At 67.1% G+C, this 115343-nt stretch carries 85 protein-coding genes and 2 pseudogenes (2 of these 87 only partly in view); 61 read left to right on the forward strand and 26 right to left on the reverse strand.

The features are described 5' to 3' along the window. Positions 1-1130, forward strand: the 3' portion of a protein-coding gene (locus ACOYYX_RS35350; RefSeq protein WP_422927358.1) for an iron-containing alcohol dehydrogenase. The gene continues 7 nt to the left of window position 1, outside the view; 1130 of the gene's 1137 nt are visible here — the last part of the coding sequence; the start codon falls outside the window, past its left edge; it ends in the stop codon at positions 1128-1130. A gap of 12 nt (positions 1131-1142) precedes the next feature. Here the strand turns inward: ACOYYX_RS35350 and ACOYYX_RS35355 are convergent, their stop codons facing one another. Beyond that, a complete protein-coding gene (locus tag ACOYYX_RS35355; RefSeq protein WP_422927359.1) occupies positions 1143-2072 on the reverse strand; it encodes a dihydroorotate dehydrogenase in 930 nt (309 codons plus the stop codon). Between the two features lie 525 nt (positions 2073-2597). Between ACOYYX_RS35355 and ACOYYX_RS35360 the strand changes: the two genes are divergently transcribed. The 7 genes from ACOYYX_RS35360 (at position 2598) to ACOYYX_RS35390 (ending at position 13136) form a co-directional block, all read left to right on the forward strand. Beyond that, positions 2598-3641: a hypothetical protein gene (locus tag ACOYYX_RS35360; protein WP_422927360.1), complete on the forward strand. Its 1044-nt coding sequence runs from the start codon at positions 2598-2600 to the stop codon at positions 3639-3641. A gap of 263 nt (positions 3642-3904) precedes the next feature. Next, entirely contained in the window at positions 3905-5077 is a 1173-nt protein-coding gene (eboE, locus tag ACOYYX_RS35365; RefSeq protein ID WP_422927361.1) for a metabolite traffic protein EboE, read from the forward strand. Between the two features lie 288 nt (positions 5078-5365). Beyond that, positions 5366-6625, forward strand: a complete 1260-nt coding sequence (locus ACOYYX_RS35370) for an MFS transporter (RefSeq protein ID WP_422927362.1) — start codon at positions 5366-5368, stop codon at positions 6623-6625. A 650-nt stretch (positions 6626-7275) separates the two neighbouring features. Next, on the forward strand, positions 7276-9072 hold the full coding sequence (locus ACOYYX_RS35375; RefSeq protein WP_422927363.1) for a glycoside hydrolase family 15 protein: 1797 nt from the start codon (positions 7276-7278) through the stop codon (positions 9070-9072). Positions 9073-9282: 210 nt separating this feature from the next. Beyond that, entirely contained in the window at positions 9283-11079 is a 1797-nt protein-coding gene (locus ACOYYX_RS35380) for a sigma-70 family RNA polymerase sigma factor (protein ID WP_422927364.1), read from the forward strand. A 367-nt stretch (positions 11080-11446) separates the two neighbouring features. Then, entirely contained in the window at positions 11447-11857 is a 411-nt protein-coding gene (locus ACOYYX_RS35385; RefSeq protein ID WP_422927365.1) for a hypothetical protein, read from the forward strand. A 175-nt stretch (positions 11858-12032) separates the two neighbouring features. Continuing rightward, positions 12033-13136, forward strand: coding sequence for a DUF1559 domain-containing protein (locus tag ACOYYX_RS35390; protein ID WP_422927366.1), 1104 nt, complete (start codon positions 12033-12035; stop codon positions 13134-13136). 98 nt (positions 13137-13234) lie between these two features. On the opposite strand, the gene ACOYYX_RS35395 is transcribed toward ACOYYX_RS35390, so the two are convergent. From ACOYYX_RS35395 to ACOYYX_RS35405, 3 genes are all read right to left on the reverse strand, one after another. Beyond that, the gene (locus tag ACOYYX_RS35395) at positions 13235-14326 is read right to left on the reverse strand and encodes a YncE family protein (RefSeq protein WP_422927367.1); all 1092 of its coding nucleotides are present in this window, start codon (positions 14324-14326) and stop codon (positions 13235-13237) included. A 22-nt stretch (positions 14327-14348) separates the two neighbouring features. Continuing rightward, positions 14349-15392, reverse strand: coding sequence for a DUF1559 domain-containing protein (locus ACOYYX_RS35400; RefSeq protein WP_422927368.1), 1044 nt, complete (start codon positions 15390-15392; stop codon positions 14349-14351). A 382-nt stretch (positions 15393-15774) separates the two neighbouring features. Further along, entirely contained in the window at positions 15775-17151 is a 1377-nt protein-coding gene (locus tag ACOYYX_RS35405; RefSeq protein WP_422927369.1) for a Gfo/Idh/MocA family protein, read from the reverse strand. Positions 17152-18138: 987 nt separating this feature from the next. Between ACOYYX_RS35405 and ACOYYX_RS35410 the strand changes: the two genes are divergently transcribed. Beyond that, positions 18139-18981, forward strand: coding sequence for a hypothetical protein (locus tag ACOYYX_RS35410; protein ID WP_422927370.1), 843 nt, complete (start codon positions 18139-18141; stop codon positions 18979-18981). Positions 18982-20030: 1049 nt separating this feature from the next. On the opposite strand, the gene ACOYYX_RS35415 is transcribed toward ACOYYX_RS35410, so the two are convergent. Next, positions 20031-20927: a hypothetical protein gene (locus tag ACOYYX_RS35415; RefSeq protein ID WP_422927371.1), complete on the reverse strand. Its 897-nt coding sequence runs from the start codon at positions 20925-20927 to the stop codon at positions 20031-20033. Positions 20928-21576: 649 nt separating this feature from the next. Between ACOYYX_RS35415 and ACOYYX_RS35420 the strand changes: the two genes are divergently transcribed. Then, the gene (locus ACOYYX_RS35420; RefSeq protein WP_422927372.1) at positions 21577-22293 is read left to right on the forward strand and encodes a TIGR00266 family protein; all 717 of its coding nucleotides are present in this window, start codon (positions 21577-21579) and stop codon (positions 22291-22293) included. Between the two features lie 73 nt (positions 22294-22366). Here ACOYYX_RS35420 and ACOYYX_RS35425 read toward each other — a convergent pair whose 3' ends face one another. After that, entirely contained in the window at positions 22367-23056 is a 690-nt protein-coding gene (locus ACOYYX_RS35425; RefSeq protein ID WP_422927373.1) for a class I SAM-dependent methyltransferase, read from the reverse strand. Between the two features lie 327 nt (positions 23057-23383). Here ACOYYX_RS35425 and ACOYYX_RS35430 point away from each other — a divergent pair, with 327 nt between their 5' ends. The 9 genes from ACOYYX_RS35430 to ACOYYX_RS35470 all read left to right on the forward strand — a co-directional run bounded on the left by ACOYYX_RS35430 (position 23384) and on the right by ACOYYX_RS35470 (position 30453). Next, positions 23384-24457, forward strand: coding sequence for a nucleotidyltransferase domain-containing protein (locus ACOYYX_RS35430; protein WP_422927374.1), 1074 nt, complete (start codon positions 23384-23386; stop codon positions 24455-24457). After that, entirely contained in the window at positions 24457-25167 is a 711-nt protein-coding gene (locus ACOYYX_RS35435) for a hypothetical protein (RefSeq protein ID WP_422927375.1), read from the forward strand. The genes ACOYYX_RS35430 and ACOYYX_RS35435 overlap by 1 nt, the downstream gene beginning before the upstream one ends. A gap of 198 nt (positions 25168-25365) precedes the next feature. Then, the gene (locus ACOYYX_RS35440) at positions 25366-27594 is read left to right on the forward strand and encodes an FTR1 family protein (RefSeq protein ID WP_422927376.1); all 2229 of its coding nucleotides are present in this window, start codon (positions 25366-25368) and stop codon (positions 27592-27594) included. A gap of 37 nt (positions 27595-27631) precedes the next feature. Then, positions 27632-28270 (forward strand): iron transporter, encoded by a 639-nt coding sequence (locus tag ACOYYX_RS35445; RefSeq protein ID WP_422927377.1) that lies wholly within the window; start codon positions 27632-27634, stop codon positions 28268-28270. A gap of 333 nt (positions 28271-28603) precedes the next feature. Next, a complete protein-coding gene (locus ACOYYX_RS35450) occupies positions 28604-28894 on the forward strand; it encodes a hypothetical protein (RefSeq protein WP_422927378.1) in 291 nt (96 codons plus the stop codon). 96 nt (positions 28895-28990) lie between these two features. Then, entirely contained in the window at positions 28991-29158 is a 168-nt protein-coding gene (locus tag ACOYYX_RS35455) for a Sec-independent protein translocase subunit TatA/TatB (protein WP_422927379.1), read from the forward strand. A gap of 55 nt (positions 29159-29213) precedes the next feature. Continuing rightward, positions 29214-29435 (forward strand): Sec-independent protein translocase subunit TatA/TatB, encoded by a 222-nt coding sequence (locus ACOYYX_RS35460; RefSeq protein WP_422927380.1) that lies wholly within the window; start codon positions 29214-29216, stop codon positions 29433-29435. 106 nt (positions 29436-29541) lie between these two features. Beyond that, a complete protein-coding gene (gene tatA, locus ACOYYX_RS35465) occupies positions 29542-29856 on the forward strand; it encodes a twin-arginine translocase TatA/TatE family subunit (RefSeq protein WP_422927381.1) in 315 nt (104 codons plus the stop codon). Between the two features lie 45 nt (positions 29857-29901). After that, positions 29902-30453 (forward strand): hypothetical protein, encoded by a 552-nt coding sequence (locus ACOYYX_RS35470; protein WP_422927382.1) that lies wholly within the window; start codon positions 29902-29904, stop codon positions 30451-30453. 98 nt (positions 30454-30551) lie between these two features. Here ACOYYX_RS35470 and ACOYYX_RS35475 read toward each other — a convergent pair whose 3' ends face one another. The 4 genes from ACOYYX_RS35475 to ACOYYX_RS35490 all read right to left on the reverse strand — a co-directional run bounded on the left by ACOYYX_RS35475 (position 30552) and on the right by ACOYYX_RS35490 (position 36930). After that, a complete protein-coding gene (locus ACOYYX_RS35475; protein WP_422927383.1) occupies positions 30552-31697 on the reverse strand; it encodes a glucose-6-phosphate dehydrogenase assembly protein OpcA in 1146 nt (381 codons plus the stop codon). Between the two features lie 102 nt (positions 31698-31799). Then, on the reverse strand, positions 31800-33353 hold the full coding sequence (zwf, locus tag ACOYYX_RS35480; RefSeq protein ID WP_422927384.1) for a glucose-6-phosphate dehydrogenase: 1554 nt from the start codon (positions 33351-33353) through the stop codon (positions 31800-31802). Positions 33354-33608: 255 nt separating this feature from the next. Then, positions 33609-35318, reverse strand: coding sequence for an ABC transporter permease (locus ACOYYX_RS35485; RefSeq protein ID WP_422927385.1), 1710 nt, complete (start codon positions 35316-35318; stop codon positions 33609-33611). A 67-nt stretch (positions 35319-35385) separates the two neighbouring features. Beyond that, positions 35386-36930 (reverse strand): sugar ABC transporter ATP-binding protein, encoded by a 1545-nt coding sequence (locus ACOYYX_RS35490; RefSeq protein WP_422927386.1) that lies wholly within the window; start codon positions 36928-36930, stop codon positions 35386-35388. Positions 36931-37296: 366 nt separating this feature from the next. Here ACOYYX_RS35490 and ACOYYX_RS35495 point away from each other — a divergent pair, with 366 nt between their 5' ends. Continuing rightward, positions 37297-37692, forward strand: a complete 396-nt coding sequence (locus ACOYYX_RS35495) for a zf-TFIIB domain-containing protein (protein ID WP_422927387.1) — start codon at positions 37297-37299, stop codon at positions 37690-37692. Between the two features lie 146 nt (positions 37693-37838). Next, on the forward strand, positions 37839-39098 hold the full coding sequence (locus ACOYYX_RS35500) for a 1-acyl-sn-glycerol-3-phosphate acyltransferase (RefSeq protein ID WP_422927388.1): 1260 nt from the start codon (positions 37839-37841) through the stop codon (positions 39096-39098). A 91-nt stretch (positions 39099-39189) separates the two neighbouring features. Here the strand turns inward: ACOYYX_RS35500 and ACOYYX_RS35505 are convergent, their stop codons facing one another. Beyond that, positions 39190-40062 (reverse strand): NAD-dependent epimerase/dehydratase family protein, encoded by an 873-nt coding sequence (locus ACOYYX_RS35505; RefSeq protein WP_422927389.1) that lies wholly within the window; start codon positions 40060-40062, stop codon positions 39190-39192. 211 nt (positions 40063-40273) lie between these two features. Between ACOYYX_RS35505 and ACOYYX_RS35510 the strand changes: the two genes are divergently transcribed. The 3 genes from ACOYYX_RS35510 to ACOYYX_RS35520 all read left to right on the forward strand — a co-directional run bounded on the left by ACOYYX_RS35510 (position 40274) and on the right by ACOYYX_RS35520 (position 42931). Then, positions 40274-41362, forward strand: coding sequence for a hypothetical protein (locus ACOYYX_RS35510; protein WP_422927390.1), 1089 nt, complete (start codon positions 40274-40276; stop codon positions 41360-41362). 115 nt (positions 41363-41477) lie between these two features. Next, positions 41478-42131 (forward strand): ABC transporter ATP-binding protein, encoded by a 654-nt coding sequence (locus tag ACOYYX_RS35515; protein WP_422931707.1) that lies wholly within the window; start codon positions 41478-41480, stop codon positions 42129-42131. Beyond that, entirely contained in the window at positions 42128-42931 is an 804-nt protein-coding gene (locus ACOYYX_RS35520; protein ID WP_422927391.1) for an ABC transporter permease, read from the forward strand. Before ACOYYX_RS35515 ends, ACOYYX_RS35520 begins: the two co-directional genes overlap by 4 nt. A 57-nt stretch (positions 42932-42988) precedes the next feature. On the opposite strand, the gene ACOYYX_RS35525 is transcribed toward ACOYYX_RS35520, so the two are convergent. The 3 genes and pseudogenes from ACOYYX_RS35525 to ACOYYX_RS35535 form a co-directional block, all read right to left on the reverse strand. After that, positions 42989-45376: an arylsulfatase gene (locus ACOYYX_RS35525; protein WP_422927392.1), complete on the reverse strand. Its 2388-nt coding sequence runs from the start codon at positions 45374-45376 to the stop codon at positions 42989-42991. A 317-nt stretch (positions 45377-45693) separates the two neighbouring features. Continuing rightward, the gene (locus ACOYYX_RS35530) at positions 45694-46830 is read right to left on the reverse strand and encodes a clostripain-related cysteine peptidase (RefSeq protein ID WP_422927393.1); all 1137 of its coding nucleotides are present in this window, start codon (positions 46828-46830) and stop codon (positions 45694-45696) included. 202 nt (positions 46831-47032) lie between these two features. Beyond that, positions 47033-48333 (reverse strand): annotated as a pseudogene (locus ACOYYX_RS35535) (molybdopterin molybdotransferase MoeA). A gap of 258 nt (positions 48334-48591) precedes the next feature. On the opposite strand from ACOYYX_RS35535, the gene ACOYYX_RS35540 reads away from it, so the two are divergent. The 8 genes from ACOYYX_RS35540 (at position 48592) to ACOYYX_RS35575 (ending at position 59230) form a co-directional block, all read left to right on the forward strand. Next, on the forward strand, positions 48592-49065 hold the full coding sequence (locus ACOYYX_RS35540) for a hypothetical protein (protein WP_422927394.1): 474 nt from the start codon (positions 48592-48594) through the stop codon (positions 49063-49065). Positions 49066-49356: 291 nt separating this feature from the next. Continuing rightward, positions 49357-50052: a class I SAM-dependent methyltransferase gene (locus ACOYYX_RS35545; RefSeq protein ID WP_422927395.1), complete on the forward strand. Its 696-nt coding sequence runs from the start codon at positions 49357-49359 to the stop codon at positions 50050-50052. A gap of 94 nt (positions 50053-50146) precedes the next feature. Continuing rightward, positions 50147-50491 (forward strand): TMEM14 family protein, encoded by a 345-nt coding sequence (locus ACOYYX_RS35550; RefSeq protein ID WP_422927396.1) that lies wholly within the window; start codon positions 50147-50149, stop codon positions 50489-50491. 242 nt (positions 50492-50733) lie between these two features. After that, positions 50734-52698, forward strand: coding sequence for a DUF1549 domain-containing protein (locus tag ACOYYX_RS35555; RefSeq protein ID WP_422927397.1), 1965 nt, complete (start codon positions 50734-50736; stop codon positions 52696-52698). A 49-nt stretch (positions 52699-52747) separates the two neighbouring features. Continuing rightward, entirely contained in the window at positions 52748-54037 is a 1290-nt protein-coding gene (locus tag ACOYYX_RS35560) for a DUF1501 domain-containing protein (protein WP_422927398.1), read from the forward strand. Positions 54038-54735: 698 nt separating this feature from the next. Continuing rightward, positions 54736-55833, forward strand: coding sequence for a hypothetical protein (locus ACOYYX_RS35565; RefSeq protein WP_422927399.1), 1098 nt, complete (start codon positions 54736-54738; stop codon positions 55831-55833). Between the two features lie 1027 nt (positions 55834-56860). Then, positions 56861-57805, forward strand: a complete 945-nt coding sequence (locus ACOYYX_RS35570) for a hypothetical protein (protein WP_422927400.1) — start codon at positions 56861-56863, stop codon at positions 57803-57805. Positions 57806-58264: 459 nt separating this feature from the next. After that, complete coding sequence (locus tag ACOYYX_RS35575; RefSeq protein WP_422927401.1) at positions 58265-59230, forward strand: hypothetical protein; 966 nt, start codon at positions 58265-58267, stop codon at positions 59228-59230. Between the two features lie 244 nt (positions 59231-59474). Here the strand turns inward: ACOYYX_RS35575 and ACOYYX_RS35580 are convergent, their stop codons facing one another. Continuing rightward, a complete protein-coding gene (locus ACOYYX_RS35580) occupies positions 59475-60389 on the reverse strand; it encodes a hypothetical protein (protein WP_422927402.1) in 915 nt (304 codons plus the stop codon). Beyond that, positions 60386-61102, reverse strand: a complete 717-nt coding sequence (locus ACOYYX_RS35585) for a helix-turn-helix domain-containing protein (protein WP_422927403.1) — start codon at positions 61100-61102, stop codon at positions 60386-60388. The genes ACOYYX_RS35580 and ACOYYX_RS35585 overlap by 4 nt, the downstream gene beginning before the upstream one ends. A gap of 291 nt (positions 61103-61393) precedes the next feature. On the opposite strand from ACOYYX_RS35585, the gene ACOYYX_RS35590 reads away from it, so the two are divergent. The 3 genes from ACOYYX_RS35590 to ACOYYX_RS35600 all read left to right on the forward strand — a co-directional run bounded on the left by ACOYYX_RS35590 (position 61394) and on the right by ACOYYX_RS35600 (position 63891). Continuing rightward, positions 61394-62551: a hypothetical protein gene (locus ACOYYX_RS35590; RefSeq protein WP_422927404.1), complete on the forward strand. Its 1158-nt coding sequence runs from the start codon at positions 61394-61396 to the stop codon at positions 62549-62551. A 131-nt stretch (positions 62552-62682) separates the two neighbouring features. Next, complete coding sequence (locus tag ACOYYX_RS35595; protein WP_422927405.1) at positions 62683-63222, forward strand: hypothetical protein; 540 nt, start codon at positions 62683-62685, stop codon at positions 63220-63222. Between the two features lie 366 nt (positions 63223-63588). Next, positions 63589-63891 carry a P-II family nitrogen regulator gene (locus ACOYYX_RS35600; protein ID WP_422927406.1) on the forward strand — a complete coding sequence of 101 codons (303 nt, stop codon included), beginning with the start codon at positions 63589-63591 and terminating at the stop codon, positions 63889-63891. 106 nt (positions 63892-63997) lie between these two features. Here the strand turns inward: ACOYYX_RS35600 and ACOYYX_RS35605 are convergent, their stop codons facing one another. Next, on the reverse strand, positions 63998-64360 hold the full coding sequence (locus tag ACOYYX_RS35605) for a hypothetical protein (protein WP_422927407.1): 363 nt from the start codon (positions 64358-64360) through the stop codon (positions 63998-64000). A gap of 811 nt (positions 64361-65171) precedes the next feature. Between ACOYYX_RS35605 and ACOYYX_RS35610 the strand changes: the two genes are divergently transcribed. The 9 genes from ACOYYX_RS35610 (at position 65172) to ACOYYX_RS35650 (ending at position 73835) form a co-directional block, all read left to right on the forward strand. Continuing rightward, complete coding sequence (locus ACOYYX_RS35610; protein WP_422927408.1) at positions 65172-65420, forward strand: hypothetical protein; 249 nt, start codon at positions 65172-65174, stop codon at positions 65418-65420. 415 nt (positions 65421-65835) lie between these two features. Beyond that, the gene (locus ACOYYX_RS35615) at positions 65836-66600 is read left to right on the forward strand and encodes a hypothetical protein (RefSeq protein ID WP_422927409.1); all 765 of its coding nucleotides are present in this window, start codon (positions 65836-65838) and stop codon (positions 66598-66600) included. A gap of 329 nt (positions 66601-66929) precedes the next feature. Next, on the forward strand, positions 66930-67796 hold the full coding sequence (locus ACOYYX_RS35620) for a dienelactone hydrolase family protein (RefSeq protein ID WP_422927410.1): 867 nt from the start codon (positions 66930-66932) through the stop codon (positions 67794-67796). 123 nt (positions 67797-67919) lie between these two features. Next, positions 67920-68447, forward strand: a complete 528-nt coding sequence (gene def, locus ACOYYX_RS35625) for a peptide deformylase (RefSeq protein WP_422927411.1) — start codon at positions 67920-67922, stop codon at positions 68445-68447. Between the two features lie 176 nt (positions 68448-68623). Then, complete coding sequence (locus tag ACOYYX_RS35630) at positions 68624-69745, forward strand: glucose 1-dehydrogenase (RefSeq protein ID WP_422927412.1); 1122 nt, start codon at positions 68624-68626, stop codon at positions 69743-69745. 165 nt (positions 69746-69910) lie between these two features. Continuing rightward, positions 69911-70996 (forward strand): PfkB family carbohydrate kinase, encoded by a 1086-nt coding sequence (locus tag ACOYYX_RS35635; RefSeq protein ID WP_422927413.1) that lies wholly within the window; start codon positions 69911-69913, stop codon positions 70994-70996. A gap of 248 nt (positions 70997-71244) precedes the next feature. Beyond that, positions 71245-72468 carry a hypothetical protein gene (locus ACOYYX_RS35640; RefSeq protein WP_422927414.1) on the forward strand — a complete coding sequence of 408 codons (1224 nt, stop codon included), beginning with the start codon at positions 71245-71247 and terminating at the stop codon, positions 72466-72468. Between the two features lie 195 nt (positions 72469-72663). Then, positions 72664-73326: an intradiol ring-cleavage dioxygenase gene (locus ACOYYX_RS35645; protein ID WP_422927415.1), complete on the forward strand. Its 663-nt coding sequence runs from the start codon at positions 72664-72666 to the stop codon at positions 73324-73326. A 56-nt stretch (positions 73327-73382) separates the two neighbouring features. Beyond that, on the forward strand, positions 73383-73835 hold the full coding sequence (locus ACOYYX_RS35650; RefSeq protein ID WP_422927416.1) for a TIGR03067 domain-containing protein: 453 nt from the start codon (positions 73383-73385) through the stop codon (positions 73833-73835). 9 nt (positions 73836-73844) lie between these two features. Here ACOYYX_RS35650 and ACOYYX_RS35655 read toward each other — a convergent pair whose 3' ends face one another. Beyond that, on the reverse strand, positions 73845-76670 hold the full coding sequence (locus ACOYYX_RS35655) for a M14 family metallopeptidase (protein ID WP_422927417.1): 2826 nt from the start codon (positions 76668-76670) through the stop codon (positions 73845-73847). A gap of 343 nt (positions 76671-77013) precedes the next feature. Between ACOYYX_RS35655 and ACOYYX_RS35660 the strand changes: the two genes are divergently transcribed. Further along, a complete protein-coding gene (locus ACOYYX_RS35660) occupies positions 77014-79254 on the forward strand; it encodes a polymorphic toxin-type HINT domain-containing protein (RefSeq protein ID WP_422927418.1) in 2241 nt (746 codons plus the stop codon). 24 nt (positions 79255-79278) lie between these two features. Here ACOYYX_RS35660 and ACOYYX_RS35665 read toward each other — a convergent pair whose 3' ends face one another. After that, the gene (locus ACOYYX_RS35665) at positions 79279-80628 is read right to left on the reverse strand and encodes a sulfatase-like hydrolase/transferase (RefSeq protein ID WP_422927419.1); all 1350 of its coding nucleotides are present in this window, start codon (positions 80626-80628) and stop codon (positions 79279-79281) included. Positions 80629-80895: 267 nt separating this feature from the next. On the opposite strand from ACOYYX_RS35665, the gene ACOYYX_RS35670 reads away from it, so the two are divergent. The 4 genes and pseudogenes from ACOYYX_RS35670 (at position 80896) to ACOYYX_RS35685 (ending at position 85693) form a co-directional block, all read left to right on the forward strand. Continuing rightward, positions 80896-82059, forward strand: a complete 1164-nt coding sequence (locus tag ACOYYX_RS35670; protein WP_422927420.1) for a Gfo/Idh/MocA family protein — start codon at positions 80896-80898, stop codon at positions 82057-82059. Positions 82060-82271: 212 nt separating this feature from the next. Then, positions 82272-82667: pseudogene (nikR, locus tag ACOYYX_RS35675) on the forward strand (nickel-responsive transcriptional regulator NikR); the annotation flags it as partial. Positions 82668-82883: 216 nt separating this feature from the next. Beyond that, positions 82884-83441 (forward strand): DUF2721 domain-containing protein, encoded by a 558-nt coding sequence (locus tag ACOYYX_RS35680; RefSeq protein ID WP_422927421.1) that lies wholly within the window; start codon positions 82884-82886, stop codon positions 83439-83441. Positions 83442-83758: 317 nt separating this feature from the next. Further along, positions 83759-85693, forward strand: coding sequence for a S8 family serine peptidase (locus ACOYYX_RS35685; protein ID WP_422927422.1), 1935 nt, complete (start codon positions 83759-83761; stop codon positions 85691-85693). Positions 85694-85834: 141 nt separating this feature from the next. On the opposite strand, the gene ACOYYX_RS35690 is transcribed toward ACOYYX_RS35685, so the two are convergent. Together ACOYYX_RS35690 and ACOYYX_RS35695 are read right to left on the reverse strand one after the other, a co-directional pair. Continuing rightward, the gene (locus ACOYYX_RS35690; protein WP_422927423.1) at positions 85835-86266 is read right to left on the reverse strand and encodes a hypothetical protein; all 432 of its coding nucleotides are present in this window, start codon (positions 86264-86266) and stop codon (positions 85835-85837) included. Positions 86267-86694: 428 nt separating this feature from the next. After that, complete coding sequence (locus tag ACOYYX_RS35695) at positions 86695-87219, reverse strand: hypothetical protein (protein ID WP_422927424.1); 525 nt, start codon at positions 87217-87219, stop codon at positions 86695-86697. A gap of 1325 nt (positions 87220-88544) precedes the next feature. Between ACOYYX_RS35695 and ACOYYX_RS35700 the strand changes: the two genes are divergently transcribed. Further along, a complete protein-coding gene (locus tag ACOYYX_RS35700) occupies positions 88545-89966 on the forward strand; it encodes a hypothetical protein (protein ID WP_422927425.1) in 1422 nt (473 codons plus the stop codon). A 22-nt stretch (positions 89967-89988) separates the two neighbouring features. On the opposite strand, the gene ACOYYX_RS35705 is transcribed toward ACOYYX_RS35700, so the two are convergent. Beyond that, positions 89989-92886, reverse strand: a complete 2898-nt coding sequence (locus ACOYYX_RS35705) for a protein kinase domain-containing protein (protein ID WP_422927426.1) — start codon at positions 92884-92886, stop codon at positions 89989-89991. 702 nt (positions 92887-93588) lie between these two features. Here ACOYYX_RS35705 and ACOYYX_RS35710 point away from each other — a divergent pair. The 4 genes from ACOYYX_RS35710 to ACOYYX_RS35725 all read left to right on the forward strand — a co-directional run bounded on the left by ACOYYX_RS35710 (position 93589) and on the right by ACOYYX_RS35725 (position 100085). Next, on the forward strand, positions 93589-94056 hold the full coding sequence (locus ACOYYX_RS35710; protein WP_422927427.1) for a four-helix bundle copper-binding protein: 468 nt from the start codon (positions 93589-93591) through the stop codon (positions 94054-94056). Between the two features lie 243 nt (positions 94057-94299). Continuing rightward, a complete protein-coding gene (locus ACOYYX_RS35715) occupies positions 94300-97371 on the forward strand; it encodes a sigma-70 family RNA polymerase sigma factor (protein ID WP_422927428.1) in 3072 nt (1023 codons plus the stop codon). Between the two features lie 362 nt (positions 97372-97733). Further along, complete coding sequence (locus tag ACOYYX_RS35720; RefSeq protein ID WP_422927429.1) at positions 97734-98972, forward strand: FG-GAP repeat domain-containing protein; 1239 nt, start codon at positions 97734-97736, stop codon at positions 98970-98972. Positions 98973-99101: 129 nt separating this feature from the next. Beyond that, positions 99102-100085, forward strand: a complete 984-nt coding sequence (locus tag ACOYYX_RS35725) for an NAD(P)H-quinone oxidoreductase (protein ID WP_422927430.1) — start codon at positions 99102-99104, stop codon at positions 100083-100085. Here the strand turns inward: ACOYYX_RS35725 and ACOYYX_RS35730 are convergent. Next, the gene (locus ACOYYX_RS35730; protein ID WP_422927431.1) at positions 99966-100754 is read right to left on the reverse strand and encodes an ABC transporter ATP-binding protein; all 789 of its coding nucleotides are present in this window, start codon (positions 100752-100754) and stop codon (positions 99966-99968) included. The two genes, ACOYYX_RS35725 and ACOYYX_RS35730, sit on opposite strands and share 120 nt — an antisense overlap. A gap of 171 nt (positions 100755-100925) precedes the next feature. After that, positions 100926-102143 (reverse strand): ABC transporter permease, encoded by a 1218-nt coding sequence (locus tag ACOYYX_RS35735; protein ID WP_422927432.1) that lies wholly within the window; start codon positions 102141-102143, stop codon positions 100926-100928. 330 nt (positions 102144-102473) lie between these two features. Between ACOYYX_RS35735 and ACOYYX_RS35740 the strand changes: the two genes are divergently transcribed. Then, entirely contained in the window at positions 102474-104531 is a 2058-nt protein-coding gene (locus ACOYYX_RS35740; RefSeq protein ID WP_422927433.1) for an alpha/beta hydrolase-fold protein, read from the forward strand. Between the two features lie 71 nt (positions 104532-104602). Here ACOYYX_RS35740 and ACOYYX_RS35745 read toward each other — a convergent pair whose 3' ends face one another. Together ACOYYX_RS35745 and ACOYYX_RS35750 are read right to left on the reverse strand one after the other, a co-directional pair. After that, positions 104603-105091: a carboxypeptidase-like regulatory domain-containing protein gene (locus ACOYYX_RS35745; RefSeq protein WP_422927434.1), complete on the reverse strand. Its 489-nt coding sequence runs from the start codon at positions 105089-105091 to the stop codon at positions 104603-104605. A 117-nt stretch (positions 105092-105208) separates the two neighbouring features. Next, positions 105209-106237, reverse strand: a complete 1029-nt coding sequence (locus ACOYYX_RS35750; RefSeq protein ID WP_422927435.1) for a DUF1559 domain-containing protein — start codon at positions 106235-106237, stop codon at positions 105209-105211. Positions 106238-107029: 792 nt separating this feature from the next. Here ACOYYX_RS35750 and ACOYYX_RS35755 point away from each other — a divergent pair. The 6 genes from ACOYYX_RS35755 to ACOYYX_RS35780 all read left to right on the forward strand — a co-directional run. Continuing rightward, positions 107030-108235, forward strand: coding sequence for an enolase C-terminal domain-like protein (locus ACOYYX_RS35755; protein ID WP_422927436.1), 1206 nt, complete (start codon positions 107030-107032; stop codon positions 108233-108235). 37 nt (positions 108236-108272) lie between these two features. Next, entirely contained in the window at positions 108273-109160 is an 888-nt protein-coding gene (locus tag ACOYYX_RS35760) for an alpha/beta fold hydrolase (RefSeq protein WP_422927437.1), read from the forward strand. A 12-nt stretch (positions 109161-109172) separates the two neighbouring features. Then, the gene (locus ACOYYX_RS35765; RefSeq protein ID WP_422927438.1) at positions 109173-109847 is read left to right on the forward strand and encodes a GntR family transcriptional regulator; all 675 of its coding nucleotides are present in this window, start codon (positions 109173-109175) and stop codon (positions 109845-109847) included. A 33-nt stretch (positions 109848-109880) separates the two neighbouring features. Further along, the gene (locus ACOYYX_RS35770; protein WP_422927439.1) at positions 109881-112295 is read left to right on the forward strand and encodes a DUF1553 domain-containing protein; all 2415 of its coding nucleotides are present in this window, start codon (positions 109881-109883) and stop codon (positions 112293-112295) included. 59 nt (positions 112296-112354) lie between these two features. Further along, positions 112355-113785 (forward strand): DUF1501 domain-containing protein, encoded by a 1431-nt coding sequence (locus ACOYYX_RS35775; protein WP_422927440.1) that lies wholly within the window; start codon positions 112355-112357, stop codon positions 113783-113785. A 196-nt stretch (positions 113786-113981) separates the two neighbouring features. Next, a protein-coding gene (locus ACOYYX_RS35780; RefSeq protein WP_422927441.1) for a N,N-dimethylformamidase beta subunit family domain-containing protein crosses the window boundary here: on the forward strand, positions 113982-115343 show its 5' portion. It continues 1086 nt past the right edge of the window; only the first 1362 of its 2448 coding nucleotides appear in the window; its start codon is at positions 113982-113984; its stop codon lies off the right edge, out of view.

Genomic DNA, 115343 nt, shown 5'->3' on the forward strand with positions numbered 1-115343 from the left:
CGATCTTCACGTTCCCCAACCGCATCCTCTTCGGGACCGGCAGCCGGGCCTCGCTCGCGGCCGAGCTGGCGACGCTCGGGGTGCAACACCCGCTCGTCGTCACCGACCCCGGCCTGGAGGCGACGGGCATCGTCTCCGAGGTCGTCGACTCGCTCCCTCGCGCCAGCGTCTTCTCGGCGGTCCAGGCCAACCCCACCGAGGAGGACGTCCTCGCGGGCCTCGAGCGCTATCGCGAGCTCGGCTGCGACGGCCTCGTCGCTCTCGGCGGCGGGAGCCCGATCGACGCGGCCAAGGCCATGCGGCTGCTGACGACTCATCCCGGCTCCTTGGCCGACTACGACCTCACGCAAGGGGGCCTCTCGAAGATCAAAGCCGACCTGCCCCCGATGGCGGCGGTCCCCACCACCGCCGGGACCGGCAGCGAGGCGGGGCGGGGGGCCCTGATCCAGCTCCCCCAGACCGGGCGCAAGACGATCGTCCTGAGCCCGCACCTGCTCCCGAGCGTCTCCGTCTGCGACCCCGAGCTGACCTACGGCCTGCCGCCGACCCTGACCGCCGGAACCGGCATGGACGCGCTCACCCACTGCGTCGAGAGCTACCTCTCCACGACCGTCCACCCGATCTGCGACGGCATCGCCATCGAGGGGCTCCGGCAGATCTCCAAGGGGCTCGAGGCGGTCGTCCGCGACGGCAGCGACCACCGGGCCCGAGAGACGGTCATGATGGGGGCCCTGATGGGGGGGATCAGCTTCCACAAGGGGCTCGGCGTGGTCCACTCGCTCTCGCACGCCCTCGGCTCCGAGGGGCGGGTCCACCACGGCACGCTCAACGCGATCCTCCTGCCGCACGCCCTCCGGTTCAACCGAGACGCCGCCAATGCCCGGATGACCGAGCTGGCCGCACGCCTCGGCCTCGGCCGCAATGGAGAAGGCCCCGCGCACTTCATCACCCTCACCGAGCTGGTCCTCGCCCGCCTGCCGCTCCCGCGCAAGCTGAGGGACGTCGAGGGCTTGCAGCACGACCGGATCCCCGAGTACGCCCGGCTCGCCATGCTCGACCACTGCCACCAGACCAATCCACGGCCCTGCACCCAGCCCGACCTCGAAGTGTTGCTCGACCGGGCCTGGTGATCGTGCAGAGGCTCAGTGCTTCGGGTCGCGGTTCGATCGGAGCGAGCCGACGAAGTCGTTGACGTCCTTGACGCCGTGCTGCTCGAGGGCCAGCATCATCTCGTCGAGGATCCGCTCCGAGCCGGTCGGGTCGTAGAAGTTGGCCGTGCCCACCTGAATAGCCTTCGCCCCCGCGGCGAGGAACTCGAGGGCGTCGTCGGCCGTGGCGATCCCGCCGATGCCGATGATCGGCAGCGAGGGCAGGGCCCTGGCGACCTCCCAGACGATCCGCAGGGCCAGCGGCTTGATCGCCGGCCCGCTCAGCCCCCCGATATCGTTGGCGAGCACCGGGCGGCCTCGCCGCCAGTTGACCACGAGCCCCCGGAACGTGTTCACGAGGCTCACCGCGTCGGCCCCCCCCTCGGCGGCCTCGCGGGCGATGGCGACGATGTCGGTGACGTTTGGGGTCAGCTTGGCGATGATCGGCACCGGGCAGGAGGCCCGGACCCGCTTCACCAGCCGCCCGACGGCCTTGGCGTCGATCCCGAGGTCGAGGCCGTGGCTCACGTTCGGGCACGAGACGTTGAGCTCGATCGCGTCGACCCCCGGGTCGTTGCCGACGAGCTCGGCCAGCTCGACGAACTGGTCCTCGTCCTCGCCCGCGACGTTGACGACGACCGCGGTGCCGACCGTCCGGAGATAGGGCAGGTGATGCTCGCGGAAATGGGCGATGCCGTCATTATCGAGGCCGATGGCGTTGAGCAGGCCAGAGGGGGTCTCGACCGTCCTGGGGGTCGGGTTCCCCGCCCTGGGTCGGAACGTCACCGTCTTGGGGATGACCCCGCCCAGACGCTCGAGCCGGACGAATGGCGCCATCTCGCGGACGTAACCGAACGTCCCCGAGGCCACCAGCACCGGATTCTTCAGCTCCAGACGCCCCAGCCGCACGCGCTGCTCGATCACGACCACTTCTCCACCGACGGATCACCGGTTCAGCCAGGGTCTCGCATCCCCCCGGATCGCGACGAGGCCCGCGCTCGGGCCTCCGGACGGGATGATTTCCGTCGCCATCATCCCGGTTTTACACCCGTGCGTCCACCGCGACTTGGGAGGCGGGCGCCTCGCACGCGTCCGGGCCGACGACCTCCGGCGTATCTCCGGAACGAATTCAGGATGTCTTGATAAGACTCTCGACCGTCGTGAGACCACGCCCAACCCCTAATCCGATAGGTCCCGAGGCCTCCCAGAACCGGGCGAGGCGGGCCGTCTCGGGAGCCCCGGGACGCTTTCCCCGATCGAGCGAAAGTCCATTTGCCATCAACACCGATTCCAGATAAGGTCATGAGCGGGTGGTCGGAGCCTCCTCGAGGGTTGAGCGAGGTTCGAAGTTGCCGACGACGCCGACCGGAACGGGCTCGCGTCCTCCCGGCCCGGATCGCGTCTCGTGCGTGACCTCTCGTCCACCGAGGCGCAAGGGCTGGTGTGCGTATGAGATTTTCCACCGCCTGCCATGCCTGCGGGCACGACAACGAAGTCGAGTGGTCCCAGGTCGGCCGCAGCATCGCCTGCGGCGGTTGCCGCAAGCCGATGGTCGTCCCCGCCCCCATGGAGACCGCCGGCGTCGGAGCCGACGCGGCCCTCGTCCGGGTCAAGTTCGCCTGCCCGAGCTGCAACCGGAAGTACTCCACCAGGGCCGACATGATCGGCAAGAAGATCCGCTGCAACGGCTGCGGCGCGGGGGTCCGGGTCCCCCATGTGGACGGGAGCCCGGCGGTCGCCCCCGCCCCGGCCCCCGCTCCCGCCACATCCAGGCCCGCCCCCAAGGCCTCCGGCGCGGCCGAGCCGTCCGCGGCATCGAGCCCCGCGCGGGCCCGCCCCGCCCCCGGCGATCGCCTGGATGAGGCGGAGGACATCATCGAGCTCGGCGACGACTCGGGGCCGCTCGACCTGAAGGCGGCCGAGGGCTCGAAGCCTCGCAGGCGGGCCGAGGCGCTCCTCCCCTCCAGGGCCGAGGCCATGGAGCAGGTCCGCCAGAAGGTCGCCGAGAAGGAGGCCGCCGACGCCATCAAGGCGGCGGAGAAGGCCAGGAAGAAGACAAAGCGGAAGAAGTCGTCGGGCTACTTCGACCCCAGGGACACCATGATCCTGGTCGCGAGCGCGGGGGGCGTCGTGCTCCTGCTCGCCGGCGCCGCCTGGGCCTTCCCCGACTTCCGGTTCCCGCTCGGCGGGATCCTCTGCATCATCGGGTTCATCGTCTATCTGCTCGGGCTAGCCGCCTTGCGGCAGCTCGCCAGCGACGAGGGGGATTTCCAGGGGCTCCTCTTTCGCTTCTGCCCCCCGTATCAGTGGTGGTTCGTCGCGACCCACTGGGCCGAGAGCAAGGACTATGTCGCCTTCTTCGGCGCGGGGATGGTCATCCTCGCGATCGGCGGGGTTATCATCGAGTCTTCCCCCGTCGGCCTGAAGGCGGCCGAGTCGGAGGCGGCCTACCAGAAGGCCCATCAGGGGGGCGGGCTTGGCGATCCCGACTGACCTCGAAAAAATTCGTCGGGCCTTTCCCGGCGTCGGGGCCCTTCGATCGAGAGGTTCCCGGCGGGCGGGGGTGGCAACACCCTTGCCCGGCGCCCTATCATCGGAAAAGGGGACGAGCCGAAGGTCACTCGTTGGCGACGGTCGACAGGGGAACACCTCGAGGCGGGCACGCGTTTGATTCGATCGTCAGGCCCGCGATCGAGCATCGAGGCCGGAGAGGAGATCCCCGCGTCGAGAGTCCGTCCCGCGAGGAGTTGCCGGCGATGTCCCTGAGCTCGCTGCCGCTGAGCTATTGCACCAACGTCCATCCAGGCCAGACGGTCGCCGAGGTCGAGGCCGGGATCGAGCGCTACACGCTGGCGATCCGGGAACGCTACGGCCTCCCGATGGCCGCCGGCCTCTGGCTCGCCAGGCCCGTCACCCGGGAACTGCTGGCCACCCCCGACGGCCCCCGGCGTTTCGCCGCCAGGCTCTCCGAGCACGGGCTCCCCTGCTACACGCTCAACGCCTTCCCCTACGGCAACTTCCACGGCGCCCGGGTCAAGGAGCAGGTCTACCTGCCCGACTGGTCGAGCCCCGACCGCCAGCGATACACCGAGGACTGCGCCCGGATCCTGGCCGAGCTGCTCCCCGACGGCATCGACGGCAGCATCTCGACCGTCCCCCTCGGCTTCAAGGCGGCCCCCAAGCCGCCCGACTTCCTCGACCTCTGCCACAGCCGCCTGATCGACCTCGCCCTGATGCTCGACCGGCTCGGGCAAGAGCAGGGGAAGACGATCCGGCTCGCCATCGAGCCCGAACCTTGTTGCGACCTCGAGACGACGGCCGAGGCCCTCGCCTTCTTCGAAGGGCTCAACGCGGCCGCGGAGGCGAGGGGGCCAGGGGCGGCCGAGGCCGTCCGCAACCACCTCGGCCTCTGCTTCGACGTCTGCCACCAGGCCGTGGAGTTCGAGGACGTCGCCGGGGCGATCCGCGAGATCGACCGCGCCGGCGTTCGGATCAACAAGCTCCACATCAGTTGCGCGATCCGGCTCGAGGATCCGGCCGGGAACCGTGAAGGCCGCGAGGCCCTCGCCCGCTACGTCGAGCCCCGCTACCTGCACCAGACCTTCGCCAGAAGGCGGGACGGCCGGCCCGCCAGCGTGATCGACCTGACCCGGGAATTCCTCGACGACCCCGGGGCCGAGTTCCTCGGGGCCGACGAGTGGCGGATTCACTTCCACGTCCCGGTGAACGTGGATGGGCTCGGCCCGCTCGGGACGACGCGCCCCGCGCTCGTCGAGGCCATCGGAGCGGTCGCCGGGCTCGACTACGACCCGCACCTCGAGGTCGAAACCTATACGTGGGCGGTGCTGCCGGGGGAGGAGGCCCCCGACATCGTCAAGGGGTTCGGCGAGGAGCTCTCGGCGACCCACGCCCTGCTTTCTCGGGAGTAGCCTCGAACCTCCGGGGCGGTGACCTTGTCCTCGGTCGTGTGCGAGGGAGGAGTCGAGGCAGTCGGGCCCGCCCGGCGTCTCGACTTCACCCAGGAATCAATCAGTCAGCCCGCTCCAGCCCCGCCCCCCTCGATGTCGTGCAGCCGATCGAGGCTGGAGCCCTTCACTCGCGCGAAGCGATGGCCCCCGGTCGGTCCCGATGCCGGGCGGTCGCCCAACGGCCACGGCGGCGGGCCCGGAAGCCCCCCCGCCGGGCGCCATCCGAGAGAGTCATCAACGCAGAGGAGAATGTCGGTGGCCACTGATGCCAGTCAACTCGCGGGCGAGCGATCCCGGGGCGCCGAGGAGGACACGCTCTTCGTGATCCTGGTCTCGCTGAGCGTCTCCCACATGCTCAACGACCTGATCCAGTCCTTGATACCGGCCGTCTATCCGATCCTGAAATCCTCATATCACCTGACGTTCACGCAGGTCGGCCTGATCACGCTGACGTTCCAGCTCACCGCGTCGCTGCTCCAGCCGGTGGTGGGGATCTCGACGGACCGGAAGCCGATGCCCTTCTCGCTGGCGGTCGGCATGACCTTCTCGCTGCTGGGCCTGCTGCTGCTCTCGAGGGCCGGGCAATTCAGCATGATCCTGGTCGCGGCGGGGCTCGTGGGGGTCGGCTCGTCGGTCTTCCACCCCGAGGCCTCCCGGATGGCGCGGGCGGCCTCGGGCGGGCAACACGGTTTGGCGCAGTCGCTCTTCCAGGTCGGCGGCAACTTCGGCACGGCGCTCGGCCCCTTGCTGGCGGCCTGGATCGTGGTGCCCTGGGGGCAGTCGAGCATCGCCTGGTTCTCGATCGTCGCGGTCGTCGCGATCGTCGTGCTTTTCAACGTGGGGCGCTGGTATAGCTCGCACCTGTCCTCCCTCGCGGGGCGGGTGCGCAAGGCGGTCGTCGAGAACCGGCCGGCCCCCTCGCGGGCGAAGGTCACGGTCTCCATCGCGATCCTGCTGCTCCTGATCTTCTCCAAGCATTTTTATCTGGCAAGCATCACGAGCTTTTACTCGTTCTATCTGATCGATAAGTTCGCCCTCTCGGTCGGGACGGCCCAGGTCTACCTCTTCGTCTTCATGTTCGCCGTGGCGGTGGGGACGATCGCCGGGGGCCCGATCGGCGACAGGCTCGGCTTCAAGTTCGTGATCTGGGGCTCGATCCTCGGGGTCCTGCCGTTCACCCTGGCGTTGCCCTATGCGAACCTCTTCTGGACGGTCGTCCTGAGCCTCCCCATCGGCTTCATCCTGGCGTCGGCCTTCCCGGCGATCCTCGTCTATGCCCAGGAATTGCTCCCCGGCCGCGTGGGCATGGTCTCCGGCCTCTTCTTCGGCTTCGCCTTCGGCATGGGAGGACTCGGCGCCGCGTTGCTGGGCAAGCTCGCCGACGCGACGAGCATCCGCCACGTCTACCACGTCTGCTCGTTCCTCCCGATGATCGGCCTCCTGACCGCCTTCCTCCCCAACTTCGACTCGGCCCGCCGCCGCGCCCGCAAGCAGCAGGCGACGGCCTGAGCGCCTTATCGCATCGCGACGCGGCGGCCTCGTCATCTCGAGGGCCGCCGCGTCGGTTCCTCCTCCCGCCGCAAGCCGCGCAAGCGATTTCACATCGCCGGTACTTGACGAAAGCCGTTTCGACGGTTCTTCCCCGCGTTATCGCGGCCGGAGGGCCCTCGCGGAGAGCGAGCCCTGGCGCCATCGGAGGCAAAAGGCGTGAGGAGATCCGAGCGTCCGTTCGAACGCCGATCCCGCAGCCTCCACGCCGCCCTGATAAGCGGGCCGCATCGCGCCGCGCGGGCATCTTCTGCCCAGCGACGATCCCCAAGTCACGGCGAAGTCACGGGATACGCACAGCGACCTCGTCACGCACTCTCGCTTATTCTCTCCGACGCCCTCCCCACCAATCCAGCATCACATCTGGAATCGTCCGACTTTCGAATCCCCGGCAAGCATCAAGCGGATTTTCATGTTCTCCGAGGTCAGGTTGAAGCTGATCGGGCCTGGCGGGGGAGAGCCGCGCGTCCGAGAAGACACCGGATCGTGTTCTGGCCCTCTTTTCGCATGCGGACTGAACCAAACGCGACGCGAGGCCGATTCGCGGGGCCGCAGGGCACCCGGCTTGCTGCGGCCGCTTTCCAGGCTCGTTGACGAGGGGTAGCCCCGGCATGCCATTGCGAATCGAAGACTACGCGATGATCGGCGACTGCAGGACGGCGGCCCTCGTGGGCAAGGACGGCTCGATCGACTGGTTCTGCGCCCCGAGGTTCGACTCGGGTGCCTGCTTCGCCGCGCTGCTCGGCTCCCCCGAGAACGGACGCTGGCAGATCGGGCCGGCCGTTGGGGCCGAGGTCCGCGAAGTCAGGCGTCAGTACCGCCGCGGGACGATGGTCCTCGAGACCGAATTCGTGACCGACGCGGGGGCCTTCGCCATCATCGACGCGATGGCCATCGACTCGAAGACGCCGACGATCCTCAGGATGGTCGAGGGGCGCAGCGGCGAGGTCCCGCTCACCCTCGCGATGACGATCCGGTTCGAGTACGGCTCGATCATCCCCTGGGTGCGTCGGATCGACGGCGGGATCTCGGCGATCGCGGGTCCGGACCGGCTCCACCTGCGCTCCGACGTCGAACTCCACGGCGAGGACTTCTCGACGGTCGGCGACTTCACGATCGCCGCCGGCCAGCGCCTGACCTTCGAACTCTCCTGGCACCCGTCGAACGAACCGCCGCCGCCGGCCCTCGACGTGGCGAAGGCCATCGACGAGGCCCAGACCTGGTGGTGCGGCTGGTCGAACGGCTGCAAGTACAGGGGGGAGGATCACGAGGCGGTGACGCGCTCGCTGCTCACCCTCAAGGCCCTGACCTACGCGCCGACGGGCGGGATCGTCGCCGCCCCGACGACCTCGCTCCCCGAGCACATCGGCGGGGTCCGGAACTGGGACTACCGCATCTGCTGGATCCGCGACGCGACCTTCACGCTTTACGCGTTCGTCACCTCGGGCTACCTCGAGGAGGCCCAGGCCTGGCGCGAGTGGCTCTTCCGCGCGGTCGCCGGGCAGCCGGCCAGTCTCCAGATCATGTACGGCCTCGCCGGGGAAAGGCGGCTGACCGAGGTGGAACTCCCCTGGCTCGACGGGTACGAAGGGTCGAAGCCCGTCCGGATCGGCAACGGGGCCTCGACGCAGTTCCAGCTCGACGTCTACGGCGAGATGTTCGACGTCTTGCACCAGGCGAGGCGGGAGGGGCTGGCCGCCTCGGAGGACGGCTGGCAGAAGGGGAAGGTCATGCTCGAGTTCCTCGAGGAGGCCTGGCGCAGGCCGGATGAGGGGATCTGGGAAGTGCGGGGCGGTTCCCGCTCCTTCACCCATTCCAAGGTCATGGCCTGGGTCGCCTTCGACCGCGCGGTGAAGTGGGTCGAGCAGTTCGGGGCCGACGGCCCGGCCGACCGCTGGCGGGCGATCCGCGACGAGATCCACGCCCAGGTCTGCCGCGAGGGGTTCAACGCCGACAAGAATTCGTTCGTGCAGTCCTACGGCTCGAAGCATCTCGACGCCAGCCTGCTGATGATCCCGCTCGTCGGCTTCCTCCCCGCCGAGGACCCTCGCGTGGCCGGCACCCTCGCGGCGATCGAGAACGAGTTGATCGTGGACGGCTTCGTCCGGCGCTACGCGACGGAGCCGGGGGTCGACGGCCTCCCTCCGGGCGAAGGGGCCTTTCTCCCTTGCACCTTCTGGTACGCCGACAACCTGGCGATCCTGGGCCGCAAGGACGAGGCCCGCCGGGTCTTCGACCGCCTCTTGAGCATCCGCAATGACGTCGGCCTCCTGGCCGAAGAGTACGACCCCCGGGCCTGCCGCCAACTCGGGAATTTCCCCCAGGCCTTCTCGCACATCTCCCTGATCAACACCGCCCACAACCTCAGCCACGGCCACCACCCCGCCGAGCATCGCCAGAATTCCTGAGGCCATCATGGGATCGATGGGCTCGTGTCATGCGAGGCCCATCGATCCGGCCTCCCATATGGGCCTGCCGAAGACCTCGCGAGTCAACGGCCTCCGGCGAATCAGTCCGGTGAAGCGGATCTCGGCGAAAAGTTGTATCCAAATCGCGGCCCTGCGCCTTAAGTATGTGACTCGCCCGCGAACGGCGAGGCACAGAGGAGGCGAATCAGGATGTCGCATGATCGATCGGGCGTGTTGCACCGGCAGCTCCAGGGCCTGCTCCGCCACGGGAGCGTCGCGGGGGTCCCGGATCAGGAGCTGCTCGACCGCTTCGCCGAGCGTCGGGACGGCCAGGCCTTCTCCGCGTTGGTGGAGCGGCATGGCCCGATGGTCCTCGGCGTCTGCCGCCGGATCCTCGGCGATCGCGACGCGGCCGAAGACGCCTTCCAGGCCACGTTCCTGATCCTGGTCCGCAAGGCCGGGGTCATCCGCCTGGATTCCTCCCTCGGCCGCTGGCTCTACACCGTGACCCGCCGCGTCGCGCTCCGGGCCAGGGCCGAAGCCCTCCATTTCGAGCGTCGCACCTCCTCGATCGACGAGCCCCACGCCCGCGACCCGAGCCAGGAGGCCGAGCGTCGCGACTGGCAAGTCGCGCTCCACGAGGAACTCGGCCGGCTCCCCGAATCCCAGCGCGCCGCGGTCGTCCTCTGCTACATGGAGGGCCTGACGCACGAGGAGGCCGCCCGCTACCTCGGCTGGCCCCTGGGCACGGTCAAAGGACGCCTGAGCCGGGCCCGTGCATTGTTGCGGACCCGCCTCGCGCGTCGAGGCTTCGGGCTCACCACGGTGACGCTCGTCGCCTGCATGCGTCCCGCGGCCGTCTCCGCCTCGTTGTTGACCGAAACCGTCTCCGTCGCGATGGGAATCGCGACCGGCCGGGCCCTGATCACCGCCACGGCCCCGGCCTCCCTCGTCCTTGCGAAAGGAGTCCTCGACCGCATGTTCTTCTCTCAAATCAAAGTCGTCGCCACGATCCTCCTCGGCACCGGGCTCACCGTGGGCCTCACCGGCTTCGGTGCCCATCGCATGTTGAGCACCCCGGCCGTCGCGGGGAGCCCCGATGATCGGGCCAAAAATGTCGGGACCCTTGATGACGACAACGTGCGCCGGGCGAACCGGGGCAAGTTGGATGGGGTCCTGACCCTCGAAAAACGCCCTGCTGACGCGAAGCCTGCACCGACCCACGGCTCAGACATAAGCCCCGTTGAATACACCGTCGGGCCCAACGACGAACAAGCCAATCCCAAGGCGAATCCCTTCCTGTTGACAGGCAAGAAGCGGGCGATGCCCGAGTACATCGTCGAGCCCCCAGACATCCTCAAGATCGAGGTCGAAGAGGCGCTGCCCGGCCGTCCCATCCGCGGCGAGCGGCTCGTCCGGCCCGACGGGAAGATTTCGCTGGGCTCCTACGGCGAGCTCGAGGTCGTGGGCTTGACCCCGCTTCAGATCAAGGAAAAGCTCATCGACCAACTCCGTCATTACCTCAGCGCCGAGGCCCTCGGACTTGAGCGAACGCACGGCAACATGACGGATCAGATCTCCCCTCGCGATTCCGACCGCGTGACGGTGACGGTCGCGGCGACCAACAGCAAGACGTTCATCGTGGATGGCGCGGTCCCTACTCCTGGACGTTTTCCCATAACCGGCAACGAGACGGTCCTCGACGCGATTCAACTCGCCGGAGGCCTTCTCGCGAACGCCAAGACCAAGGCCATCCGGGTCGTGCGTCCCACGCCCGTGGGCAACCACGTCCTCCCGGTCGACCTCGACGGCATCGTCCAGAGAGGTGACACGACGACGAACTATCAGATATTCTCCGGCGACCGCCTGGAGGTCGGAAGCATGCCAATCGGGGACGGCACTCGCCCCAGGCGATCCCGCCGCGAGATCGAAGCCCAGATCGACGCGATCATCGGGCAACTCAAGGAACTGAAGAGCGAACTCGCCGAGGGCGAACCCCGACCCTGACCGTCGAACGTCCGACGGTCGAGACGACAGATAATTCCCAGGGAGTGCGCGACGCGCGAGTGAGGTGCGAGGCCGACCGCGGCACATCACGCCATTGCCGGATGCGTCGACGGAGAGCCCGACCATCCACTTCGCGCGTCAACCTCCTGGAACGGCACATCACCACACACGCAGATATCATCACAATTCTCAAATCACAAACTCGCCGCTTCCCCCTTGACCGCAAGTCGATTGGACTCGAACATGATGCGGTGAGTCATACCGCAGGATGCCCGCCTCGCTGACTCGGATGAAGGCCTCTGTCGTGCGTGACGCCCTCCGAACCCTCCCAGCAATCCGATCGCTTCGCCGGCCGATCCCGGCGTTCGTGTTCGCCTGTTGCCTGGCGTGGACGGCCGGGGGCCTGGCGTCGACGGTGGCCTCGGGCAGGCCGCCCGACTCGGGATCGCATGCCCACTACTGCAAGTGCGGCACGTGTCGAGGCGAGTCCTGCTGCTGCGGGCCTCGAGAGGCCAGGGCACGGAAGCCGGCCGCGGATCGGCCCAGCTCCCCTCCGACGCCCGAAGGGCCTTGCATGGGCGCCGCCCCTTGCGGCGACCCGGTCCTGCCGAACGTCCCGTCATCCAACCCCATGAGCAAGGCGGCCGAGCTGGTCGTGGGCATGCCCCTCAACCACGGCCCCTCGTGCCGCCTCTCCGCACTCGAGCCGGCCGATCTCGCGCCGGAACCGCGTGCCTCCCGGCTCGACGATCCGCCGGAATCCCCATCCCTCGCCTGATCTCGGGCAAAGATCATCGCGCGGCCGTACCCCGCTCGCTCGACCTCTCGAGCGTCGCCGGGGGAGGTCCATCGACGTCGCGTGCACCCACCGCCTGACACCTCGCCAGCGGCGGCCGATCGGCCGTCAGCCTGGGTGGTAATACGCACCGAGTTCATACATGGGGATTCCTTGAATGCGTCGCCGAGCCTTCACTCTGATCGAATTGCTGGTGGTGATCGCGATCATCGCCGTGCTCATCGCCCTGCTGCTCCCCGCCGTCCAGGCCGCCCGCGAGGCCGCCCGGCGTGCCCAGTGCACCAACAACCTGAAGCAGGTCGGCATCGCCTTGCATAATTACCATTCGACCGTGAATACATTTCCGGTCGGCTTTCTCTTCCGCTACCCCGCCAACCCCGGCGGCATGAGCCCGCTGGGCATCCCCGACGGGCACTGGCGTTGGTCGGTCCTCGCCCAGCTCTCGCCCTATATGGAGCAGACGGCGGTCTACAACTCGCTGAACTTCAACTGGCCGATCGCCCTGGGGCCGTCCGGGTCGGGCCCGTACGCCGGCTTCTCGCCATGGACGCCTTTCCCCGTGAATACCACGGCGATGGCAACCAAGGTGAACTTCTTCCTCTGCCCGAGCGACGGGGCCCAACCGCAGGTCCAGTTGCCCGGCGGCGGCAGCACCTACGGCCCGAGCAATTACCAGTTCTGCACCGGCGACGGCCAGCCCGGCAGCGGGCACGTGGGCGACGCCGGCAACCCGGTCTTCGGGGCGAGCGTCGCGAATGGGGCGTTCGTGTTCATCTACCCGCAATCGATGTCGACGATCGCGGACGGTTCGAGCGGGACGGTGGCCGCCTCGGAAGGCTTGATCGGCCCGGCCTCGGGCACCACGACCACCATCGCCGGGGCGACCCCGCCGCAGGACCCTCGCCGTGCAGCCGTCTACGTCTCGACCTCGCCGCTGCCGGACAACGGCCCGACGGTCGGATGCAATAACGCCATCGCCGGCTGGCGGCTCGACAAGGGGTATGCCTGGTGGGACGGCGACTACCGGACCACGCTCTACAACCACTATCTGACGCCCAACTCGAAGACCTTCGACTGCTGGCAGTCGAGCCCGCCCCACGACCCGGCGATCAAGGCCGCCCGCAGCAATCACCCCGGCGGCGTCAACCTGCTCTTCTGCGACGGCCACGTCGCCTTCGCGAAGGACTCGGTCAGCCTCGCCGTCTGGAGAGGGCTCTCGACCCGCAACGGCGGCGAGGTCATCTCCGCCGACTCCTTCTGATCGCCACGCCGGGGGAGGTCGTCGGCCTTCCGACGACCTCCCCGTCGAGCGATCCCCCATGCGGCTCGACCATGGACATGGCGGACGCCCCGGCCGATTCACTCGGGGAGGCGGTACTCTCGAATCTCGGCGGGTCGGTTCCTTGCCGAGGGAACGGCGACATAGATCGTGCGCCGCTCGACGACCAGGATCCCCGTCCGGCCGTGCGGCGGCAGGGATGCCCCTCCCATCCTCGAGGGTACGCCAGCCTTGTCGATGGCGAAGACGTCGAGCGAGGCCCCGACCCCTCCTGGGTCGCTCGCGTTCGGCAGGGTCCCTCCCCCGATCACGGCGACGATCCCGGAGCGCGGGTCGAAGAAGAGGTCGTCGGATTCCGGAGGGCAGGGGGTCTCGCCGAGGATCGACCCGTCGTGCGTGCTCAGGCAGATCAACCGAGACGGCCTCCTCGCGACGATGAACAGCCGGTGGTTCGCCGGATCCAGGGTCATCGGAAAATTGCCCGCCCGCTTCGCGAGCTTGCGCTCCCAGAGTGGATCGCCACTCCGACGGTCCAGCCCGAACACCGAGCCGTCTTCCGCCGACCGTTTCCCCGCGGGGACGTTGGCGAAGATCCCCGGGCCCGACGGGTCGAGTTGGAATCCCTCGGGCATCCTCGGCAATCGCAGGGTCCGCTCGCAGGCCAGCGTCTCCCCGTCGAAGCAGGAGATCCCGCCGGGCCCGGCCCCCCCGAAGCTCACCCAGACCTTGCCGTCGGGATCCACCCGGACGTTATCCGCGTCGTCTCCGACCGCGACCGATCGGTCGGCCGCGAGCGTGCGGGCGTCGAACCGGTGTAACCGGCCGTCGTCCCCCGTCGAGACGTAGACGGACCGGCCGAGGACGCCGACGCCCTGCGGCCCCCGGAGCCCCGCGACGGACCCCACTCGCGTCCCGGAGTCCAGGTCGATCACCTCCAGCGAGCCGTTGGCCACGCAGGCGACGAACAGCCGATGCGTCTGCGGGTCGTACCGCATGTGATCCATCCGGCCAACGATCCCCGTCCGATCCGCGGGCCCGCGAACGCCCTCGAGAGTGAACGTCCGCGCGAGCGTGGGGGCCGGGCTTTTCGCCTCCGAAACAGCCGGGGCCGCCTGGAAGTCGGCTCCCAGGAGCGCCGGCAAGGCGGAAAGGATGAGAGTTCGCCAGGTCATCGGACCACCTCCAGTCCTGGGATCAGTAGGCGTCGCCACCCACGACCTCGCCGCCGGCGATGGTCCCGAGGGCACGCCACGTCATGCCGTCGACCGAGCTCTTGACGAACCGCGTCGACCCGTCGCCGAAGAGCACGTTGACGCCGCCGGGGTGGTAGCTCCGCGAGGTGATCGCCGAGAACGACGGGCCTCCCAACTCCTGGTTGATCCCGTTGAGGTCCAGGTCGAGCCCCAGATTCCACGACGCCGTCCCCTTGATCGCCTTGTTCGGGGGCCACGAGGTGGTGAAGCCGGAGGAGTGGACGTTGCCGTCGGACCATTCCGTGTGGAATTCGAACTGGGCCGCCCCGACCAGCGTCGGGTTGCACGTGTTGTACTCGGGCGCGACGGTGAACGGGTCGGCGTTCGGCGGCGGGACGCTCGATGGGTTCTGGATCATCGACAGGGCCGTGCTGCGGCAGTTCGCCGATGCCTGCTGCGCCTTCACCTCGGAGACGAACATCGTCTGGCTGAGGCCGTCGGTGATCTCCGCGAACCGGCGGGCCTGGTTGGTGCTGAAGGCCGCCCCGTTGTAGGGCCCGCTGAAACCACCCCAGATGAACCAGTTCCCCTGGCAGACCGCGTAGCTATTCACGCCGGCGTAGCCATAGTCGTGGAGATATGGCTGCGTCTTCGGGTCGCTGGGGCAGTCGAAGACGCTCACGTTCATCGCGACGGCCGTGGTGTTGACCGGATCTTCCTTCCAGACGCCGAAGTTCGCCGAGTTATAGAGCGAGTTCTGCTCCAGGAAGGGCAAGATGCGGGCCAGGGCGCTCCACCCATTCGTCCAAGAGACCGTGTTGCCGGTCCCCCTCCCCACGTAGGCGGGGGGCAGGGCGCCGTTCGCCGATTCGTAATTCTGGAACGCGAGCCCGAGCTGCTTCAGGTTATTGAGGCACTGCGCCCGCCTGGCCGCCTCGCGCGCGGCCTGGACCGCCGGCAGCAGGAGGCTGATGAGCACGGCGATGATCGCGATCACCACCAGCAGTTCGATCAGGGTGAATCCTCGGCGTCGACGAGCGGACATGATGGCCCTCGCGAATCGATTAGGCTTACACCTGTAGGGGGCCGGTCATTGTTTCAAAAATCATTGCAGATGGGAACACCTTGAAAAAAAAGAACATCCTATTCTCCCCTCTGCTTGCCGTCGTCGCGGGACCACAACCCCGGGCGTCAACCCGACCCCGGCCGCTCCCGCGTAATTCGGCAATGCGACGCCCGGGAGATCGCCGGCCGGCCTCGAGCCTCCTCAACTCGAAAACGCCAATAACTCCATCTATCCATATCTTTTCAGATCATTTCTCTTTACAAATACAATCGCCGATCAAACGACGCAAGGCCCCTCGGGGGGAGAGGGGCTCGGGCGTCGGCCGATCGGCGGCCGAGATGAGGCATGCGAGGGGACTGGCTCAGACCTCGATCTCGAAGCCCTTGCGGCGCTCGCGGGTGATGAAGGATTGGGCTTCGGAATCATCGACGATGCGCTCGTGCTCGGGGTCCCAGCGGATCGGGCGGCCGAGGCGGGCGGCGATGCCGGCGAGGTGGCAGGTGGTCAGGGCGCGGTGGTGGGTCCAGACGTCGGAGACCGGCTCCTTGCGCGAGACGACGCAGTCGAAGAAGTCGCGGATGTGATCCGTCGGGGGGCGGTCCTTGTAGAGGGCCTCGAGCGCACCGGCGGGGAGGGGCTTGGTCTTCATGTCGTCGACGGCCTGGCCGCGGAGCTTGCCGCGGGCGACGAAGATGGTACCTTCGGAGCCCTCGAAGACGATGCCGTTCTCACCGTCGTGGCGGATGTCCATCTCCATCCCATCGGCATATTTGGCCCTGAGGAGGAACTCGGTGGCCGTGTTATATTTCGTGTCGTCGGTGGGGTAGCCGTCCTTGAACGGGACGGGGTGTTTGACCATCACCGGGTCGACGGAGATCGGGCCGGTCGCCTCCTTGCCCATCGCCCAGGTCGCGATGTCGACGTGGTGGGCGCCCCAATCCGTCAGCTTGCCGCCGGAATACTCGTACCACCAGCGGAACTCGTAGTGGCAGCGAGACCAGCTCTTGGTCTCGCCGTGGTCCCCGGCGAGCGAGCGGTACTCGGCGAACGGCACGGGGCCGAGCCAGAGGTTCCAGTCGAGCCCCTTGGGGGGCGCAACGACCGGGATCTCGGGGCTGCTGTCGGCGGCCCCGATGACGCAGGTCGCCTTCTTCAGCTTGCCGATCCGGCCGTCGCGGATCAGGGCGATCGCGTTCAGGAATGTCATCTCGCTGCGCTGCTGGGTCCCGACCTGGACGACCCGGCCCGTCTTGCGGGTGACCTCGCCCATCTGCCGACCTTCCTCGATGGTGAGGGTCATCGGCTTCTCGCAGTACACGTCCTTGCCGGCCTTCATCGCCTCGATCGCGACCTTGGCGTGCCAGTGGTCGGGCGTGGTGATGTGGACGATGTCGATGCCTTTATGGTCGATGATCGCCCGGTAGTCGAGCACGCTCTCGGGCGACTTGCCGTTCCACTCGTTCACGAGCGAGGCGGCGCGGGCCCTGCGGGTCTCGTCGACGTCGCAGACCACGACGTAGTCGCCGAGCTTGGCGAAGTGGGGGGCCGTGCCGTGGGGCCCGGTCAGCCCCGACGCCTTCTGACACCAACGACTCCCCGTCCCGACCGCCGCGACCCTCGGGCGATCATTGGCCGAGGCGAAGCCCAGGGCCCTCGGGGACCGGCCAAGCGACATCGCGCCTGCCCAGAGCAACGTGGTCTTCAATGCGCCGCGACGATTGAGGGTCGGTCCGTTCATGGCGTTCGTCCGCTCGGTGATCGGGAGTGTAGGGAATGGAGATGCGACAGTCGTTAACTACCATAACGGTCGGCACCGAAACAGGCTCTGCCGATGGCCGGGAGCCGGCAGGATACCGGGGGTGAGGCCGGCATGTTACCTTTTGTAAATTCCTGGTGTTTTCACTTCTTCACATTCCTTGACGCTCAAAGTGTCATGATTCGATCCCGAGGTCTTGAGTCCGGCCGGGCGTCGGGGATAATCCCGGAGGAAGCCCGCCGCGGCGGCATGCCCGATATGCTCCCTTCCGCCGCTGCGAAGGCCACCATTCCGCGTCGATCGATGCGACGGGAGTCACAAACCTGTGGCCCGGCGTAGATTCAAGGACCTCAAGTCGTGAAATCGAGACCCGAATCCGAGGCGAAGGGCAGGGGAGGCATCAGAGGCCTCGAGGATGCGTCCCGGGGGCGATGCTCCCTCCTTTGGCCAAGGAACGTCTTGCGCGAGGCCCGAAGGGGCATCCTGGATGAATCGTTCGGTTTCGTGCAGCGACGCCCGGGAATGACGACCTGAACGATTAATTTGGGAATCCGTTCGACTCGTCCTTGACTGGACCCGCTCTGGTGTCGTACTGTGAGGCTCTTCGATCTGTCCCGTTCTGCGGACGGATCAAACGTTTCGTCAGTCGACCGCCCATCTTCCGATGGGGGTCCTTCTCTTAACTTATCGACCACCAATCTGGGATCACGTTCGCGGAGGCCTGAGGCCGTCCGACCCCCTCGGTCCGACCTCGTTGCGCTTCTCGCGGATCGAATCCCCGTCCTTCGTCCGTCTGATCCGGCTCCTCTTCCGCCGCAACGATCCAAAAATCAGGTTCTTTTCATTCGTTGCCGTATGGCCGAGCAACGCAAGGCTTCCGCGCGCCTCATTGGGAGTCGCGCCGGGGCCAGGGACGTTCGGCCCCGGTGTTTCCCCCCCACGCGCCGTCCGCACATCGAGGTGCTTTCCGTGAGACTCGTGTTGGCGATGTTCCTGGTCGTCGGACTGCTGACCGGCGCCGACCGACCTGCGACTGACCTGGATCGGCTGCAAGGGACGTGGAAGACGGAGCTGATCGAGTCGGACGGTAAGGCGGTCACGACGCTCGGCGACAAGCTCGTCATCGAGGGGAACCGCTTCAAGGCGTCGGGGACATTGGTGATCGAAGGGGTCATGAACTTCCGCGCCGACGACCCGAGCAAGAAGCTGGACAAGGAGATCCGCCGGATCGGCGGCAAGTCGCACACGGCCAGGTATGTCGGGCTCTGCTCGGTCGAGGGGGACATCCTCAAGGAATGCCTGGGCCTCGCCGGGACCGCGCCGCCCACCGAGTTCGTCTCCAAGGCGGACGGCAACCACGTCTTCGACACCTGGAAGCGGACCGAGGGCAAGGTGGACGCGGGGATCGAAGGGAGCTGGAGCCTGGCCGAGCGCGTGGTCGTCGGCTGCCGGCAATCGAGCCAGCGGAACCGCGGGATCACCATGACGATCAAGCGGAGCCTGCTCGACGGGCAACTCCACTACACGATCCGCAATGAGTTCGAAGGCCGAGGCCGCATCGAGCTGGACACGTCGGCCAAGCCCAGGCGGATCAACCTGATCAGCGAGTCGGGCTACGAGAGCGACCACCTCTACGGGATCTACCGGCTCCAGGGGGATCGCTTCATGAACTGCTTCGGCGTGAACCAGCGGGCCAGCCGCCCGTTCGAGTTCGTCACCAAGCCGGGCGACCTCCGCTGGCTGACCGTCTACAAGCGCGACGCCCCGACCAAGCCGACCACCAAGTTCGCCAGCGTCCCCGTCAAGCCCTGACGGCCCTGCCGATTTGAGCGGACCGGCGAACGGGGCTCGACTTCAAGACCGAGAATCGGGCGAACCGAAATCGAGCGACCTGCGTCTTGAAGGGCGAGTCATCCATGACCATGGATCGCCGCCCGGGCGGCGGCTCGCTCGTCGATCCCCAGGCCGTCGTCCTCGCGATCTTCGGCCGCCCGATCGTCACCGATCCGCCGCTCGAGCACCGTTTCTGCTTTCGCGATTTGGGGTGGAGGTCGTTGTTTAGGCGAGATACCGGTTCGGCAGGATTCTCGTCGCGACGCGAGCAGACGCCTTCCGCATTTCTGGGCCTGTTTGTGGCCGCTCGCATGAACCAGGGCCCGACCCAAAGCAAGGGCCGACCCCCCGTCTTTGGGGGCCGTGATTGGCACAATCAGGGGAACGCAGCGTCGAGATTCCGACTGTAATTAGCCCCGGCCTTACGAACTCCGGTCTCTTTCCTGGGTGGCCGCGGTTGGAACAACCGGGGGCGTGCAGCGACGAGAGGTTCTTCTCAATACGCTCGGCCGAAACCAGAAGCCATCCCTCTTTCCCCGTCCGATCCGCAAGCCCTCCGCGCTCTTCCGGGCTGGCACTCGGCCCGCGACATTGCGGAGGACATGCGGCCGGCCCGCCCTCGATCTCGCGCCCGCGAAACGCGCCGGGTAGATCGCAGAAGGGCCCCTGATCTCGGCGGGGCGAACTGCAATTGGCCTCTCGTCGCTGCGCGACCCCGATTGTTCCAATCGCGGCCACCCCATGACGAGGAGTCGAGCTGGGTTTGTAGCAGCGTTCTCGTCAATTCTGGGGCTGTGGGGAATCGCAGACAGCCCCCGATCTCGGCAGGGCAAACCGCGGCCGACCTCTTGTCGCTGCGCGACCCAGGTTGTGCCGACCCGGGCCACCCTTAATTTTATTTTCACTTCAGCAATAGGATTGCAAGAAGGGGCCTCAAGAGGATGAGTCGTGTGAATTCCCGATCGATAACGGCGCGGCTGGAAGCCGGTCACCCGCTTGATCCTCGGAGAGGCGACTCCCTCGTCGCATCAGTCGAGGCTCTTGCGCCGGCGGGCCTGCCGCACGACGAGGCCGACGGACGCCGCCAGGAAGGTCGCCAGGTTCGTCGGCTCGGGCGTGGGGACCGGGAGGCCCGAGGGGGTCAGGAGGAAGACGTCCGAGACGTTGAAGCCGAACTCCGACGTCCCGCCGGTGAAGACGGCCTGCGCCAGGATCGAGCCGTTGTTCGAGAATCCGAGGATGTTCATGCCGAAATATTTGGGATCATCGCGAATGGCGGCGGGGAGGAGCGGATCGAGCGGGACATGGTTGAACTGGTAATCCTGCAGGTAGGTGCCGTGGTCGTCGGTGATCACCACCTGGTTCAGGTCATTGATCCTCATGCTGACATACGGATTGAAGCGCCCCGCCGGGGCCGGGTTCGTGTCGGGCACCACGGTGAGGTGGCTGAGGGTGCCGTCGGCCTGCTTAAAGGCATAGCTCCAGGAGGGGCTATCGCGGGAATCCGAGATCGTCGAACCCTCGCCGGGGACGATCCCTATGACCGAACCCTGGGAATTCTCCCAGATATCTTTCATGGGGTAGAAGACGGGTGTCGGCGGGTTGGTGCCGAAGTACCAGATGTACGTCCCCGGCACGCTCACATCAGGGTTGGCGGCGTCGAAATGGTTGACGGACATCGGGAAGTCATAAGTGACGCCCGTCAGGCTGTTCTTGACGACGCCATCGGGGCCGAGGGTGCCCAGGTATGTGCCCGTCGCGGCACTGACGCCACTGCCGAGGGCGCTCAGATTCAGGTCGGACGATGAGCCGATGTCGGTGACGTTAAACGTGGGATCGGCGTGGGCGAGGGGGCCGGTCGCGAGCGAACCGAAGAGGAGCCCCAACCAGAGCGCGGACTTGCGGGCAGTCGCGTGGACGTCCATGTTGCCTCCGTACATCCTTGCATCAGGCGGGGGGACTCCGATATTAGTCGTTCCTGACAAGGCGTCAAGCAGCATATCCGCATCGCGGGGCCCGCGACCTCAATACAGGAGGCCGCGGATCGGACCGAAACCGCCGAGTGGCAATGGGATGGGTCGCCTGCACCGATCTCTCGTATTTTTTCGCTGCACGATCCTGCTTCGTGATAATTTGACGAATTGAACATCTCTTGCAGACGCTTGCGTTGCCCGGCGCGGCCTTCCTTTCCACGCCACTCCACTTCGCGATGACTCCGGGTGATGACTCGCCTCGGCCGGGAAGGGAGTGCAGTCGAGCCCGGCCTCGGGCTACGCCGGGACGGCCTCCCCATGCCGATCCATCACATCTCCAAATCAATCAACTGCTCTCGATCGATGGGCGTTGCCGCATGGCCGGGCCGGCTCGTGTTTTGCGATTCGAAATAGGTGGATCGCAGTGAGGCGATCGACGCGAAGTGGGTGGAGGCCCGCGCGAAGCGATAGGGTCTTGCATTTCGCGGGGGGTCTGTGAATATCCCGGCGGGGGCGACGAAATCCTCTCATCGAACGAGGCAAGGGGGTTCGCCTTGCCGGACGAATCCAAAGGGTCGGTCGCCGATCGGAGTTTCCTACGATGAAGCATGAGATTCTCTATCAGCCGTCGTTCAGCCTGGCGGTGGTCTCGCTCGATCGGGGCGAGCAGATCCTGGCGGAGTCGGGGGCGATGGTCAGCATGTCGCCGACGATCCGGCTCGAGGCCAAGATGGCGGGGGGCGGCGTCTTCGGCGCCCTCAAGAGCGCGGTCGGCGGCGAGTCCCTGTTCCGCACGACCTTCACGGCCGAGACCGGCTCCGGCGAGATCACGCTGGCCCCCTCGGCGCTCGGCGACATCCTCGCGATCGAGATGACCGGCAACAAGTTCTTCGTCCAGCCGGGGAGCTACCTCGCGGGCGACACCCGGCTCAACATCAACGTCCAGGGGAGCATGCGCGGGATGCTCTCGGGCGAAGGGCTCTTCCTGCTGACGGTGCAGGGGAGCGGCCTGCTCTTGCTGTCGTCGTTCGGCGCGATCCACGTCAAGCACCTCGCGCCGGGCGAGGAATACATCGTCGACACCGGCCACATCGTCGCGTTCGAGGAGACGGTCGACTACAAGCTCGAGAAGGCGACCGGCAAGACGCAGGGGGTCGGCGGGTTCCTCAAGGGGATGATGCAGTCGGCCCTCTCGGGCGAGGGCTTCGTCTGCCGGTATCGGGGGCCTGGCCGCGTCTACATCCAGACCCGGCAGTTCCCCGGCTTCGTCCAGCAACTCCTGCCGTTCCTGCCCAAGTCGAACCCGAGCGGCGGCTGATCCTCCTGCGGAGTGGGTTCACGTCCCGGCCCGAGGCCTCGGGCCGGGATCATCGCATCGAGATGTTTGCGGATCAAGCCGGCTTGCGGCGGATCCGGTGCAAGGTCCCGCGGACGTGGCCCATCTCGGCGTCGGTCTCGATGGAGGAGTCCTCGCAGACGAGGCCTCGGGCGTTCAGGGCCTGGGCGATCCCCTCGGTCGCGACGCGGTAGGGGCCGGCGACGAGAGCGAATCCATCCGGCGCGAGCATCTTCGCGAGCAGGTCGGCAACGAGCGGGACGAGCCGGTGCTCATAGAGGACGTCGGCCCCGAGGATCACCGGGTACTGGGTCTCCGGCAGCTCGCGCCAGTCGAGCCGCTCGGTGGTGCAGTGCGAGGGGTCGAAGCCATTGGCCTCGACGCTCCTGGCGACGAAGCCGAGGGAATCCTCGTCGTAGTCGGTGAAGTTGACATGCAGTCCGCGTCCCACGCCGACGAGCCCGGCGAGGCCCAGTCCGCAGCCGATCTCGAGGGCCTTCGTCCCCTCGGCCCAGGGCTCGCGCCCGACGGCCTCGGCCAGCAGGAAGGCCCCCGGCCAGAGGTAGGCCCAGTACGGCATGTAGTCATCCTGCCGGTTCAACGCCCGCACCGCCGGGTCGTCGAGCAGCCGATCCGGATCCGCCGGCCGGACCACCTTGACCTCTCGCCCCCCGAAGCTGAAGGCCGACGTCGACGTCGGCCCCCCATAAATCCCGCTCGTCTTCAACGGCGTCCGCGTCTCCATCCCCAACCCCATCCTCTCCAGTCACCCATGCGGCCCCGGCAAGCTCGTACAACGTTCGAGGCCCGTCCCCGCCATTCTCGACGAAATCGCCCCGATTGAAAACCGGGAGCCGAGGATGGGTCCCGTCACCGTCGGCGAGTATCCTCCGACGACCAAGCCATCGGCGGAGAAGGCTCCCTTCCGGGTCGAGACCCGATCAGGACCGAGTCCGCACCGAATCAGGTTGGACCCTCCGCGCCCACAGGGGTATACTTCACCTCTCGGAATGGTGTCCGAGCCAGTCACCCTTACCTGGTGTAACCTTTGATCTCCCAAGGCATACCGTAAGTGGCGACATCAGAAGATCCCGTCCAGCAACTGTCCGAGCGGCTCGGCATTCAGTGGCGAGCCATCGCGGATGCAACCTCGGCCTCCGAGGCGAGGATGAGGACGCTCGACGCCCAGCTCGGCCAATTCACGACCGAAGATACGAGCATCGTGGTATTCGGATCGCTCGCCCGGCACGAGCTCACCTCGGGGAGCGACCTCGACTGGGTGCTCCTGGTCGACGGGATCGCTGATCCGGAACACCTCGGGGCCTCGCTCGACATCGAGGCTCGCCTGAAAGAGCAGGCGGTGAAGGGCCCCGGAGCCGAGGCGACTTTTGGCGGCCTGGCCTTCAGCCACGACCTGATCAATTACATCGGCGGGGGCGACGACACCAACGCGAACCTGACCCGACGCATGCTGCTCCTGCTCGAATCCGCATGCATCGGGCGGAACGATGCCTATCAGCGGGTGATTAACAATATCCTCGGCCGATACATTCGCGAGGATTACGGCTGGATGCACACCTGGAACCCCAGGAACGTGCCCCGGTTCCTCCAGAACGACATGGCCCGATACTGGCGGACCCTGGCCGTCGACTTCGCCTACAAGCGGAGGCAGCGAGCCGGCCGGGGCTGGGCCCTCCGCACGGCTAAGCTAAGGCTTTCCAGGAAGATAACTTACGCCTCGGGGCTCCTCATCTGCTTCGATTGTGCGATCAATCCTCCTGAAACGGTCATCGCTCCCGGGGTCGATCCCGAGTCCGCCGCCCTGGCGATCGTCGACCACCTCTCGAAGCTCGTGAGTTTGCCCCCCTTGGGCCTCTTCGCGAAGCTCTTCCTCCAGTTCGAGAACCTCAAGCCGGCGGCCTCGAAGCTGTTCGGCGCCTACGACGAGTTCCTCCGGCTCCTCAACAACGACGACATACGCAGTCGGCTCGACGAGTTGGGGCAAGCCGAGGCCGCGACCGACCCCGTCTATCAGCAGGTGAGGGATATCGGCCATGAGTTCCAGGGCGCACTCGACGCCGTCTTCTTCGACCCGGCCGGTTGCCCCGAGATCCATGAGCTGACAAAGACATACGGAGTCTTCTAATGCGTCCTCTCGGCTTTTCCACGGGGGCCATCGCCCCGGGCAACCTCGACGAAGCGCTGAGGATGCTGGACGGGATCGCCGTCGAGGCGGTCGAGCTCTCCGCGCTCCGCATCCGGGAGCTTCCGGAGTTGCTCGACTTCGCCGAGAGGACGGACCTGGGCCGATTCTCCCACGTCTCGATCCACGCCCCCACGGATTACTCGGCCGAGCAGGAGGCCGAAGTCGTCGAGCGACTCTCCGCGCTGAGCGACCGGGGATGGCCGATCGTCGCCCATCCCGACACGATCCGCGACTACAGGCTCTGGAAGCAGTTCGGGCCGCTCCTGCTCATCGAGAACATGGACAAGCGCAAGCCCTTGGGGAGGACCGTCGAGGAGTTGAGCCGGGTCTTCGACGAGTTGCCCGACGCCCAGATGTGCTTCGACATCGCCCACGCCCGCCAGGTCGACACTTCCATGACCGAGGCCTACAAGATCGCGAAGGCCTTCCGTTCCAGGATCAAGCAGATCCACATCAGCACCATCGGCTCGAGCAGCAAACACGCCCCGATTTCGCCGAGTGCCGAGCGTTCCTTCCGGTCATTGGCCTCCCTGATCCCCATTTCGGCCCCTGCCATCCTGGAGACGCCCGTGCGAGCGGATCAGTTCGAGGAACAACTCGCGATGGCCGCTCGCTCCCTGGAGATGTCCCTGACCGGCCAGATCGGCTAGGGTCCGGATTGCGGGAATTCATCGTCAATCCTCCCCCGACGCATCAAACCCGCTGCGCCAGGCGAATAGTGTTTGACGGTCTCGTGAGGGGACGACTATAATTCGTTGAGATTGAATCTCAATGACGATGGCTCCGTGCCCGCCGGTCGTGCCTTCCAAAGGCAACCAAAGATGCAGCAGGGATTGGTGAGAAATCGCATGCGATTCGCGTTGATTCTGGCCTGGCTGTCGGCGATGGCGGCGACGCAGGCGAGGGGAGCGTCCGAGGTCTCCGGCAAGGTCGAGATGCCGGATATCTGCCGGCCGGAGGTCAGCCCGGCGGTCGCGAGCCTCGAGCCGGCTCAAGGAACGACGACACCAGCCGCCCCGGCATCGAACGGGCCGACGGAGATGACGCTGGTCGACCAGCGAGGATTGCAGTTCGTGCCCAGGGTGCAGGCGATGACCCTCGGCGGGACGGTGCAGTTCCACAACTCCGACTCCGAGACCCACAGCGTCCACACGGTCACCCCCGGCTTCGGCTTCAACATGTCGATGGGGGCGAACCGGTCCGAGAACTGGGTGCCCGAGAAGGCGGGGGTGGTGCGCCTCGCCTGCGATGTGCATGGTCATATGAAGGGGTATATCGTCGTCTCGCCGTCCCCGTGGGTGGCCGTCTGCTCGCGCGAGGGGCGATTCAAGTTCCGCGACGTCCCCGCGGGCCGGTACACGCTCAAGGTCTGGCACGAGATGGGCGATCCCTTGACCAGAGAGGTTGAGGTTCGCGAGGGGAGCGACGTTGGACTCGAGGGCCTCACGCTGACGACGACGGCCGTGGCCACGGGGAAGGCGGCGGTCGCCCCGGTCCTGCCCTGGACGCAGGTGATCGACAACATCAGCGTGAACCTCGCGGCGAGCCTCGAGTCCGCCTCTCGCCCCGGCCAGCTCAAGAAGGCGAGGCGGCTCGCCGAGGATTCGTACTGGGGCGAGTTCGAGGTCTCCGACATGGAGACGGCCGTCCGCATGCACCTGGGCTTCGCCCGCAAGGGGGAGCTCGAGGGCAAGTTCTACGCGATCTTCTCGGCCGTGCGCAAGGTCGCCGACGGCAAGCTCCCCGCCAATCAGCTCGCCGACCTCAATCGCGACCTGCTGCTCGACCTGGTGAAGGCCGCCAACGAGCTGAATAGCAAGGGGGTCACCGACTCCAAGCACCTCCACATCAAGGGGGCCGCCGCGAATAAAGCCGCGGCCGCAGACGCCTCCGTCTCCTCCGTCAACCCCCGAGAGCAGCTCGCGAGGCTCACGCGAGGGTTGAATCGGATCCGGGAGCAGGCCGAGAATGGCGAAGCCTCCGAGGCGGCCTCGGCGATGACCACCGTCTACTTCAGCGACTTCGAGCCGATCGAGCGCTACCTCGACGCCCGCAAGCCCCAGGAGGTCCGCCCGCTCGAGATCCGGTTCAACGCGATCCGGGGCGAGGTCGATTCGGGGCTCAAGGGGGCCGACCTCTCGGCCCGGTTCGACGGCCTGGTGGCCGAGGTCGAGACCGCGCTGGCGAAGTGCGAGGCCCAGCGATCCGGCACCTTCGGCCCGGCGTTCGTCGAGTCGCTCGTCCTGATCCTCCGCGAGGGGATCGAGGTCATCCTGCTGCTGACGATGCTCCTGGCCCTGGTGGCCAAGACCGAGCAACCGGGGGCGTTGAAGGCGATCTGGTGGGGCGTCGGGCTGGCCGTGGTGGCGAGCGCCCTGACGGCCCTCGGATTAAACCTGCTGGTCTCGTCGGCGAGGGGGAGGGCCCGCGAGGTGGTCGAGGGGCTGGTGATGCTCGCGGCCTCGGGGGTGCTCTTCTACGTCAGCTACTGGCTGATCTCGCAGAGCGAATCCAAGCGCTGGATGGACTTCCTCAAGCGGCATGCCAAGGTCGGCGGCGTGGGGACCCTGGCGCTCACCGCCTTCCTGGCCGTCTACCGCGAGGGGGCGGAAACCGCCTTGCTCTACCAGGCCATGATCGGGGCGCAGGGTCAGACCCGGCCCGGCATGATCGGCCTCCTGAGCGGGATCGGCGTGGGGCTCGTGCTGCTGGTGGGGGTCGCCATCGTGATCCGGGCCACGAGCGTCAGGCTGCCGCTGCGGGCCTTCTTCAAGGTCTCGGGGATCGTCCTGTTCGGGATGGCGGTCGTCTTCGCCGGCAACGGCGTCTTCGAGCTGCAATCCTCGGGGATGCTGAAGACGACGCAACTGAGCTGGCTCTCGTGGCTGGGCGAAGGCGTGCCGCTGCTCGGGATCTATCCGACGGTGCAGACGATCTCCGTCCAGGCTCTCATGCTGGTCGGCGCAGGTCTCGCGCTGGCCTTGCTGCTCTCGGGCGACAGCTCCGCCGCCCCGGCGGGTGCGCCGGCCTCCAAGCCGCCGCTCGGCCCCGCCCCCACGGCGGGCGCCCGGGTCTGAGCCCTTCGGTCCGCATTCGGTTGGAGGAGGTAGCTTCGTGCTTCGACGCTGGGCAGGCCCATTGATCTCCGCCTTCATCCTCGGCGGCGTGATCCTCGTGCTCGTGATGAACTTGAACCCGTCGACCCCGACCAGGGCGACGGAGGGAGGGGATCCTAGGGACGGCGCCCCGGCGAAAGCCCCCGAGGATCCGGGCGAGGGGGAGAAGACCGCCGGCTTCCGGGAATACCCGATCGGCGAAGAGGTCATCAAGAACAACATCAAGGTCGTCGCGGTCTGGCTCCCCCCGGTCCAGATGGAGGGGATGGCCGACATGGGGGGTGACCTCATCCACATGGAGGCCGACATCCACGCGACCGACGGGAACCCGAACGGCTTCGCGAAGGACGAGTTCGTCCCCTACCTGAAGGTCCACTACAAGATCACCCCGGCGAAGGGGGGCGAGCCGATCCAGCAGGGGGACATGGTCCCCATGGTCGCCCGCGACGGCCTCCACTACGGCGCCAGCGTGGCGATGCCCCCGAAGGGGGACTATCGCCTGACCTACGAGATCAAGCCCCCCTCGGCCGGCGGCCTGGGTCGGCACTCCGACGCGGCCACCGGCGTCGCCGGCTGGTGGGAGCCCTTCAACGCCGACTTCGAGTGGGATTGCCCAGGCCCCGGCGCCAAGCCCTGATCCGGGCTTCACCCGCCCCCTTTGCCCATCGAGACGCCCCGCGAATTCCAGGGCCCGGCCCTGGAATTCGTTTGACAGCGGGGCCCGCTCCGATACCATTGAGTCAGTAAACCCTCCCCGCGTCGTCCCTGTCGAGACGCATGGGCTCGGTCGGTGCCGATCTGTCGGCCCTCCGCCGAACTTATATTCCCACCGTGAACACTCCGGTTTTCCGATCGGTTCGAGGGCGCCTTGCCCCTCGGGTCGCTGTATCATGGAACTCTCGCCGAGCGACGGCGGGCGTCGGGGTGGTCTCTTGCGCTGGCAACCTGTGGGAAGGGGAGTCTTGGGTCCATGAGCGGTCTGGGAACAACACTGGCGTTCCTGGGATCCATGGGCCCGAGGGAGATCCTCGTGGTGGCGGTCGTCGCGCTCGTCCTCTATGGGCGAGCCGGTGCGATGACCCAGCGCCACGTCCAGGCCTTACGACCCGGCCAGATGCTCCGACGCCGCTGGGCGCGGACCCTGCCGGGGCTCTCGAGCCTGGGGGACCGGCTCTTCTGGTTCTTCGCCATCACCGCCGCCGCGGCCGTGGCCGCCTGGATCGTCACGAGTGCCCTGGTGAGCAGCCGGGGCACTGGCTGACGACGGCCGACCGCGTCCCGACGACCTCGCCACGCGTGCCCGAGCCCAGGGCGACGGCCCTCGCATCCGCGTCCTTTTCGCCGGAGGATTGAACCAATGCTGCCTCTCGCCTTCCTTCCGAACCTGGGCGCGACCGAGCTGATGGTCGTCGCGTTCGTCTCGCTTTTGATCTTCGGCAACCGCCTGCCGGGCCTCGCCCGCTCGATGGGCAAGGGGATCGTCGAGTTCAAGAAGGGACTCGCCGGGGTTGAAGACAACGCCTGAGCATACGAATTCATGATGACGCATTCGTGCGTCTTTTCGCCGGAGGAGTCCGACCATGCTTCCTTTCGCCTTCCTTCCGAACCTGGGCGCGACCGAGCTGATGGTCGTCGCGTTCGTCTCGCTCCTGATCTTCGGCAACCGCCTCCCCAGCGTCATGCGGTCGCTCGGCAAGAGCGTCACCGAGTTCAAGAAGGGGGTCAGCGGGATCGAGGACGACATCGACCAGGCCGTCACCGCCGACACCAAGAAGCCGACCCCGCCGCCGTCGGAGGTCTGAGATCCGAGCCGGGCCTGCCGGCCTCGCGCGACACGGCGCGGACGTGATATCGCTTCAACGACAGCAGAGAACCAGACAGATCGATCCACAACGGGGGCGTTCCTGAATGTTACCCAACCTTGGTCCGATGGAAATGATCGTGGTCATGGGGGTCGCCGTGCTCCTCTTCGGCAAGCGATTGCCCGAGGTGGGCCGCTCCCTTGGCAAGGGGATCATCGAGTTCAAGAAAGGCCTGCGCGGGATCGAGGACGAGTTCGACCTCTCGGCCACGACCAGCCCGCAGGTCCCCTCTCGCCGTTATGAGGAATACTCGGCCCCCAAGTCGACCGACTCGGCCAGCCTCTCGGTCCCGAAGTTCGAGCCCCCGACGACGGCCCCGATCGCCCGAGGCGAGCACGAGGCCTCGACGCCCACGGACTGACCGGAATCGCCCTCGAAGACGAACTCGCGAGGAGGCTCGGCCGGGATGATCGAGGATGAGCTCTTCGCGGCGATCGACCCGATCATGAAGGACTGCGGGGCGATCCCTGAGGAGGGGGAGGAGTATCAGGCTCCCCCCCTGGACGTCCTCCGCTACTACCGACGCCCCGTCCGCCTGCACTGGATCCCCTGGCTCGGCCGGGCCCTGAGCGTGGTCGCGGTGGTCCGCCAGCCGGTGGATGTCGGCTTCGCCGCCGATGGCGCGGCCTATCATCGATTCCTCACCCGCCTGGCGATGGCCGTCAACGGCCGGTTCCCCCCGTGGAAGGGGGATCGCGGGCTGGTGATCGGGCTGACGACCCTGGTCCTCACCCCCGAGCCCATCGGCCCTGACGAGGACAAGGCCCTGGCCCTCTCCATGAAGCCCCTCGGCAGGACCCGCGTCGTGCCCCTGGGGCTCCTCCGGGTCAACCTCGGCCAGGAAGCCCTCTCATTCGCCCTCGCGTCGGACCCCGACAAGCTCTTCCCCGAGCCCGAGCTGCTGACCGACGCCCTCACCCCGAAATTCAGGCGCTACGTCTCGCTCTACACCGAGTGACCGCCGCCATCGCCGCAGCCAGAAACGAAGAGAGCCTCCGAGGCACGGGCCCGGAGGCTCTCTTCGTTGATGGTCACCTTGTCTGGATGCCCCCAGGCTCAGGCCTCGAGGAGCCAGAGGGCCAGGGGCAGGGCGTGGCGGAAGGGGGGGTCGTCGCGGGACGACTCGAGGGCGGCGGAGACCCGGCGGATGTGGTCGGGCTCGGGGGCCAGGACCATCCTCGGGAGGCAGCAATAGCTCGGGCTCGACACGTTGATGCGGACCTCGCCCGACTGGTCCGAGACGCGACGGAGGCCGAACGTCTCGACCCCCTCGGCCGCCTTCGCGGTGAGGGTCGTGGCCCGCATGAGGCTCGACTCGAGGCCGGGGACGACCTCGGTGACGATCTCGACCTTGACCGGGCCCGACGGCCCCTGGAAGGTCGCGGCGAGCCGCCCGGGTGAGCGATCCGGCGTCCCCTGGGGCTTCCAGCCGAGCTGGCCGGCGAGCCAGGCCGCGAGCCAGATCGCGGGGCGAGGGGCACCGTCGAGGCTCGGGGCGGCGACCTCGATCTTGACCGCGTTCAGGCGGCCGATGATCTCATGGTGGAAGGGGGGGTCGAAGAACTGCGCGACGAGCTCTCGCCAGCGGGTGAGGCCGCACCAGGCGACGTCGCGGCCGTGGGAGGTCACGGCGGGGTCGAAGCCGAGCTTGAGGGCGGCCGTCTCGGCGGCGGGATCCGGCAGGTCGAGCAGGAGCCGGCTGCACTCGCTGGCGAGGTCGCGGAAGAGGGCCTCGTCGCGGAGCGGGTCCGACGTCCACCAGAGGACGAACGGCAGGTCGGCCTCGAGCAAGGGGCGGACGGCCCCCGCGACGAGGTCGATCGACTCGTCGCCGGCCCTGAGCACGATCCTCTCGCTGCAGACCTGGGGCAGGCCGGGGGCCGGGAGGTGGCAGAGGGCGGAGACCTCGGCCGCGATCGAGCGCCCGGGGCGGTCGCTCAGGCAGACGACGATCGCCCGGCAGGGGTAGCGGGCGGTCACGCCGTCGAGCACGTCTCGCAGGCTGCCGCACTCGGCCCCCCTCGTGACGACGACGAGGTTCGCCAGGGCGACCCGGGTCACGTGCGGGTTCTCGAGGTCCGGCCCGCCCACGCGCTCGGCGGCGGGCCCCCAGAGCCGGGTCAGCTCGGTTTCGACGTCCTGGAGGTCCGTCACCGGGACCCCCTGGCCACTCAGGAACGCGTCAGATGCCGACTCGGCCATGATTGGGGCTTCCTCAACGGGGACTCGCGAAGGGTGGGCGGCGCCCGACCTTCGCGATCATAACCGATCTTTCACGTCCGAGAAAACGGGCGAGCGGTCGGCTCAGACCCGGCGCCAGGTGACGCCGTCCCCCTCGACGAGCTTCTCGGCCGAGTCGGGCCCCCAGGTGCCGGCCGGGTAGGGGACGGGCGGCGGGGCGCCCTCGCGATTCCAGGCGTCGAGGATCGTCGTGCAGAAGCGCCAGGCGCTCTCGACGGCGTCGGTCCTGGTGTACAGCGTCGGGTCGCCGAGCATCACGTCGAGCAGGAGCCGCTCGTAGGCCTCGGGGGGCGGGGTGGCGAAGGCGGTGCCGTAGCGGAAGTCCATCCGGACCTCCTGGAGCCGCCGCCTCGAGCCGGGGACCTTGGCCTGGAAGGCGAGGCTCGCCCCCTCGTTGGGCTGGATCCGGAGGATGAGCAGGTTCGCCCCGTCGGCCTCGTCGGCTTCGACCTCGAACATCTGGGTCGGCGGCTGGCGGAACTGGATGGCGATCTCGGAGGCCCGCTTGGGGAGCCGCTTGGCCGTCCGTAGGTAGAAGGGCACGCCGGCCCAGCGCCAGTTGTCGAGCGTCACGCGGAGGGCGACGTAAGTCTCGGTGCGGGAGTCGGGCTTGACCCCCTTCTCCTCGAGGTAGCCGGGGACGTCCTTGCCCTGGATCGAGCCGGCGGTGTACTGGCCGCGGACGACGTATTTGTCCACGTCCTCGGCGGTCCACTTGGGCAGGGCGTCGAGCACCTTCACGCGCTCGTTGCGGACGGCGTCGGCCGAGAGGTCGACCGGCGGCTCCATCGCGACGAGGCAGAGGAGCTGCATCAGGTGGTTCTGCACCATGTCGCGCAGGGCGCCCGACGTGTCGTAGTAGCCGCCTCGGCCGCCGGCCATGCCGAGCTCCTCGGCCACGGTGATCTGGACCGAGGCGACGTGGCGCCGGTTCCAGATCGGCTCGAAGATGGCGTTGCCGAACCGGAGGGCCAGGATGTTCTGGACCGTCTCCTTGCCGAGGTAGTGGTCGATCCGGTAGACCTGGCTCTCGTCGAGGACCTGCGAGATGTCCCGGTTCAGGGCGCGGGCGCTGGCGAGGTCGTGGCCGAACGGCTTCTCGATGACCACGCGGCTCCAGGGGCTGTCCTGCTGGCTCGGGTAGACGAGCCCCGCCTTGCCGAGGTGGTCGATGATCGTGGAGAAGTATTCGGGGGAGACGGCGAGGTAATAGAGGCGGTTGCCCCGGGTGCCGTAAGTGGCGTCGAGCTGGTCGAGCCGCTCCTTGAGCCGAGCGTAGCCGGCGGGGTCGTCGAAGGTGCCGGAGACGAAGGCGATCCGGTTGGCGAACTCGGGCCAGGCCTCGGCGAAATCCGGGCCCGCCCCCTTGGACAGGCTCTTCTCCAGCTCCGAGCGGAGCTGCTCGTCGGTCCAGTCGCGGCGGGCGAACCCGACGATGGCACACTCGGACGGCAGGTTCCCCCCCAGCGCCAGGTGATAGAGCGCGGGGACGAGCTTGCGGTGGGTCAAGTCGCCGGTCACGCCGAAGAGGACGACCGCGCAGGGCTCGGGGACCCGGGTCCTGGGCAAACTCTGCCGCAACGGGTTGGCGTCCGCCACCCCCAACGAGTCCGTCATCCGCAAACTCCCGCCTGGAGAAAACGTCCCGCCCTCGGCCTCATCGACCGGGGCATACCTCTCGACTGAGAGTGTACGAACCACGCTCCTCGACAATCAAGAGTCGCAAGGCATTCGCCGGCGACTCGGCATGGCTCGAGGCGTCGGATCCGGGCCGACGACCGTGACCGCGCATACCCTGAAATCGAAGGGAGTTGCCGCCGGACGGGCCCGGCTGGGGTCCACGGTTTCGACGCCCCGCGACAAACCCCGAAATTACTGGGCGATCTCGCGGGACACGGGGACGGCGTGGGGGCCTTGCGGGGCGGGCGAGGGGCGCCACGCCTTCGCCTCGGGGACGCGGCCGAGGCAGGCGTCGAACCGGGCGATCGTCAGGCGGAGGATGGCGTAGGCCGCCGATCCGATCACGATGATCCAGGTGGCCATCTTCGAGAGCTTGTCGGGATACGTCTCCCAATTCCAGCGCCAGACGACCCACTCGAAGGGGGCGAACATCCCGAAGAATGGGCTGATGATCAGCCACCATAACCCGTCGGGAGAGCCATTCGTCATGGAGATGTAAAGCGTCGGCAATACCACCGTGATCGCGATATAGGTGCAGACGCTCAGCCCCACGGCCCGGCCGAGCCGGCGCTGCCAGGTCGCGAAGGCGAGGCAGAAGCTCGTCACCAGGGCCCCGTACGCCAGCACCAGGGCGACGATCAGGCCGGCGAATGGGAAGGCCTCGAACAGGCCCCGGCGCCAGGTCATCGCGACGAGCCCCAGCAGGCCGGGGAGGATCGCCAGCTTCGGCACGATCCGGAAGGCGCCCCACCACTTGCCCATCACAATCTCTCGCGAGGAGAGCGGCGTCGCCATCAGGATGTCGAGGCTCCCCAGCGCGCGCTCCTCGGCCAGGGCCGTCGCCGAGTTCACGCTGACCATCAGGAGCCCGATCGAGACCATGAACGCGGCGGTCCCGGGGAGGATGTGCGAGCCGGGCAAACACGCGAAGAACGACACGACCGTCGCGATCACCGCGAAGAGCGTCCAGAGCCCCCGGCCCCAGCCCGAAGGCTGGCGGCGATGCCACTCGCGCCAGAGGATCGGGTTGCGGTCGAGCGAGAGGCCGACGAGGCCGGGCACCCCGGAGGAGGGGAGGCTCGGCCGTCGACGACGCCCCGAGCGCCCCGCCTGCTTCAAGGCCGCCGAGCGGATGCAACGGATCGAGATCAACGCGAGGCCGGCCGAGATCAGGAGGCTCCCGGCGAAGAAGAGCAGCGGGTAGACCGCCTCCCTGGAACCGCCCGGGCCGAACCACTGATAGCCGAAGATCAGCCAGAACGGGTTCGTGGCCCGGAGCCAGAAGGGGGTGCCGCCCCGGTACATCTCGCTGATGAGGAGAAGGGCCATCAGCCAGACGGCGAACGTGGCGTACGTCGCCATCAGGGCCTCATGCGGCTTGCTCGCCCAGACCGAGAACGTCAGGGAGAGGGTCGCCCCCAGGCAGACCACCCCGACGATCACGAGCGAATCGAGGACCGTGTCCACGGGGTCGACGCCGCCGAGGGTCGACACGATCGCCAGCACCGGGAGCCCGCAGGCGACCGTCCCCAGCAGAGTGATCAGCCTCAGGGCGAGCTTGCCCAGGACGATCTCGGTGTTGGACAGGTCGGTGGACATCATCAGGGCCAGGCCCCCCCGGATCTTGTCCTGGCAGATCGCCCCGGCGGTCACGGCGGGGACCAGGATCAGGGCCAGGACGAGTTCCACGGCCATGATCGCGGCCGCGAAGGACGACCCGACCGTGGCGAGCTGGGCGTAGGTCGTGAAGTGACGATTCATCAGGTGGCGATACCAGACGACGAACAGCCCCGCGAACAGGCTGCCGATCAGCAGCGCACGCCCTGCGTAGACCTGCCAGCGTCGGCAGAGCACCAGGTTCTCATAGACGAAGACCGGGCCGAGGCCAAGGCGCAGTTTCATCGCGACTCCTCCCAATCGGTCTTCGTGATATACCGCGAGATATTCCGTCGCCTGGCGTCCGGCAGGATCAGGACGCCTTGGCCCGGTCGAGGAACTGGGTCGCCGCGTGCATGATGTTTTCCTCGGTGGCCTCGGATCGAGGCAGCTCGGCCGTGAGCCGCCCCTCGCAGAGGACGATGATCCGGTCGGAGACGGTCAAGAGCTCCGGCAGCTCGCTCGAGGTCATGATGACGGCCATCCCCTCGGCGACGAGCCTGCGGATCAGGGCATAAATTTCCGCCTTGGCCCCGACGTCGATGCCGCGGGTCGGCTCGTCCAGGAGCAGAAGCTTGGGCCCGATCAGGAGCCAGCGGGCGAGGATGCACTTCTGCTGGTTCCCCCCGGAGAGGCTCGTGATCGCCGCCCCCCCGCCGGCCGTCTTGATGCTGAGCCTGGCGATCGACTCCGTGACCGCCTTCGACTCGGCCCTCCGGCTGATCAGGCCGTTGCGGGTGAGGCCGTCGAGGTGCCGGATCGTGATGTTCTCGGCCACGGACATCTGGTCGAAGAGGCCGAGGTTCTTGCGGTCTTCCGTCACGAGCGCGACCCCGGCCTCGATGGCCGCGCCGGGGTTGCGGAACCGGACACGCTGGTCGTTGAGGAGGATCTCGCCGGCAGGGGTCTTCTCCGAGGCCCCGAAGAGGGCCTCCAGCAGCTCCGTACGCCCCGCGCCGAGCAATCCTGCAACCCCTAACACCTCGCCGGCGCGCACCTGGAACGTGACGTCCTTGAGATCCGGCCGGCCGCTCCCCGCCGGGGCCTCCAGGAAGAGGCCGCGGACGTCGAGCACGGGCTTGCCGCTCGCCGGCTGGTGGTCGAAGTGGAGCCCGGCGATCTCGCGTCCGACCATCCACCGCACGACCTGCTCGGGCCCCGTCTCGGCCCCCGTCGCGCTGGCGACGAACCGGCCGTCGCGGAGGACCGTGACCTGATCCGAGAGGGTGAAGACCTCGTTCATCTTGTGCGAGATGTAGAGGACCGTCGTCCCCTGCTTGCGGAGGTCGTCGATGACGCGGTAGAGCCGATAGACCTCGGAGTCGGACAGGGCGGAGGTCGGCTCGTCCATGATCAGGATCGCGGCCTTGAAGGCGAGGGCCTTAGCGATCTCGACCATCTGCTGGTCGCCGATCCGGAGGTCGCCGACGAGGGCCCTCGGCGAGATCGGGGCGCCGAGCCGCTCGAAGAGGCGGCGGGCCTCGGCCTCCATCGCTCTATCGTTGAGCCAGCCGAAGCCCCGCGTCCGCTCGCGGCCGAGGAAGATGTTGGCGGCGACGGTCATCTCGGGGACGAGGTTCAGCTCCTGGTAGATGATGCGGACCCCGGCGTCCTCGGCGTCTCGAGGCCCCGAGAACCGCACGACCTGGCCGTCGATGAGGATCTCCCCCTCATAGTCGGTGATCGCGCCGGCGAGGATCTTCATGAGCGTGCTCTTGCCCGCCCCGTTCTCGCCGCAGAGCGCGTGGACCTCCCCCGCCTTCGCCGAGAAGGTCACGTCCCGAAGCGCATGCACCCCGCCGAAATGCTTGGCGATGTTCCTCATCTGGAGCCGAACCGACTCGTCTTGAGTGCTCATGCGTCGCGACCGCTCCTCAACTCGATAGCAGGGCGAAGGCCGACTCCCCACCCCCGTCGATTTCGAGAGGCTTTCACGCCTGATGCCTCGCAGATCGCGGCGGGCCCCTGATACGGATGCGACAGAGGCCGCGGCATCTCGCGGGAAGTGGCAAGGGAAGGGGCCATCGTAAGCGACCCGGGCCGGCCAAGGAAGGGCGCGCCGGGCGGCTCCTGGACGCATGCTCCGTCATTGAAAAGGCCGCTGGATCTCGACGGCTTTTCCCGTGCGGGGGCCGGTGTCGATCGGTTAGGATGCGGGTCGAGGGTCGTCAACACTCCGAGGCGGCCCGCAAGTCCGATGGAACTGGCGAGGGGTTAGGTCGTCATGCCGACGGATATCCTATTCCTGGTGACGTACGAGTGCCCCCGCTGCCAGGCGTCGCTCGAGGCGAGGGGGCGGGCCCTCTCGACCTGGCTCCGCTGCCCGAAGTGCGGCCGCCCGAGCCTCCCCCCGATGGAGACCCGGATCATGTCCCAGCGTCGGATGCAGGCGTCCGAGGGGATCATGTACATCGGCGCGGAGGCCGAGAGGTCGGAGCGGGCCTCGAAGCCGAGCCCCATGGCGGCCGTGCGCCGGATCTTGCTGGCGGTCGCCTTCCTCACCGCCTTGACGCTCCTGGTCAACGCGTTCCTCGAGGGGAACCCCTTCAATGTCGTCGCCTTCGGCCTGGCGACGATCGTCCTCCTCGCCTTCCTGATCTTCACCGGCCGCAGGCGCTGAGGACGGCCTGGCACGAAACGCGACGCGACGGGCAGGATGCCGAGGGGGGACGATCCATCGGAGTCATCGAGACTCAAGATTCCGTCCGATCGAACCGAGTTCCCCTGAGGCGTGCTCCCCTTCGCGTCCGTTGCGAGGTCACGATCGTGAAACGCGTACCGCTGGCCGACGAGCTCCCGTATCGGTTCTACCCCCCCAGGCTGCATCGAGGGTTGCTCTGGGCCTCGGGGTTCCTGCTCCCCAGGATGCTGCGCAAGGATCACCAGGTCGCCGAGGTCGACGTCTCCGGCCTCGAGCGGCTGCAGCCCTTGCTCGACCGAGGGGATGGGGTCCTGCTCACGCCCAACCACCCGGACCACGCCGACTGCTACATGATGTTCGACCTGGGGCGGCGGCTCTCGACCCCCTTCTACTACATGGCCGCCTACCAGATCTTCGTCGGCAAGAACCACTGGATCCTGCCCAGGATCGGCGTCTTCCCGGTCGATCGCGAGGGGGCGGATCTGACCGCTTTCAAGACGGGCGTCGACGTCCTGGCGAAGGGGAAGAACCCGCTCGTGATCTTCCCGGAGGGGGAGATCTACCACCTCTCCGACCGCCTGACGCCGGTCAGGGAAGGGGCCGTGGCCGTCGCCGCGGCGGCCGTGAAGCGGATCGACCCCGGCAAGACAATCTGGGTCGTCCCCATCGCGCTCAAGTACCGGTTCCTCGACCACGTCGACCCGATGCCGAAGATCATCGACGCGATGGAGAGGCTCGAGACCCGGTTCACCTGGTGGCCGCGCTCGGACCGGAGCCTGGTCGAGCGGATCTACGAGTATGCCGAGGGGGTGCTAGGCCTCAAGGAATACGAGTACCTCGGCGCGGTGCAGCCGGGCCCGCTCAAGGATCGCCTGCTCGGGCTCGCTCATAACATCCTCGACCGGATCGAGGATCGCCGCTGCGGCAAGCGTCGCGATGACACCGCGCCGGTACGCGTCAAGGAGCTGCGCCGGGCCTGCCTCGACACGCTGGCCGATCCCGGCGTCACGCCCGAGCAGAGGCGGCAGACCCAGCGCGATCTGCACGACCTCTTCCTCGTCATCCAGCTCTTCAGCTACCCCGGCGACTATATCCGGGAAAGCCCGACGCTGGAGCGCGTGGCCGAGACGATCATGAAGTTCGGCCAGGACTTCCTCGGCGACGACATCCCCGTGCCATACGGCCCCCGACAAGGCATCCTGCGGATCGGCGAGCCGATCGACGTCCGGGTGAGGCTCGCCGGCGCGGGGAAGGCCCGGCAGGCGGTCGGGGCCCTCACAATCGACCTCGAATCCAGGATCCAGGGGCTCCTCGACGAGATCGGACCCGGCCGCCCCCTGAGCCCGGCCCAGGCGCCGGCCGTCGGGGTGCTCCAGCAGGCCTGAGCCGTTGGGAGCCTTCAAGAACAAAGGCCGGGCCGGCGCGAGTTGCGCCGGCCCGGCCTTTTGCGTCGACCTAAAGGTCGATGCCAGGGGCTCAGAGCTCCTCGGCGTAGGCGTCGTCCTCGGGGTTGAAGCCGAGGAACTCGGTCGCCTCGCTCAGGTCCCAGCGCATTCCTCGGTTGTTGGACATGCCGTTGACGACGAGGAACGTGCGATCGCCGAGGTCGGCCTCGACGGCCCCGTCGAAGAGGCGGATGAGGTCCTCGTTCGAGAGCCACATGGCGCGGGCCCACTCGTCGGGGAGGGTCTCGGGGCGGTTCGCCCCATGCTGGATCCAGCCGAGCCGCAGGGCGATGAAGGTGATGTCGAACGCCGTGGCGAAGCTCCGGCCGAGGCGCTCGCCCATCAGCTTGGTGCCGCCGTAGGGGCTGTCGGGGCGGGGGGGCAAGTCGACGGTGATCGGCATGTCCCCGAGCTCGCGATAGTCCCCCATCGCGTGGTTCGAGCTGGCGAAGATCAGGCGCTCGACCCCCGTGAGCGCCGCGGCGAGGAAGACGTTCGAGAGCGCGTCGATGTTGGGCCGCTCGAGCTCGTCCCAGGGGGAGAACTCGTTCGGGTTCCCGGCGAGGTGGATGACGGTGTCGACGTCCTGGAAGTGGGCGATCCAGTCGTCGTTGAACTCGCTGAGGTCGACCTGGATGACCTCGGGGTCGTCGGGCCCGGCCTTGGCGTCGAGCAGGATGAGGTCATAGATGTCGCCCCAGGCGGCGCGGAGCTTCCGGCCGATGTTGCCGCAGGCGCCGGTGATCAGGACCGTGCGCGGCCCCTCGTCGAATCCGTCCTCCTCGTCTTCCCCCTCGATATCCTCGATGCCCTCATCGTCGGGGTGCATCGGGAGGATCGGCAGGACGTCGGGGAACTTGGGGCGGCCCGCGTCGTCGCTCTCTCGCGGCTCGTCGATATTCATGCTGGTTCCCCTGGGCAAGGAGTGTTCGGGAGGTCTTTCGCCCACACGATACCGACGCGACAGGGAATTGTCACCAGGATCGGCCCGGCTCATAGGGGTTGTTGCGGCCGAGGCTTTCCCCGCCGGATCCGGAAGTCTCGCCGAAGATTTCGAAGGCGTCCGCGAATAGCCTTCGCCCCGGAAACCAACCTCCTTCGCGGGACCTGACCCCATGCCGACGACCGCCGAATCTTCCAAGCCAGGGCACCTCAAATACGTCGTCAGGGGACTCGCCGCGCTCGTCGTCGCACTGCTCGGCCTCACGACCTGGATCCTGCTGAACTCGGGTATGGACCTCCCGCCGATCCCCGTCCCCAACGGCTACGACGACCTCAAGCGAGCGGGGACGATGATCATCGGGTCCGAGCCTGGCCCACGGGGGGACGTCCGCCAGGCCACCGAGGACGAGCTTCGAGCCTACCTCGCCGCGAACCGGGAGGCCCTGGCACTCGGCCGGGCCGGCCTGGCGAAGAAGTGCCTCGTGCCCCTCTCGGCCAAGGAGGGGACGCTCGAATTCCAGATTGCCGACCACGTCGAATGGTCGGGAAAAATCCGGCGGCTCTCCCGGCTCCTGGCCTGCGAGGCGAGGCTCGCAGGCTTCGAAGGCCGTCGCGACGACGCCCTCCGCGCCGAACTCGACCTCGTCCGGCTCGGGAATGACGCGAGCCGAGGGGGCATGGTCATCGACCACGGAATCGGGCTGGCCATCACGACGACCGGGCTGGCCTTGCTCCGAGAGGATCTGGAGAAGCTCTCCCCCGATCAATGCCGCCGGGCGATCCGGGGGTTGGAGACGGCCTTCGACGCAAGGGAGCCCGTCGCCCAGGTCGTCTCGCGCGAGTCGAAACTCGGCAGCTCCGCAGGGACCTTGCAGGTGAGGGTCCTCGCCTCCTTCGCCAACACGTTTCAATCGCAGCTCACCACGGCTTTCGACCATGCCGTCTTCTCCGACAAGCGCACGGCGGCCGACTACCAGCAAATCCTCTCCGAGCTCGGCCTGCGCGTTTACCGCGAGGAGCACGGCACTTTGCCCGTATCCCTGGGGGCCCTCGCCCCGACGATCCTCGTCCGCATCCCGTTCGACCCCTTCATTTCGAAGAATCATCCTCTCAACTATCATCCCGACTCAACGAGCTTGATGCTCTACTCCGTCGGCCCCGACGGCCGCGACGACGGCGGCAAGCCCATGACGGGGCAGACCCCCGACGCCCTAGGCGACCTCGCCTTCCCGCTCGATCGGGCGACAAGGCCCACGCGATGAGTTGCGGGCGGGCCGAGTCGGGGGATAGCATATCGCTCCCGAACGCCCCCAAGAGATCCCCGCCGAGGCCCCGCCCTTGATCCCCGACGACTGCCCGACGCTCGAGGCCCGCGACATCGGCCGATTGCGGCGCGGGGGTGATGACTGGCTGATCCGCCACGTCCGCTGCGTCATCGATCCGGGGGAGAGGGTCGCGATCACCGGGCCATCGGGGGCGGGGAAGACTGTGCTGCTCCGGAGCCTGGCCTTCCTCGACCCGCTCGACGAGGGGGAGGTCCTCTGGCGAGGGACGCGCATCCTCGGCGACGACGTGCCGGCGTTTCGCGCCCAGGTCGCCTACGTCCACCAGCGGGCCGCCCTGTTCGAGGGGACCGTCCGCGACAATCTGCGATTACCCTTCGGGCTCGCGGTCCATCGAGGCCGGAGGTTCGACGAGGCCCGCGCATCGGATCTGGTGCGGAGGCTCGGGCGCGATGCGGGGTTCCTCGACAAGTCGGCCCGGGACCTCTCCGGCGGCGAGGCCCAGGTCATGGCCCTCACGCGGGTGCTCCAGCTCGACCCCACACTCCTGCTGCTGGACGAGCCGACGTCGTCGCTCGACGGGGCCACCGCGGAGGCCGTGGAAGCCTTGCTGAATGCCTGGCAGCGCGAGGCTCCCGACGTCCGGAGCCTCGTCTGGGTGACGCACGACCCCCGACAGGCCGAGCGGGTCGCGACGCGTCGGATCCGGGTCGAGGCGGGGCGGATCCTGGCGGAGGCCCTCGCGTGACGAAGCCCGGGTATCTCACGCTCAGCTATCTACAGGTCGGCCTGGCGACGCTGCTGATCCTCATCAACGGCGGGATCTCGCTGGCCCTCCGGCTCGGGCTGGGCCGTCGCCTGCTCGTGGCGGCGGCGGCGACGGTGGTGCAGCTCATCCTCATCGGCCTGGTCCTGCAGTGGGTCTTCCGGCTCAACCGCTGGTATCTCGTCGTCGGGATCATGTCGGTGATGACTCTGGCCGCCTCGCGGGCCGCCATCCAGCGCACGCAGTTCCGCTGGCCGGGTTTATGGCTGGGTAGCGTCGCCTCGCTCTGGCTCAGCTCATGGCTCGTGGCGTTGCTGGCGTTGCTGGCGTTGCTGCGGGTCGAGCCCTGGTATTCGCCGCACTACGCGATCCCGCTCCTGGGGATGATCCTGGGCAACTCCCTGAACGGGGTCTCGCTCGGCCTGGATCGGCTCGGGAGCGAGTTGACCGCCCGGCGCGATCAGGTCGAGGCCCAACTCGCCCTGGGTGCCACACGTTGGGAAGCGGCCCGGCGGCCGATCCAGGAGGCCGTGCGCACGGGGATGGTCCCCACGATCAACGCCATGATGGTCGTCGGCATCGTGAGCCTCCCCGGCATGATGACCGGCCAGTTGCTCGCGGGGGTCTCGCCGATCGAGGCCGTCAAATATCAGATCGTCATCATGTTCTTGATTTCATCCGGCACCGCCCTGGGGACGGTCGCCGTCGTCCTCTTCAGCTACCGCCGCCTCTTCAACGACGACCACCAGTTCCTCCACCGGAGGATCGTCGAGCGGCGATAGCCTCGTGGGACGTCGGGCCGTTGGAGATCCGCGACGAGCTACGTCGACTCATAAATATTACTTCAACTCGATCGTCACGTCCTCGATCTTGCCGGTGAACGCGAAGGGGGGCTTGTAGCTGAAATCGACGGCCGAACCGACGTCCATGCCGATATCCAACCCCTCGCCGAGCGAGATCTGGTTCGGGATGGTCCTGGGGATCTGCCCCTCGGCGACCTTCTCGCCGTTCACCGACATCGTCACGGTCGCGCCCTTGCCTCGCTCGCCTTCCTTGCCCTCGTATTGGAAGTCGAGGACCAGCTTCACCTTCCCCTTCGGCAACGGAGCCTTGCCGGTGAACGTCGGTCGGTCCAGCTCGAGGTAGTTGTAAACGAAGGTCGGCTTCCCCTCGCGCACATAGAGTCCATAACCGCCGACGAGGCCGCCGTGGGTCGCGATCATGCCCTCGGCCCCGCCATCAGGCACCTCGATGTTCGTCGAGAGGGTCCATGACTTGTTGAGGATGCGAGGGGCGGCCTCACTGGGCAGCCCGATCTGCCCCGGGTAATACGCGAACGTCGTGCGGTCGCCGGTGAGGCTCGGCCGGCCCATGAGTTCGGCGTTCAACCTCTCGACGGCCCGCCAGTCGAGAGGCAGCACGTTGTACTTCGCGGCCTCCACCCACCATTGATCCTGCAACTCGCGGAGCTTTGCGGGATTCGTCGCGGCGAGGTCATTCGCCTGCGAGAAGTCGTCGTCGACGTGGTAGAGCTCCCACTTCTGCTTGTCCGGGTCGAACGCCCCTCGGTTGGGCTCCCAGGGCGCGAACGACATGGCCGAGGCCATCCAACCGTCGTGATAGATGCCCCGGTTGCAGAGGAGCTCGAAGTATTGCGTCGTGCGGCGCCCCTTGGCCTTCGCGTCGTCGAAGGTGTAGCCGAAGCTGATCCCCTCGATCGGCTTCTGGGGTACCCCGTTCAGGTCGCTCGGGGCGTTGATGCCGCAGGCCTCGTAGATCGTCGGGACCACGTCGATGGTGTGCGTGAACTGGCTGCGGACGCCCCCCTTGTCTTTGATCTTCGCCGGCCAGGAGATGATCATCGGATTGCGGATGCCGCCGAAGTGGCTGGCGACCTGCTTCGTCCACTGGAAGGGGGTGTCCATCGCATGGGCCCAGGCGCTCGGGAAGTGGTTGAAGTGCTTCGGGCCCCCCAGCTCGTCGATGACTTTCAGGTTGTCCTGCCACTTCTCCGGGACCCCGTTGAAGAACAGGTTCTCGTTGACCGACCCCTCGATGCCCCCCTCGGCGCTGGAGCCGTTGTCCCCGGCGATGTAGATGAACAGCGTGTTCTCCGCGCCGGGCAACTGCTTGATCGCCTCGACGACCCTGCCCATGTGGTGATCGACGTGGGCCCCGTAGCCCGCGAAGACCTCCATCATCCGGGCGTAGACCTTCTTCTGACCGGCTTCGAGCGAATCCCAGGCGGGCAGCCCTTGCGAGCGGGCCGTGAGCCTGGCGTCGGGCGGGATGACCCCGAGCTTCTTCTGCCGCTCGAACGTCTCCTCGCGGTATTTGTCCCACCCCATGTCGAACTTGCCCCGGAACTTATCGATCCAGTCCTTCGGGGCCTGGTGCGGCGAGTGGGTCGCGCCCGGCGCGACGTACAGGAAGAAGGGCCGGTCGGGCGCGATGCTCTTGACCTTGCGCGCCCAGGCGATCGACCTGTCGGCGAGGTCCTCGGTCATGTGGTAGCCCGGGTCGGTCGAGGCGGGGACGAGGTTCCGGTTCTCGTAGAGGACCGGGTTCCAGTGGTTCATATCTCCGGCGTTGAAGCCGTAAAAATAGTCGAATCCCAGGCCGTTGGCCCAGCGATCGAAGGGGCCGGCCGCGCTCGCCTCCCAGGGAGGCGTGTTGTGGTTCTTGCCGATCCAGGCGGTCATGTACCCGTTCTGGCGCAGGACCTCGCCGACGGTGCCGCAACTCCTCGGCAGCACGCAGGTGTAGCCGTCGTAGCCCGTCGCGGTCTCGCTGATCACGCCGAAGGCGGCCGAGTGGTGGTTGCGGCCGGTGATGAGCGCGGCGCGGGTCGGGCTGCACAGGGCCGTCGTGTGGAACCGGTTGTACCGCAACCCCTCGGCCGCGAGCCTGTCCATCGTGGGCGACGGGATGCCGCCGCCGAACGTCGAGAACTGGCCGAACCCCGCATCGTCGAGCAGGATCAGGACGACGTTGGGCGCCCCCTTCGGAGGCTGGACCGGCCGCGGGAATTGCGCCTTGTCCGAATCGAGGTAGGTGCGGCCGACGCTGCCGGGAAACCGAAAGTCCGGCCTGGGCAGCACGGCGGTCATGCCCGAAGAATCCCGCTTCGATTCCTGGGCGAGGGCTGACGGGTCATGTTCGCCGGCGGCGAGCACCGCGAGGATTGCACCCACCCAGATGGCAATGGGCTTGACTCGAGTCAGCATGGCGATAATCCCCCGGCCGTTCGTATTGCGAGTGGATCCGCCATCGAGCCTCAGCGAACCACGCGGGGGAGCTCCCGGGAAATCAAACGGATTTCCGGCCGCCGCGACCTCCATGACGGACACTCTTGCCCGCCAGGATAACGCGCCATGCACCCGGTAACAGGAGGTGGAGGGATCGGAGCCGAATAATTCAACAAATCGATCCGGCTCATGTCGGCCTGGCGATCATTCCAGGGATGCCGAATAGCGCCCTGATGAACCATAAGCCACTTCACTTGATGATTTCACCCCGGCCTGACGCATTCCTAATTGGATCCCTACCTCGTTGTCACGGGAGGTCCCAAAGCCTTGTGAAGCCTGTCGAGCTGGCTCGCTTTCTGGCCCGGGTCGTCCCGGTATCTCGTGATCTGATCACCGGATTGCGGGACGAACAGCGAGAGGCCGCAGGTTTTCAGCTTCCCGTCGGCGGCCACGAGCCGGAGGATCAGGTCCCTGCGCATCCAATCGGCGAAGTCGTCGAGCGGCAAGCGTCGACGCCGGTTCTCGCGATAGGCGGCGTCAAGCCATTCCATCAGGTCGAAGAACTCTTCACCCCCGGCGGTAAAGCAGGGGGATAAGCCTTGAGGCCGGGTGATCTTCGTGTCGTGATCGATGAGGGCGTCGACGACAGGCCCGAGGCGGTGGGGTAACTCGGCGAGCGACTTGCCATCGACACAGACATACGTCCTGAAATGCCGGTCGTCGTCCATGATGCGGGTGGCGAGGTCCCTTCCCGTCGCGTCGGGATGGGAGCCGAGCCACTGGAACGTCGGTTCGTAGTAGGTGTTCGGGGCGCCAACGACATGCTGCGAAGAGAGGACGACGGAGGCGGTGTCGTGGAAGTTGTAGAGGTTCTCGACGGAAGCCCGGCCGCATTGCTGGAGGTAGACGAGGTCCACGGAGCCGGGCACCGACGCACGGAAGGCGCGTAGCTTCTCGCCGACGAGGCGGCCATCCATCCAGCGTTTGGCCCCGGCGCTGCCAGGATTCTGGTCGGAGCACATCTCGTAGAGCCGGCCGCCGTGGTTGAGGAAGATGATCGCGTAGCGCTTCGCGGGGTACGTCTTCGAGGCCCAGGAGAGGTAGTCGCCAAGTACGTCTTCCGAGGCGCTGTTGTCGGTGGATTGCCGCTCGAACGAGACACCATCGGAACGAATCACGATCCGATTCAGGCCACGCGGATCCGGGTCGTCGGCCAGGACGGTCGCCACCGTGTGGCTGTCTCTCACACCGCGGCCGATGGCCCGGAGGATCCCGGGGCCATGCGGGGCGAGGTTGTTGTCATACGACATGACGTAGATGAGCACCCGGTCATAAGCGGGCGGGATAGGGGACGGGGCTCGAGCGGATCCCTGGATGATGGGCTGGAGCAACAGCGCGACGGCGACCGGCATGAATCGCATCAACCGAGCCATGGCCTCACCTATCGACGATGTCTGACGCGGGAGTTGGGAGAGGAATCCGAGGATCCCCCTTTCGCGATTTGACCGCTCGAATTAAGACTACCGCAAATCCGGGCTTCGAGCCAAGGATGCAGGGGGTGTCGACGCGAAAGGGACGGCCCCGGTCTTGGGGTCGTCCCTTCGGATGATGCGATCATGATTCCAAGAGACAACCTCAGCCGAGGCCGGTGGAGGGCCAGGGGCCGAGCGGGACGACCTCGACGACCTCGCCGCCGAGCCAGGGGCCGGTGCGGGGGGGGAGCAGGGCGAGGGCCTCGGCCTGGGTGAAGCCGAACAGGTCGTCCTTGCCCCGGTAGTGGATCGGAGTGGCGTGGAGGGTGCCGTTCTCGTCCTGGGTCAGGGTCGACGGGACCGCCCAGAGCCGGTCGTCGGTCGGGCGGTGCGTGCCGTCCCAGACGGCCTTGAGGACGTCGGAGTACGGGTTCGACTCCCCCTGGAGCTTGCGGATCAGGGGGCCGATTAAGAGGGAGACCACCGTCAGGGCCGCGATCGGGCTCGACGGGATGTGGAAGACATGGCTCTCGACCCGTCCCGACTCGCCCCGGAGGACGCCGTAATTCAGGCGCTTGCCCGGATGGAGCGAAATCCCCGAGACCTCGATGTCGACCCCCGCCCGCGAGAGGGCATAGGGGATGTCCCCCTCGGGAGGCCCGAGGATCACGACGACCGGGGCCGTCAGGGCCCGAGAAAGGGCGGCGTCGATGCCGTCCTCCGAGACCGTCCCCAGATCATGGGCGGTCGCACCCCAGCGCACGCAAGGGGCGACGACCGTCGGCCCCGCCGCGTTGCGTTCGCGATGCATCACCGGCTCCTCGCCGGGATTGACGAGGTGGTCGCCCACCGCCAGCACCGCCACGCGGACCCGCCGATAGCAGACCGGATGCACGCACGCTTGCGAGGCGAGCAATCCGACCATGGGGAGCCGGAGGGTGGTCCCGGCTGCGACGAGCTCGGTGCCCGAGCGGAGGTAGTAGCCTCGCCTGACGACGTTCTGCGCCGGCTCGACGGGGCGGAGGACCTCGACGAGCTTCGGCGGGCCGAGCCCCGGCTCCGGGCGGCTGTCCTCGGTCCTGAGGACGGCGTCGGAGCCGAGGGGCATGGGGTCGCCCGCCGTAACTCGTGCCGCTTCTTCGCGTTCGACCTCGAACCCTTCCTCGTCCTCGCCGTCGCGGTCGAGCCCGACGGCGCGGAGGCGGGCCCCGGCAGCGCATCGGCGGCGCGGACGGCGTACCCGTCGAGCGCGGCGCGGTCGAAGGGGGGGAGGTCCACGTCCGCGATCAAGGGCTCGGCCAGGACGAGGCCGATCGCCTCGGCGAGGGCCACTTCGATCGCCTCGCCAGGCTCGGCTCGCTCCAGGATTCGATCCCTAGCCTCCGCCAACGACAACATCAAGCCAAGCCTCGGTTCTTCTATCACGATGCGGGTCTCTTCTACTATCTTGCCCCGACCCTTCATAAAAGTCGCATTGTAGCGAGGCGTGGGGATCGGCCAAGCCCGATTGGCGGAGGGGGGCCGGGGAGGGTCGTCGCAAACTTTTCGGTTCTTCCGTCGGAATCACTGGCCTTGACCCGTCTCCCCGGCCGATTCCCTAGGTGTGACCAAATCCCGAGAACCGTGCGGAACGTCGCGTCGGGCTCCTCGGGGACGGATCAGAACCGACTCCGACGGCGATCCGGAGTGATCGCCGACGAATGCCAAGGAGGGTGGAAACAAATGTGGTCCCCCCGCACGGGATCGTCGTCGCAGCCGAAATACCGCCGCATGGCGGCCTGGACGGCACTGGCGATTGGCTGGCTCCTGCCCTCGGTGGGTTGCCAGGTTGAGTATGCCGGCATGACGCTGCCTTCGGGCAAGTACATGCACGATGACGTCCAGTACTTCTCGCCGGGCCCCGACTTCCCCTGGGCCAACACGCAGGCCGCGACCCAGCGGGCGCGGATGCAGGCGATGGGGATCGAGCCGGCCGCGGGCCCGCTCGTGGCCCCGATGGCGGCGGGCGCCCAGCCCCCGTCGCAGAACCAGCTCGGCATGCCGTCGAACGTGAACGGCCCGCTGAACGTCGTCCCCCAGCCCCCCGCCCCCGGCGGAGGAGCCCCCGCTCCTGGCCCCACCGACGGCGTCGCCCCCGGCGTCGACCCCGGTTCGGGCGTCCAGGGCGCCCCGGCCGGGCCGGGCGGCCCGCTCTGATCCTGATCTGAGCGGGCCTACAGGGCTGGGGACAACGTCCTCGACCCGGGGCGGAGGCCGAAAGCCTCCTCCCCACCTCGACATGCCGAGCGAACCCACGACACGGCTCCTGCCTCTTCGAGGCGGGGGTCGTGTCGTTCTCCATTCCGGATTTCCGACCAGCATGAGGCTCGCTCCCGGACCCGCCGATCTCGGCTCGGACTCATGACCCCACGCACGCTTGCCACGACGACGCCGAGTGCAGGCCGGCGTCTCGATCCTTCGCGAACATCCCCGGGAGGACACCTTGCCATGAACGCGGAATCGATCGACTACCTATCGGCCCTCGAAGGCTACGCACTTTGGGCCTCCAGCTATGACGACGACGGGAACCCCCTCATCGCCATCGAGGGCCCGGCCGTCGCGGACCTCTTCGGTCCGATCGCGGGGAAGGCCGTCCTCGACCTCGGCTGCGGGACGGGGAGGCATACCCTGGCACTCGCCGAGGCCGGGGCCGACGTCACCGCGGCCGACCAGAGCCCCGAGATGCTGGAAAAGGCCCGCCAGAAACTGGCGTCGCACCCGGTCACCTGGGTCCGGCATGCCCTGCCGGCGCCGCTGCCTTTTGCGGACGGGAGCTTCGAACTCGTCGTGCTCGGCCTGGTGACGGAGCACATCGCCGACCTCGACGGCCTCTATCTCGAGCTCGCCCGGATCCTCAGGCCAGGCGGTCGGACGATCATCTCATCCCTGCACCCCGACCGGACGGCCGAGGGGCATCGCGCCCGGTTCATCGACAAGGAGACCGGAGAGCGCCGGCCGATCCTCGGCTATCACAGGACGGTTGAGGACTACAACATCGCGGGGGATAAGGCCGGGCTCGAACTCGAGGGCGAGCGGACGTTGATCGTGACGCCCGACGTCGGTGATCGGTTCCCGAGGGCCGTCCCCTACATCGGCCAGGCGCTGGGGTGGGTCGGGGTGTGGTCGAAGCCGAAGGTCGCTTGAGATGATCCCGATGACTTGACGACCCGGGCGGCCCGCTCGAAGATGGGGTCGCAACAGTGCCATCCGCAACCCGCGACTCCAGGGCCGTTTCACGATGCTCAGTCCGATGGTGGGTCAGGTCGTCCTCGGGATCTACGCCGGTCTCCTCGCCGCCGGCGGCCTCGTCGGTTTCCTCAAGGCGAAGAGCCGGCCCTCGCTGATCGCGGGGATGGTGAGCGCCCTGGCGGCGCTCGTCGCCCTGGGGCTCTCGGCCGCCGAGGTCTCGGTCGGCTTCCCGCTCGGTTTGGTCCTGTCCGTGATCCTGTGCGGGTTCTTCGGGTATCGCTTCGCCCGCAAGGGGGCGAAGTTCATGCCGAGCGGCCTGATGGCGATCGTCAGCTTCGCTGTCATCGTCGTCTTGATCGCCGTGCTCCTCGGCAACTCGCCGAAGGTCGCCTGACCCCGCTTCGACCCCTCCGATCCGCCTCGCCCGCACGCCCAAAGGGTGCGCACATCCTGATCCTTCGAGTCCAGGTTTAACGCGACGAGATGCAAGCCGACGCCGGGCAACGATTCCGGGCCCGGCGGCGATACTCGGGGGCCCGGCCCGGGTTTACTCTGATATCAAGGCAAGGCAACTCGGCCCCTCCCGGCCGAGCCCCCCCGTCGTCGTGAATCTGGATTGGAAAGGACGATAGAGGCATGGCGCATCCATCTCCGTGGCGTGCAATCTGGCTCCGCACGATCGCCGCCACGCTCGCGCTCGCGTCGGCGACCCTGATCATGCCGGCCGTGGCCGCCGACGCCGACGAGAAGAAGGGGCCGGAGGATCCGAAGGCCCAGGCCAATACCCCCGACGCTTCCAAACCCGGCGATCCGACCTCCGCCAAGCCCGACGACGAGGAAAAGGCCAAGAAGAAGGCCGAACGCCAGGCGAAAGCCAAGGCCAAGGCCAAAGCCCTCGCGAACAAGGCGAAGGCCATCGCCAACAAGGCGAAGAAGGCTGAGGATGAGAAGCCCAAGGGCAAGCTCCCCGAGCGCCCGAGCAAGGTCGTCGCCAAGCCGACCCTGAATCACGAAGAGCTCGACTCCTTGCTCGACAAGGCGCTCGCCTCCGAGAAGGTCACGCCGGCAACCCTGACGAATGACGTCGAGTTCGTGCGCCGGATCTACCTCGACATGGTCGGCAAGCTGCCGACCCCCGAGCAGGCCCGCGCCTTCGTGCAGACGACGGAAAAGGACAAGCGCGGCAAGCTGATCGAGCACCTCCTCATCAGCGAGGACTTCTCCAAGAACTGGGCCCGCTACTGGCGCGACGTGATCCGCTTCCACGCGACCACGCAGAACGCGAACCGGATCCACTACGACAAGCTCGAGGAGTGGCTCACCTCCGAGTTCTCCAGGAACGCACCCTGGGATGACGTGGCCCGGGGGATCATCACGGCGACCGGGCGCGACGACGAGCAGGGGGCGGTGAACTTCGCCCTCGCCCACGAGGCGAAGCCGGTCGAGATCGCCGGCGAGGTCTCGCGGATCTTCCTCGGCGTGCAGATCCAGTGCGCCCAGTGCCACGACCACCCGACCGACTCCTGGAAGCAGCAGCAGTTCCACGAGTTCGCCGCCTACTTCGCCGGGATCCGCCAGCGCCGGGTCGAGAAGCCGGGGATGGGGCAACGCGCCGTCTTCGAGGTCATCACCCCGGGCAAGCCACGCTACACGATGCCCGACAAGAACGACCCGCAGAAGCAGATCTTCGTCGCCCCCAAGTTCTTCCTCGACCCCAAGGCCGAGGTCCTCGCCGAAGGCTTCCCCGCGACCGACCGGCTCGCGACCGTCGCCTCTTATGTGACCGGGCAGGACAATCCCTGGTTCGCCAAGGCGTTCGTCAACCGGATCTGGTATGCGTTGATGGGCGAGGGGTTCTACAACCCGGTCGACGACATCGGCCCCGAGCGGACGGCCAGGACCCCCGAGGTGCTCGACGCCCTCGCCTCCGAGTTCCAGAAGGGGGGCTACGACGTCCACTGGCTCTTCCGCGTGATCCTCAACAGCCGGGCCTATCAGCGCGAGGTGCGGTCGACCTACACGGCCTCGGGCCGGACGTCGTTCGCCTCGGTCTGCCCGAGCCGACTCCGGGCCGACCAGATCCTCGACTCGCTCGCCCAGGTCCTCAACCTCCCCATCGGCAACAACGCGAACGCCAACGCCGACGCGAATGACAAGGCGATGGCGAAGGGCAAGGGGGGCAAGGACGCGGACGCCGCGCTCGCCAAGGAGTTGAAGGGGGCCGTCGCCAAGACGAAGGGGGCCCAGCGCAACGGCGGGGCGAGGGGGGTCTTCATCAGCCTCTTCGGCGTCGACCCGTCCACGCCCAACGACGACGTCCTCGGCACGATCCCGCAGGCCCTCTTCCTGATGAACAGCCCGCTGATCAACAACGCGATCCGGGCCAACAACAAGACGGTCCTCGGCCAGATCCTCGCCGCGAACCCGGATAACCGCGACGCGCTCAACGCCCTTTATATCCGCACGCTCTCACGCGAGCCGACCGCCAAGGAAGTCCAGGTCTGCGGGCGATACCTCGACAAGGTCGGTGACCGTCAGGAGGCCTTCGAGGACATCCTCTGGAGCCTGATCAACTCGACCGAGTTCATCACCAGGCGCTGAGCGTATCCACCCTAACAGACATTCTCATGAACATGAGGCTTTGATCATCATGTTGGAAAAGACGATCGTCAAGGTCGCGATGAGCGGCCGGGGTGTGCTCGGCCGACGCGGGTTCCTCCGGGGGATCGGCCTCGGCGCCGCGGGGCTCGCCGGGCTCAGCTTCACGGACATGATGGCCCTGCAGGCCGAGGAGCTGCGCAAGCGGCAGATGGCCTGCATCATGCTCTGGATGGCCGGCGGCCCGAGCCAGATGGAGACCTTCGACCCCAAGCCCGACCACGCCAACGGCGGCGGCACCAAGACCATCGAGACGGCCGTCCCCGGCATCAGGATCGCCGCGGGGTGGGAGAAGACCGCAGCGGCCATGAAGGACATCGCCCTCATCCGCTCGATGTCGAACAAGGAAGGCAACCACGAGCGGGCGACCTATCAGCTCCACACCGGGTACACCCCCACCGGCACGGTGAAGCACCCGAGCTTCGGCTGCAACCTCGCCAACGAGCTGGGCGACCCCAAGTTCGACCTGCCCCACATCGTCAGCATCGGCGGCAACTCCGTCGGCGCGGGGCTGCTGGGCGTCGGGCTCGAGCCGTTCGTCGTCCAGGATCCGACCAAGTCCCCGGCCAACGTCAAGCCGCCCGTCGCGACCTCGCGGTTCTCCAGGCGGCTCGGCCTGATGCAGGCCCTCGAGCATGGGGCCTTCGAGCGGACCGGCGGCGCCGATCGGGTCAAGGACCACACGGCCCTCTACAAGCAGACGGCCGGCATGGTCCTCTCGCCTCGGATGAAGGCGTTCGACCTCGAAGGGGAAGACCCGACGCTCCGCGCCGCCTACGGCTCGAGCCCCTTCGGGCAGGGGTGCCTGCTGGCCCGACGCCTCGTCGAGACGGGCGTCACCTTCGTCGAAGTCCGCTCGGGGGGTTGGGATACCCACCAGGAGGTCCACGAGCGCGTCGGCAAGAACGCCTCGCAGGTGGATCCAGGGTTCGCCACGCTCATCAGCGACCTGAAACAGCGTGGGATGCTCGACAAGACTCTCGTCATCTGGATGGGCGAGTTCGGCCGGACCCCGAAGGTCAACCCGAACGCGGGGCGCGACCACTTCCCCAGGGTCTTCAACGTCGCACTGGCCGGCGGCGGGATCAAGGGGGGGCAGGTCATCGGCGAGTCGAGCGTCGACGGGACTGAGGTCAAGGAGCATCCGATTGCCGTCAATGATCTCCTGACCAGCTTCTGCCACTCGCTGCATATCAACCCGGCCAAGGAGAACATGAGCCCCCTCGGCCGGCCCATCAAGATCGTCGACGGGGGCAAGCTCGTGAAGGAGCTCTTCGCCTGACACCGGCCGAAATGACTTTGGCCTTGACCCTCGGGCCACTCCCGAAACTGGCCCGAGAGTTGCAATGGTTCGTCTGCTGTCTCCTCCGAACCGGGGAGGCGGGAGGCGAACCTTTGTCTTTTCCCCGTGTCTCGTTATTTATGCTTATTAGCCAATCTATGCATTACCTCCGAAGTCACCAAATCACCCATTTTGACACAAGGTGATTGACGGCTTGCCATAATGGAGACGGCGCCTGGGATTGGAAAAAGCAGGGATCGGTTTGGCCATTCTTACAATGGGGCGTGCAGCTTGTACAAGCTGCACGACGATCACGACCGCTGCGCCCGTCACAACGAGGGCCAACGACTTGCGCCGTGTTAAGTTTGATTTCTTCGTAAATTTCATGTCCGGTTAGACTTAACTTTGCGATGCGGGGCGGGGGCGAAGCGGCCTCGGCGAATCCTCGCGTCGTAACACGCCTGCGGCACGTCGATTGCTCACATTAGAGGACGCTCCCGCTAAACAACCTCCCCACCCCTCTCCAGAGATTCCCAGGAAGGGAGTCGCCGGCGAGTCTCAAGGATTCTTTCCTCCGGATCGGGTCGTCCCGACCACCGCAATCGGAGGATGAGGCGGAAGCTCGAACCGAAGGCGTGGTTGCGGTGGTGCTTGCCCTCGAAATGGGCGACGATGACGTCTCGAACAGGAGGTTCGCGATGGGTGCCGTGAAGACCTTCAGCCTATGCTTCCTCAGCTTTGCACTACTCGGTCAGGTTGCCCAAGCGGATCCCGTCCCCTGGACTTGGTGGTTGACGGCCAACTCCGACTACGCCTCGTCCTACAACAACGCCCTGAACTCGCAGAACTCGTTCACGGCCATGTCGGCGTTCAGCGCCCCGATCACGGCGGCCACCGGGCCGGCCCCGATCTCGACGCCGGCACCCGCCCCCACCCAGACGGCCACCCCGGTGATGCTCGTGAGGGCCGTCAACCCGGTCGACGCCGCTCCCGCCTCCGCCCCGGCCCCCGTGAGCTACTCCGCCCCCTCGGCCGAGACGCTCCAGGCCGCTCCCGCCGCCACCTTCTCCGCCACGTCGACGGCCCCCAAGGCTGACGCCTTCCTGAACCTCGGGCCGGGCCCTTATGCCAACGACAGCCTGATCACGACGGGCAACACGCAGCCCTGGTACAACAGCCCCCAGATCACTTCGATCTTCGGCGGCACACCCACGAGCCAGCAACAGGCCGACTTCGCCAAAGGAGTGCTCCAGGATGTCCAGCAGACGTTCAACCTGAGCGGCGTCCCGGTCAACCTGACCACGGACCCGAGCGTCCCCGCCGCCCACACGTTGAGCCTGGTCTCGAACACGGCGGCCAAGCTCGACCCCACCGCGATCGGCATGACCGAGATCGGCGGCAGCGGGTTCAGCTTCATCAACAACATCGCCCCGTCCGCCTCGAACCTGTCGCAGCTCCAGTGGATCGTCGCCCACAACATCTCGCACGAGCTGATGTTGGCCTTCGGCGTCCCCGAGGACTACGACACCTCGGGCAACTACATCGACGCCAGGAACGCGAGCTGGTCGATGATGGTCAACCCGAACTCGACCTTCAGCCCCGATGCGGCCAAGGCCTTGCTCGCCAGGAACTTCCAGGGCAACACTGACAACAGCATCCAGGGTGCTCAGGTCCTCCAGGCCCAGACCATCCCCGAACCGACCACCTATGCGTTCTGGACCCTGACCCTGGCCGGGATCGCTCTCATCCGCCGGAGGAAGTTCCGCCGGATGGCCGCCTCCCAGGTCGGTGCCTGACGCCCCCGAAACGAACCAACGCGACGAGTTCAGTCGAGAGCCGTGCTGCCGAGGTGTTCGAGTCGTCCCTGACGACCGACCCCGGGCCGCACGGCTCGCCTCGTTTCGAAGTCGGTAGGTTCCCAAGGGCGCATCCCTTGTAAGCAAGGGAATCGTTTTCCAGCGGATTGACAATCTTGCAAACGCGGGTCCGACTCGACTTGAGTCTTTTTTTGAATTTTTTCGAGATTTTGTCGGCGTCCCCGAATTGATTACGATTGGCAATACCCTCGCGAAAAAGGCCCCTCCCAGGCCCGTCGAGGCGGATCGGGCAGGGGATGGGCCGTCGGCACTCCGAGCCACCCTCCGGCCCTGGAACGGGCCCTTGCGTCCCGATGCGCTCATCACTGCGCAATCCTTGGATCCGACTCCCGACTCCCGACTCCCGGGACCGGACCACGGGCTCCCATCCGCGGGCTCGGCCAGGGGGCCAAGGCCAGGTGCAAATCGCGACCTATCTCCAAATCCAAGTTTTTTCACTTTGCGATATCACTCGGATCAGGGGCTGACTTCGGACGTCGCTTTCCCGGTCTAATAGGATGGGGCCTCCTCCCGTCTCTCCCCGGGCCTTCCATCGAGGGTCGACATCGCGGGCTGCTCCTTAGGAATCAAGGCTCGACGGGAAACCGGACATCCCGACCGCGCGTCCGGCGAGCCGTCGTGGCCTCGGGATTGGATCCGCAGACGGAGGCGGGGGCGTGTCATCCTTTTTCTAGGAGATCCAGGGCCTGTAGGAATCGTGCGCGATCGGCGTCGAGGCCGCTTTGTTCCGTTCGCGCCGGTTTTTCGCAAGATGCCAGTCCTCGCGGACCGATGTTTGGGGACATCGGCCGAGGAGATGAGTCTCCTCGACGCGGTAGCGTCGCCGCCCCGTCCGCGGGGCTGAGGCTGACGTCCGTATGCATCGTTCTCGGGCCTAAGCGGGCCCTTCAACGTCGGCCCGAGGTTCCCGAGGGAACTCGGTTCGCAATCGGGAAAGGAGTTCCCAATGCGTCGCCTCGCTCGAGTTGGCCTGGCCTTCTGCGGCCTCGCCCTGACGACCCCCGCCTCCGTTTGGGCGCAGTCGCCCGCGTCACCCAACTCCGTCGGCCTGACCTATTCCGCACCCGCTCCGAATCGGACGGCCGCGAAGTCGACGAAGCCCACGAAGCCCAAGAAGTCGACCAAGTCGAAGACGGCCAAGGCCCCGTCGCACCGCCACGAGCGCGACTGGCTCGGCCGCGAGATCGTCTGCCCGGCCTGCCAGTACAAGCAGGCGATGGCCGACGGCGCGTCCGTCCCGCCGCCGCCGGGCATGCCGACCGCCACCCAGATCTCGCAGGTCGAGAAGGGCAAGATGGTGGTCGAGGGGCAGGGGACGGCCAAGTTCCGCTCCAACAGCGGGGCCCTGTCCTCGGGCGCCGAGATCTATGTCTCGAACGGCAGCGGCCAGCCGGTGCTGCTCGACCGTCGCCAGGTCACCCCGGAGATGGCGAGCTTCCTGAACCAGCTCCCGACCCCGGCGAACGGCTCGCTGATGGTGAACGCGAGCGACCTCCCCGGCTACGTCGTCTCGAAGGGCGAAGCCCCGGGCGTCGCGGTCGCCGACATCACGGGCGAAGGCTCGGGCCCCGCGCCCGTCGGCGTCTCGGCCAACCGCGGCGGCCCGTTGCGGATGGCCGGCCGTCGCCAGGCCGCCCCGACCGACGGCTCGGTCACGCCGACCAGTATGCCCGCCGCCAGCAACCCGATCGACCCGGGCCCGTCGGGCAACCCGAAGATCCTGATGCACCTGTTCGGCGTCTCGGCCTTCACCCGCGACATCCGCGAAGGCTTCCAGATGAACGAGCAGAAGAAGCGCGACAAGCACGCCGCGATCTCCTACGACGCCGCGGCCCAGAAGGTCACCGACCTTCCCGCCTCCGTCGTCTACGGCCAGGGCGGCGCCCGCTGAGCCCGCCAGGGCCCGGCGACGCCGCAAAATCGCGACGATCGATCCGAGCCGACCCCGCTTCACTCGAAGCGGGGCCGGCTCGCCCTTGCGCCCGAGGATTTCTCCAGAAACGGGGGCCTCGGGCCGATTGTTTATGTCTAGGCCGCCCTGGACTCGAATCGAGCCCCCCCGGGATCGACGAGAGGGAATCCGGTGGCGCGAGTCGCCCCGACATCTCGCAATATGTGGGCATGTTGCGCGTCGGGGGTTGGACTCGAACTCGGGCCTCGAGGCACCGCGAGCAGGCGAGGGCGGGGGATCGGCATCGACCTCCCCGACCCGCATCGGCCGATGGCCGTGCTCCGGGCGCCGAGAAAAAAAAGCCGGCGTACTCCGCGCGTAGGAAGGCGTGGGGGACTGCCGCTCGCTGATTCCGAACACTCCAGGAGGGATACACCGAACGATGTAAAGGGAGTGACCATGCGTTTCGGAACGAAGCGAGGAATGGCGTTGGCGTTCACCCTGGCGTCGCTGATGGTTGCCGGCATGACCGGCTTCGCGCAGGCCGACGGTTTCCACTCGATCCCGCGAGAGGTCGAAGCGGTCGACCTCAACACCGGTGGGCCTTACTTCGCCCCGCCCGTCCCCTACGGCCACTATGCCAAGGACAATTCTCACCTTGGCCTGCTCTACTCGCCGCTCGGCCTGGTGAAGGGCAAGCTCGGCGGCCTCTTCCACCACGGCTGCTCCGGCCCCGGCTGCGGCCTCGGCGGCCACGGCAAGGGTTGCGGCCTCGGCAAGGGCTGCGGCCTGGGTGGTTCCGGCCTCGGCTGCGGCGATGGCCACTGCGGTGCGAAGGATCCTTGCTTCACCTGCGGCGGCTCGGGCTGCGGGCTCTGCAAGGGCAAGAAGATCCTGCACGGCCTGAAGGACTCCTGCGGTAGCTGCGGCACCGTCGCCGGCCCCGTGCTCGCCACGGCCCAGTCGTCCCCGGTCGCCTCGCCCCAGGTCATCCCCTCGGGCCAGGGCGTCGTCATCTCCGACCCCTGCTCGGAACCCGGCTGCTTCCTCAAGAAGCGGCACTTCCACCGTCGCGGCCTCGGCTGCAACCGCTGTGCGGGGAACGGCTGCGGCAGCTGCCTCGACCCCTCGCTCTCCGCGGGTAAGCTCTGCGGTGGTTGCTTCGGCAAGGGTTGCGGCGCTTGCGGCGGATGCGGCATCCTCGGCGGCTGCGGCCTCCTCAACGGTGCGGCGGGCAAGGCCCACTCGATCCTCGGCCTGCCGCACGCCCTGATCGGCAAGCTGCTCCACAAGGGCGAGATCGAGTACTTCGTCGGTGCGGGCGGGCCGGTCCCCATCACCCCGGGATATGTCCCCTACGTCGTCACCACCCGCTCGCCCCGCGACTACTTCGCCTTCCCCCCTATGAGCGACTCGCAGCCCTGATCGGGCGATCGCACGCTAATGTTTCCAACCGAGGCCCGGCGGATAACGCCGGGCCTCTTTTCGTTTCGAAAGGCCGTCCTCGACCGGCGAACCGGACTTCGCGAAGGCCCCTTCTCGAACGCTGAGGGATCCTCTCTCCAGGACATGAGGGTGACGACGCCGGAGCGAGGACCGCTCGAGATCGCTGGGCGCGCAACGGTTCTGTTCCCGAGGGCTCGGGGCAAAGACTCAGGCAGTGGGTTGATTACTTGTCGGTCGACGGGCGGGAATGATCGTTGTTCGAGCCATTCTGATTGTTCTGGCGCAGGATCTGGTCGAGGGTCTGCGGGAGCGTGCTGTTGTTCATCGGGCCCAGGTTGTTCTGCGGGCCCTGCGGCACCGGGATGAACTCGGGCACCGGGATGTACTGGATGTTCGGGGTGTTCGCCAACTGGCGGACCCACATCATGACCTGATTCAGGCTGGCGCGCAGTTCCTTCACGTCCTTGCTCAGGGACTTGTCCCGCGAGCCAAGGTCGCTCTTGAGGATCTCGACCTGGCGGCGGAGCTGCTCGAGTTCCGACTCGGGGGCGTCGGGATTGGCCGGAGGCTGATCGGGGCCGGGGTTGCTGAGCCGATCCTCGAGCTTCGCGAGCCCGGCCTCGAGGCGGGCGACGAGCAGCTCGGGGACGCGGTCGGGGGCTCGTTTCGGGGCCGTCTCGGGGGCGGGCTTCGGGGCCGGGCTCGCGGCGATCTTGAGGGTCCTGTCTTTCTCGATGGCCTCGTTGCGTGCGACCTCGAGCTTATGGGTCAGCTCGCGCCACTCGGCCTCCCGGCGCGCGTCGGCGGCCTCGAGGGTCCGGATCTTGCCTCGCTGGTCGTTCCAGGCGACCCCGACCGCGACGAGAACCGTCGCCGCGGCGGCGAGGGGCAGGGGGCTCCGGACCCACGATTTCCGGGCCGTCGGCGGGGGTAGGATGGCCGGGCCTCGGCGTTGGGTCTTCGGGGCCTCCTGCCGCGGCGGGATCACGTCGAGCATGCCTCGCGTGCGATCGCGGAGCCCTTCGAGGAAGAGGCTCGCCTCGCTCGATGGCTCGTTCAGCTCGCGGCGGATCGATTCGGTCGCGCCGTCGCCCCTGTCCGCCAGGAAGTCGACGATCAAATCGAGTTTCGTCCTCATCGGATCGCCCAGTCTCTCGGGACAAGGTTCAGGCAAATGATCCAGGCGGCGGCCCACTCCTCGACCAGCTTCTTGATCCCGTCGACGCCCAGGACCGAGCGCGGGGGATAGCCGAGAGATTCCTCGGCCCGCTTGAGGATGCGGGCGGCCTCGGCCTCGAGCTGTTCGCGGTTCCTCGCGCGGAGGGCACGCTCCCAGTACGGTTCGGCAAATAAGTGATAGAGGCACCAGAAGCGTTCGTGGTCGATGGGCCCCGGCTCGAGGCTCGGGTCCAGGCGGGCCCGCACGTGCGTGAGGGCCGCGAGGTAGCCCTCGAGCGCGAGCTGGTGCCGGATCGGGAACGGCAGGTCGTCGAAGTCGCTGCGGAACTCGATCAGGACGAGGACGAGGTGGCTCAGGGAGATGCTGCCGCCGGTCGTCCACCGGGCCACCGCCGAGCGGTCGACGCCGATCCTGCCGGCGAGCTCCTGCTGGGACCACGACTGCTCCGAGAGCTTGCCGTCGATCCAGCCGCCGATCGCCTGGCAGCAGATCCGCGCGGGCCCGTCTCGGAAGCGACGTGCCACGCTCTCGCCGAGGTCTTCCTGGCGATCGAGCTTGAGCTTCCGCACGAACTTATCCGCGAGGAATCGGTAGACCTCGTCGCAGGTCGGCTTGCCCGCCGCGGGAACGGGGGCGTGCCGCCCGCGACTGCCGGCGGAAGCGTCCGTCATCAGAGTCCCCATCGCCGCCTCATGGGAATAACCAGGGGCCGGGGCGTGGCGCCGCCGTCCGATCGCGTCGGGCGTGCTCCGGCCCCCTTGCCAAAGCTGGATTGTAACCGAATTCGGCGCGGTCGGCGTGAGCACAACTCACGTTCTGGAGGCCCCGAATGGCCCCGGAAAGTTGTGAATGGGACTCACGCCTTTCCCCGGTTTCGGCGCCTACGATTCGGGCATGTCCGTCGTCCTCACCACAACGAGAGGCGAGGAGAGTCCCCCGCCTCCGAACCGGGAGCATCGCCCATGCGGATGTGCCTGCCCACGCCGATCCGCCTCCTCGGCCATGCCGCGATCGTCGTCACGGCGTTCGCGATCGGCCTGGGCCGCTGGCAGGGGAAGACCGAAGAGACTCGCACCCCGGCCTTCCCCCGCTACCTCGGCATCAGGAAATATCACGTCCTGCGGGACGACCGCCGCACCCCCGCGCTCGATCTCGAGTCGGGCGATATCAAGCACTTCAGCATACCTTCGACCGACTCACTCGAAGGGGCGACCTGCTCCCCCTGGCGCGACGCCCTGGGCCGCTTCCACGTCGTCGGGACCTGGAAGTCACTCGCCCCGGGGGGCTGGGACTCCCGGCCGAAATTCGGCCTGGCGCGGTTCGCGGTCCCCGGCGGCGAGGCGCTCGACCGCATCGAGTTCGAGACGAGCGTCGCCGACCCGCCCTGCTGGGCCCCGGACCATTCTGGTCAGGTCCTCTTCGCGGGGGGCGACTGGCGGATCCGGTCGGTCCGCTTCGACTCCAACCAGCCCGAGTCCTTTCGCAAGAAGGCCTCGCCACGCATCCACAAATTATTCTGGAAGCCGACGACGCCCCGGGAGCATCAATTCGTGACGAGCCACATGACCTGGCCCAACGACGAGAGATTCTCCCGGATCGTCGTGGTCTCCGCCGTGGACAATTCAACGATCGCACACTTAATTGGACATAAAGTTATAGATCTGCCGATCCCCCGCCACCGGCTCTGGTGGGTCCGGCTCGACGGGTCGCGCGAGTCGATCGAGGCCGTCGGACGGCTCTGGCCCGCGGACCCGTCCGCGGACGAGCTCTACGAGGACAGGCATCCGAACGTCGGCAGGGCCGCCGACGGGGGCCTCGTGCTCGCCTTCATCAGGCGGAACGCGCTGACCCGGAAGGCCAGGCTCGCGCTCGTCCCCCTGGAGTTCTCCGAGGAGACGCGGACGCCGCAGGCCGACCCCGCCCGGCTTGTCGAGTGCGGCGAGCCCTGCGTCTCCAGCCCCCCCGGGTTCTCGCCCGGCGGGGAGTGGGTCTACGCCTTCGAGAAAACTGACGCCCTGCCCGCGAGGATCGCCCGCCATGACGTCCGGAGTGTCATGGGGCAGTCACGTCCGACGGCACAACCGCTACAATCAAAACAGTCGCTCGCTTCCACCGAATGATCACATCGAGATCATTGCGTTTCCGGCGAAGAACCGGGATGAAGTGGCGTCGCGAAAGAGCCGAAGTAGTAAGGGAAAGGCCGGCCGGATGCGCCTGGCCGTCATTCCGAGCCAGCCCGGAGGGGTTTGAGATGCGAGAAGGAATCTCCTTGTTACGCCGGGCGGGAGCCTCCAGGCCCGTCGCCCTCGGCGCCTTGATTTGGCTCCTGGCCGACGCGGCCTCGTACGGCCAGGTCCCTCAGCCCGAGGTCCCGCAGACCGAGCGGCGTAGCGGCCTCTTCACGCGCTGGGTGCCCATCGAGCCGCACCTGCCCCCAGACCCTCGCCGCGACACCTTCTGGGACACCCGCTGGGGCGACCAGCCGGACACGCCCCACCCGAACAGCATCAAGGGGGGCGGGATGATGGGGAAGGTCTGGAAGTCGAAGTGCGTGGCGAGCGTCTACCCGTTCTTCTACGGGGCACCCGGCCAGAGCTCGATCACGGCCGACTGCTACCCGTCCCCTCACAAGTCGGGACGATTCTTCTCGTCGCTCTTCCACCCGTTCAAGCCGGTGGGGATGTACTACGACCAGGGCTCTTACGTGCCGATCCACGACTTCGAGCCGCTCGTCCCCGGCCCGGGCCCCTTCGTCTGGCCCTGGTACTACCGCGGACCCGGCGGCGGTTGATTCCCGGCTCCTTTGCCTCGACCCGCACCCGGGTCGACGCGGAGCTGAGCCCCAAGGGGCGGCAAGGGCGAGGATGCCCGGGGCCGCCCCTCTTCCATTTCGAATGGCACGAACCTCCCGCCGGGGCATCGACCCGCCCGAATGCGTTGGGATGATCATGTTTCGGCTGGTTCCACCCGTCCGCGGCGATAAGCCCGAATCCGAGAGAACCTTACGGCGAGGCGAGGGATCTCGAGAGGTCGCGAAATCTCGCATCCCGCGGCTTGAGCGGCGCCGATCCCCTGGGTAGACTCTGGCTCGGGCGGACGGTCCGAATAGCGATCGAAAGTTGCCCCACACAGCCTTGGTCCCAGCGAGATCATCTCCATGCGGCTTCATTCGCTGAAGCTCGTGTCCATCATCGTCGAGTCGGTGCTCAAGGAGCAGATCTTCGAGAAGATCCTCGAGCTGGGCGCGACCGGCTACTCCGCCCACGCCTCGAGCGGCTACGGCTCGCGCGGGGCGAGGCTGGGCGCGGGGGCCGAGGACGTGCAGATCGACGTGATCTGCCCCGAGGACGTCGCCGAGAGCATCCTGACCTACGTCTCGCTCCACTTCTTCAACCATTACGCCTGCATCGCCTGGGTCACCGACGTCGGGGTCGTCAGGGGCGATCGCTACGTCCGCTGAGCGAGCGGGCGGGCGGTTCCTCACGTCGGCCTTCGAAATGAGAAAGGGCCGCGCCACTCATCGCGGCGCGACCCTCTCGATGTCCGTCGATCGGACGAGCCTGGGCTCAGTTCGACTTGGCGGCGGCCTTCTTGCCGACGTAGTGGATCTTCGAGGCCACGGCCTTTTCGTGCTCAACCTTGACCGAGATGCCCTTGTTGCCCTTCTCCTTGGCCCGCTCGACACCCTTGGCCAGCTTCTCGAGGTCGACCGGGTTCGAGCCCTTCTTGGTGACGACCTCGGTGTCGTCCTTCACCGTCACCTCGATCTCCTTGCCGCTCTCCTTCTCGACGACGGTGATCTTCTTGGCGTCGGCGTCAACCTTGGTGATCACGCCGAAGAGCTCGTCGGCGAGGGTGGTGCCGACGACGAGACCCAGGGCCACGAAGCTGGTGGTCAGCATCAGCAAGAAACCACGACGATTCTTCATCGAAACCAGTCTCCTTCAGCATTTTGCGAACGAACCGACTCCACGAACGGCCCGGAGCCGCTCATGCCCAGTCGGAGGACTGCTCTCCGTCCAAGGAAGCCCATCAAGTCGCACGAAAGCACCCTAAACCGATCGATCCGATCCAATTAATCGAGAACCAGGTCGCTCCCGGTTTGAGTTCGCCAGGGAAGTTAGCGTCAAGGCAGGCCTGGCCGGCCCTAAATCTCGAGCCGGATTCGATTAAAATCTCGTTAAGGCCGACCTCGGGCTCTCGGGGCGCAGGGTGCTCGGTCGCATCCCCGCACGGGATGCTCGCGGGCCGGGGTGGTCGACAGGGGGCGTCGGCCGATACTTGACCGCGACGCCCCGGATTCTGCGTTCTTGGGGGCCTCGTTGATTAGAAACCCCGTCCGCCCCCGTCGGTATCGAAAAAGGCCGAGAAATTCGGCGAACGACGGCCCGCGCGACGCCAATGGGCGCTCGTTAAACTTGAGGAGAGGGAGGCCCGCCGCGGCCGGGCCGCCGATCGTCGCGTCGGTGCGGCGGCGGAGGAGGTCTCGACGGCGGGGGCGTGGGCGAAGGCGGATCGGAGGCGGCACCTCGACGGGTGCCGACGACCGCCCGGCATTTCACCATCCAACACATTTCATCACGTCTTCACTTCGACGTCCGGGCCTGAGACGGCGGCCTCCGGCCGCGCCGAGCGGAGGGGGCGTTCATGAAGAACCCGCGAAGAAACGCCGAAGGTTTGGTTGCCCAAACTCCAATAATCGGTTGATATGGTCTGACTCGAGCCGAGGAGGGATGTCTCATGTCAACTCTTCGCAACCTTTTCGCCTGGCTCCTGATGGCGGGTTTCGTCAGCGGATCCTGCTGGATCGCCATCGGCCAGGCCAATGCGTCGAAGCCGGAAGTGGACGAGTCGGGCCGATGTCCGAGCTCATGTCGCTACAAGAAGCATTGGGGACGCGCGCTCGATCCCCATCTGTCGTTCATCGGGGACTCGACCCCGCCGTTCTGCCCGCTGCATTCCAGCCATCCCCGAGGGGCCCGCGGCTGAGAGTCTGCGTCGGGAGAGGGTCAGCGGGGGACGGCCGCGATGCACGCGACGAATCGGCACGCGAGCGCATGTGATAAGGAAAATCCGATGATTCGTGTGCTCGGAATCTAGCCGTTCCCCTATAATGAAGTTGAATGAATAGGGTCGACCTTCGGGTGTGAATATCGGGGGTCGGTCTCGTGCTTCCCCGCCATGGATGAGCGGATACCGGGGCACGACGGGGGGCGTTGGATCTCGCCTCGCGTCGGCCGTGGTATGGTTACCAGGAAAACGAAGACACGAATCCACATCGCTCCACCCCCCCTGGGGCATTGATATCGGCCGGCGGATGACGGGGTGGAGGACTGGCAAAGGCGGGGAGGCCCTTCCAGCACACCATCGACATCCAACGGAGCGATGAACCAGGACGTACTCGATGATTTCTCGACGCGCTCAGCATCCCGACCTCAATGAGTGTAGGCTCGAAGACCGGGTCTTGATGGCCGCGGCTTCCCTGTCTCCCTCGCCGTTCCTCGCGATGAACAGCGGACAGATCGTCTCCCCGGGCGGTGGTGGCGGCGGCAGCTCGGGCGGCTCCAGCGGCAACGCGATCTATCCCGGGCCGCTCTTCTACAATTACAACCCCGTCAACAACCTGAATGGATTCGCGGTCCTCGGCGGCATCACCGGCGGGGCGGTCTCCAATGGCTCGGGGTCCAGCGTCTTCTCCATCGGCCTGAGCAACTCCATCAACGGCATGAGCAGCCTCCTGAACTCGGCCAACCGCTCCGGACTCGGCGGTGGTGGAGGCGGAGGCGGCGGTGGTGGGGGCGGCGGAGGTGGAGGCGGTGGCGGTGGCGGAGGTCCGAGCCCGGTCGGCGGTGGCGCGGGCTTCGGCGCCGCGTTCAGCTCCGGTTTCAGCTTCGCGGTCAACAGCACCAATAATTATGGGATGACGCCAACGGCGGTCGGCTCCGTCCCGGTGCATTCGTACGGCGGCGGCGGTGACTCGACCGAGACCCAGGCCTCGCCCGACGCGGCGCCGGAGAATCAGGCGGTGCCGCCCCCGATGAACGTCGAAGAAGGCGCCCCCAAGCTCGGCCCGGCGGGCGCCCGCCTGCGTCGACCCACGGGCGGCTCCAACAACACGCCTCCGGCGCCCCAGGGTGCGAACGTCCCCAGAGGCCCGGTCGGCCCCTGAGCCTCGACCTCGCCGAACCCGGTCGAGATCCCAACGAGCCGCCCGGCCTGACCACAGGCCGGGCGGCTCGTTTCCTACCCCCCTCGAAACGGGGCTCGCGGGCCATTTCCCGGCGGATTCGCATCCAAAGTTGCTTCCGCCCCGAGTTGACCCTCGCCTTGCCACGGCCTTCCTTCTATCATTCCCCTCCGAACCCATCACAGCCGGGCGCGTCGCCCCTGGGAGTCCCGGGCGTCGAGGATACGGTGTCCCGACGCAGGACGACCTTGCCTCGCCAAGGTCTCCGGGGCGCGCGACTCGAACAGAACGACTCGAGAGGGATTCGACCGATGCATGACGACTCCTCGAACCTCGACACCGCGGTCGTCCCGACCAGGCGTGAGTTCGTCGTCACGACCCTGGCCGCCGGCTTCGCGCTGGCGGTGCAGCCCGTCTCGGCCGAGACGATCACCACCGACACGGACGGGCTCGACGCCGGCGAGGTGAAGATCCCGGTCAAGGACGGCACGATCCCCGCCTACTCGGCCCGCCCGAAAGGCTCGGGGCCGTTCCCCCTCGTCCTCGTCGTCCAGGAGATCTTCGGCGTCCACGAGCACATCAAGGACATCTGCCGACGGTTCGCCAAGCTCGGCTACTTCGCCGTCGCCCCCGAGCTCTACTCCCGCCAGGGGGACGTCTCGGGGTACACGATGGCCCAGATTGCGGAGATCTTCAAGGTCGTCGCCAAGGTGCCGGACTCCCAGGTCATGTCCGACCTCGACGCCACGGTGGCCTGGGCCAAGGAGTCGGGCAAGGCCGACGCCGCCAAGCTCGCCATCACCGGCTTCTGCTGGGGCGGGCGGATCGTCTGGCTGTACTCGGCGCACAACCCGAACGTCAAGGCGGGCGTGGCCTGGTACGGCCGGCTCGTCGGCGACGTCGACGCGAACCACCCCAAGCATCCCGTCGACATCGCCAAGGACATCAAGGCCCCGGTCCTCGGCCTCTACGGCGAGGCGGACACGGGCATCCCCGTCGCCACGGTCGAGAAGATGCGGGCCGCCCTCAAGGAAGGCGGCAAGGATGCGGAGATCGTCGTCTACCCCGGCGCCCCCCACGCCTTCTACGCCGACTACCGCCCGTCGTATCGCAAGGAGACGGCCGATGAAGGTTGGAAGCGCCTGCTCGCCTGGTTCAAGAAGTATGGCGTATCGTAAATCACCGCCGATAAGATGACCCCATCGAACCGAGGAGGCCGGACCTTCGCACGCAGCCCGCGCGAGGGGTCCGGCCTCTTCCTCGGCTGCATACTTCCCCTCGCCAGAGAGAGCCGACGACCCATGCCCATGCTCCGACAGATCGCCCAGCTCGGCCACCCTGTGCTCAGGACCGACGCCGAGCGCGTGATCCTCCCCGCCTCGGATGCGACGCGGGCCCTCGTCGCCGACATGCTCGATACGATGCGGGACGCCCACGGCGTCGGGATCGCCGCGCCCCAGGTCTACGACTCGTCGGCCATCTTCATCGTCGCCTCCCGGCCGAACCCGAGATACCCGAACGCCCCGGAGATGGATCCCCAGGTCGTCATCAACCCCGAGATCATCGAGCGTTCCGACGAGATCGTGAAGGGCTGGGAAGGGTGCCTGAGCATCCCCGGCCTCCGAGGCTTCGTCCCCAGGCCCCGGCGGATCGTCGTCCGCTACCAGGACCTCGAGGGGGAGGTCTTCGAGCGCGAGTTCGAGGACTTCGTCGCCAGGGTCTTCCAGCACGAGGACGACCACCTGCACGGCCTCGTCTTCATCGACCGGCTCGAGAGCCCGAAGGATCTCGTCTGCGAGAAGGAATATCAGCGGCAGTTCGCCTCCTGAGACGCTCGCCGTGGGCGGATCTCCCGCGTCCGGGAACGATCGGCGTTGTGATCTTCCCGATTGGGCGGTGATTCATGGTACTTTGGGGCGTCTGACGCTAGAATCGTCGTGGTCAGCGGCTTCCGGGTGAGGGAGCCTGCGCGCCGACATCTCATTCTTGGCGAGCCGAAAAGCCGATGAAAGCCGTTGCCGTTCTCCCTGGCAAATCGAATAGCGTCCACCTCGTCGACATCCCGGTCCCCAAGCTGGGCGACCAGCCCCATCCCCACGTCTGCAAGATCCCCGACGGGCGTGCGGTACTCGTCAAGGCGCTCCAGGTCGGGGTCGACGCCACCGACCGCGAGATCAACGAGGCCCTCTACGGCAACGCCCCGCCGGGGGGCAACCACCTGGTCATCGGGCACGAGAGCTTCGGCCAGGTCGTCGAGGTCGGCGACAAGGTGACGGAGCTGGTGCCGGGCGACTACGTCTCCTGCACCGTGCGTCGGCCGGGCGGGTCGCTCTTCGACGCGATCGGCCGCAACGACATCACGAGCGAGGAGACGTACTACGAGCGGGGGATCAACCTCTGCCACGGGTACCTGACCGAGTTCTTCGTCGACGACGCCGAGTACATGGTCAAGGTCCCGGTGAACCTGAAGCACCTCGGCGTCCTCGCCGAGCCGGCGAGCGTCTGCGCCAAGGCCATCGAGCAGGCGTACCTCGCCCAGGAACGGCTCCAGGTCTGGAACCCGAAGCGGGCGTTCGTCCTGGGCGCGGGGCAGATCGGGCTCCTCGCCACGATGATGCTCAAGCTCCGCGGGCTCGACGTCTACACGCTCGCCACCAAGCCCGGCCCGCATCGCAAGTCGGAGATCGTCGAGGCCTACGGCGCGACCTACGTCAGCACCAAGGAGACGCCGATCCACGACCTCGCCAAGAAGGTCGGCAAGCCCGACATCATCTTCGAGGCGACCGGCCACCCCGAGACCTGCTTCCGCGCCATGGAAGTGCTCGGACTGAACGGGGCCCTCGTCTGGACGAGCATCACCGGCGGCAAGTCGGAGGTGAGCGTCGACGCCGCCAAGATCAACCTCGAGTGGGTCCTCGGCAACAAGCTCCTCGTCTCGAGCGTCAACGGGAACCGCAAGCACTTCGAGCAGGGGATTCAGGCCCTCTCGCTGGGCGAGCACACGTACCCGGGCGTCACCGAGCAGATCCTCACGCACCCGGTCCCCGGGCTCGACCACTACAAGGAAATGATGAAGCTGCTCGAGGACAAGGAAGCGCTGAAGGTCTTCGTCAAGATCGCCGACTGAGCCTTGCCTCGATGACGAGCCTCCCGGCCCTTCGGAATCGCCCGGGGCCGGGGAGGCATTGTCCTCGTCCGCGACCATCTCGCCCTGCCATCCGTCGGATTTGAGTGGAATTGAAGGGGTTTCTTCCTCGCGATCGTTTCACGAGATCATTCTTGGGGAGTTAGCATGAGCGGTTTGAATGTGCGTCAGGACGCGTGTGAGCTGGACTTCCTCTCCTTGGGGGCTCTCGTTCATCGCCTGGATCCGGGCGTGATTCCGTTTCGCAAGGCACGCTCCCTCGACATCCACGTCTCGGGCGGCGAGTACAACGTCGCGGCGAACCTCTCGGATTGCTTCGGCCTGAAGACGGGCATCGCCACGGCGATGGTCAAGTACGGGATCGGCGAGCTGGTGCAGGCCCGCGTCCGCGAGACCGGCGTGACCCCCTTCTACAAGTGGTTCGAGCACGACGGCGTGCGCGGCCCGAACATCGCCACCGTCTACAGCGACCGCGGGCAGGGGGTCCGCCCCCCCGTCGTCTTCTACAATCGCTCGAACGAGGCCGGCGCGCTCTTGAAGCCGGGGGACTTCGACTGGGCGAGCATCTTCGCCAAGGGGGCCCGCTGGTTCCACTCGGGCGGGATCTTCGCGGCGCTCTCCGAGACCACCTCCGAGGTGATCATCGAGGGCATGAAGGCGGCGAAGGCCGCGGGCGCGATCACCTCGTTCGACCTGAACTACCGGGCCAAGCTCTGGGCGTCGGTCGGCGGCGCCGAGCGCGGGGTCGAGGTCATCAAGCGGATCGTCTCCAACGTCGACGCCCTCGTCGGCAATGAAGAAGACCTCCAGAAGGGCCTGGGCATCAAGGGCCCGGACGTGGCGAGCGAGAAGTCGAAGCTCGACCCCGACACCTTCTTCAAGCTCATCGACATGGTCGTCGAGAAGCACCCCCACATCAAGCTCGTCGCGACCACCTTGCGCGAGGTCCACTCGACCAACCGCCATGACTGGGCGGCGGTCCTCTGGCTCGACGGCAAGCGTTACGTCTCGCCGACGATTCAGCTCGACGTCATCGACCGCATCGGCGGCGGCGACGGCTTCGCGGCCGGCCTCTTCTACGGCCTCCTCTCGGGCAAGTCCCCCGAAGAGGCCCTGAAGCTCGGCTGGGCCCACGGCGCCCTGCTGACCACCTTCCCCGGCGACGTCACCATGGCCAAGCTCGAAGAGGTCGAGGCCCTCGCCAAGGGCGGATCGGCCCGCGTCCAGCGCTGAGTCCGGTCGCCCTTTTTGCGACGGATTGCTTGTCCCAGAGCGGCCGCCCCTCGAACCATCGAGGGGCGGCCGCGGCTCACTTCGCCGCAAGCCTGTTCGCCGTCAGTCGTGCATCTCCCGATCCGTCTTATCGGTCGAGCCTTCGATCATCATCGCCCATCGCTCCCTGATCGAGCCCCATTCGGCGTCCGTCGCCTCGCGTGCATAGGTTTGAGCCATGTGCAGACTCCGTCAGGAGGTTTGTCGCCATGAGCCGCCCGCGCCTCTGCCTGAGCCTGGCCCTGCTTCTTTGCCTGCCTCCGTCCGTCTTCGCCTGCCTCTGGGATCGCGACACGCCCGACAGCGAAGCCAAGGGCATGCCCGAGGTCGTCGACGTCCTCACAGGACGCTTCCCCAGGAACCCGCCGCTCTACTACGAGATGCGCCTGGAACGGGTCTCGGCAAAGCTCAAGGACCATCCCGAGGACCTCGAGGCCTACGACGACGCCGGAGTCGCCTGCGACCGCCTCGGCCGCGGCGACGAGGCCGTCGCCTGGATGGAGGAGAAGCTCAAGCGATTGGAGACGCTCGCCCCATCGAAGCCCGAAGTCAAGGAGCACCGCTACCGCTACCACGCCAACCTCGGCACCTTCCTCGTCCACCGCTGGGCCAGGCAGGGCGCCGACCGATCCAAGCTCGATCAGGTCAAGGCCGCGCGTGACGAGATTGCCAAGGCCCTCGAGATCAACCCGGCCGCCCACTTCGGACGCGAGAAGTACCAGTTGATCACCCTCGACTGGCTCCTCAATCCGCCCGAGGTCCTACGATATCAGCCCCTGCCGAATATCCTGGGCTGGAGCGAACAATTCCCCTTGGAGACCGACAACCCCAAGGAGGCCGACGACGCCGTGCGAGGCTTCGCCGGACTCGTCGCACTCGGCAACGCCTGGGAGAGTGTCGACGTCTTCAATACCTTGAGCGTCGCACTCCAGCACGATACGCTCGGCTTCGAGAACACTCGCCAAGGAGGTCGGAATTCGCTGGCCCTCTACGCCTGGTTGCGAGCCCAGGAGTTGGTCGATGCGGGCAAGTCGTCGATGCTGCCAAACGCCCCGAAGGGGGAGGTCCTCAAGCAGAATCTGTCCGGCCCCGACTTCGCAAATCGCGCCAACGAGAGTACCGGGGTCTTTGACCATCTGCGCCAGGAGGCCGACGCCTGGCAAGCCGCCCGCGAGTCTTACCTGATGAATGGCCTAAAGGCCGGCCGTCACCCCGACACCGACCCGGGTTTCTGGTCGGGCTATCGGGAAGCGCCCAGGCCACGGCTTCCGACCATCTCGCAGACCGACGCCTACCAGGCCGATATGGCCAGTCGACAGAGGCGCGCGGGTGCCGTCGTGATACTCGTTCCGACTCTCTGCATCGCGGCGATCGTCCTTGTCCCCCGAGTGCTCAGGGCGAGAGCCAGGTGGCGGCATTCTCGAACGGCTTAGCCCGTCGCGGCTCGCGGCCAGGATTTCGAGCCTGAGGAATCCCCGGGACGAGGGGGCTTTGGTACGATCGTGGGATACGATGGGAGATCCCCGACCGCTCGGCAAGCCGAACGTCCCGAGGTCGGAGGGAGCTCCCGATCCGGTACCGGTCCGTCGCACGACCTTCCCCAACGCTCGAATCGAGGACGCCACCCCATGCGCCAACGCTCGCGTCTCGCCAGCCGTCGAGAGTTCCTGGGCACGCTCGCCCTTGGAACGGCCGCCTTTGCGACTCCGGGCGCCTTCGCCGAGGAACTGGTGAAGACGCCGCCGCAGACCGAGGGGCCCTTCTATCCCGATCACCTGCCGCTGGACACCGACAACGACCTGATTATTGTCAACGATGGAATCACGCCAGCCGTCGGCTCGATCACGCACCTGAGCGGCCGGATCCTCGACGCCAAGGGGAGCCCGATCCGCAACGCCCTGGTCGAGATCTGGCAGGTCGACAACAAAGGGGCGTACATCCACTCCAAGGATCCGAATAACCCCAAGCGCGACTCCAACTTCCAGGGGTTCGGCCGGTTCCTGACGGGCTCGACCGGAGAATACTACTTCCGCACGATCAAGCCGGTCGCCTACACGGGTCGCTCGCCTCACATCCACTTCAAGATCCGCAAGGGGAACAAGGAACTCATCACGACCCAGTGCTACGTCAAGGGGGACGCCAGCAACGAGCGCGATGGCGTCTATCGGCACATCGACGACGCCAAGGCCCGCGAATCCGTCACCATCGACTTCGCGCCGGTGGCCGACTCGAAGATCGGCGAGCTCGCGGCCAGGTTCGACGTGATCCTCGGCTTCACCCCCGAAGGCTGAGCTAGCCCCTCGAGCCGTCCCCAAACCCCAGCCACCCTCACACGAGGCCGAAACCGATGCGCAGCAGGTCAATCACTCGACTTGGAGTCATGCTCGCGGCCGTCGTCCTCGCGGGGATCAGCCTCCGGGCGGCCGACGAGCCGGAGAAGCTCGAGGGAGACTGGAAGACCCTCCAGGGTAAGTGGACCGCGCCCTCGGAGTCGGGCGACACCGTGACTTACACCTTCAACGGGAAGAAGCTCAAGGTGGTCGCCCCGACGCGGTCTTACGAGATGACGGTCGCCATCGACGAAGCCGCCAAGCCCGAGAAGACCATCGACTTCACCATCGACAAGTCCCCCGCCGACGCCAAGGGGAAGACGGTGAAGGGGATCTACAGGTTCGACAGCAAGGACCGGCTCGTCTGGTCGTTCCGCCCCGAAGGCGAGCGGCCCTCGACCTACGAGCAGATCGGCTACGAGCAGATCCTCACCGAGATGACACGCGTCAAGGACAAGGACAAGGACTGACCTCGGAGTTCACTCGCCGACGGCCGACTGCACGATGCCGTTGAAGACGAGCTTGAAGGTGCCGTGCGGCTGCCCGCGGAAGAGGACCTGCGGCCCGAAGAGGGCGAGCCGACCCTTGCCGACCTGGGCGTCGATGATGGCGATCCCCCCTTCGAGACGCTCCTGCCCCCAGGCCCAGCCGCTCCGGAGCGGGGCCTTGGTGTCGAACCAGCCGACCTTGCGGAGGCCCTCGGCGTTCGCCCCCTGCGAAAGTTTGTAGGTCGGGCTCGCCGAGAAGACGACGTCGACCTGATCCTCCAGGCCCCAGGCCAGGGAGTTGGACGGGTCGACCCTCACCCGCAACAACGACGAGGGGACGTAGAACTTCTCCGGGGCGAGCGGGCGCTCCCGGCCGCCGGCGTCGACCTCGGCGAGGTGGTTCTCGATCGGGAGCCCGAGCTCGCGGCCGAGCCTCGTCGAGGTGCCGATCGTCAGGATCGTGCCGCCCCCTTCCAGGAAGGCCTTGAGCCTCGGCAGGGTGCTCGCCGAGATATTGCCGCGCAGGTTCGTCCCCTGGGGCTGTCGGCCCGGGTTGCCGGCCGCCGGGGGCTCCTCGCCGCGATCCCCGCCCCCTCCTTCGGCCCCGCCGCGGACGACGTAGGCCCCATCCACCAGGATCAGGACGTCGAACTTGTCGCGGAGGCCCTCCTCGTTGAGCTCCTGGGTGTAGACGAGCTGGAAGGGGAACTCGAACTGCTCGAGGAGCCAGCGGGTCCAGCCCGACGGCATCGAGCCGCCGAAGCGATCCCAGAGACCCACGCGGGGCGTCTTGAGCCGCACGGCCTCGGGCCCCGGCGCGACGGGCGTGCCCTGGAAGGGGGTGCCGATCTCGGCGGCGATCTTCTCCAGGGTGTTGAGCGTCGAGCCGTCGCGAGGGATGTAGAAGGTGCCCGCGGGATACGTGTTCCCCCGGATCGTCGACGCCTCGCGGAGGCGTCTGACCTCCTCGCCCGCCTTGTGCAGCCGGTTCACCACGCGGAAGGCGTCGTTCATCCGGGGGCTGAGGAAGAAGCCGACCGCCCCGCCTTCATCCAGGACGAGGGCCGGCCTCGGCGCCACGACCGGCTCCACGATTTCCTCGAAGGGGCCGTCGAAGGCGTCGAGCACCCGGTCGAACTTCACCGCCATCTGGAAGGCCGGGGTGTAGCCGGCGGAGTCGTAGGGACGGACCGGCGGCCCCCCCGGATAGGTGAAGTCATTGGGATGGTCTTGCGGCTCGAACATGTCCAGGACGTGCGCACGGAAGGCCTGGGCGGTCTTCACGACGAACGAGTCCTTCGGATAGTCCTTGCCCCCGATCGTGAAGTCGGCCGAGGCCCGATGGACCTTCACCCCGGCGGCGAGCAGCGAGTTCATGAATTTCGTGGCGGTGGGGAAGTCGGGCTGGTCGGCCGGGAGGATGTAGCCGCGAGGGTCTCGGCGATCCGGGTCGTGGAAGAGGCGCTCGAACTCGAGGGTCGCGCCGCCCCCCGCGCGAGACCTTGAGCCCCTGGCGGGCCTCCGCGAAGGGTCGGCCTGTTCCTTCTGGGCGGCCTCGATGACCTTGGGGGTGATCGTCCAGTGGTCCTTGCTGCCGAGGTCGATCGCGTTGTGCCCCATCAGCCAGATGTTGAAGAGTAATTGCTCGCGATGCCTCGAGGCATAGTCGATCACCGCCTTGCTCACCGACACCGAGTAGTCGACCGACTGGCGGAAGTGCCAGGGCTGGGGCGGGATCGGGGCGAGGTAATCCCCCTTCGGCAGTTGCTTCTCGGTGACGAGGGGGATCTCGATCGGCGTCGGCCCGCCGATGGTCTCGGTCAGGACGCCGATGATGTTGTGGAAGGATGAGGTCGTGCGGATGCCGCCGTTGAACCAGGTGGAATAAGGGGCTCCCGATCGGATCGTCGCCCCGGGCTTGCCCTCGGCCAGGAGCCGCTGGACCATCGCCGCGCCGACGGCGTCGATCCCGTTGACCACCAGGGGATCGCAGAAGTAGTTGAACGGGTCGCGGAAGGGGGGACAGAAGAGGACCGTGCCGGCGGGACCGGTCTGGTGCTGGTTGTACATGATCTGCGGGAACCACTCGCGATACATGAACCGGTTCAGGTTCCTGGTCTCGGCCTGGGTGTTAGCGTAGAAGTCGCGGTTATTGTCGTGGCCGACGTACTTCTGATAGAGCCGGGGCAGGCCGCCCAGCGAGCGCTTCAACGGATCCTTCTCTCGCATATACCAGTCGGCAACGAGGTCGTGGCCGTCGGGGTTCGCGTGGACGAAGAGGAGGATCGCGTCGTCGAGGAACCTTTTCGTCTCATCGTCCTGGCCGACGACGATCTGGTAGACGGTCTCGATCAGGGCCTGGGGGCAGAGGGTCTCGGTCGCGTGGATCCCGGCGTCGATCCAGACGATGGCCTTGCCCTCGGCGGCGAGTTTCCTGGCCTCGGCCGCATCAACCCCTTCCGCCAGGGCGAGCTTCCGCGAGATGGCGCGATAGTGGTCGAGCCGGCGGAGGTTCTCCGGCGAGCTGACGATCGCCGCGAGCTGGGGCCGGCCTTCCTCGGTCGTGCCGATGCTCACGAGCTTGATCCGATCCGACTCGCCTTCGAGCTTCTCCCAGTAGCCCTTGAGCTGCTGGTAGTTGGCCAGGCAATAGTCGTCGCCGATCCGGAACCCGAAGAAGTCCTTCGGCGACGTGATGAATCCAGCCTTCGCCGTCGCGTTGACCTCGGGGGCGGGAACGCCTTCTCCCCCGAGGGTCGGCAGCCCTCCAAGCAGGAGCACGAGGAGGGACGCGACGGATGGCAGGCATGACTTCATCGGAGCATTTCCTCGGGCGACGAACCTCGAAGCAAAGGGCGACATCCGGCCGGCCGCGACGCCTTGATCCCGAAGCACTACATTAACGGGCCATGCGACGCGACAGAAGACACCGCCCGCCAACACGATGGGGCGCGTCGCGGCGAGTTCCCTTTCGAGAGCCAATCGCGACGGTCGAGGCCCCGGCGTCGGGTCGACCGGCCCGGGCGTGAGTAGCACTCACAATGCGCATCCCGTGCCCTTGCCCCGAAATCATGAAAGTCCAAAGATGGTCCGATGGCTTTCGGTGGCGGATCGGGCGCGGTCCGTCCGTTTCGAGGTATTCAAAGACGGGAGTTCCGCGATGATTGCGAGCCTCATCCTGGGTATCAGCCTCGTGACCGCGGCAGCCCCGGCGGATGCGAAGGCGACTTACGAGGAGGCGAAGGCGAAGGTCGGGCGGGACGCCAGTTCTCACGTCAGGCTCGCCCTCTGGTGCGAGGCCCACGGCCTCGAAGCCGAGCGGCTCAGGCACCTGGCCCTCGCCGTCCTGCTCGACCCGAAGGACGCCAGGGCCAGGGCCCTGATGGGGCTCGTATCGTTCGCCGGGCGCTGGGAACGGCCCGAGGCCATCGGCCCCAAGGTCCAGGCCGACCCCGCCTTGGCCGCGAGCCTCGACGAGTACAACGAACGCCGTGCGCGGACCCCACACACGGCCGACGCCCAGTGGAAGCTCGCCCTCTGGTGCGAGGAGCAAGGGCTCAAGCCCGAGGCCACGACGCATCTCACCACCGTCGTCAGGCTCGACCCGAAGCGCGACGCCGCCTGGAAGCACCTCGGCTACAAGCAGGTCAAGGGACGCTGGCTGACTGACGAGCAGGTCGCGACCCTCCGAACTGAACTCGAAGCCCAGAAGCAGGCCGACGCCCGCTGGCGGAAGCGGCTCGAGACGCTCGGCCGCCAGCTCGATCGCAAGCCGACGAAGATGGGGGCCGCGCAGGCGCTGGCCGAGGTCACCGACCCCCGCGCCGTGCCGGCCATCTGGGCGACCTTCGTCGCCGGGAAGGCCCGCAAGCCGGAACTCGCGGTGCAGCTCCTCGGCCAGATCGACTCGCCGGTCGCCTCCAAGGCCCTGGTGATCCTGGCGCTGAACCCGTCGATGGCAAGCGTCCGCCGCGCGGCCGCCGAGACCCTCAAGCGGCGCGACCCACGCGAGTTCGCCGCCCTCCTGATCGCCCTGATCCGAGAGCCGATCAAGTACAAGACCAGCGACGTCGTCGGCCCGGGTTCCACGGGCACCCTCCGCATCGAGGGGCAGACGTCGGATGTCGAGCGGCGTTACGCCACGCCCGAGATCCCCAACATCCCCATCGGGCCGGATGATTTCATCACCTACGACGTCTTCGGGCTGCCAGTCATCAATGAGCTCATCGGTCCGATCCGGCAGACGAGCATTCACTTTGATCCCAATAATACGACGATGACCGTGAGCACGGCCGATGGCCGGTCGTTCGATCCCCAGACGGGCAATCCGCTGAGCACGATTTTCACCGGGCTCATCCTCCGTCCGACTTCCCCCCTGGATGCGTGGGGAGGGCTGGAGGCGGTGATGTCGAATCAGCCGCAACCCAGGAACTTCTTCGACAACGCGATGCTCAATGCCAAGTCGCCCGTGGAGGCCGAGTTCTATCAGGAACTCACGCTGGCGAGCATGGGCCTGCTCGGCCCCCCCAGTGACAGGATCCGGAACTTCGAAGTGAATTCGGCCGAAGTCGCCAGCATCCCCATCGGCAGGATCGCGAGAGAGGCGCACCGGTCGGCCGTCAAGGCCCAGGAGAAGCTGAAGGGGGATGTCGCCAGCATCGAGAGGACGAACGCCGAGCTCGCCAGGGCGAGCGCCCCCGCGCTGGAGTTGCTCCAGGGCTCGACCGGTCAGGCCTTCGGGCCCGACCGCAAGGCCTGGTCGAAGTGGCTGGCCGACGCCAACGGCTATGCCTTCATCTCCAACGAGGCCCAGAACAAACCGACGGTCTATGAGGAGGTCACCTCGTCCGCGCAGCCGATCCCGATCACGGTCTCCGAACAGGTCATCGGCTTCCAGGCGATCAGTTGCTTCGGCAAGGGGACCGAGGTCTACACCCTCTCCGGCCGGAGGCCCATTGAGGAGTTGAAGGCCGGGGATCGCGCGCTCGCCTGGAACACGCGGAGCGGCTCGCTCGAGGTGCAGCCGATCCTCGCGGTCTACCACAACCCGCCGAGTGCCACCCTGAAGATCGACCTGGAGGGCGAGTCGATCGTGACGACCCCCTGGCACCGCTTCTGGCTCGCGGGCAAGGGGTGGGTCGTCGCGCGTGACCTCAAGCCGGGGGACATGGTGCGGACCGTCGAGCGCTCGGCGAAAGTCGTCGCCGTGGATCCGGCGGCGAAGCAGCCGGTGTTCAACCTCGAGATCGCCGAGGCCCACAACTTCCTGGTCGGCCGTAGCGGGGCCCTCGTGCATGACAACAGCGTCGCCGAGGCCGTGACAGCCCCGTTCGACGGGATGCCCAAGGATTTTACTGCGTTGGCGGCAACCACCCCGAAGACGCCCGCAGCCGGCCGTTGAGAAAAGAGCAGGGCAGGGCGGCCCTTACCGGGTCGCCTTGGCCGACTCGTCGCGGATCTCGGTGGCGAGCCACTCTTTGAGGGCCTTCTGCAGGTCGCGGGCGAGTTCGGGGCTCTCGGCGAACGTATTCCGGCGCTCGGCCGGGTCGTTCTCGACGTCGAAGAACTCGGCCCTGCCGTTGCCGGTGATGACGACCTTGTGGTTGCCTCGCATGGCGGCGACCTGGTTCGAACCCTCGCTGCGCCATTCCCAGAAGAGGGTGCGGTCGGGGACCTTCCCCTGGCCGATCCAGGCGGGGAGGAGGCTGATGCCGTCGACGTGCCAGGCGGGGTCGGGCGTACCACCGGCGGCGGCGAGGAGCGTCGGGAAGACGTCGGTCATGTGCATGACCTCGTTCGAGACCTTGCCGTTCGGGATGTGACCCGGCCATCGGGCGAGCGCCGGCACGCGGAGGCCCCCTTCCCAGAGGGTCCGCTTCTGGCCCCGGAAGGGTTTGTTGCTGTCGTGGAAGCTGCTCGTGCCGAGGTTCCCCGCCTCGAACGTCGCGCCGTGGTCGCTGGCGAAGACGACCAGGGTGTTCTCCGCCAGGCCTTGCTCGTCGAGGGCGGCGAGGATCCGGCCGATGTTCTTGTCGAGCCGCGTGACCATCGCCGCGTAGGTCGCCCGCAAGGGCCTCTCCGGGTCGAGCTCGGGGAACTTCCCCTTGTGCAGCTCGATCTCGTCGGCGGGGGCCTCGATGTTGAAGTGACTATTGATGAATGGGACGTAGGCGAAGAAGCGCTCCCCCTTGTGACGCTTGATGAAGTCGATGGTGCGGTCGGCGAAGAGGTCGTCGGAGTGCCCCGAGACGGGCTTCAACTCGCGCCCATGCCAGAGTTCCTCCGGGAATTTCTCCCAGGCGTGCTTGGCGTCGGTGAAGCCGAAGAACTCGTCGAACCCCTGGTCCATCGGGTGGACGTAGCTCGCCTCGCCGGGCCGGGGCTGGCCGTGGTGCCACTTGCCGAAGACGCCCGTGACGTACCCGTTCGCCTTGAGGGCCTCGGCGATGGTGACCTCCTTCGAGGGGAGGTCGTCGTCGTTCCGCGCGACGCCGTTGTGGATGGTGTACTTGCCCGTCAGCAGGGCCGCGCGGCTCGGGGCGCAGATGACGGCCGCGGTGTAGAACCGCTTGAAGATCGTCCCCTGCGCCCCGAGCCGGTCGATGTTGGGGGTCGACCACTCGGTCCTGCCGTTGAACCCGACGTCGGCGAAGCCCAGGTCGTCGGCGTAGAGGAAGAGGAGATTCGGACGCGGCTCGTCCCCCGCGCCGAGGGCGAGGGTCGAGGCCTGGGCCAGTCCGATCAAGGCCGCGGCGAAGGCGAGGCGGTGTCGCATGGTGGGTCTCCGGGTCCTTCGGCGCGGGGCCGATCCTGAAACGCCCCTCCGGTGGAGAGGGCCCACTCTACAAAAGTGCCAGGGGGCGGGCTATAGTGACCCTTCTCCGGCGCGAAGGCCCGCTCCGTCACGCGCGTTACGCCAGCGAGGCGACGCCGGGCCCGGGGCCGATCCCGGGCGAACGAACCAAGCGAGACGAAGGCCGGGCCTCGGCACGATCCGAACGGGCCGGCCGGGTCCATCCAGACCGAAGGGGAGAGCGAGACGATGAGCCAGCGGAAGTTGCGGGTGGGCATGGTTGGGGGCGGCGGGCCTTCCAACTTCTTCGGTGGGCCGCACCGCCGCGCGATCCTCCTGGACAACTCGGCCGAGCTGACCGCGGGCGCCCTGCGCAGCAAGCCCGAGGAGTCGATCGAGTCGGCCAAGGAGCTCTTCTTCACCAGGGGCTACGGCGACTGGCAGTCCCTGATCAAAGGCGAGGTCGCCCTCGGCGAGTCCGAGCGGATCGACTACCTGACGATCGTGACGCCGAACGACGCGCACTTCGGCCCTGCCGACGCCGCGGCGGCCGCCGGCATCGGAGTCCTCTGCGAGAAGCCGCTGACGACCACGCTCGACGAGGCCCGCCGGCTCCACGCCACCGTCTCCGCCCACAAGACCCCGTTCGTCGTCGCCTACACGTACACCGGCTTCCCGATGGTCATGCTCGCCCGCGAGCTGATCAAGGACGGGGCGATCGGCGAGGTCCGCAAGGTCGAGGCCTGGTACCCGCAGGGGTGGCTGGCCAGCAAGCTCGAGGCCGACGGCCAGAAGCAGGCCGCCTGGCGCGTCGACCCGACCAAGGCCGGGGCCTCGGGCTGCGGCGGCGACATCGGCACGCACGCCTACGAGTTCGTCCGCTTCGTCGCGGGACGGCAGGCGACCCGGATCAAGGCCAGGCTCAAGGCGTTCGTCCCCGGCCGCGCCCTCGACGACGACTTCACGGTCCTCGCCGAGCTCGATAACGGCGGGATCGCCACCGTCTCCGCCTCGCAGATCACCATCGGCGCCCAGAACGACAACGGCTTCCGCGTTAGTGGGACGACCGGCACGCTCGAGTGGTCCATCACCGACCACACGATCCTGAAGCACTACGTCGGCGGCCAGCCGCTGCAGCTCTATCGCCAGGGGGCCGAGTACGGGTATTTCCCCGGCTCGATCAAGCCGTATCTGCGCTTGCCGTCCGGGCACCCCGAAGGCTTCCACGAGGCCCTCGGCAACCTGCACAGGACGCTCGAGTGGACGATCCGCCAGAGCCGGGGCGAGAAGGTGCCGACCCCGTTCGAGCACCCAGGGATCGCCGACGGCGTCGCCGGCATGGCGTTCGTCGAGGCCGCCGTCACCAGCGCCTCGCAGGACGGCTCGTGGGTCGAGGTCCCCAAGATCGGCTGAGCGACCCTTCGCGAACGCCGGCCTGCGCCGTAAGATGAAATGATGGGTCGCCAGGACGAAGGCCATCGACGTCTCGAACGGGCCGCCAAAGCGCGGTCGAGGCGTCGGGTATCGCTCCGGGCGACCCTTCGTGCTTCCGATCGAGACGCGTCGAGATGCGGGAGCCGACGGCCAGGGTCGCCGACTTCGCCAAGAGAGGGTAGGGAGGGATCGTGAAAGACCCGCTCGTCCGGTTCAGCGTCGCCATCGGCGGCGAGTTGCTCCAGAAGTTCGACCAGTACCGAGAGATCCATCAGTACCCCAACCGGAGCGAGGCCGTCCGAGGCCTGATGCGGGCCGCCCTGATCGAGGAGGTGGTGACCCGAGACGACAGCGACGCGATGGGAGTCGTCACCCTGATCTACGACCACCACGCCGGGCGCGTCGCCGACCGCCTCACCGAGATCCAGCACGAGCACCTCGAGCGCGTCGTGACCACCACGCACGTCCACCTCGACGCCAGGCGTTGCCTGGAGGTGATCCTGCTCAGGGGCCAGGCGAAGCTCGTCCGCGAGCTGGCCGACAGCCTCATCGGGACCAAGGGGGTCGAGACCGGCCGTCTCGTCCTCGCCGCCGCCGAGGCGATCCCCGAGCGGCTCGAGTCCGACGGCTCGGAGCCGCACGGACACCATCACCACCACGGACATGGCCATTCCCACGGTCACGGCGATGGCCACGTCCACGAGCATGGCAAGCTCGGCCCGCATCGTCATTGACGAGCCGGCCGAGGGGCCGTCCCGACACACTTCCCCTTTTGCCGACACCCCGGAGAAACGACCCGAGCCATGCCGATACCGCTACCAGGAGCGGTGAGTTACGCGACCCTCTCGGCCATGATCACGCCGGCCATCTTCCTGACGGCGAATGGCTCGCTCATCATCTCGACCTCGAACCGGATGTCGCGCGTCGTCGACCGCATCCGCGCCCTCAACGAGTTGGGCGACAAGATCGACCGCAACCGGGGCGACTACGACTATCCGGCCGATCGCCTGAACCAGGTCCACAGGGAGCTCGACCGCCTCGTCTGGCGGAGCGACCGGATCCGGTTCGCCCTGACCGCGCTCTATCTCGCCTTCGGGGCCTTCGCCGGCACGAGCCTGACGCTGGCCGTCGACGTCTGGACCGAGAACAGGCTCGTCGCCGTCCCGACGCTGCTGGCGATCGTCGGCGTGGGGCTCATGCTCGTCGCCTGCGCCAACCTCGTGCGCGAGGCCTTCCAGGCCCTCTGGGGCAACCGGCTCGAGATCGACTTCTACCGGGACCTGCACCGTCGCCGCGAGGCCGAAGCCGCGTCGGCCACCCCCTCGGCGAGGCCATCGCCCGAGCCCGCCGCCTCGTCCTGATTGGGCGGGATCTCGAACCCGAACTCGCACCCCGACAACGATCGATAACAGTCGGCGAGGCCCGGTCATCCGGGTCGCGCCGAAAGTGCGTCAAATGTCGACGAGAGAAAACAAGGGTACGTAAAGAATCCTGAAAACCCTTCTGCTTTGATAGCCTTGCCCGATTTTCGCAGTTATAGTTGACCCAAACGTGACGAAACCGGGGACGATTCGACCAGAACGCCTCTCCAGCCCTCGCCTCGAACCGGACGTCGAGCTCGGGCCCCTCGCGCGTCTCCCGGCCACCCTTTGACGACGGCATCGCTGACGAGACACTCATGGTAAAGGCCCGACGTTCGCGGTATGCGCCCCGCCTCGAGTCGCTCGAGACCCGCGCCCTGCTCAGCGGGACCACGACCGGCGAGATCTTCGTCCGGTTCAACACCGATGCCCCGGCGTCCGCCACCGAAACGGCCCTCTCCACGCTGAACGCGAGCGTGGTCCAGTCCTATCCCGACGGTTCGAACCTCCTCTCGATCGGGTCGGGCGTCGACGTGGATTACGCGCTCGACTGGCTCAAGAGCGACCCATACGTGAACTATGCCGAGGAGAACGGCACGGTCACGAAGTCGGCCGTCACGATCGTCACGCCGAATGACCCGAGTTACGGCTCGCAGTGGCCGCTGACCAGCTCGACGGCCGGGATCTTCGCCCCGCAGGCCTGGGGGATCACCGAGGGGAACTCGAACGTCATCGTCGCCGTGCTGGACACCGGCCTCGACCTGAACAACGCCGAGTTCGCCGGCCGGCTCTGGTCGAACCCGACCGCCAACAAGGACGGGTACCTCGGGGATTACAACGGCTGGAACTTCGCCGGCAACAACAGCAACCTCCAGGATTACGACGGCCACGGCACGCACGTCACCGGGATCCTCGCCGCGACCGGCAACAACGGCAACGGCATCGTCGGCGTCAACTGGTACGCCAGGATCATGGTGGTCAAGGTCCTGGACAACAGCGGCAACGGCACGACCGACGCCGCCGTGAGCGGGATCTACTTCGCCGTGCAGCACGGGGCGAAGGTCATCAACGCGAGCTGGGGCGGGGGGAGCTACTCCCAGGCGATGCTCAACGCGATCTCCTACGCGAACTCGCAGGGGGTCGTCTTCGTCACCGCCGCCGGGAACAACGGCGCCAACGACGACGCGGTGCCGAACTACCCGGGGAGCTACGGCCTGCCGAACGAGATCGTCGTCGCCGCGACCGACTCGTCGGGCAACCTGGCCTCCTTCTCCGACTACGGCGCCAGCACGGTCGACATCGCCGCCCCCGGCGTGAACATCTACAGCACCTTGCCCTCGACCTACGGCTACCTCTCGGGCACGTCGATGGCGACGCCGTATGTCTCGGCCGTCGTGGCGATGGTGGCGGGGCTCCAGCCGGGGTACAATGCCCAGCAGCTCGTGCAGCGGATCATCGCCACGGCCACGCCCAAGTCGAGCCTCGCCGGCAAGATGGTCAGCGGCGGGATCCTCAACGCGTACAACGCTCTCAACTTCAGCACGAGCACCACCGCGGTGGCGACCGTGGATCCCAACGCCTTCGCGCTCAACGGCTCGAGGAGCAGCACGGTCCTCGCCAAGATGCTGGCGACCGACACCTACTATGAAAATAACGGGGGTACCGCCACCGCCTTCGTGACGGCGCTCTATCGCGACCTCCTTGGGCGGACCCCCGACTCTTCCGGCCTCGCGGCCTGGACCAACCTGCTCCAGTCGGGCAAGTCCCGGTTCGACCTGATCGTCCAGTTCCAGAAATCCCCCGAGTACCTGATCAATCGGGTCGCATTCTGGTATCAGGACCTCCTCGGCTGGACGACCCCGCTCGACCAGTTGCGGAACGACTCGGGCGTGAAGTACTGGGCGAGCCTGCTCGCATCCGGCCAGTCGGACAACGCCGTGATCGCGAGGATGCTGACCACCACCACCTACTTCGCCTCGCAAGGTGGGACGGACGCCGACTACATCGACGGCGTCTTCGAGAGCCTCTTCGGCCGCGCGGCCGATGCGGGGAGCCTGAGCTACTTCGAGGCCCAGTTCGCCTCCGGCATGAGCCGCATCCAGTTCGTCAGCCTCCTCGAGACGACCACGGAGGCCAAGCGCACGACCGTCGCCCGCTGGTACATCGAGGACCTCGGCTGGACCTCGACCCTCGCGACCTTGAAGAACGACTCCGGCGTCCAGTACTGGGCGGGATACCTGGGCAACACCTGAGCCTTGCCCTGGATCTGAGCACCAGCAATCCACCCCGCGGGGCCATTCTCGGCCCCGCGTTTTCATGCGCCGGGTTCAAGGAACCAGGCAAGGCGGAGGCCGACAGGTCCGCGGGTCGCGGGGCCAGGCCTCCGTATCGGCTCACTTCAAGGTCATCCTGCGACTCGGCGGATAAGGGCCGCTGCTGCGGAACAGCCCGCCGACCTTGTAACCCGCCTTGGCATCGCCATCCATCGCGAGCCGGTAATAGAATTCCTCCCCCTCGCCCGTGCCCTTCACGTAGATCCACATGCGTTTCTGACCCGAGATCGGTTCGAACTCGGTCGCCGCCACCCGGGTGGGATAGGTCTTCGGGTGCGCCTTGGCGATCTCTTCGGCCAGCTTTTCCCTCGAAAAGGCCTTGGCGAACTCCGGGGTGATGAGCCCGTACGCCCTGGCATTATCGCGATCGACGAACGCGGCCTGGGCGAACTGAGTCGCCGTCTTCGCCGCCAATTGCTCGTCGTGCGCGATGAAGCTGATGCAAGAAGGCAATGTGCACAGGATGATCGGAACCGACAGCAAGCGTCGCATCGGACTTCTTCCCTCTTTGGAACCGGCGATTGGCGTGACAGCCCCGCCACCTCGCCCGGTCGAAGCCCGAGTCTATCCCGACGAAGGCTTAACGGCCAGACACATCGATTCATCCTTGATGTGCCTTGAACAAAGGATCGACGAAATCGCGGGCGTTTCGGACCTTGTCTTCCTATTGGCGAGTCAGACAAAATCTCGAGCGTGATCACATCAACACCCAAACGCCCCTGGCCCCAAGCCTGGCAAAGGCGAGTGGCGATAGGAGATGGAATTCCGGCTCTTGACCGCTCCCGGGAGGAGGAAACCCTACCCAATATCAGGGGGACGGACATCCTGGCGGAAATTGGTCGCGATCTCGGGCTCGAATCCAAGGCGTGAAAGCCCCATTCGATCAATGAGTGTCAACATTTTCACATCAATGATCTCGATCAGGATTCGGGCCCGGAAGCCTTGCGTCGGAGGAGGAATGAGCCTTCGAGCCGCTCCACCGCGCCGGGATTGGCCGAGATCCACCAGCGGCCCTCGATCTCGCCGCCGTCGGGGGTGAGCCGGCCGCTGTAGTGGACGACGTGGTTTTCGTACGCGTCGCCGACGACCTCATCGCCCACCCGGAAGCCCCCGAAGCAACTCCCCTGATACGACTTGTCGAAGTAGACCCAGTTCCCGTTGATGGTGCCGGTCAGCGTCGAATCCTTGGGGACCCTGGAGATGACGAAGATGGGACCCGTCGGCCCGTCCGGGAGGATGCTGCGGAGCATGGCGACGACCCGCTCGTCCTCGCCCGGGAACCTCGCGACCTCGGCGAGCGGCAACTCGTGCTCGGGCTCGTCGTCGATCATGCTGCCGTTCAGGATGGTCCCTTCCTGCGCGAACGTGGCCTGGATGGGGTAATGCTGGTCATACTGCCGGTACTCGCCGGCCCAATCGCCGGCCAGGTTGATCTCTCCAGGCACTTTCGACCCCCGATACTTCGTTTCATTAAGGCGGAAATATGAGAATTCACCACACACTTTAGCGTTATATTTCGAGCGAGGGAACGGGACAGCTGGCCGCGGCGATGCCTGCGCGAAGGGGCGTCGGGATTCGACGGGGATGGGATCGCCCGACCCAGGCGGCCGGGATCGGATCGTCTCGGAGGTGCCGGAGCAGCCCCTCGGGGACGAACCCTGCGATTCCTTCGCGTCGAGACCCGTGCGCAGATGGCCCTCGTTGCCGAGGTGGCCATGACAATATCCGCGTAAGCCTTGCGTCGGAAGTCCAGTACGCCCGCGATATGGGCGCGACTCAACGCGACCGGGGCCGCTCTCGATGATTCGAGGAAGGCCCCAGGGTGAGAACTGACGCATACGGTAGGACCGAGACATCCCCCGCGGCGGCAAGACATTATCGAAAGGAGAGTATTCGCGATGCCGGAGCCGTCCGCTACCCCAGGCTCCCCACACCGCCCGAGTCGCCAGCTCGCGAGCACGAACCCTGTTAAGCGCGAAGGCCATATAGCCGTCCCCCTTGCAGCCCTCATCCCGCCAACACGGTTCGGAGATTGGCGCCAGCCTGATCCTCATTCGTGGTCCTGATCCGGGCCATCGAGCCTGGAAATCGGGCCTCGATCAGGCAGGCTTCTTTCATAACATCACCTGCAACCAGTGTCAGGACTCGTAATGCGTTCCCGAACGCCTGGACCCTCTACGGCGATAGCCCCATGAGGATTCGATAAGCCGAATCGGCCACAACAATTCCAGCCTGATTGCGCTGATAGCCCAGGATTTCAGCCGGGATCCATGCCGCATCGAGGCTGCGTCAGCTTGATACTGCCCACCCGCCGGCGACGGTTAAACAGGGGGTCACGATGTATCCGGTTCGCTCCCCCTGCCTGAAACCCGGCGAATTCAGCAACCCATGATCGCAGAACACATGCATTAATTTTCACTCGACCCAGCTCATAAGCTTCGGGTTGCAAGTGTTACATCATGGGCGGAATAATGCTATCGGCCCCGGTGATATATCTCCCATTCGGGCGGCAGCCGCATCAATGTTCAGTTCCGGCCGCATCCCCGGATCAAAGTCGAAGGGGGCGGGACGCTCGCGGATGACGGAGTCCCTGCACCCATCTCGCAGCAATTTCCAGAAATTCGGCAAATCCGCTAAAGGCATCGCAACCAGGAGCCGATGCTAGAAGAGACGCGTTGCCGCCGGCAGGTTTCCCCCCCACGACTTGAGGCCGGGGAGCCCCGACGGGGCGGCACGGTGACCACGGACTTGGGACTGCCAGCGAGGGGCCATGTCAGTCATTGCGCGTCATACCACAGCACCGAACCTCCGCGAGGTCCTGGCGGTCGCCGAGCTCTTCGCCGGGGTCTTCCGCAGGGATGTGCTGAGCTTCTACCCGCAGTCGGTGCTCGAGCCGATCGGCCACGACGGCATCCCGACGTCCGTCCACGGCGGGCCCAACTTCCAGGTGTTCGAGCCGCCGGGACGCCAGGCGGGGAGCCACCTCGAAGTCGGCATGTTCGGGCTCCGCTACAGCCTGCTCCCGAGGCCGGGGACCCGGTTCTCGACCCAGGATTTGCGGATGCTCCGCGCCATCGGGGCGGTCCTGAGCCTGCGTTATCACCACCTCTTCCAGGTGGCCCACTTCTCCAGGATTGAGCTCTTCCGAGGCGGCTCCGAGGACCACTACGTCGCCGCCTTCGTCGAGCCCCAGGCCTATGCGCCAGCGACGGCCAAGCTGAGCCGGATCGCCTCGACGATCCTCACCCTGCGCACGGCCGCGCTGTCGACGTACGAGAACCGGCGGGTCTCGACCGGGGCGCTGCTGATCGGCCCGGGGGAGGTCCCGGCGGTCGCGCCCGAGGAGGCGCCGCCGGATGCCCTCGACTACGTGGCCGAGCTGACGAGCCTCAAGAGCATCCACCGGCTCTGCGACGGCAGCCGCACGCTCTTCCTCGTCGACGGCGAGGGGAAGCTCGCCGACATCGTCGACATCGAGCGATGGGCGTCCGAGGTCGAGGTCGGCGAGGCCCCCGAGGTCCCCTGTCCCCGGGTCTACGCCTCACACGCGAGGGCGACTCGCATCGGCGGGCACGTCTGCCTCGTCCTGAGCCCGAACCAGGAGATCAAGCTTTTCGCCGGGGGACTCCAGTCGTTCGTCTTCGCGCACGGGCGCTGGCGGATCCTCGACCCCGCCGCGAAGTTCGCGGTCTGGGAGGCGGCCACGGCCAACGCCCGGCTCGCCAGGGTCCTCTTCCAGACGGCCCTCGACCTCGCCGAGAGCCGCCACGGCGGCCTCCTCGTCGTCGTCAACGACCCCGAGCAGGCGGTCGACCGCCTCATCGCCCGCCACGACATGCTCGAGACCGAGGCCCCCGAAGGGCCGACCCGGGAGCTCTCCCTGGGCGATCCGCTGGCCAACCGGGCGCTCCACTACCTGGCGAGGAACCGCAACGCCACCGACATGGCCCCCGCCGTCCTGGAGTCGCTCGCCGGGCTCGACGGTGCGCTCGCGACCGATCGGTCGGGGAGGCTCCTCGCCTTCGGGGCGATCCTGCGGCATAGCGCCTCGGGCATGCCCAACCCGATCACCGCCGAGGGGGCTCGGACCACGGCCGCCCTCGTCGCGAGCCGGTTCGGCCCGGTCCTCAAGGTCAGCGAGGACGGCATCATCTCCTGCTTCCTCAACGGCTCGCGCGTCTGGGACCTCTGACGCGAAGTCGAGGATTGGGAGGCTACTTCGCCGAGGGGTTCGGCTCCGTCGCGATCAGGGTTTCGGCCTCGCGGCGGAGCGAGTGGATGATCCAGCCGTCCTGGTCCCCCAGGTTCGAAGGCCCCCAGTCGTAGGAGGCGACGGCCTCGGCGAGCGTCTTCCTCGCCTCGTCTGCCTGGCCGCTCCTCTGCAAGGCCATGGCGACGACGAGCCGAGGGGCGGGGCCGAGGGCGATCGCGGCGTCGCCCCGCATCGTGGCGATGGCCCCGGCGTGATCGTCCTGGCGGTACTGCGACAGCCCTTTGACGAACTGGAAGAACGGGAAAAAGGAGTGGACCTTCGATCGCTCGAGGTCCCCGGCGCGGGCGGCCAGGGCGACGATCCGGCGCAGCTCCTCCCCCGACGCCGGCTTGAGCAGGCAGGCCCGGCCGGTCCGCTCCGCGATGATCGGATCCTTAACCTCGCCGAACCTGGCGAGCAGGTCCCGCCGGGCCCCGAGGTATTCCTCTTCGAGCCCGAGGTAGAGGCACAACTCGGCGTAACCGTACCAGGCCTGGTGGTCCGTCGGGCCGGTCTCGAGCAGCCTGGCCCAGGCCGATCGCGCCTCCTCCATCCGGCGTTGCCGGACGAAGAACTCCCGGAGTTCCTGCAGGGCCTCCCGATCCTTCGGGCCGACGTCCAGGGCCTTTCGGTACTGGACCAATGCCTCCTCATACCGACCTTCCATGTCGAGGCACCTGCCGTAATAGAGGAAGGTCCGCACCGACCTGGAATCGAGCCGGATGGCGACCCGGAATTGCTCGAGCGCCTCGGCGTGATGCCCGCCGTTCCAGAGGCCGACGGCGAGGTTGAACTGCGAGGCGCCGATGCCCGGGTCGATCGCGATCGACTTGCGGAATTGATCGATCGCCTCCTCATTGCGGGCGCAGCCCGTCAGCGCGATGCCGAGGTTGTTGTGGACGATCGCCACCCCCGGCCGGAGCGCCTGGGCCGCCTGGAGATAGCCGACCGCCTCCGGCGACTTCTTCACGGAATGCAGGACATTGCCCAGCCTGAAGTTGACCCAGAAGTCGTCCGGGTGGAGCAGGTGGAGGTGACGGAGGAAGGCGATCTTCAGCATGGCATCGTCCTTCGAACGCAGCTCGGCCGCGAGGAGCAGGGGGACCGACTGCTCCGGGAACGGGGCATTCTCGATCAGGCGGAAGAGGGCCGCCCGATCCTTCCAGGCCGCCGGATCCCGCACGCGATCGCGCCAACCCGACCGGTCGCCGTCGGCACGCTTCGCCACGTCTTTGACCCATCGCAGTCGTCCCGGCTCGGTGACGCAGCTCGACCAATAGTCGAGGGCGGCCAGCAGGGCCCCCTCGACGTCGGATGCCTTGATTCTCGCGGCGACGATCTCGGGGCTCTCGCCGACCTCGCCGATCCCGGCCTCGCGGAAGGCCCTGCCATACTCGACGTCGGATCGGGCGAAGTCGAGCACGCCGTCGCCGTTGGAGTAGCCGGTCATGCGGACGCCGTCGAGCCTGGCCAGGAGGTCGAGATCGCGGGCCCCTCGCGCCATCCGGGCCTGGATCTCGCGGGAGCCGAGATGGTTCAGCCGGGCCTTCGCCCGCCCGAGCGCGGCCGTCGCCCCGGCCCAGGACGACTTCCGCAAGAGCGCGGCCATCTCCTTCAGATCATCGTCGGCGGCCTTGAGCGTGGCCTTTTGCTCGACCTCGATCCGTCGCGAGGTGGCCGAGCGTTCGGCGATCAGCCAGAGCATGCCCCCGAGCGCGGCCGTCGCGAGCAGGGAGCCGCCGAGGATCGATCCCGACAGCACCGGCCTGCGGGCGATCCGCCGGGCCAGACGCCCCGCGCGGCCCTCGGGCCTCGCGGCGATGGCCTCGCCCCGCAGGAAGCGGTCGAGGTCCTCGCGGAGGGCCAGGGCCGACTCATAGCGGAGCCTCGGCTCCTTGAACAGGCACTTGAGGCAGATGGTCTCGAGGTCGCGGGGGACCCTCGGCTGGAGCGTCGACGGGGGGACGACCTCTCGGTTGAGCACATGATGGATCGTCTCGGCCGACGAGGCCCCCTGGAACGGCGGGACGCCCGCGAGCGACTCGTAGAGGATCGCCCCGAGCGAATAAACGTCGGCGGAAGTGCCGACCTCGTACCGACGGCTCGCTGCCAGTTCCGGGGCCATGTAGCTCGGGGTCCCGATCGCCGCCCCGGTGTGCGTGAGGCCGGCGTCGTCGTCCATCCGTCTCGCCAGGCCGAAGTCGCCGATCTTGGGGACGCCCCCCGAGGTCAGCAGCACGTTGGAAGGCTTCAGGTCGCGATGGATGATCCCGTCGAGGTGGGCGGCGTGCATCGCCCCCGCCAGCGTGGAAACCAGGGCGGCGGCCTCGCGAGGGGGCTGCGGGGCCCCGTCGAGCTTCCTCGCCAGGTTCCCCCCCTCGACATACTCCATGGTGAAGTAGGGGCGGCCGTCGGAGTCGCCGACGTCGTGGATCTGCACGATGTTGGGGTGCCGGAGGCGCGCGACCGTCTCCGCCTCGCGCTGGAAGCGTTCGCGCTCGAGCGGCCCGGCGAAGGCCCCGGCGATCGCCATTTTGAGGGCCACGACCCGCTTGAGCCCGAGGTGCCGCACCCGGAAGACGAGCCCCATGCCGCCTCGGCCGATGAGTTCCTCCACCTCGTAGCCGTCGATCCTCGGCAGCGAGGCTTCGGGCCTCGGCGACGTCGGCTGGGCATCGGTCGACCCATCCGGCAGGGACGGGAACATCGCGTCGAGCCGGTCCCGGACCCGTCGGAGCCGCTGCCAGCGCTCGCGAACGACGGGCAGCAGTTCGGGACACGCGCGGCAAACCGCCTCGGGCGTGCTCTGCGTCTCGAGCAGCTCGTCGAGCAGCGGCTGCACACGCGAGTCGATGGTCATGGCAGAGTTCTCAGGTTGTCACCCGCGTAGGGCCCTCGCCCTCACGTTCCGGCGTGCGTCCATGCTATGCCCAATGCACACCCCTGAAAAGGCGGTTCGACGGTGACGAGGCTTCGCATCGTCACTTTTCCGCGTCGAATTCGAGCATTACCGCCGAAGGTTCCATGCATATCCTTACGATTATACGATTCGAGGGTCCTTCACCCGAACCTCGGATCGGGTGCGAGCCGCGGTGGAACCGAACGCGACGGCATCGGCCTTGTTCCCGGATCTGACGGTTGGTGCCCACCGCGGGGATCCCGGATTCTCCCTAATCCCGATCAAGGACTCGAATCTGGGCGCAAACATGGAGTTCACCAGCCCGGGCGAGTGAACGTATCGCGGCGCATACGCACATCTCGGCATGGGCGATGACATCCGGCCGGGGCTTCGGGCATGCCATAACGGATTCCGACGCCTCAGCTTGAATGCCCCGACGCGTGCGTCTCGTCGCGACCGTACGGGCCTGCCTGCCCCTTTGCATCCCGAAAAACAAGGCGTTCAAGGCCCAGAACTTGCTGAAGTGTTGGTTTGGCCCGCGTCGTCTTCGACCGGGTGCGGCCGCTATCCCTCGAATGCGTCGGCCTGCCCCTGTCAGGGGCGCGGCGTTCGGGGCGATGGGCTGTGGTCGACCTCCCACCAATCCATTGAGGTATCTCCGTGATGGACCGACGTAACATGCTGGGCGTCATGGGCGCAAGCGCCCTGGGGTTTTCGGCCCTCTCCGCGACGGCCGGCGAGAAATGCGAAGAGTCGTGTTGCACCCTCGACAAGGCCCATGAAGAGTGCCTGAAAGCCTGCGCCGACTGCGCCAAGAGTTGCGACATGGGCTTCCACCACTGCCTCGCCGCCCTCGCCGAAGGCAAGAAGGAGCACGCCAAGGCCCTCCAGCTCTTCTCCGACTGCGCGGCCTTCTGCGGCCTCTCGGCCTGCATGATCGCCAAGCACAGCCCCCTGATGACGAACTCGTGCCACGCCTGCGCCGAGTCGTGCAAGACCACGGCCGCCGAGATCGAGAAGCACAACTCCGAGCCGATGAAGGCCGTCGCCAAGAAGCTCCGCGAGTGCGAGGCCTCCTGCCGCACGATGGTCGCCAATATGAAGAACTCCTCCGGCATCCACGCGAACTGACCTTCGCCGAAGCCAGGCCTGAGAACCGACGAACGACACGCATTGCATCGAAACGCCGAACGAACCCCGGAAGCCCCGAGCTGCCCTCCGACTTGACGCGGGGGACCGCCCGAGGCTTCTGTTCATTTCCGCCCTCTTCCGCACCCCTCTCATCGCCCTGTTTGATCCCCCGGAATTTCCTTGGGGAATAGCCAACGCGGCTCGTGTCACTACACTGGGACACGTCAATCAGGAGCCGTTGCGATGACAGGACGACCGCTCGACGCCAACACGACAACATACGGGCCGATCCAGACCCTCTACGCCGCGGGCACGCTCGGGAACCAGCCCGACGGGTTCCTGCTCGAGAGGTTCCTGACCGCCCCCGCCGCGATCGCCCAGGATTGCTTCGCCGTCCTGGTCGAGCGCCACGGGCCGATGGTCTATCGGGCCTGCCGTCAGGTCCTCGGCAACGACCACGACGCCCAGGATGCCTTCCAGGCCACCTTCCTCGTCCTGGCCCGGCAGGCCTCATCGGTTCGTAAGCGCGACTCCCTGGGAAGCTGGCTCTACGGCATCGCCCTCCGGATCGCCTGGCGAGCCAGGGCAAACCGCATCCGCCACCAGAACCTCGAGCGCCGCGTCGCCTCTCGAACCAGCGAGGCCGAACCTTTTGCCGAAGCCTCCGAGCCCGGCTGGCCCGAGCTCCACGAGGAGGTGGACCGCCTCCCCCGCAAGTTCCGCGACGCCGTCGTCCTCTGCTACCTCGAAGGCCTCACCACCGAGGCCGCATCAAGGCGCCTCGGCTGCCCGCAGGGGACGGTCCTCTCTCGCCTCTCGAGGGCTCGTACTCGCCTCAAGGCCCGACTCTCTGAGCGCGGCCTGACGATCCCGGCCGGCTTCGCTGCTGGGGGCCATATTTGCGACCTTTCAGGAACCTTGCCCCTCGACGGGGCGGCCCGGACGTTGGCCCGAACGGCTGTGCAGATCCTCGAAGGCGACGCCGCCATCGAGACGGGGTCGTTGATGGTCAAGACGCTGACGGATGGAATGCTCAAAATCATACTCCGCACAAAAATAGCACGACTCACGGCATCCGTCCTGGGTGTTGGTTTGCTGATTGCCGGCATCGGACTGTTCGTCCACGCGACGACCGCAGCCCCGCCGGGCGATCTGCAACAGACGCCGCCCCCGAAGAAAACAGTCGTCGCACCAGGGAAGCCGGCGGTTCGCGAGAAGGCTGGCGCGGAAGGGGCGGGCTCGCTGATCGTCCGAGCGGCCAACATCAACGGCGAACAATTGGGTGATGCGTTCATGGGCCTGGCCGCCATCGATACGGATACGGCCAAGTGGCGGACGATACATCGAGGCAAGTCATTCGGTCGGCTGTCGCCCGATGGCCGCTATCTCCTCTCTGCACCGATCGATGCAAGGCAAGCCGAAAGTCTCGGGATGGGAGTCTGGATTCACGACCTGCAGGGCAAAGAGGCCCCTCGGCGCATTTTCAACCGATACGGAGAACCGTACTGGTCGCACGACGGCCGAAAGGTCGTCATCGCATTGTTCATCGGCGAGAATACGTATGAGAATTGGATTGTGGACGCCGACGGCACGCACGGGATCAAGTTACCGATTCCCGAGACCGACTTCGTCCTCGACTGCTCTCGCGACGGGACCTGGCTGGCAACCCGGACCCTGGCCTCCAACGTCCCGTACCGAGGTCGCCATACACTCGTCCATCCCGATGGTACGTCTTCGCGGCGACTGATCGAAGGTTCGACCAAGACTCCCTACTTCCTCACATCGCGATTCTCTCCGGATGGTCGCAGCATCGCCTGCGTTGATTTCGGGACTGAAGTGAAGGCGAGGAAACCCCGCGTCTACGTTGAGGATCTCAACGGGCAGGCCCATCGCGACCTGTCCTTGGACCTCGAGGAAGGCAGCTCGGTGGATGTGACCTGGTCACCCGACGCTTCTCGACTCGCCCTAGCCGTCATGGACCACAAAACCAGAACTTCTCGTATCGCCATCGTGAACCGAGACGGCACCGGTTTCCGCAGGCTCCCGTTGCCGGAGGGGGAATGGAACCTCTTCGTCCTCGACTGGACATTTCATCCTCCAGCCCGCCCGCTCAGCGACAAGATTCTGGATATTCCCGTGAGCCCCGATACCGCATCACCCGCCGGCCGCTACCTCGCGTTACGTAAGGCGGAGGAGGCGGAAGCGAAAGCCGCCGATGACGCGACGAACCGTCGCGATGCCGGGGACAAGACACAGGTTGATGACTCCAAGGTGCATGAAGATCGGCTGCTGAAGTTCTCCACCCGATTCCTCGAACTGGCCGAGGCGGCACCCGACGATCCCGCCGCCTTCAGGGCTCTGATCTGGATCGCCCAGAGGTGCTGGATAGGACCGGCATATGTTCGGGCGATCAATCTCCTGGCCGAGAAGTACGCCGATCAGACCGAGACCGCCCGCGTCGCGCTGATGCACTCACGCTCGATCTTCCCGGAGGACGAGAAGCTATTCCTCGCCATCCTCGCGGCGAATGCCCGCCCACGCATCCAGGCCGAGACATCCCTGGCGTTCGGCAGGTATCTCAAGCACCGAGCCGATCGGATCCGCGAGGCCCGAGCCTGCCCCGAGTGGGCCAGTTCGATGACACGCCTCCACCTCGACGGCGGCACGGCCCCACAGGTCGCCGCGGGTTTCTTCCAGGGAGATCCCGAAGACCTCTCCAAGCAAGCCACCGCCCAGTTCGAACGGGTCATCCGCGACTATTCTGATGCCCCCGGCCCGGAGAAGACTCTGGCCGAATCGGCCCGAGCCGAGTTGCACGAGCTTCGCGATCTCGCGGTCGGCAAGCCGGCGCCCGAGATCCAGGGCCAGGACCTCGATGGGAAGCCACTCAGGCTCGTCCAGTTCAAGGGGAAGGCCATCGTCCTCATCTTCTGGACCGACTGGTGCGGCTCGTATTCGGGGGCTTTGCCCGATCGGGCCGCCCTGGAGGCTTTGATGCGAGACCGCCCCATCGCGGTCCTGGGCATCAACTGTGACGCGAGCCGGGAAGTGGCGAAAGAGCACCGTGACAAAGATCATGTGTCCTGGCCTTCCTGGTTCGACGGCGGCGGGAACTTCAAGGACCTCGGACCCATCGCCCGAGAGTTCAACATCGACACATTCCCTTTGATCTACCTGCTCGATCATGAAGGCATAATCCGCCACAAAATCTCGGGATCGCCCGGCTCAGATCGATTGAAGACGTTGATCCAGGCCCTCGCGGATGATGCCGCGAAGGCCGCCACGGGCAACTCGAAGGGGAACGCCCCTCGATAAAAGGCCCTGGATTCGGCATGTCCCAAGTCCCGGCCCGACAAGCCGGGACCTGGCATTCACACAATCACAAATGCCTCTCGTCAATTTTCGTCCACTGGCGAGCCTGTCTACGAATCCGCAAATCGATAGGGCAAGCCAGGGGCTCAATGCCCAGAGCCTGGCCGACGCCCCTTCCTACGCAAGCGACCGGGCGTTTTTTCTGGCTTCCGGCGCGGAAACCGATCATCCTGAGCCTGGGGCCCGGGCCGGGGGAATCAAGTCCGGCCGGGGCTCGTCCGCATGGGTCGTGTCGGACGTGCATGGCCAGGACAAGATTCGATCCCCGAGCCCGCTGGGAGCCGGTTGTGCTTCGAAAACTGCTGATGAGACTTCCCTTGGTCGCGTGCGCCTGGATCTCGCAAAGCCCAAGCCTGAGTAACGCCGCGGAGTTTCCCGGTTTCAAGGCGCAGGAGCTCGACCCGCACGTCGGGAACGTCTGCTATGCGGTGACGACGGCTGACGTCGACGGGAATGGCAAGCTCGACGTGGTGGCGGTGGCCGAGGATGCCGTCGTCTGGTACGAGAACCCGGGCTGGCAGAAGCATATCCTCATCAAGGACGCCACCGAGAAGGACAACGTCTGCCTCCAGCCGCACGACATCGACGGCGACGGCAAGGTCGACTTCGCCCTCGGGGCGAGCTGGCAGCCGGCCAACACGGGGTCGGGGGGGACGCTGCAGTGGATCAGGCGCGACGGGGTCGGCGACGCACCGTGGAAGGTCCTGCCGATCGGGGCCGAGCCGACGCTGCACCGCCTCCGGTTCGGCGACGTCCTCGGCAACGGCAAGACCCAGCTCGTCGTCGCGCCGCTGCAAGGGCGGGGGACGAAGGGGCCGAACTGGGGCGAGGGGCAGGGGGTCCGCCTGCTCGTCTTCTCGATCCCCAAGGATCCGGCCAAGGAGGTCTGGCCGGTCGAGGTCGCCGACGAGAGCCTGCACACCGTCCACAACCTCCAGATCACCGACTTCGACGACGACGGCCGCAATGAGATCGTCGTCGCGGCCTGGGAAGGGGTCTTCGTGCTCAGGCGCGAGACGGCCTCGGGCCGCTGGTCGAAGACGCAAATCGGCGAGGGGAACCAGGAAACAAAGCCGTTCAAGGGATCGAGCGAGGTCAAGGTCGGACGGCTGGGTGACGGGCGGAAGTACGTCGCGACGATCGAGCCCTGGCACGGGTTCCAGGTCGTCGTCTACACGGCGCCGAAGTCGGGCAAGGGGATCTGGGATCGCATGGTCGTCGACGAGCCGCTCGCCTGGGGCCACGCCGTCTGGTGCGCCGACGTCGACGGCGACGCGGATCAAGAATTGATCATCGGCCAGCGAGATAAGAGCAAGGAGGCCTCGCGCCAGCCGCAAGGCCCGGGCGTCTTCGTCTATGACCCCGAGACGTCCTCCGGCTCCCTCAAGTTCACCCGCCACGTCGTCGAGGACGGCGGCGTCGGCACCGAGGACCTCGTCGCCGCGGACCTGGACGGCGACGGCGATAACGACATCATCGCCGGCGGCCGATCCACCCATAACGTGCGGATCTACTGGAACCAGAAGCCGACCGCCGCCAAGTAAATTCGAGTGGGCAAGGATCATCGGACTTCCGGGCAGCACATTGGCACGTCAACAAGGGTCGAAGGCGGCTTGCCGTTCCAACAAGCCGCCGCTGCCCCTTTCCTCACGACGGATTCGCGAAACGTCATCATGAAAGCGATCGTCATCACGAAGCGGGGCGGGATCGAGGCGTTCGAGATCCGCGAGGTCCCCACACCAGAGCCCCAGGGCGAGCAGGTCTTGATCCGGGTCCGGGCCTGCGGGCTGAACCGGGCGGACCTGATGCAGGCGAGGGGGCACTACCCTGCGCCTCCGGGGGTCCCGGCCGACATCCCCGGCCTCGAATACGCGGGAGAAGTCGAGGCGCTCGGGCCCGACGCGACGGGGCCGCTCAAGATCGGCGACCGGGTCTTCGGGATCGTCTCGGGGGGCGGGCAGGCCGAGTACGTGGTGAGCCACGAGCGGATGGTCGTGCCGATCCCGGCGAACCTCGACTTCGAGGCCGCCGCGGCGGTCCCCGAGGTCTTCCTCACCGCCCACGACGCCCTGGAGTTGCAGGCGAACGTCAAGGCGGGGGAGAAAGTCCTGATCCACGCGGCGGGGAGCGGCGTGGGCTCGGCGGCCGTGCAGGTCGCCCACGCGATGGGCTGCGTCGTCTTCGGCACGTCGAGGACCGCGGATAAGCTCGAGCAAGCGAAAAAACTCGGCCTCGATCACGGCATCGACGCGAGCGCGGAGGACTTCGCCCAGGCCATTGATAGGCTGACGGGCGGGGCGGGGGTGGACGTGGTGATCGACTTCCTCGGCGGCCCCGCGCTCGCCGGGAACCTGGCGAGCCTGGGGACGAAGGGGCGGCTCGTCGTCGTCGGCCTGCTCGGCGGCAACGCGGCGCCGATGGACCTGCTGACGATCCTGCGTAAGCGGCTGACCGTGGTGGGGACCACCCTGCGCGCCCGGCCGATCGAGGAGAAGATCGGCGTCACGCGGCGGTTCGCCGACCGCGTGGTCCCCTGGTTAGAACGCGGGCTGGTTCGTCCGGTCGTCGACCGGGTCTTTGCCTTCGACGACTTCGGGGCGGCCCAGGCTCGGGTCGAATCCAACCTCGGTTTCGGAAAGGTCGTCCTGAGACTCTGACAGCCCGTCCACCTTGAGCTGGCCGTCCTGGATCTCGAGCACGAGGTCGTCCGGCGTGATGAACCGGCGGTCGTGGGTGACGACGACGAGGGTCGTCTGCCGCTGCCGCTGGAGCCGGCGGAGGATCCGGTAGATCTCATCCCCCGTCTTGGAGTCGAGCTCCCCCGTCGGCTCGTCGCCGAGGACGAGGATCGGGTCCTTGATGAGGGCACGCGCGATCGCCACGCGCTGCTGCTCCCCGCCCGACATCTGGAAGGGCCGGTGGTCGAGCCGATCCCCCAGGCCAACCTCCGTCAGCAATTCGGCGGCCCGCTGGCGCTGCTCGGCGGTGATCCCCCTGGGGAGGAACGGGATGAGGACGTTCTCGACGGCCGTGAGGTTGCTGATCAGGTTGAACGACTGGAAGATGAAGCCGATCCGGTCGCGGCGGTAGGTGTTCTGCTGCGCCTCGGTCATCGTCGTGAGGTCGTCCCCCTCGACGTGGATCGAGCCTGAGGTCGGCCGGTCGAGGGCCCCCATCAGGTAGAGCAAGGTGCTCTTGCCCGAGCCGGAGGGGCCCACGATGAACGCGAAACGCCCCTTGGGCACGCGACAACTGATCCCCCGGAGCGCCTCGACGAGGCGATCTCCGCTCCGGTAGGACTTGCGAACGTCGGCCACTTCAATCATCACGCACCCTGTGTCACGTCCGTTCGACCATCTTCGGGAATCGTCTCAAGGCCCAGATCCCGAGGGAAGTTCCCGGCCGCGAGCCTCGGCCCGCGACCCCATCGGCCGCAGTTCGCACGCCATCCAAGGCTCGACGAGACCCTTGGCCCGTGCGAAGTCCTCCTCGCCAGCCTAGTGCGACCCGACCCGGATGGCGTCCATCGGCACGAGCCTCGCCGCGCGCCAGGCGGGGTAGAGGCCGCCGAGCGTCCCGGTGACCACCGACAGCAAGACGCCCAAGCCCAGGAGCCAGAACTGCCACTCCAGGCGTATGCCCCCGGAGATGAACTGATTCGCGACCGTGATCCCGACCAGGAGCAGCACGCAGCCGACGACCCCCGCCAGCAGCCCGAGATAGGCGCTCTCGAGCGTCACCAGGGCCAGGATGTTCCCCTGCGACCACCCGTTCGTGCGCAGGACGCCGAACTCGATGAACCGCTCGGTGGTGCTCATCAGCATCGTGTTGATGATGCCGACGATCCCCACCATCAGGGCGAGGCTCACGGTCATCATCAGGAATTTGTCGACCTGCCCCATGAGCATCCCGAAGTTGGACATGAACTCGTTCATGCTCCGGGCGTCGACCCCGGTGTTCGCCTTCTCGATCGCGTCCGAGACCTCGTCATTGCGCGAGGGGTCGGCGGTCTCGGTGTAGAAGCTGGAGACGGTCTCCTTCGACATGCCGAGCAGGTCCCTCGCCACGTCGATATCCATCACGATCACCACGTCGAGCAGCATCGAGCCCGTCTCGTAGATCCCGATGATGTTGAATTCCTTCCCCTTGATCTGCAGCTTGTCGCCGACCTTGCGCGGCTTGCCGTCTGCGGCCGGATAGTTCTTGGCGATCTTCTTGCTGATGACGATGTTCGGCTTGCCCCTGTCGTCGGGCGTGAGGAACCGGCCCTCGCCGTTGTTTTCCTTCAGGGCACGAGGGTACACGGCGCTCTTCAAATGCTGGTGCGCCACGATGTCCTGCCCCTGGATCACCGGCTGGTCGAGGATCGACTGCCCGCCGCTGACGAACGACCGGGTCACCTTGCCGATGAGCCCGACCCCCTGGATATTGGGGGCGACCTGCCAGACCTCGGGCGCGACGATGGTGACGGAGGGGATCTTGCGGATCTTCGGCTCCAGGTTGGCCGGCAGCAGGCTGAAGACGGGGCTCATCGCGTTCTCGCGGACGACCATCACCCCTTCGACCCGGCTGAGCGTGTCGCCGACCATGTTCCTCAGGCCCCGAGAGAGGCTGAAGAGTCCCATCACCCCCAGGATCGGCACCGAGAGGCCGATCAGGGCGAGGATGGTCCGCAGCGGGCGGGTCATCAGGTTACGCCAGGCATAGACTACCATTGGATCCGTCCGCCCCAGTCCAAAGCGTGGAAATCAAACCCTGATACCGGTTTTCGACGACGAGCGTGACCGGACAATATCTCCGGATTATAGCCGTTTCGGCGATTATACCAAGGGGGTAGAGCCCTGCGCAACCTACCGGCGACACGTCGGGATGTCTCCGACGCCCGGCATTCAAGGGCTCCAAACCCTGCAAGGACCGAGCCGAACTTTCTGATTACGTGGCGCGTGTTGGGGCGTCCCTGGCGGGATACAATCGGTCGCTTCGACGCTTATTCGAAGACGGGTTGGGCGGGCAGGGCCGGGGTCTTTCGAGCGGGGAGCGACCTGATGACCGAGCGACATTCTTGGGTTTCCGTGTTCCTCCTGGCAACCTCCCTGCTCGGGGGCATCCGAGACGCCCAGGCGCAGCCGACGTTCAAGGAGCCGGACCGCTACCCGCTCGAGGCCGCGGAACGCCAGGGGCTCGAGGCCAGGCTTGAGGAGTTCGGCAAGCAGATCGCCGGGATCCCGACGGCCAGGGCCGCCGACCGCGACGACGCCCTCGCCGACGTCGTCGTCTACCACAAGGCGGCCGCCTGGGCGATCCAGCTCGGCGAGTTCTTCGCCAAGAAGGATGTGGAGGCGACCCGCGCCGTGCTCGACCGAGGGATCGAGCGGGCCGCGCAACTCGCCGAGGGGAAGAAACCCTGGCTCGAGAAGCCGGGGGCGAGGCTGCTCGGGTTCTATTCGAAGGTCGATCGCTCGGTCCAGCCGTATGCCCTGATCGTCCCCGAGGGGCTCCCCGCGGGCGAGCGGACGAGGCTCGACGTCGTGCTGCACGGCCGGGGGGTCACGCTCAACGAGGTCCGCTTCCTCCAGAGCTTCGAGGGGAAGGCCGCGAAGCCCGAGGAGCAGGGCAAGCTGACGCTCCACGTCTTCGGCCGGGGCAACAACGCCTATCGCTGGGCCGGCGAGGCCGACGTCTTCGAGGCGATCGAGGCCGTCAAGCGTCGCTTCTCCGTCGATGACCACAAGGTCGTACTCCGCGGCTTCTCGATGGGAGGCGCCGGGGCCTGGCACCTCGGCCTGCATCACCCGGGGCTGTGGTCGTCGGTCGAGGCGGGGGCGGGGTTCTCGGAGACGAGGACGTACGCCAAGCTCGGCGAGATCCCCGACTACCAGGCCAGCGCCCTTCATATCTATGACGCCGTCGACTACGCCGCGAACGCCTACAATGTGCCGATGGCCGGCTATGGCGGCGAGGACGACCCCCAGCGCCAGGCGTCCATCAACATCCAGGACGCCCTGCAAGCGCTCGGCTACACGTTCAAGACCGAGGGGCTCGAGACCAAGAGCCCCGACCTCGACTTCATCCGGCTCATCGGGGCCAAGACGGGGCATTCGGTCGACCCGGCCAGCGCCAAGATCCTGGCCGCCTTCCACGACGAGCGGATCGCCAAGGGGGGGACGACCCGGCCCAAGCACATCCGGTTCGCCACCTACACGCTCCGCTTCAACCGGGCCCCCTGGCTCACGATCGAGCAACTCCAGGAGCACTACAAGCGGGCCTCGGTCGACGCCGAGATCGTCGACAAGCGCGTGGTCGTCCACGCGATCGAGAACGTCGCGGTCCTGAGCGTCGACCGCCACGTCGCCGAGTCGATCCGCCTCGGCGACCAGGACTTCCCGCTCGAATCGGCCGAGAAGGGGCTCCTGCCCAACGTCTACTTCCGCCTGAGCGAGGGGAACTGGCACCTCCTCGACCACGAGGCCTCCAGGCGGCTCGAGTTGAACGTCGACGGCCTCAAGCGGCACCGGCTCCAGGGGCCGATCGACGACGCCCTGACGGGGCCCTTCCTCTGCGTCAGGGGCAAGGGGCAGGCCTGGAACCCCCTCGTGCAGAGCTGGGCCGAGGACCGCCTCATCGCCTTCGCCGACGACTGGCGGCACTGGATGCGCGGCGAGGCCGCCATCAAGGACGACGACGCCGTCAGCGACCAGGACATCGAGGACCAGAACCTCATCCTCTTCGGCGACCCGGGGTCGAACCGGGTCATCGCAAAGATCCTCGACAAGCTCCCCCTGCGCTGGACCAAGGCCGACATCGAGCTGGACGGGACGTTCGGATCCGGCGACTACGCCCCCGTCCTGATCGCCCCCAACCCCTTGAACCCTCGCCGGTACGTGGTGATCAACAGCGGCCACACCTTCGGCAACCGCGAGTTCGCCGGCACCAACGCCTACCTCTTCCCCCGCCTGGGCGACTTCGCCGTCTTCCACGTCGACCGCAACGGCGGGGCCGTGAAGACCTCCGGCTACTTCAACGAGAAGTGGACCCTGAAAGGCAAAGGGCCCGGCTCCCGGGCCGCGACCGAGGGGCGGGAGCCCCTCGACCGGCCGAACTGAGGCCGGGCCATGTCCAGCCATGACCGCCTCGCATCTTCACACAAAAACATGAAGATACGAACAGAATTCCCTCACTTCCCCCGGCGGAGATCCTTGACGTCGAAGAGGAGCCCCTTCTCGCCGGCCTGGGAGACTTCGAGGGAGAGGGGGGTCTTCTTGGGGTCGCTGTAGTCGGCCGGGGCTTCTTCCTTCAGGAGCCCGGCGCGCTTGGCCATGTAGGGCAGGTCCTTGAAGGCCTCGGGCATCTTGGCGGCCGGGGGATGCGAGGTCTTCGAGACCACGACCTTGTACTTGCCGGGGGCGAGCCCCGGTCGGTTGCGATACATGGCCTTGAAGGTCCCCCCCTGGCCGGTGCGGTCGACGCCGGTGGTCTGGTCCCTGTTGCCCCCTTCGGGCACGAAGGTGATGATCGCCTCCTCGAACGGCTTGCCGTTCTCGGTGACGGTCCCCTCGACCGGCACGAGCGTCACGTACGGTTCGTCGTCGCCGTAGCAGCCGGCGATCATGGAGACGGCGAGCCACGCTGCGGCCCGGATCAGCTTCCGATTCCGAGATTCCACGGGATCCCCCTCGTTCAGGTCGTTGGGACGTCCATCAAAGAAGTGGCTCGGGCGGGGCCGCCCGCCTGCGCTCCGCGAGCCGCCCCGCGCCCTGGAGCCAGCCTGTCGAGGATGGGCTCAGAGGTCCGAGCTGATGATCTCGCCCCCCTTGATCGTGTGCAGGGCCGGCCAGACGTTGAGGTTGATCGTGTTCTTGAGGAACTTCACGCTGCCGTCGCCGAAGACCATGTTGACGCCCCCCGGATGCAGGCTCGAGAACTGCCAGGCGAAGGGGAGGCGCTGGGGGTTCGGCGGCGTGCCGGGGAAGTCGACGTTGACGAGCGGCCCGGCCGGGTAGTTCGGCAGCCACTGGGCGGCGGCGGGGTCGTCCTGCGGCCGAGGGGCCCGGCCGTGCGACGACGTGTGGTAGCCCGAGCCCCACGAAGGCCCCGGCGATGCGATCATGGTCTGCCGGGCCTCCCCGACGAGGCACGTGTTCGACGTCCCGTCCTGGAAGTCGGCCATCCGGGTCGAGATGTCGCTGTAGAAGGCCGCCTGCGCGTACGACTGCGGCATCAGCACGGCCGGGCAGAAGTATTCCTCGTAGTAGCCGACGCTGAAGAGGTAGTTCGAGAGCCTCGCCTGCTGGCGGTTGTACGGGTCCGCCGGGTTCACCCCGCCGCTGTCCGAGATCTGCGGGGCCTGATCGGACGGGCAGGCGTAGACGGCGACCAGCGTCGAGACGACCGTCGTGTTCGCCAGGGGGGTCCCCACCAGCGTCGTGTTCCCGCCGTTCCAGGCCTCGCCGGCCGAGGCCTGGCTGAAGTTGTACGCGTTCGCCAGCGTGGTCTGCTCGATGTATGAGAGCAGGAGGGTGAACCCCGTCGTGTTCATCGACTTGCCCGTCCCCCCGTTCGACGAGAGGCAGCTCCCGCTGTAGATCTTCGGCGGCGGGAAGGCCCCGTTGACGTCGTGGTAGTTGTGCAAGGCCAGGCCCATCTGCTTGAGGTTGTTCACGCACTGCGAGCGCCTGGCGGCCTCGCGGGCGGCCTGCACGGCCGGCAGGAGCAAGGCGATCAACACGGCGATGATCGCGATCACCACCAGCAGCTCGATGAGCGTGAAGCCGCGAGCCCTGACGACGACGGCGGGTTCGGAACGATCCATGACTGCTCCCTCGATTCGGGGTGGCGGGAAAGAACGTACGGAAGAACGCGGGCGAGAAGGCCGGACGCGGGCGGGGATGCGAACGCGAAATCATCTCGAACCGCCGATACGAAGGGCCTCGCCGCGGGGGAAGGGCGCGGGCCGATCGGCCCGGCCTCGCGGCGGGTGTTCGAGACTTCGGCACGGGCCGGTCTTTCGAAACGCAGGGCAAGGGCACCCCGCAACCGACATCGACGATGGCCAGCCCGGTACGCCCCGAGGAGGATCGGGCGACGGGCCGGCTCAGCGGGCTTTGACGTCCAGGCGCCACGTCCATCGCGGGCGAGGCGGTCCGGCCAATCGGCCGGAGCGGGGAGACCGGGGCATCCTGGTGCTCGAGACCTCCACTGGCGAGATACCAACGGATTCGCCGAGGGCGAGAGGCGACGATCGTCGCCGAGAGGAGAGGACGCCCTCTTCAACCTAACATCGATCTGACTTTGTTCGAACATCGTTAACACGATGTCGAGATCTTTATAGCCACGAGCAAATCGGGCGGTCAAGCGGGCACTCGAAAATTCAAGGAGTCCGCCTGAAGACGTGACGAATCGACCCATACGCCCGGATCGAGTCGGGCCATGCCGGGGCCATCACCCCGGCATCTTGACACCTCGGGAATGGATCAAACCCCATGGCCGACAGCGAACCCCCGGGTATCTTCCGAACGTAGGGGAGGTGAGGCTTGACGCCGCTCATCCTCGGCGATAGGCTTTGTTCGAACATTGTACGACCAGGATTCAAACTGGGTGAAGCATGAGGATAGCGCGAGTAGAAGCCCTGAGGATCCGGCAACCCGACTTCGAGCAGTTCGACTGGTGGCTCACCGGGCCGCTGGACCTGCTCTATGACGAGGGGCGGCGGCGGCGCGAGCAGGGGGCGGCCATGTTCAACATGCCGATCGACCTGCGGAGCGACCCGGTCTTCCACGTCCTGGTGCGGATCACGACCGACGAAGGCCTGCGCGGCGTCGGCGCGATCGGGCTGGGCTCGCGGGCGATGGCGGATGCCGTCGAGAAGATCCTCGCCCCCCTGATCGTGGGGCGGAACCCGTTCGACGTCGAGCTGCTCTGGGAGTTGATGTACCGCTCGACCGTGAACATCGGCCGCCGGGGCCTGGTGCTCGAGGCGATCAGCGGCATCGACATCGCGCTCTGGGATATCCTCGGCAAGGCCACGGGACAGCCCGTCTACAATCTGCTCGGGGGCAAGACCCGCGAGAAGATCCGGGCGTATGCCAGCTACCTCTACGCCGACAAGGACCTCGACCGCCTGGCGAGCATGGCCGCCGGGTACGTCAAGGAGGGCTTCACCGCCGTCAAGATGCGGTTCGGCTACGGCCCGCAGGACGGCCGGCCCGGCATGCGGAAGAACGTCGAGCTGATCCGCACGATCCGCGACGCAATCGGCGACGACGTCGAGCTGATGGGCGACGCCTACATGGGCTGGACGACCCAGTACGCCATCGAGATGATCCACCTGCTGGAAGACTACCAGCTCGCCTGGGTCGAGGAGCCGGTCCTCCCCGACGACCTCGACGGCTACGCCAGGATCCGGGCCTCGACCCGCACCGCGATCGCCGGCGGCGAGCACGAATTCACGCGCTATGGTTTCAAGGAGTTGATCACGCGAGGCTGCGTCGACTACGTGCAGCTCGACGTCAACCGCGTCGGCGGCGTGACCGAGGCCCGCAAGATCTGGGCGCTCGCCTCGGCCTTCTCGCTGCCGGTCGTGCCGCACTCGCAGAACTACCACAACCAGCACCTGATCATGTCGCACGTCAACTCGCCCCTGTCGGAGTACCTCCCCCCCGACTACCGCGACGGCGACACCTTCCTCTCCGAGCTGTTCATCGGCGACGCCGTGGCCAAGGACGGTTACATCACCCTCTCCGGCAAGCCGGGCATGGGCGTGGAGCTGAACGAGGCCGTCGTCTCCGAGTACCTGCTCCCGCGCGACTGACGACCCGATCCCACACGCCAAGGGACCTCCGAACCTCATGACGCGACAACCGCCCCGCATCCGCCGGCATCTCCTCATCGTGGCGCTCGGCCTGATGCCCCCCACGCTCGCCCTCGGCGGCGAGGTCCAGTTCCGCGAGGGGATCGTCTTCGCCGAGCCCGCCGGGGAGTCGCTCAAGCTGAACCTGGCGAGGCCCGCCGAGGGGAAGGGCCCGTTCCCGGCGGTGGTCTGCATCCACGGCGGGGGCTTCTCGGGGGGGCGTCGCGAGGACTATGACGAGCTCTGCCGCAAGTTCGCCGCGAGGGGCTACGTCGCCATCACCATCGACTACCGGCTCTCCCCCAAGCACAAGTGGCCCGCCCACATCCACGACTGCAAGGCCGCGATCCGCTGGCTCCGCGAGCACGCCAGGGAATTCAACGTCGACCCCGACAAGATCGGCGCGATGGGGAGCTCGGCCGGCGGGCACCTCGCCCAGTTCCTCGCGGTGACGAACGACGTCCGCGAGTTCGACGGCGACACCCCGCCGACGAAGCCGTCGAGCAAGGTGAACTGCGTCGCGGCCTGGGCCCAGGCCAGCGACTTCACCCGCGAGTACGGCGTCTGGAAGGGGGCGGCGGAAGCCTTCAAAGGGTTCCTCGGGGCCGAGCTGACGGCCGACACGAGGAAGCTGCACGTCCGCGCCAGCCCCCTCTTCTGGGTGACGCCGAACGCGGCGCCGACGCTGCTGATCCACGGCACCGCGGACCATGAAGTCCTGTTTGCTCAGTCGGTCTGGATCTACGAGCGGTTGCGGTCCTCGGAGGTTGACGTCCAACTCCTGCCGATCGAAGGGGGAGGGCACGGCCTCGCCGGCGACCACCTCCGGCAGGCGGAGGAGGCCACCTTCCGCTTCTTCGACCGCCAGTTCGGCTCGCATCAATAGAGGGGTATTCTCGTGAGCGACTTGTTGACAGGGACGGCGATGTCGAAGGCCAGGCAGGCCTTTCTGGAACTCCGGGAACAGATCCTCGACGGCAGGCTCCCGGCCGGGACGCACCTGACCCTCAGGCCGATCGCGAAGTCGCTCGGTATGAGCGTCGGCGCGGTCTCCGAGGCGGTCCGGGAGCTGGTCCACGAGCAGCTCGTCGACTTCGAGCCGAACTATGGGGCGCGCGTGAAGCGATTCGATGCGGAGACCGTCAGGAGCCAGCACATCCTCCGGATCGCCATCGAGTGCGAGGCCATCAGGCGCTGCACCGAGAGGATCTCCGACCGCAAGCTCGAGGAGCTGAACGCGCTCGCCGAGGAGGTCGACCGGCTCAACGACATCGAGGAGAAGCTGTCCGAGGCGCGTCGGCACGACCTCGACTTCCACCTCAAGATCGCCGAGCTCTCAGGCGTCCCCTCGCTCGCGTCGATCCTCGGCTCGTGCCACCTCGTGCGCCTGATCGCCGTCGAGTCGTCGAGTGACGCGCACGCGGTCTTACCGCATTCGAACCGGACCCACGTCGAGCTCGTCCAGGCCATCCGGACCCGCGACGTCGAGGCGGCCGAGCGCGCGATGCGAGAGCATTGCGAGTTCTCGCTGCAGCTCCAGTTGCAGATCGCGTTCGGCTCCGTCGGCCGCTGAGCCGAGAAGAGCTGATCCTTGGAGGTCACCCCCGTGGTCCCAGATCGACGATGGATAGGAATCACGCTCATCGGTCTCCTCCTCGCCCCCGGCGTGCGAGTCGGGGCGGCCGAGGCCGACGCGAATGAGGCTGGCATCGACTTCTTCGAGAAGAAGGTGCGCCCCGTCCTGGCCGACCAGTGCTACGACTGCCACGGCCCCCAGTCCGGCAAGGGGAAGGCCAAGCTCCGCGTCGACACCCGCGAGGCGCTCCTGCAAGGGGGCTTGTCCGGCCCGGCGATCATCCCGGGAGAGCCCGACCGCAGCCTCCTGATCCTGGCGGTCCGCCACGACGGCGCCGTCGCCATGCCCCCCAAGAGCAAGCTCGAGCCCGACGACATCCAGGCCCTCGCCTCCTGGGTCAAGATGGGTGCCCCCTGGCCGGCCTCGGCCGCCAAGGGCGCGGCGCCCGTCCCGGCCCCGAGCGAGGGGGATAAGGACGAGAAGCCGGGCTGGGACAAGGCCGCGAAGGACTTCTGGGCCTTCCAGCCCCTCAAAGGCAGCGAGCCGCCGCAGGCCGATGGTTCGGGAGAGTCCCCGATCGACCGTTTCCTCCTCGCCAGGCTGAAGGCCGCGGGACTCGAGCAGGCCCCGCCCGCCGACAGGCGGACCCTGATCCGTCGCGCCACGTTCGACCTTTTGGGCCTGCCGCCGACGCCGGAAGAGGTGGAAGCCTTCCTCCGCGACGACTCGAAATCGGCCTATGAACATCTGCTCGATCGCCTGCTCGCCTCGCCGAGGTACGGCGAGCGCTGGGGCCGGCACTGGCTCGACGTCGCCCGCTACGCCGACAGCAACGGCATGGACGATAACCTCGCCTACACCGACGCCTGGCGCTATCGCGACTACGTGATCGCCTCGTTCAACGCCGACAAGCCATTCTCCCGGTTCCTGGAGGAGCAGCTCGCCGGCGACATCCTCGCCGAGGCCGAGCCGACCCGGCACGACGAGCTCGTCGTCGCCACGGGGTTCCTCGCCCTCGGGCCGAAGATGCTGGCCGAGGACGACCCGGTCAAGCAGCAGATGGACATCGTCGACGAGCAGCTCGACACCACCAGCCGCGTCTTCCTCGGCCTGACGATGGGATGCGCCCGCTGCCATGATCATAAGTTCGACCCCCTCGCCATGACCGACTACTACGGGATGGCCGGGATCTTCAAGAGCACCCGGACGATGATCTCGTTCCGGGTCGACTCCAAGTGGAACACGACCGGCCTCGGCGGGCCCCAGGCGAGCCTCCGCCTCGAGGACCTCAAGCAGGTCATCGACAAGCACGACAACGCCCTGGTCAACGGCAACACCAACAAGATGAGCCCCGAGGAACGCGCGGCGCACACCAAGCTCCTCGAGGACGCCAAGGCCGAGTACGCCGCCATCCCCAAGGCGATGACGGTGATCGAGGGGGACGTCGGCGACGTCGAGGTCTTCCTCCGCGGCAACCACCTCACGCGGGGCAAGCTCGCCCCGAGGCACTTCCCGACGATCCTCGCCGGCGACGAACAGACGCCTTTGAGCGCGAAGCAGAGCGGCCGGCTCGACCTGGCCCGCTGGCTCGCGAGCCCGCAGAACCCGCTCACCGCCCGCGTCTTCGTCAACCGCGCCTGGCGCTGGCACTTCGGCCGGGGGCTGGTCAGCTCGGTCGACAACTTCGGCAAGCTCGGCCAGTTGCCCTCGCACCCCGAGTTGCTCGACTGGCTCGCCTTGCAATTCCAGAAGGACGGCTGGTCGGTCAAGGCCCTGCATAAGCGCATCATGCTCTCGAATGCGTACCAGATGAGCACGCGTTGGGACGAGAAGGCCGCGAAGGTCGACCCCGAGGATCTGCTCCTCTGGCGGATGCCCAGGAAGCGGATGGAGGCCGAGGCCGTCCGCGACTCTTTGCTCGCCGTCTCGGGGCAGCTCGACCTCGCCACCGGCGGCGCGCTCCTGACCTCGACCCCCTTCGAGAACCTGAACGTCACGGGCCTCGGCCGGCTCAATGAGGTCTACCAGTCGAGGCGGCGGAGCGTCTACCTGCCGATCCTCCGGAGCGCCCTGCACGACCAGTTCCAGGCGTTCGACTTCCCCGACCCGGCCGTCTCCAACGGCGACCGCGTGACCACCACGGTCGCCTCGCAGGCCCTCTTCATGATGAACAGCGGCGTGATGGAGCTGGCCTCGGCCTCGATGGCGAAGTCTCTCCTCGACGACGCGAAATCCAACGACCCCGACCGCATGCAGGCCGCGAGCCTCCGCCTCTTCGGCCGCCCCGCCGAGCCGGAAGAGATCGCCGAGTGGCGGGGATTCCTCGACCGTTACGTGACCTTGCCGTCGCTCGCGGCCGACCCGCCCGAGAAGCGTCGCCAGCGGGCCTGGCAAGGGCTCTGCCGGGCCCTGATGTCCTCGAACGAGTTCGTTTACATCCGTTGATCGACGTCGGCCGAGCCCGGTCCACGCACGCAGCCCGAATCCAAAGCAGGAGGTGCCCGATGAAGTCTCGACCCTGTTGCCCGAACGGCGAAGCCCCGCTGTCGCGCCGAGAGATGCTGTCGAGGATGGGGGCGGGGTTCGGCGGGCTGGCCCTGTCGGCCTTGCTGGCCGAGGAGGCGGCTGCGAACGCGGCCAGGAACCCGCTGACGCCGAGGGAGCCCCACTACGCGCCCAAGGTCAAGCGAGTGATTATGCTGTTCATGTTCGGGGGGCCGTCGCACCTCGACACGTTCGACCCCAAGCCTCTCCTGACGCGGGACAGCGGCAAGGCCTTACCGCAGGACAGGCGCCCCCGGGTCGTCTCGTTCCCGAACCGGATGGGCAACCTCGTCGGCTCGCCTTTCGAGTTCAAGCAGCACGGCCAGAGCGGGACGTGGGTCAGCTCCCTCTTCCCGGAGGTGGCGCAGCGGGCCGACGACCTCTGCATGATCAACTCGATGTTCTGCTCCAACTCACGCCACGGCGGCGCGGTGCTGGAGTGGCACACCGGCACCGACACGTTCGTCAGGCCGAGCATGGGCTCGTGGATCACCTACGGGCTCGGGAGCGAGAACCAGAACTTCCCCGGCTACGTGACGATCTGCCAGGACCTCTCGCAAGGGGGGGCGAACAACTTCGGCTCGGGCTTCCTCCCCGCCGCGTATCAGGGGACGATGCTGGGACACTCGGGGATCAAGCCGCAGGAGGCGAGGGTCCCGTTCATCGGCAATGGAGGCGACCGCGCCGACCTCCAGCGCCTCGAGCTCGACCTGATCGCGCAGATGGATCGCCGCCAGGCCCCTGGGCGAGGGCCCGACTCGGAACTCGACGCCCGGATCGCCTCGTTCGAGCTGGCCTTCCGGCTCCAGACCGAGGCCCCCGAGGCTCAGGACATCGGCAAGGAGTCGAAGGCGACGAAGGCCCTCTACGGCCTCGACGACCCGACTACGGCCGACTTCGGTACTCAATGCCTTTTGGCCCGGCGGTTCTCCGAGCGTGGCGTGCGGTTCGTCCAGTGCAACGTCGGAGGCTGGGACGCCCACAACAACCTCAAGGCCGACCACAGCCGCCTCGCCCACTCGATCGACAAGCCGATCGCCGGGCTCCTCACCGACCTGAAACAGCGCGGGCTTTGGAACGACACGCTGGTCGTCTGGGGGGGCGAGTTCGGCCGGACCCCGACCTGCGAGGGGACCGACGGCCGCGACCACAACCCCCACGGCTACACCATGTGGCTCGCCGGCGGCGGCATCAAGCCCGGCATGACCTGGGGCAAGACCGACGACTACGGCTACTTCGCCGTCGAGGACAAGGTCCACGTCCACGACCTCCACGCCACGATCCTGCACCTGCTGGGCCTCGACCACAAGCGCCTGACCTACCGCTACGCCGGCCGCGACTTCCGCCTGACCGACGTCCACGGCGAGTTGGTCGAAGGGATCCTCGCCTGACCGTAAACGGCTCGAGGCCGCCCCGGCTTCGAGCCTGCAATCTGCCTCGCCTCCCACCCCGCCGGGCCTTGAGCCGAATCCAGGCCGGGTTTTCCGCGACAGTTGGAAAACCATCAGCGCCTTCGATCTCAAGCCTGCGATAATCTCGAGACCGTCGAACCTCTCCCTCACGACGCAAACCAACGGAGCCGAACGGATGACCGAACAGACCCGACGCGAGTTCTTGGCGGCCGCTGGCACGGCTCTGGCATCCACCTCGATCGTCGCCGCCGAGCTGCGGGCGGCCGAGCCGACCCAGGCGGCGAAGCGCGAGGCCGAGGCCCCGGCCATCCCGCCCCACCAGCCGATGGTCGTCGAGGGGATCCACGCCTACACCGACCGCGTGAGCGTCGCCGCGGGCGAGCCGATCCGGTTCCACGTCAGCAACTCGTACCCGTATGAGCTGACGGTCTGCCGCCTCGGGACCGACGTCGACGGCCCCTCGAAGGATGAGGTCCTGCACTCGTTCGGCCCGTCTCCCGCCGCGATCCAGCCGATCCATCCCGGCTCCTATGCCGTCGCCGAGAAGTCCCTCGACGCCCAATCATCGCTGCCGGCCCTGACGATCGAGCTCTGGGCACGCCGCTGGCGGACGATGGGGAAGCAGGCACTCATCGGTCAATATGACGAGCCGCACGCCTGCGGGTTCGCCCTCTTCGTCAACGAGGACGGCTCGCTCGGCTTCTACCTCGGCGACGGCGGCGAGTTCTCGGCCGAGAACCTGCACACGACGCCCCCCGACCAGCTCAAGATGGTCATCAACCCGGAAGGGCTGAAGCACTTCCCGGACAACACGCCCAGCTCCGTCCTCTCGAACCGCTGGCACCACGTCGTCGCCACCTTCGACGGCAAGTCGAAGATGGTCTGGATCGACGGCCAGAAGGTCGCGGCCTGGGATGCGAGCGTCGCCGCGAAGCCGGGCAAGGCCTCGCTCCGGATCGGCGCGGCGGGGCACGACGGCCTCGCCAGCTTCCTGCTCGACGCCGACCTCGCCATGCCGGCCCTTTATGCGAAGGCGTTGACGCCGGCAGAGATCGAGGCCCGGTTCAAGTCCGATGGCCTCGCGAAGCCGACCGACTCAAAGCTCATCGCCTGCTGGCCGCTCGATGAGGAGCGCGGGAGCAAACTCGCCGACTCCGGCCCGCACGGCCACCACGCCCGGATCATTAACCAGGGGACCTGGATGATCGGCGGCCCGAGCCACGACCCCAACGTCCCCCGCTTCGGCGGCTACGAGCCCGACAAGGATCCGAGGCGAGGACACGGCCTCCGCTTCGCATCCGACGACCTCTTCGACTGCCGATGGAACGTCAGCCACGAGTTCAAGCTGCCCGAGGGGGCTCGCTCGGGGCTCTACGTCGCCCGCCTCAAATTCCAGCACAAGGGGAAGGATCGGCTCTATCACACCCTCTTCGTTGTGAAAAAGGCCGCGAGCCGGGCGAAGGCCCCGATCGCCTTCCTCTGCGCCACGAATAGCTGGAAGGCATACTCGGCGACCTCGTTCAGCCAGAGCTGGGAT

The organism is Singulisphaera chitinilytica (genome assembly GCF_049331405.1).
Lineage (GTDB): Bacteria > Planctomycetota > Planctomycetia > Isosphaerales > Isosphaeraceae > PoT.

Bases quoted from the DNA above. Each gene is read 5' to 3' on its own strand.
- ACOYYX_RS35360 (WP_422927360.1), top strand. From the start codon at position 2,598: ATGAGATTTTCCACCGCCTGCCATGCCTGCGGGCACGACAACGAAGTC.
- eboE (WP_422927361.1), top strand. From the start codon at position 3,905: ATGTCCCTGAGCTCGCTGCCGCTGAGCTATTGCACCAACGTCCATCCA.
- ACOYYX_RS35370 (WP_422927362.1), top strand. From the start codon at position 5,366: ATGTCGGTGGCCACTGATGCCAGTCAACTCGCGGGCGAGCGATCCCGG.
- ACOYYX_RS35375 (WP_422927363.1), top strand. From the start codon at position 7,276: ATGCCATTGCGAATCGAAGACTACGCGATGATCGGCGACTGCAGGACG.
- ACOYYX_RS35380 (WP_422927364.1), top strand. From the start codon at position 9,283: ATGTCGCATGATCGATCGGGCGTGTTGCACCGGCAGCTCCAGGGCCTG.
- ACOYYX_RS35390 (WP_422927366.1), top strand. From the start codon at position 12,033: ATGCGTCGCCGAGCCTTCACTCTGATCGAATTGCTGGTGGTGATCGCG.
- ACOYYX_RS35395 (WP_422927367.1), bottom strand. From the start codon at position 14,326: ATGACCTGGCGAACTCTCATCCTTTCCGCCTTGCCGGCGCTCCTGGGA.
- ACOYYX_RS35400 (WP_422927368.1), bottom strand. From the start codon at position 15,392: ATGTCCGCTCGTCGACGCCGAGGATTCACCCTGATCGAACTGCTGGTG.
- ACOYYX_RS35405 (WP_422927369.1), bottom strand. From the start codon at position 17,151: ATGAACGGACCGACCCTCAATCGTCGCGGCGCATTGAAGACCACGTTG.
- ACOYYX_RS35415 (WP_422927371.1), bottom strand. From the start codon at position 20,927: ATGGACGTCCACGCGACTGCCCGCAAGTCCGCGCTCTGGTTGGGGCTC.
- ACOYYX_RS35420 (WP_422927372.1), top strand. From the start codon at position 21,577: ATGAAGCATGAGATTCTCTATCAGCCGTCGTTCAGCCTGGCGGTGGTC.
- ACOYYX_RS35425 (WP_422927373.1), bottom strand. From the start codon at position 23,056: ATGGAGACGCGGACGCCGTTGAAGACGAGCGGGATTTATGGGGGGCCG.
- ACOYYX_RS35435 (WP_422927375.1), top strand. From the start codon at position 24,457: ATGCGTCCTCTCGGCTTTTCCACGGGGGCCATCGCCCCGGGCAACCTC.
- ACOYYX_RS35440 (WP_422927376.1), top strand. From the start codon at position 25,366: ATGCGATTCGCGTTGATTCTGGCCTGGCTGTCGGCGATGGCGGCGACG.
- ACOYYX_RS35450 (WP_422927378.1), top strand. From the start codon at position 28,604: ATGAGCGGTCTGGGAACAACACTGGCGTTCCTGGGATCCATGGGCCCG.
- ACOYYX_RS35455 (WP_422927379.1), top strand. From the start codon at position 28,991: ATGCTGCCTCTCGCCTTCCTTCCGAACCTGGGCGCGACCGAGCTGATG.
- ACOYYX_RS35460 (WP_422927380.1), top strand. From the start codon at position 29,214: ATGCTTCCTTTCGCCTTCCTTCCGAACCTGGGCGCGACCGAGCTGATG.
- tatA (WP_422927381.1), top strand. From the start codon at position 29,542: ATGTTACCCAACCTTGGTCCGATGGAAATGATCGTGGTCATGGGGGTC.
- ACOYYX_RS35470 (WP_422927382.1), top strand. From the start codon at position 29,902: ATGATCGAGGATGAGCTCTTCGCGGCGATCGACCCGATCATGAAGGAC.
- ACOYYX_RS35475 (WP_422927383.1), bottom strand. From the start codon at position 31,697: ATGGCCGAGTCGGCATCTGACGCGTTCCTGAGTGGCCAGGGGGTCCCG.
- zwf (WP_422927384.1), bottom strand. From the start codon at position 33,353: ATGACGGACTCGTTGGGGGTGGCGGACGCCAACCCGTTGCGGCAGAGT.
- ACOYYX_RS35485 (WP_422927385.1), bottom strand. From the start codon at position 35,318: ATGAAACTGCGCCTTGGCCTCGGCCCGGTCTTCGTCTATGAGAACCTG.
- ACOYYX_RS35490 (WP_422927386.1), bottom strand. From the start codon at position 36,930: ATGAGCACTCAAGACGAGTCGGTTCGGCTCCAGATGAGGAACATCGCC.
- ACOYYX_RS35495 (WP_422927387.1), top strand. From the start codon at position 37,297: ATGCCGACGGATATCCTATTCCTGGTGACGTACGAGTGCCCCCGCTGC.
- ACOYYX_RS35505 (WP_422927389.1), bottom strand. From the start codon at position 40,062: ATGAATATCGACGAGCCGCGAGAGAGCGACGACGCGGGCCGCCCCAAG.
- ACOYYX_RS35510 (WP_422927390.1), top strand. From the start codon at position 40,274: ATGCCGACGACCGCCGAATCTTCCAAGCCAGGGCACCTCAAATACGTC.
- ACOYYX_RS35525 (WP_422927392.1), bottom strand. From the start codon at position 45,376: ATGCTGACTCGAGTCAAGCCCATTGCCATCTGGGTGGGTGCAATCCTC.
- ACOYYX_RS35530 (WP_422927393.1), bottom strand. From the start codon at position 46,830: ATGGCTCGGTTGATGCGATTCATGCCGGTCGCCGTCGCGCTGTTGCTC.
- ACOYYX_RS35540 (WP_422927394.1), top strand. From the start codon at position 48,592: ATGTGGTCCCCCCGCACGGGATCGTCGTCGCAGCCGAAATACCGCCGC.
- ACOYYX_RS35545 (WP_422927395.1), top strand. From the start codon at position 49,357: ATGAACGCGGAATCGATCGACTACCTATCGGCCCTCGAAGGCTACGCA.
- ACOYYX_RS35550 (WP_422927396.1), top strand. From the start codon at position 50,147: ATGCTCAGTCCGATGGTGGGTCAGGTCGTCCTCGGGATCTACGCCGGT.
- ACOYYX_RS35555 (WP_422927397.1), top strand. From the start codon at position 50,734: ATGGCGCATCCATCTCCGTGGCGTGCAATCTGGCTCCGCACGATCGCC.
- ACOYYX_RS35560 (WP_422927398.1), top strand. From the start codon at position 52,748: ATGTTGGAAAAGACGATCGTCAAGGTCGCGATGAGCGGCCGGGGTGTG.
- ACOYYX_RS35565 (WP_422927399.1), top strand. From the start codon at position 54,736: ATGGGTGCCGTGAAGACCTTCAGCCTATGCTTCCTCAGCTTTGCACTA.
- ACOYYX_RS35570 (WP_422927400.1), top strand. From the start codon at position 56,861: ATGCGTCGCCTCGCTCGAGTTGGCCTGGCCTTCTGCGGCCTCGCCCTG.
- ACOYYX_RS35575 (WP_422927401.1), top strand. From the start codon at position 58,265: ATGCGTTTCGGAACGAAGCGAGGAATGGCGTTGGCGTTCACCCTGGCG.
- ACOYYX_RS35580 (WP_422927402.1), bottom strand. From the start codon at position 60,389: ATGAGGACGAAACTCGATTTGATCGTCGACTTCCTGGCGGACAGGGGC.
- ACOYYX_RS35585 (WP_422927403.1), bottom strand. From the start codon at position 61,102: ATGACGGACGCTTCCGCCGGCAGTCGCGGGCGGCACGCCCCCGTTCCC.
- ACOYYX_RS35590 (WP_422927404.1), top strand. From the start codon at position 61,394: ATGCGGATGTGCCTGCCCACGCCGATCCGCCTCCTCGGCCATGCCGCG.
- ACOYYX_RS35595 (WP_422927405.1), top strand. From the start codon at position 62,683: ATGCGAGAAGGAATCTCCTTGTTACGCCGGGCGGGAGCCTCCAGGCCC.
- ACOYYX_RS35600 (WP_422927406.1), top strand. From the start codon at position 63,589: ATGCGGCTTCATTCGCTGAAGCTCGTGTCCATCATCGTCGAGTCGGTG.
- ACOYYX_RS35605 (WP_422927407.1), bottom strand. From the start codon at position 64,360: ATGAAGAATCGTCGTGGTTTCTTGCTGATGCTGACCACCAGCTTCGTG.
- ACOYYX_RS35610 (WP_422927408.1), top strand. From the start codon at position 65,172: ATGTCAACTCTTCGCAACCTTTTCGCCTGGCTCCTGATGGCGGGTTTC.
- ACOYYX_RS35615 (WP_422927409.1), top strand. From the start codon at position 65,836: ATGATTTCTCGACGCGCTCAGCATCCCGACCTCAATGAGTGTAGGCTC.
- ACOYYX_RS35620 (WP_422927410.1), top strand. From the start codon at position 66,930: ATGCATGACGACTCCTCGAACCTCGACACCGCGGTCGTCCCGACCAGG.
- def (WP_422927411.1), top strand. From the start codon at position 67,920: ATGCCCATGCTCCGACAGATCGCCCAGCTCGGCCACCCTGTGCTCAGG.
- ACOYYX_RS35630 (WP_422927412.1), top strand. From the start codon at position 68,624: ATGAAAGCCGTTGCCGTTCTCCCTGGCAAATCGAATAGCGTCCACCTC.
- ACOYYX_RS35635 (WP_422927413.1), top strand. From the start codon at position 69,911: ATGAGCGGTTTGAATGTGCGTCAGGACGCGTGTGAGCTGGACTTCCTC.
- ACOYYX_RS35640 (WP_422927414.1), top strand. From the start codon at position 71,245: ATGAGCCGCCCGCGCCTCTGCCTGAGCCTGGCCCTGCTTCTTTGCCTG.
- ACOYYX_RS35645 (WP_422927415.1), top strand. From the start codon at position 72,664: ATGCGCCAACGCTCGCGTCTCGCCAGCCGTCGAGAGTTCCTGGGCACG.
- ACOYYX_RS35650 (WP_422927416.1), top strand. From the start codon at position 73,383: ATGCGCAGCAGGTCAATCACTCGACTTGGAGTCATGCTCGCGGCCGTC.
- ACOYYX_RS35655 (WP_422927417.1), bottom strand. From the start codon at position 76,670: ATGAAGTCATGCCTGCCATCCGTCGCGTCCCTCCTCGTGCTCCTGCTT.
- ACOYYX_RS35660 (WP_422927418.1), top strand. From the start codon at position 77,014: ATGATTGCGAGCCTCATCCTGGGTATCAGCCTCGTGACCGCGGCAGCC.
- ACOYYX_RS35665 (WP_422927419.1), bottom strand. From the start codon at position 80,628: ATGCGACACCGCCTCGCCTTCGCCGCGGCCTTGATCGGACTGGCCCAG.
- ACOYYX_RS35670 (WP_422927420.1), top strand. From the start codon at position 80,896: ATGAGCCAGCGGAAGTTGCGGGTGGGCATGGTTGGGGGCGGCGGGCCT.
- ACOYYX_RS35680 (WP_422927421.1), top strand. From the start codon at position 82,884: ATGCCGATACCGCTACCAGGAGCGGTGAGTTACGCGACCCTCTCGGCC.
- ACOYYX_RS35685 (WP_422927422.1), top strand. From the start codon at position 83,759: ATGGTAAAGGCCCGACGTTCGCGGTATGCGCCCCGCCTCGAGTCGCTC.
- ACOYYX_RS35690 (WP_422927423.1), bottom strand. From the start codon at position 86,266: ATGCGACGCTTGCTGTCGGTTCCGATCATCCTGTGCACATTGCCTTCT.
- ACOYYX_RS35700 (WP_422927425.1), top strand. From the start codon at position 88,545: ATGTCAGTCATTGCGCGTCATACCACAGCACCGAACCTCCGCGAGGTC.
- ACOYYX_RS35705 (WP_422927426.1), bottom strand. From the start codon at position 92,886: ATGACCATCGACTCGCGTGTGCAGCCGCTGCTCGACGAGCTGCTCGAG.
- ACOYYX_RS35710 (WP_422927427.1), top strand. From the start codon at position 93,589: ATGGACCGACGTAACATGCTGGGCGTCATGGGCGCAAGCGCCCTGGGG.
- ACOYYX_RS35715 (WP_422927428.1), top strand. From the start codon at position 94,300: ATGACAGGACGACCGCTCGACGCCAACACGACAACATACGGGCCGATC.
- ACOYYX_RS35720 (WP_422927429.1), top strand. From the start codon at position 97,734: ATGAGACTTCCCTTGGTCGCGTGCGCCTGGATCTCGCAAAGCCCAAGC.
- ACOYYX_RS35725 (WP_422927430.1), top strand. From the start codon at position 99,102: ATGAAAGCGATCGTCATCACGAAGCGGGGCGGGATCGAGGCGTTCGAG.
- ACOYYX_RS35730 (WP_422927431.1), bottom strand. From the start codon at position 100,754: ATGATTGAAGTGGCCGACGTTCGCAAGTCCTACCGGAGCGGAGATCGC.
- ACOYYX_RS35735 (WP_422927432.1), bottom strand. From the start codon at position 102,143: ATGGTAGTCTATGCCTGGCGTAACCTGATGACCCGCCCGCTGCGGACC.
- ACOYYX_RS35740 (WP_422927433.1), top strand. From the start codon at position 102,474: ATGACCGAGCGACATTCTTGGGTTTCCGTGTTCCTCCTGGCAACCTCC.
- ACOYYX_RS35750 (WP_422927435.1), bottom strand. From the start codon at position 106,237: ATGGATCGTTCCGAACCCGCCGTCGTCGTCAGGGCTCGCGGCTTCACG.
- ACOYYX_RS35755 (WP_422927436.1), top strand. From the start codon at position 107,030: ATGAGGATAGCGCGAGTAGAAGCCCTGAGGATCCGGCAACCCGACTTC.
- ACOYYX_RS35760 (WP_422927437.1), top strand. From the start codon at position 108,273: ATGACGCGACAACCGCCCCGCATCCGCCGGCATCTCCTCATCGTGGCG.
- ACOYYX_RS35775 (WP_422927440.1), top strand. From the start codon at position 112,355: ATGAAGTCTCGACCCTGTTGCCCGAACGGCGAAGCCCCGCTGTCGCGC.